127 protein-coding genes, 1 tRNA gene, 5 pseudogenes and 1 other annotated feature (2 of these 134 only partly in view) are annotated in these 111955 nt (G+C 51.0%); of the genes and pseudogenes, 76 read left to right on the forward strand and 57 right to left on the reverse strand.

What is annotated here, in order from left to right:
* The 6 genes from dnaX to hemH all read left to right on the forward strand — a co-directional run.
* On the forward strand, positions 1 to 1050 hold the 3' portion of the coding sequence (gene dnaX, locus N7E69_RS14400; RefSeq protein ID WP_000121974.1) for a DNA polymerase III subunit gamma/tau. Its footprint begins 879 nt before the window's first position; the window shows 1050 of its 1929 coding nt (coding positions 880–1929); its start codon lies off the left edge, out of view; it ends in the stop codon at positions 1048 to 1050.
* Positions 383 to 447, forward strand: a sequence feature (DnaX frameshifting element). (Overlaps the previous gene by 65 nt.)
* Before the next feature lie 45 nt (positions 1051 to 1095).
* A complete protein-coding gene (locus N7E69_RS14405) occupies positions 1096 to 1425 on the forward strand; it encodes a YbaB/EbfC family nucleoid-associated protein (protein ID WP_000467098.1) in 330 nt (109 codons plus the stop codon).
* Positions 1425 to 2030 (forward strand): recombination mediator RecR, encoded by a 606-nt coding sequence (gene recR, locus N7E69_RS14410; RefSeq protein ID WP_001195023.1) that lies wholly within the window; start codon positions 1425 to 1427, stop codon positions 2028 to 2030. Before N7E69_RS14405 ends, recR begins: the two co-directional genes overlap by 1 nt.
* A 110-nt stretch (positions 2031 to 2140) precedes the next feature.
* The gene (gene htpG / locus N7E69_RS14415; RefSeq protein WP_001573956.1) at positions 2141 to 4015 is read left to right on the forward strand and encodes a molecular chaperone HtpG; all 1875 of its coding nucleotides are present in this window, start codon (positions 2141 to 2143) and stop codon (positions 4013 to 4015) included.
* A gap of 357 nt (positions 4016 to 4372) precedes the next feature.
* Positions 4373 to 5017: an adenylate kinase gene (gene adk / locus N7E69_RS14420; RefSeq protein ID WP_001220237.1), complete on the forward strand. Its 645-nt coding sequence runs from the start codon at positions 4373 to 4375 to the stop codon at positions 5015 to 5017.
* A gap of 228 nt (positions 5018 to 5245) precedes the next feature.
* Positions 5246 to 6208 carry a ferrochelatase gene (hemH, locus tag N7E69_RS14425; RefSeq protein WP_001250083.1) on the forward strand — a complete coding sequence of 321 codons (963 nt, stop codon included), beginning with the start codon at positions 5246 to 5248 and terminating at the stop codon, positions 6206 to 6208.
* On the opposite strand, the gene aes is transcribed toward hemH, so the two are convergent.
* The gene (gene aes / locus N7E69_RS14430) at positions 6205 to 7176 is read right to left on the reverse strand and encodes an acetyl esterase (protein WP_000801777.1); all 972 of its coding nucleotides are present in this window, start codon (positions 7174 to 7176) and stop codon (positions 6205 to 6207) included. The genes hemH and aes overlap by 4 nt on opposite strands.
* Before the next feature lie 152 nt (positions 7177 to 7328).
* Here aes and gsk point away from each other — a divergent pair, with 152 nt between their 5' ends.
* On the forward strand, positions 7329 to 8633 hold the full coding sequence (gene gsk / locus N7E69_RS14435; RefSeq protein WP_001573960.1) for an inosine/guanosine kinase: 1305 nt from the start codon (positions 7329 to 7331) through the stop codon (positions 8631 to 8633).
* Between the two features lie 48 nt (positions 8634 to 8681).
* On the opposite strand, the gene ybaL is transcribed toward gsk, so the two are convergent.
* Both ybaL and N7E69_RS14445 read right to left on the reverse strand, forming a co-directional pair.
* A complete protein-coding gene (gene ybaL / locus N7E69_RS14440) occupies positions 8682 to 10358 on the reverse strand; it encodes a YbaL family putative K(+) efflux transporter (protein ID WP_108629069.1) in 1677 nt (558 codons plus the stop codon).
* Positions 10359 to 10572: 214 nt separating this feature from the next.
* On the reverse strand, positions 10573 to 11793 hold the full coding sequence (locus tag N7E69_RS14445; protein ID WP_001251592.1) for an MFS transporter: 1221 nt from the start codon (positions 11791 to 11793) through the stop codon (positions 10573 to 10575).
* Positions 11794 to 11965: 172 nt separating this feature from the next.
* Here N7E69_RS14445 and ushA point away from each other — a divergent pair, with 172 nt between their 5' ends.
* The gene (gene ushA / locus N7E69_RS14450; RefSeq protein WP_000670408.1) at positions 11966 to 13618 is read left to right on the forward strand and encodes a bifunctional UDP-sugar hydrolase/5'-nucleotidase UshA; all 1653 of its coding nucleotides are present in this window, start codon (positions 11966 to 11968) and stop codon (positions 13616 to 13618) included.
* 116 nt (positions 13619 to 13734) lie between these two features.
* Here ushA and ybaK read toward each other — a convergent pair whose 3' ends face one another.
* The 4 genes from ybaK to copA form a co-directional block, all read right to left on the reverse strand.
* Positions 13735 to 14214 (reverse strand): Cys-tRNA(Pro)/Cys-tRNA(Cys) deacylase YbaK, encoded by a 480-nt coding sequence (gene ybaK, locus N7E69_RS14455; RefSeq protein WP_000186618.1) that lies wholly within the window; start codon positions 14212 to 14214, stop codon positions 13735 to 13737.
* A gap of 201 nt (positions 14215 to 14415) precedes the next feature.
* The gene (locus tag N7E69_RS14460; RefSeq protein WP_000421861.1) at positions 14416 to 15210 is read right to left on the reverse strand and encodes a TraB/GumN family protein; all 795 of its coding nucleotides are present in this window, start codon (positions 15208 to 15210) and stop codon (positions 14416 to 14418) included.
* Between the two features lie 85 nt (positions 15211 to 15295).
* The gene (locus N7E69_RS14465) at positions 15296 to 16123 is read right to left on the reverse strand and encodes a lysozyme inhibitor LprI family protein (RefSeq protein WP_261743120.1); all 828 of its coding nucleotides are present in this window, start codon (positions 16121 to 16123) and stop codon (positions 15296 to 15298) included.
* A 153-nt stretch (positions 16124 to 16276) separates the two neighbouring features.
* Positions 16277 to 18778, reverse strand: coding sequence for a copper-exporting P-type ATPase CopA (gene copA, locus N7E69_RS14470; RefSeq protein ID WP_000083895.1), 2502 nt, complete (start codon positions 18776 to 18778; stop codon positions 16277 to 16279).
* Positions 18779 to 18887: 109 nt separating this feature from the next.
* Between copA and cueR the strand changes: the two genes are divergently transcribed.
* Positions 18888 to 19304 (forward strand): Cu(I)-responsive transcriptional regulator, encoded by a 417-nt coding sequence (gene cueR / locus N7E69_RS14475; RefSeq protein ID WP_001026757.1) that lies wholly within the window; start codon positions 18888 to 18890, stop codon positions 19302 to 19304.
* Here the strand turns inward: cueR and N7E69_RS14480 are convergent, their stop codons facing one another.
* Together N7E69_RS14480 and N7E69_RS14485 are read right to left on the reverse strand one after the other, a co-directional pair.
* Positions 19305 to 19757: an NfeD family protein gene (locus N7E69_RS14480; RefSeq protein WP_000561181.1), complete on the reverse strand. Its 453-nt coding sequence runs from the start codon at positions 19755 to 19757 to the stop codon at positions 19305 to 19307.
* Positions 19754 to 20671: an SPFH domain-containing protein gene (locus N7E69_RS14485; protein WP_000906146.1), complete on the reverse strand. Its 918-nt coding sequence runs from the start codon at positions 20669 to 20671 to the stop codon at positions 19754 to 19756. Before N7E69_RS14485 ends, N7E69_RS14480 begins: the two co-directional genes overlap by 4 nt.
* 146 nt (positions 20672 to 20817) lie before the next feature.
* On the opposite strand from N7E69_RS14485, the gene fetA reads away from it, so the two are divergent.
* Complete coding sequence (gene fetA, locus N7E69_RS14490; protein ID WP_000140194.1) at positions 20818 to 21495, forward strand: iron efflux ABC transporter ATP-binding subunit FetA; 678 nt, start codon at positions 20818 to 20820, stop codon at positions 21493 to 21495.
* Entirely contained in the window at positions 21482 to 22261 is a 780-nt protein-coding gene (fetB, locus tag N7E69_RS14495; RefSeq protein WP_001002132.1) for an iron efflux ABC transporter permease subunit FetB, read from the forward strand. The genes fetA and fetB overlap by 14 nt, the downstream gene beginning before the upstream one ends.
* A gap of 85 nt (positions 22262 to 22346) precedes the next feature.
* Here fetB and cnoX read toward each other — a convergent pair whose 3' ends face one another.
* The 3 genes from cnoX to tesA form a co-directional block, all read right to left on the reverse strand.
* A complete protein-coding gene (cnoX, locus tag N7E69_RS14500; RefSeq protein WP_000116060.1) occupies positions 22347 to 23201 on the reverse strand; it encodes a chaperedoxin in 855 nt (284 codons plus the stop codon).
* Positions 23202 to 23260: 59 nt separating this feature from the next.
* Positions 23261 to 24031: an SDR family oxidoreductase gene (locus N7E69_RS14505; RefSeq protein WP_001172804.1), complete on the reverse strand. Its 771-nt coding sequence runs from the start codon at positions 24029 to 24031 to the stop codon at positions 23261 to 23263.
* A gap of 154 nt (positions 24032 to 24185) precedes the next feature.
* Positions 24186 to 24800 (reverse strand): multifunctional acyl-CoA thioesterase I/protease I/lysophospholipase L1, encoded by a 615-nt coding sequence (gene tesA, locus N7E69_RS14510; protein WP_001010574.1) that lies wholly within the window; start codon positions 24798 to 24800, stop codon positions 24186 to 24188.
* Between tesA and ybbA the strand changes: the two genes are divergently transcribed.
* From ybbA to N7E69_RS14540, 6 genes are all read left to right on the forward strand, one after another.
* Entirely contained in the window at positions 24771 to 25457 is a 687-nt protein-coding gene (gene ybbA / locus N7E69_RS14515; protein WP_001110591.1) for a putative ABC transporter ATP-binding protein YbbA, read from the forward strand. The genes tesA and ybbA overlap by 30 nt on opposite strands.
* Positions 25454 to 27868 carry a putative ABC transporter permease subunit YbbP gene (gene ybbP / locus N7E69_RS14520; protein ID WP_001751098.1) on the forward strand — a complete coding sequence of 805 codons (2415 nt, stop codon included), beginning with the start codon at positions 25454 to 25456 and terminating at the stop codon, positions 27866 to 27868. Before ybbA ends, ybbP begins: the two co-directional genes overlap by 4 nt.
* Before the next feature lie 185 nt (positions 27869 to 28053).
* Positions 28054 to 29187 carry a porin gene (locus N7E69_RS14525; RefSeq protein ID WP_000152864.1) on the forward strand — a complete coding sequence of 378 codons (1134 nt, stop codon included), beginning with the start codon at positions 28054 to 28056 and terminating at the stop codon, positions 29185 to 29187.
* Positions 29188 to 29443: 256 nt separating this feature from the next.
* Positions 29444 to 30274 (forward strand): MetQ/NlpA family ABC transporter substrate-binding protein, encoded by an 831-nt coding sequence (locus N7E69_RS14530; RefSeq protein WP_000524320.1) that lies wholly within the window; start codon positions 29444 to 29446, stop codon positions 30272 to 30274.
* 36 nt (positions 30275 to 30310) lie between these two features.
* Positions 30311 to 31327: a virulence-associated ABC transporter ATP-binding protein SfbB gene (gene sfbB, locus N7E69_RS14535; RefSeq protein WP_000569660.1), complete on the forward strand. Its 1017-nt coding sequence runs from the start codon at positions 30311 to 30313 to the stop codon at positions 31325 to 31327.
* Positions 31320 to 31979, forward strand: a complete 660-nt coding sequence (locus N7E69_RS14540) for a methionine ABC transporter permease (RefSeq protein ID WP_000342247.1) — start codon at positions 31320 to 31322, stop codon at positions 31977 to 31979. Before sfbB ends, N7E69_RS14540 begins: the two co-directional genes overlap by 8 nt.
* Before the next feature lie 38 nt (positions 31980 to 32017).
* On the opposite strand, the gene mnmH is transcribed toward N7E69_RS14540, so the two are convergent.
* Together mnmH and allS are read right to left on the reverse strand one after the other, a co-directional pair.
* On the reverse strand, positions 32018 to 33112 hold the full coding sequence (gene mnmH, locus N7E69_RS14545) for a tRNA 2-selenouridine(34) synthase MnmH (RefSeq protein WP_001154062.1): 1095 nt from the start codon (positions 33110 to 33112) through the stop codon (positions 32018 to 32020).
* 69 nt (positions 33113 to 33181) lie between these two features.
* Positions 33182 to 34108 (reverse strand): HTH-type transcriptional activator AllS, encoded by a 927-nt coding sequence (gene allS, locus N7E69_RS14550; protein ID WP_000460169.1) that lies wholly within the window; start codon positions 34106 to 34108, stop codon positions 33182 to 33184.
* A gap of 226 nt (positions 34109 to 34334) precedes the next feature.
* On the opposite strand from allS, the gene allA reads away from it, so the two are divergent.
* The 10 genes and pseudogenes from allA to glxK all read left to right on the forward strand — a co-directional run bounded on the left by allA (position 34335) and on the right by glxK (position 46179).
* Positions 34335 to 34817 carry an ureidoglycolate lyase gene (allA, locus tag N7E69_RS14555; protein ID WP_000764659.1) on the forward strand — a complete coding sequence of 161 codons (483 nt, stop codon included), beginning with the start codon at positions 34335 to 34337 and terminating at the stop codon, positions 34815 to 34817.
* A gap of 78 nt (positions 34818 to 34895) precedes the next feature.
* Positions 34896 to 35714, forward strand: coding sequence for an HTH-type transcriptional repressor AllR (allR, locus tag N7E69_RS14560; RefSeq protein WP_000141265.1), 819 nt, complete (start codon positions 34896 to 34898; stop codon positions 35712 to 35714).
* Positions 35715 to 35798: 84 nt separating this feature from the next.
* Positions 35799 to 37580: a glyoxylate carboligase gene (gcl, locus tag N7E69_RS14565; RefSeq protein WP_001096859.1), complete on the forward strand. Its 1782-nt coding sequence runs from the start codon at positions 35799 to 35801 to the stop codon at positions 37578 to 37580.
* Positions 37581 to 37592: 12 nt separating this feature from the next.
* Entirely contained in the window at positions 37593 to 38369 is a 777-nt protein-coding gene (gene gip / locus N7E69_RS14570; RefSeq protein ID WP_000943591.1) for a hydroxypyruvate isomerase Gip, read from the forward strand.
* A gap of 100 nt (positions 38370 to 38469) precedes the next feature.
* Positions 38470 to 39348, forward strand: coding sequence for a 2-hydroxy-3-oxopropionate reductase (gene glxR, locus N7E69_RS14575; RefSeq protein WP_000765815.1), 879 nt, complete (start codon positions 38470 to 38472; stop codon positions 39346 to 39348).
* Positions 39349 to 39413: 65 nt separating this feature from the next.
* A complete protein-coding gene (locus tag N7E69_RS14580) occupies positions 39414 to 40661 on the forward strand; it encodes an MFS transporter (protein WP_079945299.1) in 1248 nt (415 codons plus the stop codon).
* 95 nt (positions 40662 to 40756) lie between these two features.
* Positions 40757 to 42211, forward strand: a pseudogene (locus N7E69_RS14585) (allantoin transporter).
* A gap of 78 nt (positions 42212 to 42289) precedes the next feature.
* Positions 42290 to 43651: an allantoinase AllB gene (gene allB / locus N7E69_RS14590; RefSeq protein WP_000006865.1), complete on the forward strand. Its 1362-nt coding sequence runs from the start codon at positions 42290 to 42292 to the stop codon at positions 43649 to 43651.
* A 58-nt stretch (positions 43652 to 43709) separates the two neighbouring features.
* Positions 43710 to 45008 (forward strand): uracil/xanthine transporter, encoded by a 1299-nt coding sequence (locus N7E69_RS14595; RefSeq protein WP_000484505.1) that lies wholly within the window; start codon positions 43710 to 43712, stop codon positions 45006 to 45008.
* A 22-nt stretch (positions 45009 to 45030) separates the two neighbouring features.
* On the forward strand, positions 45031 to 46179 hold the full coding sequence (glxK, locus tag N7E69_RS14600) for a glycerate 3-kinase (protein WP_000706327.1): 1149 nt from the start codon (positions 45031 to 45033) through the stop codon (positions 46177 to 46179).
* A gap of 79 nt (positions 46180 to 46258) precedes the next feature.
* Here the strand turns inward: glxK and allE are convergent, their stop codons facing one another.
* Genes allE through allD form a run of 3 tightly spaced genes read right to left on the reverse strand, consistent with a single transcriptional unit; the run spans position 46259 to position 49361 of the window.
* Positions 46259 to 47044, reverse strand: coding sequence for a (S)-ureidoglycine aminohydrolase (gene allE, locus N7E69_RS14605; RefSeq protein WP_000540985.1), 786 nt, complete (start codon positions 47042 to 47044; stop codon positions 46259 to 46261).
* 10 nt (positions 47045 to 47054) lie between these two features.
* Positions 47055 to 48290 (reverse strand): allantoate deiminase, encoded by a 1236-nt coding sequence (gene allC, locus N7E69_RS14610; RefSeq protein WP_000589769.1) that lies wholly within the window; start codon positions 48288 to 48290, stop codon positions 47055 to 47057.
* A 21-nt stretch (positions 48291 to 48311) separates the two neighbouring features.
* Positions 48312 to 49361, reverse strand: coding sequence for an ureidoglycolate dehydrogenase AllD (gene allD, locus N7E69_RS14615; protein ID WP_000703934.1), 1050 nt, complete (start codon positions 49359 to 49361; stop codon positions 48312 to 48314).
* Between the two features lie 315 nt (positions 49362 to 49676).
* On the opposite strand from allD, the gene N7E69_RS14620 reads away from it, so the two are divergent.
* Genes N7E69_RS14620 through N7E69_RS14635 form a run of 4 tightly spaced genes read left to right on the forward strand, consistent with a single transcriptional unit; the run spans position 49677 to position 54328 of the window.
* Positions 49677 to 51341, forward strand: coding sequence for an acyl-CoA synthetase FdrA (locus N7E69_RS14620; protein WP_000580903.1), 1665 nt, complete (start codon positions 49677 to 49679; stop codon positions 51339 to 51341).
* 9 nt (positions 51342 to 51350) lie between these two features.
* Positions 51351 to 52610, forward strand: coding sequence for a DUF1116 domain-containing protein (locus tag N7E69_RS14625; protein WP_000495336.1), 1260 nt, complete (start codon positions 51351 to 51353; stop codon positions 52608 to 52610).
* 11 nt (positions 52611 to 52621) lie between these two features.
* Positions 52622 to 53431 (forward strand): DUF2877 domain-containing protein, encoded by an 810-nt coding sequence (locus N7E69_RS14630; RefSeq protein ID WP_001751101.1) that lies wholly within the window; start codon positions 52622 to 52624, stop codon positions 53429 to 53431.
* Positions 53432 to 53434: 3 nt separating this feature from the next.
* Positions 53435 to 54328, forward strand: coding sequence for a carbamate kinase (locus N7E69_RS14635; protein WP_000855334.1), 894 nt, complete (start codon positions 53435 to 53437; stop codon positions 54326 to 54328).
* A gap of 40 nt (positions 54329 to 54368) precedes the next feature.
* Here the strand turns inward: N7E69_RS14635 and purK are convergent, their stop codons facing one another.
* From purK to ppiB, 4 genes are all read right to left on the reverse strand, one after another.
* Positions 54369 to 55436: a 5-(carboxyamino)imidazole ribonucleotide synthase gene (purK, locus tag N7E69_RS14640; RefSeq protein ID WP_000815603.1), complete on the reverse strand. Its 1068-nt coding sequence runs from the start codon at positions 55434 to 55436 to the stop codon at positions 54369 to 54371.
* Positions 55433 to 55942 carry a 5-(carboxyamino)imidazole ribonucleotide mutase gene (gene purE / locus N7E69_RS14645; RefSeq protein ID WP_000098736.1) on the reverse strand — a complete coding sequence of 170 codons (510 nt, stop codon included), beginning with the start codon at positions 55940 to 55942 and terminating at the stop codon, positions 55433 to 55435. Before purE ends, purK begins: the two co-directional genes overlap by 4 nt.
* Before the next feature lie 117 nt (positions 55943 to 56059).
* On the reverse strand, positions 56060 to 56782 hold the full coding sequence (gene lpxH, locus N7E69_RS14650) for a UDP-2,3-diacylglucosamine diphosphatase (protein ID WP_000212278.1): 723 nt from the start codon (positions 56780 to 56782) through the stop codon (positions 56060 to 56062).
* Between the two features lie 2 nt (positions 56783 to 56784).
* Positions 56785 to 57279: a peptidylprolyl isomerase B gene (ppiB, locus tag N7E69_RS14655; protein WP_000255991.1), complete on the reverse strand. Its 495-nt coding sequence runs from the start codon at positions 57277 to 57279 to the stop codon at positions 56785 to 56787.
* 172 nt (positions 57280 to 57451) lie between these two features.
* Between ppiB and cysS the strand changes: the two genes are divergently transcribed.
* A complete protein-coding gene (cysS, locus tag N7E69_RS14660; protein ID WP_000912377.1) occupies positions 57452 to 58837 on the forward strand; it encodes a cysteine--tRNA ligase in 1386 nt (461 codons plus the stop codon).
* Positions 58838 to 58881: 44 nt separating this feature from the next.
* On the opposite strand, the gene N7E69_RS14665 is transcribed toward cysS, so the two are convergent.
* The 5 genes from N7E69_RS14665 to folD form a co-directional block, all read right to left on the reverse strand.
* Complete coding sequence (locus tag N7E69_RS14665; RefSeq protein WP_001751102.1) at positions 58882 to 59706, reverse strand: DUF2145 domain-containing protein; 825 nt, start codon at positions 59704 to 59706, stop codon at positions 58882 to 58884.
* Positions 59703 to 60140 carry an STM0539 family protein gene (locus N7E69_RS14670; RefSeq protein ID WP_001038574.1) on the reverse strand — a complete coding sequence of 146 codons (438 nt, stop codon included), beginning with the start codon at positions 60138 to 60140 and terminating at the stop codon, positions 59703 to 59705. Before N7E69_RS14670 ends, N7E69_RS14665 begins: the two co-directional genes overlap by 4 nt.
* On the reverse strand, positions 60133 to 60678 hold the full coding sequence (locus N7E69_RS14675) for a metal-dependent hydrolase (RefSeq protein WP_001143571.1): 546 nt from the start codon (positions 60676 to 60678) through the stop codon (positions 60133 to 60135). Before N7E69_RS14675 ends, N7E69_RS14670 begins: the two co-directional genes overlap by 8 nt.
* 126 nt (positions 60679 to 60804) lie before the next feature.
* Positions 60805 to 61017 (reverse strand): ribosome-associated protein YbcJ, encoded by a 213-nt coding sequence (gene ybcJ / locus N7E69_RS14680; RefSeq protein WP_000190281.1) that lies wholly within the window; start codon positions 61015 to 61017, stop codon positions 60805 to 60807.
* A 1-nt stretch (position 61018) separates the two neighbouring features.
* Positions 61019 to 61885, reverse strand: a complete 867-nt coding sequence (gene folD / locus N7E69_RS14685) for a bifunctional methylenetetrahydrofolate dehydrogenase/methenyltetrahydrofolate cyclohydrolase FolD (RefSeq protein WP_000729165.1) — start codon at positions 61883 to 61885, stop codon at positions 61019 to 61021.
* Between the two features lie 546 nt (positions 61886 to 62431).
* Here folD and fimA point away from each other — a divergent pair.
* From fimA to sfmF, 6 genes and pseudogenes are all read left to right on the forward strand, one after another.
* Positions 62432 to 62989 carry a type 1 fimbrial protein subunit FimA gene (gene fimA / locus N7E69_RS14690; RefSeq protein ID WP_001751103.1) on the forward strand — a complete coding sequence of 186 codons (558 nt, stop codon included), beginning with the start codon at positions 62432 to 62434 and terminating at the stop codon, positions 62987 to 62989.
* A 73-nt stretch (positions 62990 to 63062) separates the two neighbouring features.
* Positions 63063 to 63596, forward strand: a pseudogene (gene fimI, locus N7E69_RS14695) (type 1 fimbrial protein subunit FimI).
* A 43-nt stretch (positions 63597 to 63639) separates the two neighbouring features.
* Positions 63640 to 64332, forward strand: coding sequence for a type 1 fimbria chaperone FimC (fimC, locus tag N7E69_RS14700; protein ID WP_001675699.1), 693 nt, complete (start codon positions 63640 to 63642; stop codon positions 64330 to 64332).
* Positions 64333 to 64362: 30 nt separating this feature from the next.
* The gene (locus tag N7E69_RS14705) at positions 64363 to 66975 is read left to right on the forward strand and encodes a fimbrial biogenesis usher protein (protein WP_000754223.1); all 2613 of its coding nucleotides are present in this window, start codon (positions 64363 to 64365) and stop codon (positions 66973 to 66975) included.
* A gap of 14 nt (positions 66976 to 66989) precedes the next feature.
* Positions 66990 to 67997 carry a type 1 fimbria D-mannose specific adhesin FimH gene (gene fimH, locus N7E69_RS14710; protein WP_000708660.1) on the forward strand — a complete coding sequence of 336 codons (1008 nt, stop codon included), beginning with the start codon at positions 66990 to 66992 and terminating at the stop codon, positions 67995 to 67997.
* Between the two features lie 9 nt (positions 67998 to 68006).
* Positions 68007 to 68525, forward strand: coding sequence for a fimbria assembly protein (gene sfmF / locus N7E69_RS14715; protein ID WP_000577507.1), 519 nt, complete (start codon positions 68007 to 68009; stop codon positions 68523 to 68525).
* Positions 68526 to 68570: 45 nt separating this feature from the next.
* On the opposite strand, the gene fimZ is transcribed toward sfmF, so the two are convergent.
* From fimZ to fimW, 4 genes and pseudogenes are all read right to left on the reverse strand, one after another.
* On the reverse strand, positions 68571 to 69203 hold the full coding sequence (gene fimZ / locus N7E69_RS14720) for a fimbria biosynthesis transcriptional regulator FimZ (protein ID WP_000801273.1): 633 nt from the start codon (positions 69201 to 69203) through the stop codon (positions 68571 to 68573).
* Between the two features lie 603 nt (positions 69204 to 69806).
* A complete protein-coding gene (fimY, locus tag N7E69_RS14725; RefSeq protein ID WP_001258110.1) occupies positions 69807 to 70529 on the reverse strand; it encodes a fimbria biosynthesis regulator FimY in 723 nt (240 codons plus the stop codon).
* Positions 70530 to 70547: 18 nt separating this feature from the next.
* Positions 70548 to 70858, reverse strand: a pseudogene (locus N7E69_RS14730) (diguanylate cyclase).
* Between the two features lie 161 nt (positions 70859 to 71019).
* Positions 71020 to 71616 carry a fimbria biosynthesis transcriptional regulator FimW gene (fimW, locus tag N7E69_RS14735; RefSeq protein ID WP_000944157.1) on the reverse strand — a complete coding sequence of 199 codons (597 nt, stop codon included), beginning with the start codon at positions 71614 to 71616 and terminating at the stop codon, positions 71020 to 71022.
* Positions 71617 to 71870: 254 nt separating this feature from the next.
* Between fimW and N7E69_RS14740 the strand changes: the two genes are divergently transcribed.
* Positions 71871 to 71947: transfer RNA gene (locus tag N7E69_RS14740), tRNA-Arg, on the forward strand.
* Positions 71948 to 71962: 15 nt separating this feature from the next.
* Here N7E69_RS14740 and N7E69_RS14745 read toward each other — a convergent pair.
* The 20 genes and pseudogenes from N7E69_RS14745 to N7E69_RS14840 form a co-directional block, all read right to left on the reverse strand.
* Entirely contained in the window at positions 71963 to 73126 is a 1164-nt protein-coding gene (locus N7E69_RS14745; RefSeq protein ID WP_001573970.1) for an integrase, read from the reverse strand.
* 161 nt (positions 73127 to 73287) lie between these two features.
* Positions 73288 to 73353 (reverse strand): annotated as a pseudogene (locus N7E69_RS14750) (DNA-binding protein); the annotation flags it as partial.
* 2 nt (positions 73354 to 73355) lie between these two features.
* Positions 73356 to 73700 carry a hypothetical protein gene (locus tag N7E69_RS14755; RefSeq protein WP_001281201.1) on the reverse strand — a complete coding sequence of 115 codons (345 nt, stop codon included), beginning with the start codon at positions 73698 to 73700 and terminating at the stop codon, positions 73356 to 73358.
* A 77-nt stretch (positions 73701 to 73777) separates the two neighbouring features.
* A complete protein-coding gene (locus N7E69_RS14760; RefSeq protein WP_001447403.1) occupies positions 73778 to 74077 on the reverse strand; it encodes a hypothetical protein in 300 nt (99 codons plus the stop codon).
* A 93-nt stretch (positions 74078 to 74170) separates the two neighbouring features.
* A complete protein-coding gene (locus N7E69_RS14765; RefSeq protein ID WP_000002089.1) occupies positions 74171 to 74452 on the reverse strand; it encodes a hypothetical protein in 282 nt (93 codons plus the stop codon).
* On the reverse strand, positions 74445 to 75527 hold the full coding sequence (locus N7E69_RS14770) for a dATP/dGTP pyrophosphohydrolase domain-containing protein (RefSeq protein WP_000208077.1): 1083 nt from the start codon (positions 75525 to 75527) through the stop codon (positions 74445 to 74447). Before N7E69_RS14770 ends, N7E69_RS14765 begins: the two co-directional genes overlap by 8 nt.
* On the reverse strand, positions 75524 to 75817 hold the full coding sequence (locus N7E69_RS14775; protein ID WP_000267992.1) for a hypothetical protein: 294 nt from the start codon (positions 75815 to 75817) through the stop codon (positions 75524 to 75526). The genes N7E69_RS14770 and N7E69_RS14775 overlap by 4 nt, the downstream gene beginning before the upstream one ends.
* A 384-nt stretch (positions 75818 to 76201) precedes the next feature.
* Positions 76202 to 76783: a hypothetical protein gene (locus N7E69_RS14780; RefSeq protein ID WP_000665849.1), complete on the reverse strand. Its 582-nt coding sequence runs from the start codon at positions 76781 to 76783 to the stop codon at positions 76202 to 76204.
* A complete protein-coding gene (locus tag N7E69_RS14785; RefSeq protein WP_001214770.1) occupies positions 76780 to 76950 on the reverse strand; it encodes a DUF2737 family protein in 171 nt (56 codons plus the stop codon). Before N7E69_RS14785 ends, N7E69_RS14780 begins: the two co-directional genes overlap by 4 nt.
* Before the next feature lie 10 nt (positions 76951 to 76960).
* Positions 76961 to 77254, reverse strand: coding sequence for a phage anti-RecBCD protein (locus tag N7E69_RS14790; RefSeq protein ID WP_001111323.1), 294 nt, complete (start codon positions 77252 to 77254; stop codon positions 76961 to 76963).
* A gap of 15 nt (positions 77255 to 77269) precedes the next feature.
* The gene (locus N7E69_RS14795; RefSeq protein WP_001016182.1) at positions 77270 to 77818 is read right to left on the reverse strand and encodes a 3'-5' exonuclease; all 549 of its coding nucleotides are present in this window, start codon (positions 77816 to 77818) and stop codon (positions 77270 to 77272) included.
* Positions 77819 to 77826: 8 nt separating this feature from the next.
* Entirely contained in the window at positions 77827 to 78333 is a 507-nt protein-coding gene (ssb, locus tag N7E69_RS14800; RefSeq protein WP_000168282.1) for a single-stranded DNA-binding protein, read from the reverse strand.
* Positions 78334 to 79041, reverse strand: coding sequence for a Rad52/Rad22 family DNA repair protein (locus N7E69_RS14805; protein ID WP_000365270.1), 708 nt, complete (start codon positions 79039 to 79041; stop codon positions 78334 to 78336).
* 8 nt (positions 79042 to 79049) lie between these two features.
* Positions 79050 to 79238: a hypothetical protein gene (locus N7E69_RS14810; RefSeq protein ID WP_001552364.1), complete on the reverse strand. Its 189-nt coding sequence runs from the start codon at positions 79236 to 79238 to the stop codon at positions 79050 to 79052.
* Positions 79235 to 79348, reverse strand: a complete 114-nt coding sequence (gene kil / locus N7E69_RS14815; RefSeq protein WP_000361564.1) for a host cell division inhibitory peptide Kil — start codon at positions 79346 to 79348, stop codon at positions 79235 to 79237. The genes N7E69_RS14810 and kil overlap by 4 nt, the downstream gene beginning before the upstream one ends.
* Positions 79341 to 79481, reverse strand: a complete 141-nt coding sequence (locus N7E69_RS14820; RefSeq protein ID WP_001200016.1) for a protease FtsH-inhibitory lysogeny factor CIII — start codon at positions 79479 to 79481, stop codon at positions 79341 to 79343. The genes kil and N7E69_RS14820 overlap by 8 nt, the downstream gene beginning before the upstream one ends.
* A 198-nt stretch (positions 79482 to 79679) precedes the next feature.
* Entirely contained in the window at positions 79680 to 79805 is a 126-nt protein-coding gene (locus N7E69_RS14825) for a hypothetical protein (RefSeq protein ID WP_000405108.1), read from the reverse strand.
* Positions 79805 to 80104, reverse strand: a complete 300-nt coding sequence (locus tag N7E69_RS14830; protein WP_001751411.1) for a hypothetical protein — start codon at positions 80102 to 80104, stop codon at positions 79805 to 79807. The genes N7E69_RS14825 and N7E69_RS14830 overlap by 1 nt, the downstream gene beginning before the upstream one ends.
* Positions 80105 to 80143: 39 nt before the next feature.
* Positions 80144 to 80344 carry an antirestriction Ral family protein gene (locus tag N7E69_RS14835; RefSeq protein WP_000246164.1) on the reverse strand — a complete coding sequence of 67 codons (201 nt, stop codon included), beginning with the start codon at positions 80342 to 80344 and terminating at the stop codon, positions 80144 to 80146.
* Positions 80345 to 80422: 78 nt separating this feature from the next.
* A complete protein-coding gene (locus N7E69_RS14840) occupies positions 80423 to 80755 on the reverse strand; it encodes a hypothetical protein (protein WP_000216172.1) in 333 nt (110 codons plus the stop codon).
* 363 nt (positions 80756 to 81118) lie between these two features.
* Between N7E69_RS14840 and fumD the strand changes: the two genes are divergently transcribed.
* Complete coding sequence (gene fumD / locus N7E69_RS14845) at positions 81119 to 81328, forward strand: fumarate hydratase FumD (RefSeq protein WP_000786969.1); 210 nt, start codon at positions 81119 to 81121, stop codon at positions 81326 to 81328.
* Between the two features lie 35 nt (positions 81329 to 81363).
* Here fumD and N7E69_RS14850 read toward each other — a convergent pair whose 3' ends face one another.
* On the reverse strand, positions 81364 to 82287 hold the full coding sequence (locus N7E69_RS14850) for a hypothetical protein (protein ID WP_000248006.1): 924 nt from the start codon (positions 82285 to 82287) through the stop codon (positions 81364 to 81366).
* An 88-nt stretch (positions 82288 to 82375) separates the two neighbouring features.
* Positions 82376 to 83065 (reverse strand): XRE family transcriptional regulator, encoded by a 690-nt coding sequence (locus tag N7E69_RS14855; RefSeq protein ID WP_000712403.1) that lies wholly within the window; start codon positions 83063 to 83065, stop codon positions 82376 to 82378.
* A 110-nt stretch (positions 83066 to 83175) separates the two neighbouring features.
* Here N7E69_RS14855 and N7E69_RS14860 point away from each other — a divergent pair, with 110 nt between their 5' ends.
* From N7E69_RS14860 to N7E69_RS15025, 34 genes and pseudogenes are all read left to right on the forward strand, one after another.
* Positions 83176 to 83391, forward strand: a complete 216-nt coding sequence (locus N7E69_RS14860) for a transcriptional regulator (RefSeq protein ID WP_000182204.1) — start codon at positions 83176 to 83178, stop codon at positions 83389 to 83391.
* 110 nt (positions 83392 to 83501) lie between these two features.
* Positions 83502 to 83783, forward strand: a complete 282-nt coding sequence (locus N7E69_RS14865; RefSeq protein ID WP_001103492.1) for a CII family transcriptional regulator — start codon at positions 83502 to 83504, stop codon at positions 83781 to 83783.
* Between the two features lie 34 nt (positions 83784 to 83817).
* The gene (locus N7E69_RS14870) at positions 83818 to 83964 is read left to right on the forward strand and encodes a DUF2740 family protein (RefSeq protein ID WP_001125981.1); all 147 of its coding nucleotides are present in this window, start codon (positions 83818 to 83820) and stop codon (positions 83962 to 83964) included.
* A pseudogene (locus tag N7E69_RS14875) lies at positions 83957 to 84776 on the forward strand (replication protein). Before N7E69_RS14870 ends, N7E69_RS14875 begins: the two are co-directional and overlap by 8 nt.
* A complete protein-coding gene (locus tag N7E69_RS14880; RefSeq protein WP_001248409.1) occupies positions 84773 to 86149 on the forward strand; it encodes a replicative DNA helicase in 1377 nt (458 codons plus the stop codon). The pseudogene N7E69_RS14875 and the gene N7E69_RS14880 overlap by 4 nt, the downstream one beginning before the upstream one ends.
* A gap of 73 nt (positions 86150 to 86222) precedes the next feature.
* On the forward strand, positions 86223 to 86663 hold the full coding sequence (locus N7E69_RS14885; protein ID WP_000736920.1) for a recombination protein NinB: 441 nt from the start codon (positions 86223 to 86225) through the stop codon (positions 86661 to 86663).
* Positions 86660 to 87532, forward strand: a complete 873-nt coding sequence (locus N7E69_RS14890; protein ID WP_001573980.1) for a phosphoadenosine phosphosulfate reductase family protein — start codon at positions 86660 to 86662, stop codon at positions 87530 to 87532. Before N7E69_RS14885 ends, N7E69_RS14890 begins: the two co-directional genes overlap by 4 nt.
* Positions 87529 to 87702: a protein NinD gene (gene ninD / locus N7E69_RS14895; RefSeq protein ID WP_000679699.1), complete on the forward strand. Its 174-nt coding sequence runs from the start codon at positions 87529 to 87531 to the stop codon at positions 87700 to 87702. Before N7E69_RS14890 ends, ninD begins: the two co-directional genes overlap by 4 nt.
* On the forward strand, positions 87669 to 87851 hold the full coding sequence (locus N7E69_RS14900) for a NinE family protein (RefSeq protein WP_000113760.1): 183 nt from the start codon (positions 87669 to 87671) through the stop codon (positions 87849 to 87851). The genes ninD and N7E69_RS14900 overlap by 34 nt, the downstream gene beginning before the upstream one ends.
* Positions 87848 to 88024 (forward strand): protein NinF, encoded by a 177-nt coding sequence (locus N7E69_RS14905; protein ID WP_000566852.1) that lies wholly within the window; start codon positions 87848 to 87850, stop codon positions 88022 to 88024. Before N7E69_RS14900 ends, N7E69_RS14905 begins: the two co-directional genes overlap by 4 nt.
* Positions 88002 to 88283, forward strand: a complete 282-nt coding sequence (locus N7E69_RS14910; RefSeq protein WP_001218097.1) for a hypothetical protein — start codon at positions 88002 to 88004, stop codon at positions 88281 to 88283. The genes N7E69_RS14905 and N7E69_RS14910 overlap by 23 nt, the downstream gene beginning before the upstream one ends.
* Positions 88280 to 88675: a crossover junction endodeoxyribonuclease RusA gene (rusA, locus tag N7E69_RS14915; protein ID WP_001008211.1), complete on the forward strand. Its 396-nt coding sequence runs from the start codon at positions 88280 to 88282 to the stop codon at positions 88673 to 88675. The genes N7E69_RS14910 and rusA overlap by 4 nt, the downstream gene beginning before the upstream one ends.
* On the forward strand, positions 88672 to 88875 hold the full coding sequence (locus tag N7E69_RS14920; protein ID WP_000176947.1) for a phage NinH family protein: 204 nt from the start codon (positions 88672 to 88674) through the stop codon (positions 88873 to 88875). The genes rusA and N7E69_RS14920 overlap by 4 nt, the downstream gene beginning before the upstream one ends.
* Before the next feature lie 69 nt (positions 88876 to 88944).
* Entirely contained in the window at positions 88945 to 89433 is a 489-nt protein-coding gene (locus tag N7E69_RS14925) for an antiterminator Q family protein (RefSeq protein WP_000027545.1), read from the forward strand.
* 379 nt (positions 89434 to 89812) lie between these two features.
* Positions 89813 to 90139 (forward strand): phage holin, lambda family, encoded by a 327-nt coding sequence (locus tag N7E69_RS14930; protein WP_000738703.1) that lies wholly within the window; start codon positions 89813 to 89815, stop codon positions 90137 to 90139.
* Positions 90123 to 90560: a lysozyme gene (locus N7E69_RS14935; protein ID WP_001167374.1), complete on the forward strand. Its 438-nt coding sequence runs from the start codon at positions 90123 to 90125 to the stop codon at positions 90558 to 90560. The genes N7E69_RS14930 and N7E69_RS14935 overlap by 17 nt, the downstream gene beginning before the upstream one ends.
* A gap of 17 nt (positions 90561 to 90577) precedes the next feature.
* A complete protein-coding gene (locus N7E69_RS14940) occupies positions 90578 to 91027 on the forward strand; it encodes a lysis protein (protein WP_108597125.1) in 450 nt (149 codons plus the stop codon).
* A gap of 212 nt (positions 91028 to 91239) precedes the next feature.
* The gene (locus tag N7E69_RS14945) at positions 91240 to 91770 is read left to right on the forward strand and encodes a KilA-N domain-containing protein (RefSeq protein ID WP_000877030.1); all 531 of its coding nucleotides are present in this window, start codon (positions 91240 to 91242) and stop codon (positions 91768 to 91770) included.
* 258 nt (positions 91771 to 92028) lie between these two features.
* Positions 92029 to 92271 carry a DUF2560 family protein gene (locus N7E69_RS14950; protein WP_000807788.1) on the forward strand — a complete coding sequence of 81 codons (243 nt, stop codon included), beginning with the start codon at positions 92029 to 92031 and terminating at the stop codon, positions 92269 to 92271.
* Positions 92272 to 92274: 3 nt separating this feature from the next.
* Positions 92275 to 92664: a hypothetical protein gene (locus tag N7E69_RS14955; RefSeq protein ID WP_001140560.1), complete on the forward strand. Its 390-nt coding sequence runs from the start codon at positions 92275 to 92277 to the stop codon at positions 92662 to 92664.
* Entirely contained in the window at positions 92664 to 93068 is a 405-nt protein-coding gene (locus N7E69_RS14960; protein WP_000013072.1) for a hypothetical protein, read from the forward strand. The genes N7E69_RS14955 and N7E69_RS14960 overlap by 1 nt, the downstream gene beginning before the upstream one ends.
* 3 nt (positions 93069 to 93071) lie before the next feature.
* On the forward strand, positions 93072 to 93560 hold the full coding sequence (locus N7E69_RS14965; RefSeq protein WP_000729924.1) for a DNA-packaging protein: 489 nt from the start codon (positions 93072 to 93074) through the stop codon (positions 93558 to 93560).
* The gene (locus tag N7E69_RS14970; RefSeq protein WP_000417865.1) at positions 93538 to 95037 is read left to right on the forward strand and encodes a terminase large subunit; all 1500 of its coding nucleotides are present in this window, start codon (positions 93538 to 93540) and stop codon (positions 95035 to 95037) included. The genes N7E69_RS14965 and N7E69_RS14970 overlap by 23 nt, the downstream gene beginning before the upstream one ends.
* Positions 95037 to 97214, forward strand: coding sequence for a portal protein (locus N7E69_RS14975; protein WP_000774659.1), 2178 nt, complete (start codon positions 95037 to 95039; stop codon positions 97212 to 97214). Before N7E69_RS14970 ends, N7E69_RS14975 begins: the two co-directional genes overlap by 1 nt.
* A gap of 13 nt (positions 97215 to 97227) precedes the next feature.
* On the forward strand, positions 97228 to 98139 hold the full coding sequence (locus N7E69_RS14980) for a scaffold protein (protein ID WP_000433856.1): 912 nt from the start codon (positions 97228 to 97230) through the stop codon (positions 98137 to 98139).
* Positions 98139 to 99431, forward strand: a complete 1293-nt coding sequence (locus N7E69_RS14985) for a P22 phage major capsid protein family protein (protein ID WP_001196933.1) — start codon at positions 98139 to 98141, stop codon at positions 99429 to 99431. The genes N7E69_RS14980 and N7E69_RS14985 overlap by 1 nt, the downstream gene beginning before the upstream one ends.
* 40 nt (positions 99432 to 99471) lie before the next feature.
* Positions 99472 to 100032, forward strand: coding sequence for a hypothetical protein (locus N7E69_RS14990; protein ID WP_000538677.1), 561 nt, complete (start codon positions 99472 to 99474; stop codon positions 100030 to 100032).
* A complete protein-coding gene (locus tag N7E69_RS14995) occupies positions 100016 to 100516 on the forward strand; it encodes a packaged DNA stabilization gp4 family protein (RefSeq protein WP_001166101.1) in 501 nt (166 codons plus the stop codon). The genes N7E69_RS14990 and N7E69_RS14995 overlap by 17 nt, the downstream gene beginning before the upstream one ends.
* On the forward strand, positions 100476 to 101894 hold the full coding sequence (locus tag N7E69_RS15000) for a packaged DNA stabilization protein gp10 (RefSeq protein WP_001122417.1): 1419 nt from the start codon (positions 100476 to 100478) through the stop codon (positions 101892 to 101894). Before N7E69_RS14995 ends, N7E69_RS15000 begins: the two co-directional genes overlap by 41 nt.
* 3 nt (positions 101895 to 101897) lie before the next feature.
* Entirely contained in the window at positions 101898 to 102599 is a 702-nt protein-coding gene (locus N7E69_RS15005; protein ID WP_000774923.1) for a hypothetical protein, read from the forward strand.
* The gene (locus N7E69_RS15010; RefSeq protein ID WP_000627695.1) at positions 102599 to 103054 is read left to right on the forward strand and encodes a DUF2824 family protein; all 456 of its coding nucleotides are present in this window, start codon (positions 102599 to 102601) and stop codon (positions 103052 to 103054) included. The genes N7E69_RS15005 and N7E69_RS15010 overlap by 1 nt, the downstream gene beginning before the upstream one ends.
* A 2-nt stretch (positions 103055 to 103056) precedes the next feature.
* Positions 103057 to 103746 (forward strand): hypothetical protein, encoded by a 690-nt coding sequence (locus N7E69_RS15015; protein ID WP_000964898.1) that lies wholly within the window; start codon positions 103057 to 103059, stop codon positions 103744 to 103746.
* 10 nt (positions 103747 to 103756) lie between these two features.
* Complete coding sequence (locus tag N7E69_RS15020) at positions 103757 to 105061, forward strand: DNA transfer protein (protein WP_000246968.1); 1305 nt, start codon at positions 103757 to 103759, stop codon at positions 105059 to 105061.
* Entirely contained in the window at positions 105061 to 106974 is a 1914-nt protein-coding gene (locus N7E69_RS15025) for a hypothetical protein (protein WP_001262317.1), read from the forward strand. Before N7E69_RS15020 ends, N7E69_RS15025 begins: the two co-directional genes overlap by 1 nt.
* 17 nt (positions 106975 to 106991) lie before the next feature.
* On the opposite strand, the gene N7E69_RS15030 is transcribed toward N7E69_RS15025, so the two are convergent.
* Complete coding sequence (locus tag N7E69_RS15030) at positions 106992 to 107321, reverse strand: hypothetical protein (protein ID WP_000889769.1); 330 nt, start codon at positions 107319 to 107321, stop codon at positions 106992 to 106994.
* 30 nt (positions 107322 to 107351) lie between these two features.
* On the opposite strand from N7E69_RS15030, the gene N7E69_RS15035 reads away from it, so the two are divergent.
* A complete protein-coding gene (locus N7E69_RS15035) occupies positions 107352 to 107717 on the forward strand; it encodes a hypothetical protein (protein ID WP_000757527.1) in 366 nt (121 codons plus the stop codon).
* A gap of 13 nt (positions 107718 to 107730) precedes the next feature.
* Here N7E69_RS15035 and N7E69_RS15040 read toward each other — a convergent pair whose 3' ends face one another.
* Together N7E69_RS15040 and N7E69_RS15045 are read right to left on the reverse strand one after the other, a co-directional pair.
* Positions 107731 to 107910, reverse strand: coding sequence for a hypothetical protein (locus tag N7E69_RS15040; protein ID WP_001085430.1), 180 nt, complete (start codon positions 107908 to 107910; stop codon positions 107731 to 107733).
* Between the two features lie 99 nt (positions 107911 to 108009).
* A complete protein-coding gene (locus tag N7E69_RS15045) occupies positions 108010 to 108261 on the reverse strand; it encodes an Arc family DNA-binding protein (RefSeq protein WP_000532175.1) in 252 nt (83 codons plus the stop codon).
* A 135-nt stretch (positions 108262 to 108396) separates the two neighbouring features.
* On the opposite strand from N7E69_RS15045, the gene N7E69_RS15050 reads away from it, so the two are divergent.
* Entirely contained in the window at positions 108397 to 110400 is a 2004-nt protein-coding gene (locus N7E69_RS15050) for a tail spike protein (RefSeq protein WP_000129929.1), read from the forward strand.
* A 58-nt stretch (positions 110401 to 110458) separates the two neighbouring features.
* Here the strand turns inward: N7E69_RS15050 and N7E69_RS15055 are convergent, their stop codons facing one another.
* A complete protein-coding gene (locus tag N7E69_RS15055; RefSeq protein ID WP_000671499.1) occupies positions 110459 to 111916 on the reverse strand; it encodes a glucosyltransferase domain-containing protein in 1458 nt (485 codons plus the stop codon).
* Positions 111906 to 111955 carry the final stretch of a glycosyltransferase family 2 protein gene (locus N7E69_RS15060; protein ID WP_000703639.1) on the reverse strand. Its footprint extends 883 nt past the window's final position, so the window shows 50 of its 933 coding nt (coding positions 884–933); the start codon falls outside the window, past its right edge; it ends in the stop codon at positions 111906 to 111908. Before N7E69_RS15060 ends, N7E69_RS15055 begins: the two co-directional genes overlap by 11 nt.

Raw genomic sequence — 111955 nt, forward strand, 5'->3', positions numbered from 1 at the left:
ATGGTGCAACTTTCGCCTGCCGCGTTAGGCAGCGATATGGCGGCTATCGAGCAACGGATGCGCGAACTTGCCCGGACGGTGCCTCCCGGCGATCTTCAGCTCTATTATCAGACGTTGTTGATTGGTCGCAAAGAATTGCCCTGGGCGCCGGACCGGCGGATGGGCGTTGAAATGACGTTACTGCGTGCACTGGCGTTTCACCCGCGTATGCCCTTGCCGGAGCCTGAAACGCCGCGGCAGTCTTTTGCGCCCGTGGCCCCAACGGCGGTAATGACGCCGCCGCAGGTGCAGCAGTCGTCGGCGCCCGCGCCGCAGACATCGCCAGCGCCGCTGCCGGCGTCTACCAGTCAGGTGCTGGCGGCGCGCAATCAGCTACAGCGCGCGCAGGGAGTAACCAAAACAAAAAAGAGTGAACCGGCAGCCGCATCCCGCGCGCGGCCGGTGAATAACTCTGCGCTGGAGCGGCTGGCCTCGGTTTCGGAGCGCGTACAGGCGCGCCCGGCGCCGTCTGCGCTGGAAACGGCGCCAGTAAAGAAAGAGGCTTATCGCTGGAAGGCCACCACGCCGGTAGTACAAACCAAAGAAGTGGTGGCTACGCCAAAAGCGCTTAAGAAAGCTCTGGAGCATGAAAAAACGCCGGAGCTGGCGGCTAAACTGGCGGCGGAAGCGATTGAGCGCGATCCGTGGGCGGCGCAGGTAAGTCAGCTTTCTTTGCCTAAGCTGGTGGAGCAGGTGGCGCTTAATGCCTGGAAGGAACAGAACGGCAACGCGGTTTGTCTGCATCTGCGCTCGACGCAGCGGCACCTCAATTCCAGCGGCGCGCAGCAAAAGCTGGCGCAAGCGCTCAGCGATCTGACGGGAACGACGGTTGAACTGACCATCGTTGAAGATGATAATCCCGCGGTGCGTACGCCGCTGGAATGGCGTCAGGCCATTTATGAAGAGAAACTCGCGCAAGCGCGTGAGTCAATTATTGCGGATAATAACATTCAGACGCTGCGTCGATTCTTCGACGCCGAGCTGGATGAAGAGAGTATCCGCCCCATTTGATCGTAAGCCTGGCTTGCGATTGTGAACCATCAAGAGAGAGAGCTTATGTTTGGAAAAGGCGGTCTGGGCAATCTGATGAAGCAGGCCCAGCAGATGCAGGAAAAAATGCAGAAAATGCAGGAAGAGATTGCGCAGCTGGAAGTGACCGGCGAATCCGGCGCGGGTCTGGTGAAGGTTACCATCAACGGCGCGCATAACTGCCGCCGCGTGGAAATTGACCCAAGCCTGCTGGAAGATGACAAAGAGATGCTGGAAGATCTGGTCGCTGCGGCCTTCAACGATGCGGCGCGCCGCATTGAAGAGACTCAAAAAGAGAAGATGGCTTCCGTCTCTTCCGGTATGCAATTGCCGCCAGGCTTTAAGATGCCATTCTGATGCAAACCAGTCCGCTGTTAACTCAGCTTATGGAAGCGTTGCGCTGCCTTCCGGGCGTCGGCCCTAAGTCGGCGCAGCGGATGGCGTTTACCCTGTTGCAGCGCGATCGCAGCGGCGGAATGCGCCTGGCGCAGGCGCTGACCCGGGCGATGTCGGAAATCGGCCACTGCGCCGACTGCCGCACCTTTACCGAGCAGGATGTCTGTAATATCTGTTCGAACCCGCGGCGTCAGGAAAACGGCCAGATTTGCGTGGTGGAGAGTCCTGCGGATATCTACGCCATTGAGCAGACCGGGCAATTTTCCGGGCGGTATTTCGTGCTGATGGGCCACCTGTCGCCGCTGGACGGCATCGGGCCGGATGATATCGGTCTCGATCGTCTGGAACAGCGGCTGGCGTCAGAAAAAATCAGCGAGCTGATCCTCGCGACCAACCCGACGGTTGAAGGAGAGGCTACCGCAAACTATATTGCCGAGCTGTGCGCGGAGGCCGGCGTCGAAGCCAGTCGTATCGCCCACGGCGTGCCGGTTGGCGGCGAACTGGAGATGGTCGACGGTACGACGCTGTCCCACTCGCTGGCGGGACGCCATAAGATTATTTTCTGAACAAACGGAGGCGGCATTCGCGGCCTCCGCTTGAAATCACACCCGCTTGTCCCCATCTCACCCTCAACGTATTTTTACCATTAAAAATGGCATTGTTGAGGTCTATCCACATGAAAGGACAAGAAACGCGTGGTTTTCAGTCAGAAGTTAAACAGCTTCTGCACCTGATGATCCATTCTCTTTATTCCAATAAAGAAATCTTCCTGCGTGAACTCATCTCTAACGCCTCAGATGCGGCGGACAAGCTGCGTTTCCGCGCTCTGTCAAACCCGGACCTGTATGAAGGAGATGGCGAGCTGCGTGTGCGCGTCTCTTTCGATAAAGATAAGCGTACGTTGACCATTGCCGATAACGGCGTGGGGATGAATCGTGATGAGGTGATTGACCACTTAGGCACCATTGCCAAGTCCGGCACCAAATCTTTCCTCGAATCAATGGGGTCCGATCAGGCGAAAGATAGCCAGCTCATCGGTCAGTTTGGCGTAGGCTTCTACTCCGCGTTTATTGTGGCCGATAAAGTGACCGTACGTACCCGTGCAGTAGGCGACAAGCCGGAAAATGGCGTGTTCTGGGAATCGGCAGGCGAAGGCGAATACACCGTTGCCGATATCACCAAAAATGACCGTGGTACGGAAATCACCTTACACCTGCGTGAAGGCGAAGATGAATTCCTCGATGACTGGCGCGTACGCTCAATTATCAGTAAATATTCCGATCACATCGCATTGCCGGTAGAGATTGAAAAACGGGAAGAAAAAGACGGCGAAACCGTGATTTCCTGGGAGAAAATCAACAAGGCCCAGGCGTTGTGGACCCGTAACAAGTCGGAAATTAAAGACGACGAGTACAACGAGTTTTACAAGCACATCGCGCATGATTTCACCGATCCGCTGACCTGGAGCCACAACCGCGTGGAAGGTAAGCAGGAGTACACCAGCCTGCTGTATATCCCGTCGCAGGCGCCGTGGGATCTGTGGAACCGCGATCACAAACATGGTTTGAAGCTGTACGTACAGCGCGTGTTCATTATGGACGATGCCGAGCAGTTCATGCCGAACTATCTGCGTTTCGTGCGCGGCCTGATTGATTCTAATGACCTGCCGTTGAACGTCTCCCGTGAAATCCTGCAGGACAGCACGGTAACGCGTAATCTGCGCAGCGCCCTAACCAAACGCGTTCTGCAAATGCTGGAAAAACTGGCGAAAGACGACGCGGAAAAATACCAAACCTTCTGGAAACAGTTTGGTCTGGTGCTGAAAGAAGGCCCGGCGGAAGATCACGCCAACCAGGAAGCGATCGCTAAACTGTTGCGCTTTGCCTCCACCCATACCGACTCTTCCGCCCAGACCGTGTCGCTGGAAGATTACGTCTCCCGGATGAAAGAAGGGCAGGAAAAAATCTACTACATCACCGCAGACAGCTATGCGGCGGCGAAAAACAGCCCGCACCTGGAACTGCTGCGTAAGAAAGGCATCGAAGTGCTGCTGCTCTCCGATCGCATCGACGAGTGGATGATGAACTACCTGACCGAGTTTGACGGTAAAGCATTCCAGTCGGTCGCTAAAGCCGATGAGTCCATCGAAAAACTGGCGGATGAAGTCGACGAAAACGCGAAAGAAGCGGAAAAGGCGCTTGAGCCGTTCGTGGAGCGTGTCAAAACCCTGCTGGGCGATCGCGTGAAAGAGGTGCGTCTGACGCATCGTTTAACCGACACGCCGGCGATTGTCACCACCGATGCGGATGAAATGAGCACCCAGATGGCGAAACTGTTCGCCGCGGCCGGTCAGTCCGTGCCGGAAGTGAAATACATCTTTGAGCTCAACCCGGATCATGTGCTGGTTAAACGCACTGCCGATACCGAGGATGAAGCGCAGTTTAAAGAGTGGGTCGAGCTGCTGCTGGATCAGGCGCTGTTCGCTGAACGCGGTACGCTGGAAGATCCGAACCAGTTTATCCGCCGTATGAACCAGTTGCTGGTGTCCTGATAACGCTCATCTGATTGCCGGATAGCGACGCGAAGCATCTTATCCGGCCTACGGACGGGTACTGTTTTGTGACTGCCGGATGGCGACGTGAAACGTCTTATCCGGCCTACGGACGAGTACTGTTTTGTGACTGCCGGATGGCGACGCGAAGCATCTTATCCGGCCTACGGGCGAGTACTGTTTGTAGGCCGGATAAGCGCCAGCGCCATCCGGCATTTTTTATAATACCTTCTCTTTTCTCGATTTCTCTTCGTTAACCGTTTCAGCATCAGGCGGCTTCCTTGAGCGAAATGCGTGATGGTGGTATCGTTTAGCGCTTTTTAAAAAATATCGACAACCTTTGAGGGGATTTTCGTAATGCGTATTATTCTGCTTGGCGCTCCGGGCGCGGGTAAAGGAACTCAGGCTCAGTTCATCATGGAGAAATATGGTATTCCGCAAATCTCCACTGGCGATATGCTGCGCGCCGCAGTGAAATCAGGCTCCGAGTTGGGCAAACAGGCGAAAGATATCATGGACGCCGGTAAACTGGTGACCGATGAACTGGTGATTGCGCTGGTTAAAGAGCGTATCGCCCAGGAAGACTGCCGTAACGGTTTTCTGCTGGATGGTTTCCCGCGCACGATCCCGCAGGCTGACGCGATGAAAGAAGCGGGTATTGTCGTGGATTACGTGCTGGAATTCGACGTACCGGACGAACTGATCGTTGACCGCATTGTGGGCCGCCGCGTACACGCCGCCTCTGGCCGCGTTTACCACGTAAAGTTTAATCCGCCGAAAGTGGAAGGCAAAGATGACGTCACCGGCGAAGATCTGACGACCCGTAAAGACGATCAGGAAGAGACCGTTCGCAAACGTCTGGTGGAATATCATCAGATGACCGCGCCGCTGATTGGCTACTACCAGAAAGAAGCGGAAGCGGGCAACACCAAATACGCTAAAGTTGACGGTACGCAGGCCGTTGCCGACGTGCGCGCAGCGCTGGAAAAAATCCTCGGTTAATTTTTTCGCGTAGTGAACCGCTTATCAGGCCTGCCATTATCCCGCAAGCCTGATAAGCGTAGCGCCATCAGGCAATCGGTGCCGGATGGCGGCCTGAACGCCTTATCCGGCCTGCTGGTATCGTTAGCGCCATTCGGCGAATTCTCGTCTTACCTCTCGCAGCAATTAGTTCTTCTTTATCACTTTTCCGCTACAATTATCAACAATTTGAATAGATAAGAGGCGGCAATGCGTCAGACGAAAACCGGTATCCTGCTGGCTAACCTTGGCACGCCAGATGCCCCAACTCCCGAAGCGGTAAAGCGCTACCTGAAACAATTTTTAAGCGACAGACGCGTGGTGGATACTCCTCGTCTGCTGTGGTGGCCGCTGCTGCGTGGCGTTATTTTACCGCTGCGTTCGCCGCGCGTCGCGAAACTCTATCAATCTATCTGGATGGATGGCGGTTCGCCGCTCATGGTATATAGCCGCGAACAGCAACAGGCGCTGGCCGCGCGGTTGCCAGACACGCCCGTCGCGCTGGGGATGAGCTACGGTTCGCCCTCGCTGGAAAGCGCTGTCGATGAACTGTTAGCAAGCGACGTTGACCATATCGTCGTGCTGCCGTTGTACCCGCAATACTCTTGCTCAACGGTGGGCGCAGTCTGGGACGAACTGGGGCGGATACTGGCGCGTAAACGTCGTATTCCCGGTATCTCATTTATTCGCGATTACGCAGATGACAGCGCTTATATCGATGCGCTGGCGAAAAGCGCGCGTGAGTCGTTCGCCAGACACGGCGAGCCGGATGTGCTTCTGCTCTCCTATCACGGCATTCCACAACGTTATGCGGATGAAGGCGATGACTACCCGCAGCGCTGTCGCGATACCACGCGCGAACTGGTTTCCGCATTGGGACTGCCGCCGGAAAAGGTAATGATGACGTTCCAGTCGCGCTTTGGCCGTGAACCGTGGCTGACGCCGTACACCGATGAAACGCTAAAAATGTTGGGTGAAAAGGGGACTGGCCATATTCAGGTTATGTGTCCGGGATTTGCCGCGGATTGTCTGGAGACGCTGGAAGAGATAGCGGAACAGAACCGCGAGATTTTCCTTGAAGCGGGCGGTAAAAAATATGCGTACATTCCGGCGCTGAACGCGACGCCGGAACATATTGATATGATGCTGAAACTCACGGCGCCGTACCGTTAACGCGGTGTCTTCATCCTCGCCATAAAGAAGCGTGCGCCGTCCTGCAAGGCATCGTCGGCGATTGTCATCATTCGCGAATAGTGCAGGAAGGCGTGCAGTGTGCCGGGATACATTTTGTATTCGCAGGGCTGCTGGTGCGCCTGTAATGTCTTGTGCAGCAAGCGGCTGTCATCAATGAGCGGATCAAACTCCGCGCTGGCAATAAAGCAGGGCGGCACATCGCGCGTGAGATCGTTATTAAACAGACAATACCAGGGCGATTCCCGATCTTCATCGTTACGCAGATAGGCCTTTTCGTACATGTCCAGATCTTCACGCGTCAGGCCGTCCCACGCGCCGCCGAACAGACGGCGGCTTACCGAATCCTGCAACCCATACAGCCCATACCACAACAGAATCGCGATAACGTTACCGCAGCGAATGTGCTTATCACGTAGCCAGAGCGCGCTGGCAAGCGCCAGCATGGCGCCTGCGGAATCCCCGGCGAAACCGATTTTCTCCACGTTGAGCGAGTATTCATCGGCATGTTGAGAGAAGTAGCTGCATACCGCGACGGTTTCTTCAATGGCCTGCGGATAACGCGCTTGCGGCGACAGCGAATAATCAATACCGATCACGGTGCAGCCGGTATAACGCGCCAGCAGACGCATTATCCGGTCATGCGTATCCAGATTACCGAGGATAAATCCGCCGCCGTGCAGATAGTATAAGGTGGCCTGACTGGTCGGCTGCGGCGAGTAGAGCCGGGTTGTTACATCGCCATAAGGCGTAGGGACGGCGCAGGTGCGGGTGGTCATGGACGGCGCGTCGGCATTCCAGAAACGGCGCTCAAGAAGATAATACTGACGCTGGGTCTCAATATCGCCATCGGCAGGCCAGGGGGGAAGGCCTGGTTGCTGGAAGTTTACGACGGCTTTCATTTCGTCTGACAGTCGGGTGAGTACGGGAATTTTATTTTCCGGCTTCATAAAACGCTCCTTGTGAAAGTGAACCATTGTAAAAAACGCGGCTGGAGAAACTGCGATCTCGTCGTCCGATATTGAAACGCCATCGTCCGTCGCGCGCAGCAGGGGGAATGTGCTACCATGCAGCGCTCCGTTATTCATCCGTAAGCACAATCATGAAATTTCCCGGTAAACGTAAATCCAAACACTATTTTCCCGTCAATGCGCGTGACCCGTTGTTGCAACAAATTCAGCCAGAACAGGAAACCAACGCCTCCTGGGTCGTCGGTATCGACCAGACGTTGGTGGATATTGAGGCGAAAGTGGATGACGATTTTATTACACTCTATGGATTAAGCGCCGGGCATTCTCTGGTGATAGAAGACGAGGTGGCGGAGAAGCTGTATCAGGAACTGACGCGGGAAAATCTGATCACCCATCAGTTTGCTGGCGGCACTATAGGCAATACGATGCACAATTACTCGGTACTGGCGGATGACCGTTCGGTGTTACTGGGCGTGATGTGCAGCAACATTGAGATTGGCAGCTACGCTTATCGCTACCTGTGTAATACTTCCAGCCGTACCGACCTGAATTATCTGCAAGCGGTAGATGGCCCGATTGGCCGCTGTTTCACGCTGATTGGCGAATCCGGCGAGCGTACCTTCGCTATCAGCCCCGGCCATATGAATCAGCTACGGGCGGAAAGTATTCCGGAAGCGGTGATCGCTGGCGCCTCCGCGCTGGTGTTGACCTCATATCTGGTGCGCTGTAAGCCTGGCGAACCGATGCCTGACGCGACGATGAAAGCGATCGAATACGCGAAAAAGCATAACGTGCCGGTTGTCATGACGCTGGGCACCAAATTTGTGATCGCCGATAATCCGCAGTGGTGGCAGGCGTTTCTCAAAGAGAATGTCTCGATTCTGGCAATGAATGAAGAAGAAGCGGAAGCGCTGACCGGCGAAAACGACCCGCTGCTGGCGGCGGATAAGGCGCTGGACTGGGTCGACCTGGTGTTATGCACCGCCGGGCCGATAGGGTTATATATGGCGGGCTTCACCGAAGAGGAAGCAAAACGTAAAACCCAGCATCCGCTGCTACCGGGAGCTATTGCTGAATTTAACCAGTATGAATTTAGCCGGGCAATGCGCCATAAAGATTGTATTAATCCGCTGCGCGTTTATTCGCATATTGCGCCGTATATGGGCGGGCCGGAAAAAATCATGAACACCAACGGCGCGGGCGATGGCGCGCTGGCGGCGCTGCTGCACGATATTACGGCGAACAGTTACCATCGTAGCAACGTACCGAACTCCAGTAAGCACAAATTTACCTGGCTGACCTATTCGTCGCTGGCGCAGGTGTGTAAATATGCTAACCGTGTCAGTTATCAGGTACTGAACCAGCATTCTCCGCGTCTGACACGCGGGCTGCCGGAACGTGAGGACAGCCTGGAAGAGTCGTACTGGGATCGCTAATCTGGCTTGCCCGATGGCGCTGCGCGCATCGGGCCGTCCGGAAAACCCTTAACTGGCGACGACTTCACCTGCGGGCGGCGTTTCAAGCAGTTCCAACATCGCCCGGGCAATTTCTCGCTCGCCCATCACTACCTGATTGGCTCCCCGCTCGGTAATATATTTCACTTCATCATCATAGTGTGCGCGGGCGATTATCTCGATATCAGGACTTTTTTCCCGCGCTGAGGCGACAATCTCACCGGCTTCGTAACCGTTGGGGATGGTCAATAACAGCCAGCGGGCGCAGTCCAGATGCGCCAGATTCATGATTTCTTCGTTAGCGGCGTTGCCCAGCACGGCGCGAATCCCGCGTTCGCGCAGTTCATCCACGCGGGTACGGGACGTTTCGATAACCACCAGCGGAATCCCCGCCGCCAGTAATTTTTCTCCCAGCAGACTGCCTACGCGGCCAAAACCCACCAGCAGGGCATGATTACAGATATCCACCGGAATTTGCTTCTTTTCTTCGATAGCCTCTTCCAGAGTTTGCTCTTCCAGCGTTTCGGTTTTCGCCAGATACTTCTCCAGCAGGGTAAACAGTACGGGATTAAGCATAATCGACAAAATAGCGCCTGCCAGCACCAGGTTCTGTCCCGCCTGCGGCAGCAGGTTGAGCGCCATGCCGAGTCCGGCGAGAATAAAGGCGAACTCGCCGATTTGCGCCAGGCTGGCGGCAATGGTCAGCGCGGTTCGCGGCGAGTGGCCGAACATACGCACCAGGAAAAACGCAGCGATCGATTTACCAAAGACGATAATGGCAAGCGTCGCCAGCACCGCCAGCGGCTGTTGGATCAAGACTAACGGATCGAACAACATGCCAACGGAAACAAAAAACAGGACGGCAAAGGCGTCGCGCAGCGGCAACGTATCGTGCGCCGCCCGGTGACTCAGTTCCGACTCATTAAGCACCATTCCAGCGAAGAACGCGCCCAGCGCAAAAGAGACGTCAAACAGTTCTACCGCGCCAAACGCAATGCCTAACGCCAGCGCCAGTACGGAAAGGGTAAATAATTCGCGCGAGCCGGTGGCGGCGCTGCGGGCCATAATCCACGGCACCAGGCGGCGTCCTACCAGCATCATGATGGCGATAAACGCCACCACTTTACCAATGGTTATCCCCATATCGACTGTCAGCGAGGCTATGCCGACATCGCCTTTTTCCACCATGCCGGCAACGGCGGGCAGCAAGACCAGCGTCAGCACCATCACCAGATCTTCGACAATCAGCCAGCCGATGGCGATTTGCCCGCGCTGGCTATCAAGGAGTTGTCGCTCCTCAAGCGCGCGCAGCAGGACGACGGTACTGGCGGTAGACAGACAGAGCCCAAAAACGATGCCGGTCATTAATGACCATCCCAGCACGGCGGAAAGCGCCATACCCAGCAGCGTCGCCACCGCTATCTGAGCGACAGCGCCGGGAATGGCGATAGACTTTACCGCCATCAAATCCTTCAGCGAAAAATGCAGCCCGACGCCGAACATCAATAGAATCACGCCGAGCTCCGCCAGCTCCGGCGCCAGTTTGGTATCCGCAACAAAACCCGGGGTAAAAGGTCCCGCCAGAACGCCCGCTAACAGATATCCCACCAGTGGAGAAATACGCAATTTGTTGGCAATCATGCCGAGAATAAAAGCGAGCACAAGGCCGCCGACAATGGTGGTGATAAGCGGGGTAGCGTGATGCATTCCGTCTCCTTTGGTTGCTGGACTCCAAAACTCCGGGTAATAGTTTATGATAATTTCAATCAGGATGTTTATAAAAAATGGTTGTGTTTTATAAAAAGATACGATCTGAAGGCAAAAAGAGCACGGAACGTAAAAGTGATAAGTATGGGATGGACAAAGCAAGATGGCATCAGGATGTACAGGCGGTTAAAGCGTACCTTTAACCGCCATAAAATCACGATTTATGTCGATTATCAGGTAAGAATATGGTCAGTATCCCCAGAAGCGGCAGGAAAGCACAGATTTTATAAACTAAATAGATACTGGTATGGTCGGCAATCAGCCCCAGCACCGCTGCGCCCAGGCCTCCCATCCCGAAGGCAAACCCGAAAAACAGGCCGGAAACCATACCGATGCGTCCTGGCAGCAACTCCTGGGCATACACCAGAATGGCGGAAAACGCCGACGCGAGAATAAAGCCGATAATCACCGTTAAAATCCCCGTCCAGTACAGCGTGGCGTAGGGTAAAACAAGGGTAAACGGCGCGACACCGAGAATAGAGCCCCAAATCACATATTTCCTGCCGATTTTGTCGCCCACCGGCCCGCCGATAACCGTCCCGGCAGCCACCGCAAACAGGAAGGCAAACAGATGGAGCTGCGCGTTTTGTATTGATAATCCGAATTTTTGCATCAGATAAAAGGTGTAATAGCTACTGATGCTCGCCATATAGAAATATTTCGAGAAAATGAGTAGCAATAATACGCTGACCGCCAGCACGACTTTATTGCGCGGCAGCGGGTTAGCGATTATCGCTTTTGGCTTGCCTTTCGCTATCCGGTGCTGGGCTGCATACCAGCGGCTGATCTGCGCCAGCACCACGATCGCCAGCAGCGCGGCCAGCACAAACCAGGCGACATTCCCTTTGCCATAGGGCGCGATAATCACGGCGGCCAGCAGCGGACCCAACGAACTGCCGAAGTTACCGCCGACCTGGAAGATAGACTGCGCCAGACCATGACGTCCGCCGGAGGCCATGCGCGCCACGCGGGACGATTCCGGGTGAAAAACGGACGAGCCGGTACCCACCAGCGCCGCAGCGAGCAATACGCCGCCAAAACTTCCCGCCATTGCCAGCAGTACCAGCCCGCTCAGGGTAAAACACATGCCGATAGGCAGCGACCACGGCATGGGATACTTATCCGTCCAGTAGCCGACGACCGGTTGCAGCAGCGATGAGGCGAGCTGGAACGTCAGGGTGATCAAACCTATCTGGACGAAAGTCAGCGAAAACTCCGCCTGCAACAGGGGATAAATGGCTAAGATTAGCGACTGGATCATATCGTTCAGCAGATGGGAAAGACTGATCGCGCCCAAAATACCAAACGAAGTACGTGCTTTAGCGGCCGCTGCGGGCGCGCCGGCTAACGGCTGGGTTGGTTCACTCATGGCCATAGAAAGTCACTTAAATTTTATGCGATGTTGGAGATAGTAGGATGTGTAATTATTACTTGCCTAACATACCTGTGAAATGTGTTTGAAGGAAGTCTCAATTCTGAAAACATATTTGTCTATTATTGCAAGGAAAGGTAATTTCTGCGGTTGATATTGAGTCAGGGAGAGAAAGATGAAATTTTTGAAACGGGGTGTGGCGCTGGCGTTACTGGCGGCGTTCGCGCTGACGACTCAGCCTGCACAGGCTTACGAAAAAGATAAAACCTATAAAATTACTATCCTGCATACCAACGATCACCACGGTCACTTCTGGCGCAGCGAATATGGCGAATATGGTCTGGCGGCGCAAAAAACGCTGGTGGACAGTATCCGTAAAGAGGTGGCGCAAGAGGGGGGAAGCGTCCTGTTGTTATCCGGCGGCGACATTAATACCGGGGTGCCGGAATCCGATCTCCAAGATGCGGAGCCCGATTTCCGCGGGATGAATCTGATTGTCTACGACGCTATGGCCGTCGGTAATCATGAATTTGATAATCCGCTCACCGTATTGCGCCAGCAGGAAAAGTGGGCGAAGTTTCCCTTTCTTTCCGCCAATATTTATCAAAAAAGTACCGGCGAGCGTCTGTTTAAGCCGTGGGCTATTTTTACACGCCAGGATATAAAAATCGCGGTAATCGGCTTAACCACCGATGACACGGCGAAAATAGGCAACCCGGAATATTTCACCGATATTGAGTTTCGTAAACCTGCTGAAGAAGCAAAGGTGGTGATTCAGGAACTTAATATGAATGAAAAACCGGACGTGATTATCGCGACCACGCATATGGGACATTATGACAACGGCGATCACGGTTCGAACGCGCCGGGCGACGTTGAGATGGCGCGTAGCCTGCCTGCCGGTTCGCTGGCGATGATTGTGGGCGGTCACTCACAAGACCCGGTATGTATGGCGTCGGAAAATAAAAAACAGGTGAATTACGTACCGGGAACGCCCTGCGCGCCGGATAAGCAAAATGGTATCTGGATCGTGCAGGCGCATGAGTGGGGTAAATATGTGGGCCGCGCGGATTTCGAATTCCGTAACGGCGAGATGAAAATGGTTAACTACCAGCTTATTCCGGTAAATCTCAAGAAAAAAGTGACCTGGGATAACGGGAAAAACGAGCGTGTACTTTACACGCCGGAAATCGCCGAAAATCCGCAAATGCTCTCGTTATTAACGCCGTTCCAGAATAAAGGTAAAGCGCAACTGGAGGTGAAAATTGGTAGCGTGAATGGCCTTCTTGAAGGCGATCGCAGTAAGGTCAGATTTGTCCAGACCAATATGGGACGGGTGATTCTGGCTGCGCAGATCGCGCGCACCGGCGCCGATTTTGGCGTGATGAGCGGCGGCGGTATTCGCGACTCGATTGAGGCGGGAGATATTACCTATAAAAGCGTGCTCAAGGTACAGCCGTTCGGCAACATTGTGGTGTATGCCGATATGAGCGGCAAAGAGGTAGTTGATTATCTCACCGCCGTAGCACAGATGAAACCGGACTCCGGCGCCTATCCACAGTTCGCCAATGTGAGCTTTGTCGCCAAAGAGGGCAAGCTCACCGATCTGAAAATCAAAGGCGAGCCTGTTGATCCGGCTAAAACCTATCGCATGGCGACGCTGAGTTTCAACGCCACGGGCGGCGATGGTTATCCGCGCATCGATAACAAACCGGGATACGTGAATACCGGGTTTATTGACGCGGAAGTGCTGAAAGAGTTTATTCAGCAAAATTCACCGCTGGATGCGGCGGCGTTTACGCCAAAAGGCGAGGTGAGCTGGCTGTAGCGGTACGGATAGCCATCACTGCCTGATGGCGCGCAGCCTTAAGGCCTACGGATTATGTCTGCTGTAGGCCGGATAAGGCGTTTGCGCCGCTATCCGGCAATGTATTTTACGCAGGCTTAATCCCGACGCGCGATATCAGCGAATTTAGCACCCAGGATGGCGGCCAAATCGTCAGCCGCCAGTTCAATATCCAGCCCGCGTTTACCACCGGAAACATAAATAGTGGCAAACGTGCGGGCTGGCGCGTCAATCAGCGTGGGCAGCCGTTTCTTCTGTCCCAGCGGACTGATCCCGCCGACCAGATATCCCGTGGTGCGTTGCGCCACCATCGGGTCGGCCATATCGACCTTTTTCGCGCCCAGAGCTTTGGCGACTTTTTTCAAATCCAGCTGTCCGGCTACAGGCGTCACGGCGACGGCCAGTTGCTTCATATCGCCATTCACGGCGACCAAAAGCGTTTTATACACCTGATCGGCGTTTAGCCCGAGCTTACGCACCACTTCATCGCCAAAGTTAGTTTCATTCGGATCGTGATCGTAGGTGTGAATGTTAAACGGAATCTTGTTTTTTTCGAGTAACTTAACTGCGGGTGTCATAACGTTCCTTCTTACTACAGACGTGATTTGCCATCAGCATACGCCCGAAAGCGGACTAAAAAATAGTATAATCTTGTGCATTAGGTCTTGGCAGTTGCGGCAACTTTGAGCGACAATCTGAAGATCCGAAGCGAAAGCGTCGGGATAATAATAACGATGAAATTCCTCTTTGACGGGCCAATAGCGATATTGGCCATTTTTTTATTTCAATATTTGCGGTAGGTTGCCTTCGCCGTACAGATGTAGCGCCCCTACGGCTACCACGTAGCGTCCCGGCGGCAGTGCCAGCAGCGCGTCGCGCCAGGCTTCATTGCGTTTTACCATCAGTACATCATACAGCGGTTGGCTAAACGTTCTGGGGAGCGAAGCGCCGACGCTGGTCGGCGGCTGTTCAAGCCACCAGCCGATCATCACCTGCAAAAGCCGTGCGTTGGTGTGCCAGTGCGTCAGCGTGTCGTCGAGCAGCGCCATCCCGCCATCGGGCAGATCGCATAGTAGTTCGAGCTGGTGTTTCGCCCCTTCCAGCTCTTGCACCGGCAGCGACATTTCGCGGGCAGCCTGTAATAACTGATAATCAATGCCATAGTCCGGGCGCAATCCCAGCCGTTGCGCCTGCGTGGCTTGTAGCACCATAGCTATCTGCCATAAAGGTTGATTATCAAAATGGATCAGCGGCATACCCAACTCGCTGACCCGTTTTTCCAGTGCGCTTAGCTGCCCGGCGCTGAGACGTTCGACCAACGGCGGGCATTTGGGGAGATTGCTGAATGGCGTTTCGTTACCGGAAATATCCGCTTCAACGACCAGCGCATCGGCCTGGCGTAGCTTTTTCACCAGCTTTGCTGGAAGAGGAGCCATATCGCGCGTTCCCATATGGATACTGCCAACCAGATGCAGATGACGACCGCCGGGCAGGGAGAGATCGATAGCAGGCCAACTATTTGGGGTACCACGCAGCGCGCGCCATAAACGTTTAAGTTGATTTAATAGCTCCATACGCGCTCCCTTTGAAAAAGCTCATGCTAGCGCGTTGGAGAAAAGGGCGCAATGCGCCCTGACGGGACGTCAACGATCGGTCGGGTTATTCGCTACCGTCGAGATAGGCCGTTCTGGCGATGGTCATTTCAAGCTGGCATTTATAAATACTGATGCGCTTCTCAGCAGGTATGGCCTCGGATTTTGCATCGCTAAGTTTGCCGCACTGCTGCTCTTTTTTGGTCACCCAGACTCGCTGCTCTTGTTTTAATGCCGTTCGGGCAGAGGCGGGTAGCGATTTCCAGACCTGATTAAGCTCGCGATCTCTACTCTCAAATTTCTTTGCTGCGATTTCAATCAGTGAGTTATTTTTTTTCTTTATAATGCTATCACCAGATACCGTCATTCTTGCCATTACATAAATAGACCGCGCCAATTTATCGGTTTTTTGCACAGGGGTGACAACAATATCTTTGTTGTTGTCTGCTAGCTGAATATTGTAGTTAACCTGTTTCCAGGTCACCGTATTGTTTATTACCTGTCCATCCCCTTGTGAAATATAGAATAGAGTATTTGGTAAGTCTTTCATTAATTTAAATAATGGCTGAGGAATACCCATGGCGATGGTAGCCGAGCAAGTTCGTAAGTTGGCATTTTCTGCTTGAGGGTTCTGCGTGATTACATCACTGAATTGAACAGGAATAGCCCGGAGTTGCTGCTCGTATTGAGTCTGGGGGATATCGAAGAAAAGCGTGGTGGGCTCTTTAATATAGTCTTGCTGTAAACGACCTAATGCTTCATTGTAAATCCATTCTTTTGCCGCCGTGACTGCATTATCGTTGCCACATTTTAACTCTGGAGTGGAATCAAATAACCCTGCATAACTGACGGCGGGAGAAAGCAGGAAACGAAGCGTAACTGCTTTTCTAAACATAAATAACACATCCTTATGATTCAAAAAAACATTATAAAATGTTGTTTTTTATTTTTCTACAGGATGTGCGGTTAAATTTTTATATATTGATACGGTAAATTACTGATGGCTTAATAATATATCAGGCAGCTGATGCTGCCTGATATAGCGTTTTTACGCTTTCGGTTTAAAACGCAATAGCCGGTTGGCATTGCTGACGACGGTAATGGAAGACAGCGCCATTGCCGCGCCTGCTACTACCGGGTTTAACAAGGTACCGGTAAACGGCCACAGAATACCGGCGGCCACCGGGATACCAATGCTGTTGTAGATAAATGCGCCAAGCAGGTTTTGCTTCATATTGCGCAACGTCGCGCGCGAAATGGCCAGCGCATCCGCCACGCCCATCAGACTATGGCGCATCAGCGTAATCGCCGCGGTTTCAATCGCCACATCACTGCCGCCGCCCATCGCGATACCGACGTCCGCCTGCGCCAGCGCGGGCGCATCGTTGATACCATCGCCGACCATCGCAACCTGACGACCCTGGCTTTGCAGACGTTTAATCGCATCGGCTTTGCCATCCGGCAGAACGCCCGCAATCACTTCATCAATGCCCGCTTCTTTGGCAATCGCGTTAGCCGTCGTTGGGTTATCCCCGGTGAGCATTACCAGACGGTATCCGGCGTTGTGCAGGCGTTCAAGCGCGGCAATACTATCGCTGCGCAATGGATCGCGTACCGCCAGTAACGCCGCCGCTTTACCGTCAATCGCCAGCAGGACCGGAGTCGAGCCTTGCGAGGCCTGCGCGGTGATTTCCGCCGTCATATCATCCGTGGCGACGTGCTGTTCGTTCAGCAACGCCTGGTTCCCCAGAAGCAGTTGATGACCTTCCGCTTCACCGCTGACGCCCAGTCCGCGCAGCGTTCTGAAACCGTTCACCTGCGGCAGTTTATCATCGCCGGCTTTTTCCAGAATCGCATGGGCCAGCGGGTGGCTGGAGCCTTGTTCGAGCGCGGCAGCCAGACGTAATGCCTGAGCTTCCTCAACGCCGTTAAAGGTTTTTATCGCCACCACTTGCGGCTTGCCTTCCGTCAGCGTCCCGGTTTTATCAAAAACGAGGGTATCCAACGTACTGGCGCGTTGCAGGGCATCGGCGTCGCGTACCAGCACGCCGAATTCGGCAGCGCGGCCTACGCCGGAAATAATCGACATTGGCGTCGCCAGGCCTAATGCGCAAGGGCAGGCGATAATCAGTACGGTGGTGGCGATGACCAGCGTATAAACAATTTGCGGCGCCGGCCCGAAGAAATACCAGATAGCGGCGCTGAACAGCGCAATGGCCACGACGACGGGAACGAATACCGCGGAGATTTTATCGGCCAGTTGGCCAATTTCCGGTTTACTGCTTTGCGCCTGGCGTACCATGCGAATAATGCGTGACAGCGTGGTATGGCTGCCCACCGCGCTGGCGCGGAACAGGACGCTGCCGTCCTGGACGACGGTGCCGGCATGAACGCTGTCGCCTTCGCCTTTTTGCTGCGGAATAGGTTCGCCGGTCAGCATGGCTTCATCAAGCCACGCTTCGCCCTGGGTAATTTCGCCATCCACCGGCACGCGATCGCCGGTAGTGAGTCGCAGTAGCATCCCTGGCTGAACGTCCGCCAGCGGGACGCTTTTTTCGCCGTCTTCTGTCACGACGCGTGCGGTGGGCGGGGTGAGATCGAGTAATTTTTCCAGCGCTTTTGAGGAACGCTGACGGGCGCGCGCTTCCAGCATGTGTCCGAGATTAATCAGACCGATAATCATCGCGCTGGCTTCGTAATAGAGGTGCCGTGCTTCCATCGGGAACCACTGCGGCCACAGGTTGACGCTCATGGAGTAGAGCCAGGCGACCCCGGTGCCGAGCGCCACCAGCGTATCCATCGTCGCCGTGCCGTTCAGCAGGCTTTTCCACGCGTTACGGTAAAAGTGACCGCCCGCAAAGACCATCACCGCAAGCGTGATCAGGCCAATAGCCAGCCACAGGCTGCGGTTGTCGCCGGTCACCATCATGTTATCGCCGATCATCCCCCAGACCATGACCGGTATACCGACCGCCAGGGCGACGATGGCCTGCCAGCGAAAACGTTTCATGGTGGCGATGGCGGTTTCCTGCTGGCGCTCGCGGCGTTTGATGTCATCTTCAATCGCCTCTGCGCCGTAGCCGGCTTTTTCCACCGCCTGCACTAAATCAGCGGCGGACGCGCTGCCCATCACCAGCGCAGTGCGTTCCGCCAGGTTTACCCGTGCCTGCGTGACGCCCGGTACGCTTTGTAGCGCATGTTGTACGCGGGTGACACAACTGGCGCAGCTCATGCCGCTTAACAGCAACTGTTGGCTTTCTTCATCGGCCGTCGCTACCGGAAGCTCATGAGGAACCGCTGCCAGTGCTTCCGACGGGATTGATGACTCCGTCAGCGGTTTAGCCTTTGGGTGGCTTAACGTCGCGCCATACCCGGCTTGTTTGATGGTTTCAATTAACGCGTCCGCACTGGCCGTACCGGTAACGTGCGCTTCGGTTACGGTAACGTCCGCCAGCTCAACATCCGGACGTTGTTCAAGACATTCTTTCACGCGTTTAACGCAATGACCGCAGGACAAACCGTCCAGGGTCAGGTCGATAGTTTGAGACATAGTAAAAACTCCTTTATGATTGGTCATCAATTCATTGACCTTAGTAATCGTAGTGACTCACTGTGATAAAGGTTAAACCTTCCAGCAAGGTTAAGGTCAAGGGGGAAATATGAATATTAGCGATGTGGCGAAAAAAACCGGTTTAACCAGCAAAGCCATTCGGTTTTATGAAGAGAAAGGGCTGGTGACGCCGCCATTACGTAGCGAAAATGGTTATCGCACCTACACGCAGAAGCATTTAAACGAGCTGACGTTGCTGCGACAGGCGAGGCAGGTGGGGTTTAATCTGGAAGAGTGTGGCGAACTGGTCAATCTGTTTAACGCTCCGCGACGCCATAGCGCAGATGTGAAAAAGCGGACGCTGGAAAAGGTCGCGGAGATCGAGCGCCATATCAGCGAGCTGCAATCAATGCGCGATCAACTGCTGGCGCTGGCGGAGAGTTGTCCCGGCGATGACAGCGCCGACTGCCCGATTATTGATAATCTTTCCGGCTGCTGTCATCACAAGGCGCAAAAGCCACGTTGATTAAACGGCACGAATGCGTAAGGTGATGCCTTCCACGGCGATCACTTCGACATGCGTACCTGCGCGCAGGTCTTCGTCAGCGCATACCGGCCACGAGCTGTCGCCGACACGCATATGACCCCGTCCGTTCACTAACGCGGCATCAAGCATAAACCGGCGGCCTACCAGTTGTTGTCCGCGTTGGTTAAGGCGGCTGTCGGTCGGCTTTTGTTCCCGCACGCGACGCGCCAGCCAGCGCCACCAAAGCCAGGCCGCCAGCAACGTTAAGGCCGAAAACAGCACGCCCTGCCATTCCCAGCCGAGCGGTAAGAGCCAGACGGTTAAGCCGGTAATCACTGCCGCCACGCCGCTCCACAGCAAATAGCCGTTACCGCCGAGCATTTCCGCAGCCAACAACAGGCCGCCGAGGCTAAGCCAGAAGATATGCGGATGTACCAGAATCATCGCTATCATGCTTTTTTCCGTTCGCTGGCGCTGTCCTTAACCAGCTCGCTGATCCCGGCGATAGCGCCCATCAGACTGCTGGCATCCAGCGGCATCATGACCACTTTGCTGTTATTCGCCGAGCCGATTTGCTGTAACGCTTCGGTGTATTTCTGCGCCACGAAGTAGTTTATCGCCTGAATATCCCCGGCGGCGATGGCTTCAGATACCATCTGCGTAGCGCGGGCTTCCGCTTCGGCGGAACGTTCGCGCGCTTCCGCCTGCAGGAAAGCGGACTGACGTTCGCCTTCGGCTTTCAGAATCTGCGACTGTTTTTCCCCCTCGGCTTTCAGGATTTCCGCCTGACGTACCCCTTCGGCCTCAAGGATATAGGCGCGTTTGGTACGTTCCGCTTTCATCTGGGCGTTCATCGAGGAGATCAATTCCGCGGGCGGGCGGACATCGCGAATTTCGATACGGGTAACTTTAATTCCCCACGGGTTGGTGGCTTCATCGACAATATGTAGCAGCCGCGTGTTGATGCTGTCGCGCTGGGAGAGCATTTCATCCAGCTCCATCGAACCGAGCACCGTACGGATATTGGTCATGGTCAGGTTAATGATCGCCAGTTCCAGGTTACTGACTTCATAAGCGGCGCGCGGCGCATCGATAACCTGAATAAAACAGACCGCATCGATAGTGACGTTGGCGTTATCTTTTGAGATCACCTCCTGCGACGGAATATCCAGCACCTGCTCCATCATATTGATCTTGCGGCCAATTCTGTCCATAAACGGTACAACAAGGCTTAATCCCGGCTGCAGGGTTTTGGTGTAACGTCCAAAGCGCTCCACCGTCCACTGGTATCCCTGCGGAACGATTTTGACGCCCGCGCCGACGATCACCAGCGCGACGAAAATGAGAATAGGGATAAGAATGAGCATAGCTAAACCTCCTGTTGCGTTGTCCATAAACCGATTTTGCTGACGAATTAAGCGAATTATACCTGATTCAGTAAAGCATGTTCCCCCCTTATTAATTACAGGGATACACTATCGCTATCAAAATATGAACAACGGATGCGCAATAAATGACAGAACGTAGCATGTTGCTTGAGTTAAAGCAGGTCGGTTACCGGACTGCGACGACAAAAATAGTGAATAACATCAGTTTTACGCTGCAACGCGGCGAATTTAAGTTAATTACCGGTCCTTCTGGCTGCGGAAAAAGTACGTTGTTGAAAATGGTGGCCTCGTTAATAAGCCCTGATATCGGCGTGATTCTTTTTGAGGGGCAGGATATTACTACTCTGAGTCCGGAAGCCTATCGCCAGCAGGTTTCTTATTGCGCTCAGACGCCAGCGCTATTTGGCGATACGGTTTACGATAACCTGATTTTTCCCTGGCAAATTCGCCATCAGCGCCCGCAGCCGACAGCCTTCGCAGACGATCTGGCGCGTTTTGAACTGCCGGAGACGATTCTGCAAAAACCGATTACCGCGCTTTCCGGCGGAGAAAAACAGCGTATTGCTCTAATTCGTAATCTACAGTTTCTGCCGAAAATACTGTTACTCGACGAAATAACCAGCGCGCTGGATGAACATAACAAACAGAATGTGAATGATATTATTCATCGCTATGTTCGCGATAAGCAGGTCGCTGTCTTGTGGGTAACGCATGATAAAGATGAAATTCAACACGCGGATAAGGTGATAACGTTAACGCCATCTGCCGGAGAGATGCAGGAGACGCGTTATGAACGAGCATAATATTACCAATACCTCGCTGGCGTTATCGATGCTGCTGGTGGTGGTCGCGATGCTCATCAGTCACAAGGAAAAGCTGGCGCTGGAAAAAGATATTCTGTGGAGCGTATGCCGGGCGGTGATACAGCTCATTATTGTCGGCTATGTACTGAAATACATCTTTGGCGTTAATCATGCCGCCCTGACGCTGCTGATGGTGCTGTTCATCTGTTTTAACGCCGCATGGAACGCGCAAAAGCGCAGTAAATATATCGATAAGGCATTTCTCTCCTCGTTTATCGCCATCACCGTCGGCGCCGGGCTAACGCTGACGGTACTGGTGCTTACCGGTTCGATTGAATTTGCGCCGATGCAGGTGATTCCCATCGCTGGCATGGTCGCCGGCAATGCGATGGTGGCGGTAGGGCTGTGCTACAACCAACTGGGGCTGCGTTTTCATAGCGAGCAGCAGCAAATCCAGGAAAAATTAAGTTTGGGCGCAACGCCGAAAATGGCCTCCACCGGGCTTATCCGCGATAGCATCCGCGCATCGCTTATCCCGACGATCGACTCGGCTAAGACCGTTGGGCTGGTGAGCCTGCCGGGGATGATGTCCGGGCTGATTTTTGCCGGGATCGATCCGGTAAAAGCGATTAAATATCAAATTATGGTAACGTTTATGCTGTTGTCGACAGCCAGCCTGTCTACCATCATTGCCTGCTATTTAACCTACCGGAAGTTCTATAATTCGCGTCATCAGTTGGTAGTGATGCCGCTCAAGAAATCATGATAGTTGCCGGATGATGGCGCAAGCGCCTTATCCGGCCTGAGGACGACAGGTAGGCCAGATAAGCGCGCCATCAGGCAAGAGAGGATTAATACAGTAGCGCGTACAACTGGCGGCGGTATTTCGACGCCAGCGCGTCGCCGGTGCCGAGCGCGGCAAGGATCTCCTGGAAGGTTTTGCGCGTCTGTCCCTCGGCGGCGGCAAGATCTTTTCTCAGATGGCTGAACAGCAATTCCAGCGCTTCTTCATTACGTCCGACCTGGTGCAACTGCAACGCCAGTTGCGTTGCCAAAGCCGCATCCTGCGGATTCTCCGCGACTTGCTGCTGAAGTTGCTGAATTTCCGGCGTATCCGCCGCCTGTTTAAGCAGTTCGATCTGCGCAACCAGCCCCTGGTAACGGGTATCCTGATCCTGTAGCGGTATAGTTTTTAATACCGCTTCGGCCTCTTCAGAGCGGTTTAGAGCAATTTGCGCTTCCGCCAGTAACAGGCCAATCTCACTGTTCTGCGAAGAGAGCTGCCAGGCGTCTTTGAGCAACGGCAGCGCGTCAATGTAGTTGCCCTCCTGCATTAACTGCATCGCTTGTTGCGCTTTTAGCTCTTCTTCACGCGGCAGTACTTTATCCAGCAGAGCGCGGATCGCCTCTTCCGGCTGCGGCCCCTGGAAACCATCGACCGGTTGGCCATTCTGGAACAGATAGACTGTCGGGATGGCGCGCAGCCCAAACTGAGCGGCGATCATCTGTTCGGCGTCGCAGTCCAGCTTTGCCAGAATAAACTGACCGTGGTACTGGGCAGCCAGACTTTCCAGCACTGGCGTTAATTGCAGACAGTGTTGGCTGCGTTCAGACCAGAAATAGAACAGTACCGGCGTGGTCATGGACTGCTCTAAGGTCTGCTGCAGGTTGGATTCATTAATATTGACAATGTTCTGTACGGACATGGCGTCGCTCTCTTTTGTCTGTGTCACGTTTACATGGGGGCTGACTGGCGCGCTTCAACTCAGCTTTGTAAAATTTTATCCAGCATCCGGCCCGGCAATAGGCGTTTCAGCGCCATCACCGCCCAGGTGACCAGCGTAACAGGATAGCGCAGCCTGGGTTTATCGCTTGCAAAAGCATGACGTACTTTCGCTACTACCGCGTCAGGATCGCGGGTGAAACGTGCGGCGATGCCGGGATTTTCTACCGGTTTATCACGCTGCGTCTGGTTAACGTTATCGGTAAAACGGGTACGAATCGGCCCCGGTTCTATCAGGCTCACTTTAATGCCTGTGTGCCGTAGCTCCATACGTAGCGCGTCAGACCAGGCTTCGAGCGCATATTTGCTGGCGGCGTAAGCGCCGCGCCCTGGGGTGGAAATCAGCCCCATCACCGATGAGGTCATCACAATGCGTCCTTCGCCATGCGGCAACATGGCGGGAAGTAAGCGCATAGTAAGCTGATGCGCGCCGAAGAAATTACTGGAAAACTGTTGCTCCATCTGCTCACGGCTGATGGTGGAAAGGGGGCCATACACGCCGTAGCCGGCATTGTTAAAGATCCCATACAGACGATTATCGGTCAGGGCGATCACTTCATCGGCGGCACGATCCACGCTTTCAGGGGAGTCGAGATCGATCAACACGCCGGTAAATCCCATACTGTTCATCCGGGCGACATCATCAGGTTTGCGGCAGCCCGCCAGGATTTGAAAGCCCTGGCGTTTAAGCTCAAGCGCGCTGTCCAGACCGATTCCGCTGGAACATCCTGTTATTAAGACCGATTTTTGCATAACTTTACCTGTCAGGATCTCCGTTGATTTAAGAGTCGTGGTTAACTATATCCGTCATACTTCAAGTTGCCTGTGCGTTCGTTTACTCCAGTCACATAGGTATCTATGCTCCTGGAAATTCTCTTACGTGCCGCCTTCATGCAACTCGAATTATTCAGGAGAGAAAAGGGGTCAACTGCTTCGCCATCCAGTCGGCAATAAACGGCTGGGCGTCGCGGTTGGGATGAATGCCGTCATCCTGCATCCACTGCGGTTTCAGATATACCTCTTCCATAAAAAACGGTAACAGAGGAATATCGAACTCTTTGGCGAGCTTAGGATAAATGGCGCTAAAGGATTCATTATAACGGCGACCGTAGTTAGCGGGCAGATGAATTTGCATCAGTAACGGTTGGGCATCGGCGGCTTTCACCGTCTGAATGATTTTACGTAGCGTCTGTTCGGTTTGCGCAGGCGCAAAACCGCGTAGGCCATCGTTGCCGCCAAGTTCCACCACTACCCAGCGCGGGTGATGCTGTTGCAACAGCGCCGGCAAACGCGCCAGTCCCTGCTGCGAGGTATCTCCGCTTATACTGGCATTAACGACCGACGTTTTGTTTTGCCATTTATCATTAAGGAGCGACGGCCATGCCGCGCTGGCGGCCATACGGTAACCGGCGCTGAGGCTATCGCCCAGAATTAATAAGGTGTCTGCGGCGGCGGCACGGAAAGTTAACAGGATCAAAAACAGGAAGGGCAAATGCCAGCGGAAAACAGTGTTGAAGTTCATCGTCTCAGGAAGTCCGTCGGTCAGGGTGAGCATGAGCTTTCCATCCTTACCGGAGTTGAACTGGTTGTCAAACGCGGCGAAACCATTGCGCTGATTGGCGAATCAGGATCGGGAAAATCTACGCTGCTGGCGATTCTCGCTGGACTGGATGACGGCAGTAGCGGAGAGGTCAGTCTGGTCGGGAAACTGCTTCACCAGATGGACGAAGAGGCGCGGGCGCAGCTTCGCGCTCAGCATGTCGGTTTTGTTTTTCAATCCTTCATGCTTATTCCTACGCTTAACGCGCTGGAAAACGTTGAGCTACCGGCCCTGCTACGCGGTGAAAACAGCGGTCAGAGTAAGGCGGGGGCGAAAGCGCTGCTCGAACAACTGGGACTGGGAAAACGGCTTGACCACCTTCCGGCACAGCTTTCCGGCGGCGAACAGCAGCGCGTAGCGCTGGCGCGCGCGTTTAACGGGCGTCCTGATGTGCTGTTTGCCGATGAGCCGACGGGCAACCTTGACCGTCAGACCGGAGATAAAATCGCCGACCTGCTATTTTCGCTTAACCGCGAGCACGGCACCACGCTGATTCTGGTGACGCACGACCCGGCGCTGGCGGCGCGCTGCGACCGGCGGCTGCGGTTGGTCAACGGTCAGTTACAGGAGGAGGTATGATAGCTCGCTGGTTCTGGCGCGAATGGCGCTCGCCGTCGCTGATTATTGTCTGGCTGGCGTTGAGTCTGGCGGTGGCCTGCGTACTGGCGCTCGGCAGTATCAGCGACCGGATGGAAAAAGGGTTAAGTCAGCAAAGCCGCGAGTTTATGGCAGGCGATCGGACTCTGCAAAGTTCGCGGGAGGTACCGAAAGCCTGGCTTGAAGAGGCGCGTAAACGCGGCCTTAACGTGGGCGAGCAGTTAACCTTTGCGACCATGACGTTTGCCGGCGATACGCCGCAACTGGCCAGCGTGAAGGCGGTAGATAGCGTTTATCCGATGTACGGCGAATTGCAAACCCGTCCTGACGGAGTGAAACCGCAGCCGGGTAGCGTACTGCTGGCGCCGCGTCTGATGGCGCTGCTTAATTTGAAAACGGGCGATACCATTGATGTCGGCGACGTGACCTTGCGTATTGCCGGTGAAGTGGCGCAGGAGCCGGATTCCGGGTTTAACCCTTTTCAGATGGCGCCGCGTCTGATGATGAATATGGCCGATGTGGAAAAAACCGGTGCGATACAGCCGGGGAGCCGCGTGATGTGGCGGTATAAATTCGGCGGAACGCCGCAACAGCTTGCTGGCTATGAAAGCTGGCTGTTACCGCAGCTTAAACCGGAACATCGCTGGTACGGACTGGAGGAGGATGACGGGGCATTGGGGAAATCGCTCGAACGTTCGCAGCAGTTTTTGCTGCTTTCGGCGTTATTAACGCTACTGCTGGCGGTAGCTGCCGTCGCGGTGGCGATGAGCCATTACTGCCGTAGCCGCTACGATCTGGTGGCGATTTTAAAAACGTTGGGCGCGGGCCGGGCCCAGTTGCGTAAACTTATTATCGGACAGTGGTTGATGGTGCTGGGGCTTTCCGCCGTCACGGGAGGCGCGATTGGGTTACTGTTTGAAAACATATTGCTGGTGCTGCTAAAACCGGTATTGCCCGCCGATTTGCCGCCCGCCAGCCTGTGGCCCTGGCTGTGGGCGCTGGGCGCGATGACGGTCATCTCTCTGCTGGTCGGTTTACGGCCTTATCGATTGTTGCTGGCGACCCAGCCGCTACGGGTGCTGCGCCGCGATGTTGTTGCTCGCGTCTGGCCGTTAAAAATTTATTTGCCTGTTGCCTGCGCCGTCGTGGTGGCGCTGCTCGCCGGATTGATGGGCGGAAGTATGCTGTTGTGGGCGGTTCTGGCGGGCGCCGTGATACTGGCGCTGCTGTGCGGTCTGGTGGGCTGGATGCTGCTTAACGTGCTGCGCGGCATGACGTTGACGTCGCTACCGCTGCGTCTGGCCGTCAGCCGACTTCTGCGTCAGCCGTGGTCAACGTTGAGTCAGCTTTCGGCGTTTTCGCTTTCGTTTATGCTGCTGGCGCTCTTGCTGGTGCTGCGCGGCGACCTCCTTGATCGCTGGCAACAGCAGCTCCCGCCGGAAAGTCCGAACTATTTCCTTATCAATATTGCTTCAGAACAGGTTGCGCCGCTGAAAGCCTTTTTGGCAGAACATCAGGTGATTCCGCAGACGTTTTATCCGATTGTGCGGGCGCGGTTAACCAGGATAAACGGTAATCCGACGGAAGGTCAGCAGGATGAGTCGCTCAACCGTGAACTGAATTTGACCTGGCAGGATACGCGCCCGGCGCATAATCCGCTGGTCGCCGGTCACTGGCCGCCAAAACCGGGCGAAGTCTCTATGGAAGAGGGGCTGGCGAAGCGGCTGAACGTCAAACTCGGCGATAGCGTAACCTTTATGGGCGATACCCAGGCATTTAGCGCTAAAGTCACCAGCCTGCGTCAAGTGGACTGGGAAAGCCTGCGGCCCAACTTTTTCTTCATTTTTCCTTCCGGGGCGCTGGACGGGCAACCACAAAGCTGGTTGACCAGTTTTCGCTGGGAGAATGGCAACGGCATGTTAACGCAGCTTAACCGCGAGTTTCCTACCGTCAGCCTGTTAGATATCGGGGCGATCCTGAAACAGGTGGGACAGGTGCTGGAGCAGGTCAGTCGGGCGCTGGAGGTGATGGTTGTGCTAGTCACCCTCTGCGGCATGTTGCTATTACTGGCTCAGGTACAGGTCGGGATGCGTCAGCGCCATCAGGAGCTGGTGGTGTGGCGCACGTTAGGAGCCGGAAAGAAACTGTTGCGTACCACACTCTGGTGCGAATTCGCCATGCTGGGGTTAGTTGCCGGGCTGGTCGCCGCGATTGGCGCGGAAACGGCGCTGGCGATCTTACAAATCAACGTTTTTGATTTCCCCTGGGAGCCGGACTGGCGTTTATGGGGCGCACTGCCGTTTTGCGGCGCGCTGCTGCTTTCCGTATGCGGCGGCTGGCTTGGCGTTCGTTTGCTGAAAGGCAAAGCGCTATTCCGACAGTTTAGCGGATGATTCATGATGTGAATAATTTCGCGCCGGTTTTTAAAACGGCGCGTACTTTTTTAGTCGCACAAATTGATAACTCCTTGATTTTTAGTAGCACAAATCATTAAAAAATACACAACACGTAAGGTTTTATAACAGTTATTATTTGCCTGCTAAATGATTTGGATTGGCTATCTATCAAGGAAAATATAATGACAATTAAAATAACAGCGTTGGCGGCATCGATCGGCGCGGCAGTGGCTTTCATGCCTTTCGCCACTCAGGCGGAAATCATCGTTTTAAAACAAGATCCCCAGGCGGGTAATCCACTCAGCCGACTCAATTTCACCGTCGGCGGGAGTATTCGTCCGCAGTTCCAGAATATGACCGGCAATGACGGCGCGAACGGTTATAAACGTAATGGTTTTGATGGCGGGACGCGTTTCCGCTTCGCCGCGGATTATTATCTGTTTGATGATATCAGTTGGATTAGCTATTACGAGCTGGGCGTCAATATCCCTGCGGTATTTGACTGGGATAACCATTATGCGAAGGGCGCGACTGATACCACTCGCCGTATGCTGTATACCGGCTTCAAGAGCGCGACGTGGGGAACGCTGACCTTCGGTCAACAGAACAGCATTTATTACGATGTGGTGGGCGTAAAAACCGATATCTGGGATTACGACATGATAGGTCAGGCGCCGGGCAACGGGATTAACGGCGACTACGATGGTTCTTATCGCACGCGTAAGTCATTGAAGTATAAGAAAAGCATTGGCAATGTCGATCTCTACGCGTCTTATCTGTTCAGCGACGATTATAATGCCAATAACGGCCTGAATTACAAGCGTAAAGGCGGCGGTTCTTTAGGCGCGGATTATCATCTCACCGACGATCTGACCTGGGGGACGGCATGGAACTATACCCGTGCGGAGATGCGCGGCAACAGCAATAAAACTTACGATCAAAATATTGTCGGTACCGCGTTAAGCTGGACGCCGGAAAACTGGACTATCGCCGCAGGCGGCGGTTGGTATCAGAACTTTATGACGACCAAAAAAGTGTCTGTGAATGATTACTTTGCCGGCGATGCGTGGGGTCTGGAATATTTTGTCGGTTACGCTTTCCCGATTGGTCAGTATGCCGTGAAAGCTATTCAACCGTACTTTATGGGCGACCGCATTGAATATGTGAATGGCCGCGACTATCTGCGCACCGATAACGGCGTGGGGATCACCTTCCAACTGGATTATGGTTTCCGCGTTGATTATGAACATGTTTTCACTTCCAGCACTGACAATCTGGGCGATATGAACCTGGTGCGTCTGCGTTACGATTTCTAAAGCGTTTTCCTCTGCCGGATGTTGGCGTTAAGACCTCTTATCCGGCATTTCCCTTTACGCCATTCCCGCCTGACACACGCCTGAGCGCCTGCCTCGTACATTTAACGACACACCAGGAAACATCATGAAATAATTTCAAGGACAGCAGGCTGTGATCTGTGTCATGTTAAGAAATAGCCTTTCGTTTGGGCCAAAACAGACGATGCCGCATGAACGGCATCCGGCACAGCATCACACTATTTAAAATGGAGAAATTATGGGATTGCGTCAGAGTTTACGCATTGCGGCCAGCACGCTATTACTGGCCTGCGGATTACAGTTTGCCCATGCCAATAGTTCCCCGCAAACGATCGTATTTGGCGTCGCGCCAGGGCCGTATGGCGATATGGTGAAGCAGGCGATTGCGCCGACATTAAAAGAAAAAGGGTATAAGGTTGTGGTGCGCGAGTTTAGCGACTATGTCCAGCCCAATATGGCGTTAGCTAACGGCAGCATTGACGCCAACCTCTTTCAACATACCCTCTATTTTGACAAATTCACCGCTGACAAAGGGTTGAAGCTCAGCAAACTTATTGTGGTACCGACCGCCGGGATGGGCTTCTATTCACGTAAAATCAACAGGCTGGATGCGCTTAAAAAAGGGGACATTATTACCCTCTCCAACGATCCGACCAACCTGGCGCGCGGCCTTCGCTTCCTGCAATCGTTGGGGCTTATCACGATTAAGGACAATATCGATCCGACCAAAGCCTCTGAACGAGATATCGCCAGCAATCCAAAAGGACTGGTTTTCAAACCGCTGGAAGCCGCACAGCTACCGCGCACGCTGGATGGCGTGACCGGCGCGCTGGTTAACGGGAACTTTGCGGTGGCGGCAGGACTCGATCTCTCCAGCGCGATTAAGCAGGAACACCTGGATGAGAATCTGAAAAATATCATTGCGGTACGCAGTGAAGATGCCGATAAGCCGTTTGCCAAAGATATTGTCGAGGCGGTGAAATCGCCGGCTTATCGCGCGGTCATCGACGATCCAAAGAATATTTATAGCGCCTTCCAGAAACCGGAATGGATGACCGCGACACCCTGATCGCAGCGGTAGCCATCCCCAATTTCTGAGGTGAATATGATTGAAATAGAAAAAGTCTGCGTCGATTTTACCGCCGGTCGCGGTACCCCCACGCGCGCGGTGGATGATGTGAGCCTGCATATCGCCGCGGGCGAGATTTTTGGCATTGTCGGTACCAGCGGCGCAGGAAAAAGCACTCTGCTGCGTACCCTGAACGCCTTAACGCGTCCCAGCCAGGGGCGCGTCAACGTCAACGGCGTGGAAATTTCGGCGCTGGACGGAAAAGCGTTACGCCAGGCGCGGCAGCGTATTGGTATGATTTTCCAGCATTTTAACTTAATGCATACCCGGACAGTGGCGCAAAACGTTGCGTTTAGCCTGAAAGCGGCTGGCTGGGAACGCAGCAAAATCGCGCCACGGGTGGCGGAAATTTTAACGCTGGTGGGCCTTGCCGATAAAGCGAACCGTTTTCCGGTACAGCTCAGCGGCGGGCAAAAACAGCGGGTGGGGATAGCGCGCGCCATCGCTAACCATCCGGATGTGTTGTTGTGTGACGAACCAACTTCCGCTCTGGATCTGGAAACTTCCGCCACGATTCTGGCTCTGCTCAGACAGATCAACGCACAGCTCGGGATTACTATTGTGCTGATCACCCATGAAATGAACGTGATCAAATCTATTTGCGATCGCGTGGCGGTGATGTCGGGCGGTAAGGTTGTGGAATCGGGCGAGGTGTTTGATGTGTTTGCCCACCCGCAACACGCTTTCACACAGCAACTGGTGTCTCATACCCTTAATTTGACCCTGCCGGAACGTTTACGGGAACACCTGCCCGGGCAGTTGCTGAAAATTTTGTTTATCGGCGATTCGGCGGAGCAGCCGGTACTGTCGGAGGTGGCGATCAAGTTTGGCGTCGCGGTCAATATCCTGCATGGCAAGATTGAATATATCGGCGAACGCGCGTTGGGCATTCTGGTGGTGCAATTAACCGCGCCGCATAATCCAACGGCGGTGGCCGCCGCCGTGGAGCATATCCGTCAACGTACCGCACAGGTGGAGGTGATCCGTGGATGATTTATTGCCGGATTTAACGCTGGCGTTCAATGAAACTTTCCAGATGTTGAGTATTTCAACGGTGCTGGCGATTCTTGGCGGTCTACCGCTCGGTTTTCTGATTTTTGTCACCGATCGTCATCTGTTCTGGCAGAACCGTTTTATTTATCTCGTCGCCTCGGTTCTGGTGAATATTATCCGCTCGGTGCCATTTGTTATTTTACTGGTGCTGTTACTGCCGCTAACGCAGCTTTTGCTGGGCAATACGATTGGCCCGATTGCAGCCTCCGTCCCGCTGTCGGTGGCCGCAATCGCGTTTTATGCACGCCTGGTAGATAGCGCGCTCCGTGAAGTCGATAAAGGGATTATTGAGGCGGCGCTGGCATTCGGCGCTAGTCCGATGCGTATTATCTGTACCGTACTGTTGCCGGAAGCCAGCGCAGGGCTGCTGCGCGGCCTGACGATTACGCTGGTAAGCTTAATCGGCTACTCGGCGATGGCCGGGATTGTCGGCGGCGGCGGGGTAGGCGACCTGGCGATTCGCTATGGCTACTACCGTTACGAAACCGAAGTGATGGTTGTTACCGTAGTGGCGCTGATTGTGCTGGTTCAGGTCGTTCAGATGCTGGGCGACTGGCTGGCAAAACGTGCCGACAAGCGCGACAGACACTAAGCCGGCTCAATGTAGCGTCAGCCGGCAATAAAAATAAGCTATTGCGCTTTTAGCCAGTTGGCAACGTCTTGCCATGGGCCGCGAAAAACGATATTCGCGGCTTTTTTCTCCAGTTGATAGCGATACATCGGGTCGTAATATTCGTTAAGTAGCGGAACCAGCCATGCCATATGGCCGTCGGTGCTGCCGCTGGATAATTGCTCCGCCAGCGCCCTATCCAGCGTGTCCGTCAGTTCGGCAAAGCGTTGCAACCCCAGACGGCGGCGAATAGCGAACAGTCCATGATGAAGATATTCACTATACGCCTGCCAACCGGCTTCATCGCCGTAGGCGTGGGTGAAGTCGTGATGCATACGGATGAAATACTCTTCACGCAGTCGTTCCAGACGAAGCGCAAACGGATCTTCCACTACCGCAATGGGGGCCTGCGCCATTCTTTCGCGTAAACACTCAGGCAGATGGTTGGCGCCGATCGTTCGCCCTTCATCTTCCAGTACCCACCTTTTTAGCGTCTGACGCGCGTTAATTTTCAGCAATTCAACGGCAAGTTTGTTTTCAAAACTGGCCTGGCTGAGCTGGGGGTTCAGCGTGCGGCCAAAAGAGGAGCCGCGATGACGCGCAAGACCTTCCAGATCCACGCCGTTGGGCTGTTGTCGCACCAGTTGCGTTTTGCCGCTGCCCGTACAGCCGCCAATTAAAAGTATCGGTTTTTGCGCCAGTTGCCAGGTCGCCTGAATTGCTGTCTGGCGCAGCGCTTTATAGCCGCCTTCAATAAGCGGGCAGTCAATCCCTGTTTCTTGCAGCCAACGTTGTACGATATGTGACCGCTGACCGCCGCGCGCGCAGCACAGATACCCGTTGGGGAAACGTTGATACGCGGCTTTCCAGGCCTCAAGCCGCTGCTGGCGAATGTCGCCGCAAACCAGCCGATGCCCCAACGCTAACGCCGCATCCGCGCCCTGACGTTTGTAGCAGGTGCCGACGGCGGCTCGCTCGTCATCCATCATCAATGGCAGGTTGATAGCGCCCGGCATGGCGCCCTGTTCAAACTCAATCGGCGCGCGTACATCAATTAAAGGCGTATCGGCAAGGAGGATCGCGCGATAGTCCTGTGCTTTTTGTCTGTCTTGCATAACGTAAAACGTAACCTCAAATCATCCCTTGCGTTATTTTACGCGCCAATTCGCAAAGTGGCTTGATTTTTAACAGCGTACGGTATTGAAAATGGATAAAAAACCGGCTATTTCGGGTTGCCGTTGGGTAAATAATTTCACAATGTCTTCTACCGCTTTGCCTCCGCCAAATTTATGCCAGGCGAGGCTTAACGGTGAGGGCGGACGCATCGTAGGGATGGTACAGCTTACCAGTTCGTTTTTGTCGATCAGCGTTTGACAAAGCGGCTGCGGGACAAAACCGATACCGACGCCTGCCAGATGAGCGGCGATTTTGGTTTCCATATCAGGCACGATAATTTCCTTCTGCCCCGGAAGGCGCCAGGCTACCCGCTTGGTCAGCGTACGTGCGCTGTCTTCGATATTAATTGCCGGGAAACGGCGCAACTGCGCTTCTGTTAGAGGCCCGCTGACGTGAGCTAAAGGATGATCCGCAGACATCACAAAACGCCATTGTACGGAACCTAAAGGGTCGAGCATAAAGGTATTAGCCAACGGCTCGGTGCCAGTTACGCCAATCGCCAGCGAAAAACCTTCATACAGGAGCGAATCCCAGACGCCCATATAAATTTGCCGGGAAAAGTGAAACTGAGTGAAAGGGTAACGCGCATTAAGCCACGATAAGAGACTGGCGACCGCTTGCGGGCTATAGAGCAGGTTATTCACCACAATATTGACCTGACGCTCTACGCCGTCGTTAACCTGGCGTAGCTCGTCAGGCATGCTGTCCAGCCACGCAAGCCAGTCTTTTGCCTGAGAGAGAAGGTGAGAGCCCGCCGCCGTCAACGAGACGCTTCGCGTTGTGCGAAAGAACAGCCCTACGCCGGTATTTTCCTCCAACAGTTTGATGCGGTAGCTAATGGTTGCCGTGGTTTTACACAGGCGCTCCGCCGCTTTGGAGAAACTCCCCGTTTCGGCAACGCTGATAAAGGTACGCAGTGTTTCCGGGTCAAACATCGTCAGACGCCTCCTTACGATCCTGATAAAACCAGAATTGTTTTCCTATGATTTTTAAGTAGTTTTACATAATAGCCATGTTTGATTTGTGGTCTAAATCTACTTTTGGAAAAATATTCCAACTTTTATGTTGATGTTAAATCCCGAAGGTTTTAGATTGCATGGTATTGAAACCGGACAGAGTCCAAACCGCGGTTAAACGGAATCGAGCTACAAGGGAAAAATAATGAAACTTGAGGTATTACCGTTAGATCAGAAGACGTTCAGCGCCTATGGCGATGTTATTGAGACGCAGGAACGTGACTTTTTTCATATAAACAACGGGTTAGTTGAGCGATATCACGACCTGGCGAAGGTTGAAGTTCTGGAGCAGGATCGCACGCTGATCAGTATTAACAGGGCGCAACCGGCCGCGATGCCTATTGTGGTACATGAACTGGAACGTCATCCTTTAGGTACGCAGGCGTTTGTGCCGATGAACGGCGAGGCTTTTGTCGTTATTGTCGCGCTCGGCGATGATAAACCCGATCTCTCCACGCTGCGGGCGTTTATTAGCAATGGACGGCAGGGCGTCAATTATCACCGTAATGTATGGCATCACCCGCTGTTTGCGTGGCAGACGGTTACCGATTTTCTGACGGTGGATCGCGGCGGCAGCGATAACTGTGATGTTGAAAGTATCCCGACACATGAACTCTGTTTTGCGTGACGCTATTGGCCTTCTTGCATAAGATGAACATATTGTTCATTGTTTATGCTCATATTTTGGGCCGGAGTTAACGTAAATATGACGGAAGTAAGACGACGCGGCAGGCCAGGACAGGCAGAGCCGACTGCGCAGAAAGGCGCTCAGGCGCTGGAGAGGGGCATAGCGATATTGCAATATCTCGAAAGAAGCGGCGGCAGTTCATCAGTTAGCGATATTTCCGGCAGCCTGGATTTACCGCTTTCTACGACGTTTCGCCTGTTAAAGGTACTGCAAGCGGCTGATTTTGTGTACCAGGATAGCCAGCTTGGCTGGTGGCATATTGGTTTAGGCGTATTTAATGTGGGCTCTGCGTATATTCATAATCGCGATGTCCTCTCGGTAGCCGGGCCCTTTATGCACCGACTTATGCTGCTTTCTGGCGAGACGGTCAACGTAGCGATTCGCAACGGTAATGAAGCGGTGTTAATCGGTCAAAAGGAGTGCAAATCGATGGTCAGAATGTGCGCGCCCTTAGGGAGTCGTCTGCCGTTACATGCTTCCGGCGCCGGAAAAGCGCTGCTTTACCCGCTCACCGAAGAAGAGCTGGTGGGGATCGTCGTCAATACCGGTTTGCGGCGGTTTACGCCGACCACTCTGGTGGATTTACCTATCCTGCTTAAAAATCTGGAGCAGGCGCGTGAACAGGGCTACACCGTTGACCAGGAAGAACATGTTGTCGGGCTGAATTGTATCGCCTCCGCTATCTATGACGATGCGGGCAGCGTGGTCGCCGCTATCTCAATATCGGGACCGGCTTCCCGGCTGACGGAAGATCGCTTTATCAGCCAGGGTGAACTGGTACGGGATACCGCGAAAGACATCAGTACGGCGCTTGGGCTAAAACCCCCTGTAGCCTGAGCCGCATCCCGCTCGCTGGAGCGGGACTTTTTTAAAATTTTTAAAAGTTGGAAACTTTTTCCAATAAAAAGAGGTAGCAATAAAATGGCAAAAATGAGAGCCGTGGATGCGGCAATGTATGTGCTGGAAAAAGAAGGTATCACCACAGCATTCGGCGTTCCTGGGGCTGCAATCAACCCCTTCTATTCTGCAATACGTAAGCATGGAGGCATTCGCCATATACTGGCGCGTCATGTGGAAGGCGCTTCACATATGGCTGAGGGCTACACACGTGCGGCGGCAGGTAATATTGGGGTTTGCCTGGGCACTTCCGGCCCGGCGGGAACCGACATGATCACCGCGCTCTATTCCGCTTCTGCCGACTCTATCCCGATTTTATGCATTACTGGTCAGGCGCCACGAGCGCGTCTGCACAAGGAAGATTTCCAGGCAGTCGATATTGAAGCGATTGCAAAACCAGTCAGCAAGATGGCAGTGACGGTTCGTGAGGCGGCGCTGGTGCCGCGCGTATTACAGCAGGCTTTTCATCTGATGCGCTCAGGCCGCCCAGGTCCTGTGCTGGTTGATTTACCGTTTGATGTCCAGGTTGCGGAAATCGAATTCGATCCGGATATGTATGAGCCGCTGCCGGTATATAAGCCAGCCGCCAGCCGCGTACAGATTGAAAAGGCGCTGGAGATGCTGATTCAGTCCGAGCGTCCGGTAATTGTCGCGGGCGGCGGGGTTATTAACGCCGACGCCGCGCCACTGCTGCAGCAGTTTGCCGAACTGACCAATGTACCGGTGATCCCTACCCTGATGGGCTGGGGCTGTATCCCGGACGATCACCCCCTAATGGCGGGGATGGTCGGCCTGCAAACGGCGCACCGCTACGGCAACGCCACTCTGCTGGCATCCGATATGGTTTTTGGCATCGGTAACCGTTTCGCCAACCGTCATACGGGGTCCGTTGAGAAATATACTCAGGGGCGAAAAATCATCCATATCGATATTGAACCGACGCAAATTGGCCGCGTGTTGTGCCCGGATCTGGGCATCGTTTCGGACGCCAAAGCGGCGCTAACGTTGCTGATCGATGTCGCGCAGGAGATGCAAAAGGCGGGGCGTTTGCCATGCCGGAAGACCTGGGTGGACGAATGCCAGCAGCGTAAACGGACTTTGCTGCGTAAAACCCACTTTGACAACGTGCCAGTGAAGCCGCAGCGCGTCTATGAAGAGATGAACAAAGCCTTTGGTCGCGATGTGTGCTATGTCACCACCATTGGATTGTCGCAAATCGCGGCAGCGCAGATGCTGCATGTGTTTAAAGACAGACACTGGATCAACTGCGGCCAGGCGGGGCCTCTTGGCTGGACAATCCCGGCGGCATTAGGGGTTTGTGCTGCCGATCCGCAACGCAATGTGGTGGCGATTTCCGGCGATTTCGACTTCCAGTTCCTGATTGAAGAGTTAGCCGTCGGCGCGCAGTTTAACATCCCGTATATCCATGTGCTGGTTAACAACGCTTATCTTGGTCTGATTCGCCAGTCGCAACGCGCATTTGACATGGACTACTGCGTACAGCTCGCCTTTGAAAATATCAACTCCAGCGAAGTGAATGGCTATGGCGTTGACCATGTAAAAGTGGCAGAAGGGTTAGGCTGTAAAGCAATTCGTGTCTTTAAACCGGAAGATATTGCGCCTGCATTTGAACAAGCTAAAGCGCTGATGGCGCAATATCGCGTTCCGGTGGTGGTGGAAGTCATTCTGGAACGCGTAACCAATATTTCCATGGGCAGCGAACTGGATAACGTAACCGAGTTTGAAGAGGTTGCGGATAGTGCGAAAGATGCGCCAACAGAAACCTGTTTTATGAAATATGAGTAAGGGAGGTAATCGATGTTACGTTTCTCTGCCAATCTTTCTATGCTGTTTACGGAATATGATTTCCTGGAACGCTTTGATAAAGCGGCGTTGTCGGGATTTCGCGGCGTGGAATTCATGTTTCCCTACGATAACGACATCGAAGTGTTAAAACGTAAGCTCAGGGATAATAATCTGGAACATACGTTACATAATTTACCTGCTGGCGACTGGGCGGCTGGCGAACGTGGAATTGCCTGTATTCCTGGGCGCGAAGAAGAGTTTCGCGATGGCGTAGCGGCCGCAATCCGCTATGCACGTGCGTTAGGCAATAAGAAAATAAATTGTCTGGTGGGTAAAACGCCGTCAGGATTCTCCGCAACGGAGATCCACGACACGTTGGTCGAAAACCTGCGCTATGCGGCAAATATGCTGGCGAAAGAAGACATTTTATTACTTATCGAACCTATTAATCACTTTGATATGCCGGGATTCCATCTCACCGGCACTCAACAGGCGTTAGCATTAATTAAGGATATCGGCAGTGATAATATCAAAATTCAGTATGATATTTATCACATGCAACGCATGGAAGGGGAATTAACGCAAACCATGACGGCATGGGCCGATAAAATAGGCCATTTACAGATTGCTGATAACCCGCGTCGCGGCGAGCCGGGGACCGGGGAAATTAATTATGACTTTATTTTTAATGTCATTAAACAGTCTGGTTATGATGGCTGGGTTGGCTGTGAATATAAACCACTGACTACCACGGAAGCGGGATTATCGTGGATTAATCAGTACCGTTAAAACGCAGAATAATTCGGGCAGCGCTTTTTTTTCCACTGTGTTGGAAAGGGATTGTGTTGCCTGAATCTGGAAACACCGAAAGCAATAAAAGAGGTTGTATATGAAACTGGGATTTATTGGCCTGGGAATTATGGGCTCGCCAATGGCTATCAATTTGGCACGCGCCGGTCATCAATTACACGTTACGACTATTGGTCCGGTCGCGGACGAACTGCTCTCGCTGGGGGCGGTAAATGTTGAGACTGCACGTCAGGTAACTGAATTTGCAGACATTATCTTCATAATGGTGCCGGATACGCCGCAGGTTGAAGAGGTGTTATTTGGCGAACACGGTTGCGCCAAAACATCGCTTCAGGGAAAAACCATCGTCGATATGAGTTCTATTTCTCCTATCGAAACCAAACGTTTTGCCCAGCGCGTTAATGAAATGGGCGCTGATTACCTGGATGCCCCGGTTTCCGGGGGAGAAATCGGGGCGCGTGAAGGCACTCTGTCGATTATGGTCGGCGGCGAGCAGAAAGTCTTTGACCGCGTTAAACCGCTCTTTGACATCCTGGGAAAAAATATCACCCTGGTGGGCGGCAATGGGGATGGGCAAACCTGTAAGGTGGCTAACCAAATTATTGTTGCGCTGAATATTGAAGCGGTTTCTGAAGCCTTAGTGTTTGCTTCAAAAGCAGGCGCCGATCCGGTACGCGTGCGCCAGGCGTTAATGGGCGGGTTCGCCTCTTCACGCATTCTGGAAGTTCACGGCGAGCGGATGATCAACCGGACGTTCGAGCCTGGTTTCAAAATCGCGCTTCATCAGAAAGACCTTAATCTTGCATTGCAAAGCGCAAAAGCGCTGGCGCTGAATTTACCGAATACGGCGACCTGCCAGGAATTATTCAATACCTGTGCGGCAAATGGCGGGAGCCAGCTTGATCATTCGGCAATGGTACAGGCGCTGGAATTAATGGCCAATCATAAATTGTCCTAATTATGTGTATCGCTGCGGCTGCAGCGATACCTGTTCACAAGGAACACTCTGTAAAGGTGAAGAACATGAGTGAAACTAAAAAATCCGGGATTGATTACTGGAAACAAATTGTTGTCGTAATGAGCCTGGGCTGGGTAGCGATTTGGATCTATCGCACCGTGCTTACGCCAATTTATCCAGAAATTCAGGCATCTTTAGACAATGTAAGTAATGCAGAAATAGGCGCCATTGCAAGTTTTTACTTTTTTGCTTACTGCAGTATGCAAATCCCTTGCGGAATATTGGTCGATAAATTCGGTCAAAAAATCATGCTGATGGCCGGATTTACGCTTTTTATTATTGGTACACTCTGTATCGCGAAAGCCAATGGCCTGACCATGATCTATATAGGGTCGCTAATGGCAGGTGGCGGATGCGCTTCTTTCTTTAGCTCGGCTTATTCACTCTCTTCGGCAAACGTGCCGCAGGCCCGTCGGGCATTAGCCAACGCGATTATCAACAGCGGGTCGGCTATAGGGATGGGGATTGGCTTAATCGGTTCCAGCGTATTAGTAAAAAACATGAGCATGGCCTGGCAAAATGTACTGTATATCGTGGCCGCGATATTAGTAATCATGCTGTGCGTCTTTACGCTGATCATTCGCGGTAAAGCCAAAAGCGACTCTGCGCAAGCGGAAAAGCAAACCCAAACCGTTACGGAAGATGAGAAACGTGCGCCTTTATTCTCTGGTTTATTGTGTAGCGTTTACTTCCTCTATTTCTGTACCTGCTACGGTTATTATTTGATAGTGACCTGGCAGCCCTCTTATCTACAGACTGAAAGAGGATTTGATGGCGGAGCTATCGGGCTGGCATCAGCGCTGGTGGCGGTGGTTGGCGTACCGGGGGCGTTATTTTTTAGCCATCTGTCAGATAAATTCCGTAACAGTAAAGTTAAGGTTATTCTCGGTCTGGAAATTGTGGCGGCAGCAATGTTGGCGTTTACGGTTTTGTCCCCGAATACCACGATGCTGATGGTCAGCCTGACGCTATACGGCTTGCTGGGGAAAATGGCGGTAGACCCGATCCTGATCTCCTTTGTATCTGAACAGGCTTCGGCAAAAAGTCTGGGAAGAGCTTTCAGCCTTTTTAATTTCTTTGGCATGAGCTCGGCGGTTGTCGCCCCAACGTTGACCGGATTTATTTCGGATGTAACGGGGTCGAAGGAGATCAGTTTTGTGATTTCAGCATGTTTAGTGGTCACCGGAACGCTGATCTTTGCTGTCGTCACTTTATATAAAAAGAAAGCAACGCAACGTATTGCTTCAGCTTAAAAATAATTATATCTACTAATTCTTTATTTTATATTTATTTGTTCCTCATAGCTAAACCCATAACAACGTTATCCGATGCGTGAAAAGAGGGATTTATGGAACATCAAAGAGAGCTATACCAGCAGCGCGGTTATAGCGAAGACTTATTACCTAAAACAGAAACCCAACGAAACTGGAAGGCATTTAACTATTTCACCTTATGGATGGGATCTGTACATAACGTGCCAAATTACGTTATGGTCGGCGGTTTTTTTATACTGGGCCTATCAACATTTAATATCATGTTGGCCATTATTATCAGCGCATTATTTATTGCGGCGGCGATGGTAATGAATGGCGCGGCAGGCAGCAAATATGGCGTTCCTTTTGCTATGATATTGCGAGGTTCTTACGGCGTCCGCGGCGCGCTATTCCCTGGATTATTGCGAGGGGGAATCGCGGCAATTATGTGGTTCGGCTTACAGTGTTACGCGGGATCGCTGGCATTTCTTATTTTGATTGGGAAGATCTGGCCAGGATTTCTGACATTAGGCGGAGATTTCAAGCTGCTGGGTCTTTCACTGCCAGGACTAATTACTTTTCTAATTTTTTGGATTATTAACGTTGGCATCGGTTTTGGCGGTGGTAAAGTATTAAATAAATTTACCGCTATCCTCAATCCATGTATTTACATTGTCTTTGGCGGCATGGCTATTTGGGCAATATCGCTGGTCGGCATTGGCCCGATTCTGGACTATCTGCCTTCAGGCGTGCAAAAAGCAGAGCACAGCGGCTTTCTGTTCCTGGTGGTGATTAACGCCGTAGTCGCCGTCTGGGCAGCGCCAGCGGTGAGCGCGTCCGATTTCACGCAAAACGCGCATTCATTTCGCGCTCAGGCATTGGGACAAACGCTGGGGCTTATCGTAGCGTATATATTATTCGCCGTAGCCAGCGTGTGCATTATTGCCGGAGCCAGTATTCATTATGGTATGGATACCTGGAACGTGCTGGATATTGTGCAGCGCTGGGACAGCCTGTTTGCTTCATTCTTTGCGGTGTTGGTGATTCTGATGACGACAATTTCAACCAACGCCACCGGTAATATTATACCTGCGGGGTATCAAATTGCGGCGCTTGCCCCGACAAAGCTTAACTATAAAAATGGCGTAATGATTGCCAGTATTATCAGTCTACTGATTTGTCCATGGAAATTAATGGAGAATCAGGACAGTATTTATCTGTTCCTCGATATTATCGGCGGTATGCTTGGCCCGGTAATCGGCGTAATGTTAGCTCATTATTTTGTGGTAATGCGTGGAAAAATTAATCTTGATGAGCTGTACACCGCCAGCGGTGATTACAAATATTATGATAATGGATTTAACCTGACTGCATTTTCAGTCACCCTGGTCGCAGTTATTCTGTCATTAGGCGGCAAGTTTATACCATTTTTGGAGCCTTTATCCCGCGTGTCCTAGTTTGTAGGCGTAATAGTTGCGTTCGTTACTTATGCGCTATTGAAGAAACGCACGGGTTTTGAAAATACAGGAGAGAAAAAACTCGCAGGTTAAATATTGAAAAAGCATTAAGCGTATTTAATGAAGTGTGCGCTATTTAAAAACTATCTGTATCCATACAAGGAGTTTGTTATGTCTTTTGATTTAATTATTAAGAACGGTACTGTCATCTTAGAAAACGAAGCGAGAGTTATCGATATCGCCGTCCAGGGCGGAAAAATCGCCGCGATTGGCGAGAACCTGGGGGAAGCGAAAAATGTGCTGGATGCGACGGGATTGATCGTTTCGCCGGGCATGGTTGACGCGCATACCCACATTTCTGAACCGGGCCGTACCCACTGGGAAGGCTATGAAACCGGTACCCGCGCGGCGGCGAAAGGCGGTATTACCACGATGATTGAGATGCCGCTCAATCAGCTGCCGGCGACGGTCGATCGTGAGACGATTGAACTCAAGTTTGACGCGGCAAAAGGTAAATTGACCATCGACGCCGCGCAGTTGGGCGGTTTGGTTTCTTATAACCTGGATCGGCTTCATGAGCTGGACGAAGTGGGCGTTGTCGGCTTCAAGTGCTTTGTCGCCACCTGCGGCGATCGTGGCATCGATAATGATTTTCGCGACGTTAATGACTGGCAGTTTTACAAAGGCGCGCAAAAATTGGGGGAAATGGACCAGACGGTACTGGTACATTGCGAAAATGCTCTGATTTGCGATGAGCTGGGCGAGGAAGCTAAACGCGAAGGTCGCGTAACGGCGCATGATTATGTCGCCTCACGTCCGGTATTTACTGAAGTGGAAGCCATTCGTCGCGTGCTGTATCTGGCGAAAGCGGCAGGTTGCCGTCTGCACGTTTGCCATATCAGCAGCCCGGAGGGGGTAGAGGAAGTAACGCGCGCGCGTCAGGAGGGCCAGGATGTCACCTGTGAATCGTGCCCGCACTATTTTGTCCTCGATACCGATCAGTTCGAAGAGATTGGCACCCTGGCAAAATGTTCTCCGCCAATTCGCGACCAGGAAAACCAGAAAGGGATGTGGGAAAAACTGTTTAACGGCGAAATCGACTGCCTGGTATCCGACCACTCTCCATGCCCTCCGGAAATGAAAGCAGGCAATATCATGCAAGCATGGGGCGGAATTGCCGGACTGCAAAACTGCATGGACGTCATGTTTGATGAAGCGGTGCAAAAACGCGGTATGTCGTTGCCGATGTTTGGCAAATTAATGGCGACCAACGCCGCCGATATTTTTGGTCTGAAACATAAAGGACGTATTGCCCCCGGCAAAGATGCTGACCTGGTCTTTATTCAGCCTGACAGCAGCTATGTTCTGAAAAATGAAGATCTGGAATATCGCCATAAAGTCAGTCCGTATGTTGGCCGTACTATTGGCGCGCGTATTACCAAAACGATTTTGCGCGGCGATGTTATTTATGACATCGAGCATGGCTTCCCTGTGCCGCCAAAAGGTCAGTTTATCCTTAAACATCAGCAGTAATCCGGTGTGATTTAATGCCCGTCGTCACGACGGGCATTCTCTATTTTAAGGTGTGGATATGTTCCCTGTTATTAACCGCGAAAGTGTGTTGTCCGGCTTTCAGTGGTTTTTCTTTATTTTCTGTAACACGGTTGTGGTTCCCCCTACCTTGCTGTCCGCTTTTCATCTTCCCGCTGATAACTTGTTAATGCTCACACAATACGCTTTTTTGACCACCGCGTTGGCCTGCCTGGTTCAGGCATTTTGCGGCCATCGCCGTGCCATTATGGAAGGGCCGACAGGACTGTGGTGGGGCGCTATTCTTACGATTACGCTTGGCGAGGCGTCTCGCGGCACGCCGCTGAACGATATCGCCTCCAGCCTGTCGGTCGGGATCGCGATCTCCGCAATGGTGACGATATTTATCGGCATTAGCGGCTTAGGACACCGTCTGGCTCGCCTGTTTACGCCGGCGGTAATGGTTTTTTTCATGCTGCTTTTGGGCGCGCAGCTGACCTCAATATTTTTTAAAGGCATGCTGGGGCTGCCTTTTGGCATTGCCGATACCAGCGCCAGAATCAAATTGGCCCCCTTTGGGCTGGCGGTCGCGGTGATGTGTTTTATCCTCGCGATGATTATTTTCCTGCAGCAGCGTATCTCCCGTTACGCGTTACTGGTAGGGACCGTGGTCGGGTGGGGGCTATGGCGGTTATGCTTTCCTTCATCACACTTACCGCCGGGTGAATTAAGCTGGCGATGGTTTCCGCTGGGCAGCCACGGCACGCTGATGCCGGGTATTATTGTGACGGCGGTGATGACGGGGTTAGTCAACATCAGCAACACTTACGGCGCCATCCGCGGTACCGATATCTTTTATCTGCATCAAGGGTCGGGCAGTTCTCGTTATCGCCGAAGCTTTATGATTTCCGGACTGATGACGTTAGTGACGGTGCCTTTCGCGGTCGTGCCTTTTTCGCCTTTTGTGTCTTCCATTGGTTTATTAACGCAAACCGGCGACAGTTCTCGCAAATCCTTTATCTGTGGTAGCGCGCTGTGTCTGCTGGTTGCCATTATAACGCCGTTAACCCGCTTATTTTGCGCTATTCCACTGGCGATCAGCAGCGCCGTTATGCTGGTCTCTTATTTACCTTTACTTTATTCCGGTTTGGTTTTTAGCCAGCAAATTACGTTTACCGCGCGGAATATTTATCGCCTGGCGTTACCGCTTTTTGTCGGCATTTTTTTGATGGGGCTTCCTCCGGTCTATTTACAGGATCTTCCACTGATGATTCGTCCTCTGCTTAGCAACGGATTACTGGTGGGAATCTTACTGGCAGTGCTTATGGAAAATCTTATTCCGTGGGAACGCATTAAATAACGTGAGAAAACAAGGAGACATGATGAAGATTGTAATTGCGCCAGATTCATTTAAAGAGAGCTTAAGCGCTGATAAATGCTGTCAGGCTATTAAAGCGGGATTTTCAACCGTATTTCCTGATGCGCGCTATGTTTGTTTACCGATCGCCGATGGCGGAGAAGGAACCGTGGACGCAATGGTGGCTGCGACCGGCGGGAAACGGGTTTCTGTGGACGTTAGCGGGCCGATGGGGGAAAAAGTAAACGGATTTTATGGCCTGACCGGCGACGGCAAAACGGCGATTATTGAAATGGCGGCGGCGAGCGGATTGATGCTGGTGGCGCCAGAGGCGCGTAATCCGCTGCTGGCATCCAGTTTCGGCACCGGCGAATTGATTCGTCACGCCCTGGACGCGGGGATTCGCCATATTATTCTGGGTATCGGCGGCAGCGCCACGGTGGATGGCGGAATGGGAGTAGCGCAGGCGCTCGGTGTGCGTTTTCTGGACGCGCAAGGAATGCTGCTTGGCGCCGGAGGGGGCAATTTATCGCGCCTGGCGAGCATTGACCTGCAGGGGTGCGATCCGCGTATTTCAGAGTGTCGTATTGAGGTCGCCTGTGATGTTGATAACCCGTTGGTGGGGCCACGCGGCGCGGCGGCGGTATTCGGTCCGCAGAAAGGGGCGACGCCTGAAATGGTCGAGACGCTGGAAAATGGATTACGTAATTATGCCCGTGTTTTACATGCCCTGACCGGACGCGACATGTCTCAAATACCGGGCGGTGGAGCGGCCGGAGGAATGGGGATTGCTGCTATCGTCTTCCTGGAAGCGGAAATGAAGCCCGGTATTGAGATTGTTATGCAGGCGGTGAAGTTGGAGGAGGCGGTAAAAGAGGCCTCGCTGGTGATTACCGGAGAAGGGCGAATCGACTCGCAAACGGCGGGAGGAAAAGCGCCGATAGGCGTTGCGTCAGTGGCGAAACGGCATCACGTCCCGGTTATCGGCATTGCCGGCGTACTGGGCGACGGCGTGGAAGTGGTCCATCGCCACGGTATTGATGCCGTATTCAGTATTTTGCCGCGGCTGGCGCCTTTGCCGGAGGTTCTGGCGAACGGTGAACAAAATCTCTACCACAGCGCCTGTAATATTGCCCGCGTCATCAAACTTGGCCAGGATATCGGGACTCGTTAAGCATAAAAAAAGCCACGGTTCTCACCGTGGCAAAATCCAACATAGCTAAATTAAAAATAATCAGGAGGGCTGTCCGCCGTTAAATCATAACGTCGCGGTTACAGTCTTTGGAGTAGATGTAGCTGAATGCTTCGCCACGACCTACACCGTATCCGGCCTGCAGGGAATAAGCGCCCATGAAGATGTAGTCGCCTTTTTTCACCGGCACCCAGTTGTTGTCGAGGTTATAAACCCCCTGGCCGGAAAGGATATAAGCGCCATGTTCCTGGACGTGGGTTTCAATATAGCCGTGGCTGGCGCCCGGTTCGAACGACAGAATATGCATATTCATATCGAAGCCCAGCTCTTTAGGCAGGAAATCCAGCAGAATAACATCTTCCATGCCTTCATAATGAATACGCTCCAGCTGGCTGGCATTGCCGGAAACCAACCACGGGGCATGCCCCTCGACAGGAGTATAGCGGCGTTTATATAAAAATAGCTGGCTGTCTTCCGTTTGAGCGTTGCTAAAGGTCATCATCTCGCCCGGTGGACAATAGAGGTATCCGCCCTGAGTTAAAGAGAATGTTTTTCCTTCTGCTTTAGCTTCAATATTTCCCGTAATGACATAGAGAAAAGTTTCAATCCCCTCGCCGCCAAAGCCCTGCTGGTTGCCGCCATTCTGATGTAAGGTGACCAGATAATCGACGAAAGAAGCACCCAGCTTCGGCGTCGAAAGGATTGTGACGTCACAGTTTTCAAAGCCAGGAATAATATTTTTCACCAGACCGTCCGGCGTTAAGAGCGCATAGTTACCGTGTTTCACAATGGCGCGGTTCGCCAGTAAATCATCGCGGTAACCCGTGACGTTATTCAGATATCCCATTGATGGCTCCTTATTTTTGCCAGGCAAGTTGATGCAGCATTAATGCCAGAGTTTTGACCCCTTCAGCAAGGTCATTAATGTTGGTACGTTCCGCCGGGTTATGGCTGATACCATTAATGCTGGGGACGAAAATCATACAGGTAGGGACGCGCGGCGCGAAAATTTGCGCGTCATGACCTGCGCCGCTATGCATTATGCGATAGTTCAGTTGTTCGGTTTCACACAGCCTGGTGAGGGCCGCGACCAGTTCGGCGTTCATCGGCACCGGCGCTTCGTCCATCCACAAATCGATATCGATGCTGATATCCATTTCATCGCAGATGGCGCGCATATCGTTTTCCAACTGTTCGGTAAATTCGCGAAGTACCGCGGCGTCCGTATGCCGGCAATCGATTGTAAATGTGGTTTTTCCAGGGACTACATTGACCGTATTCGGCTGCGGCTCAACTTTGCCGAACGTTAATACCAGGGGATCGCCATGCTGTTTGGCTTTTTCAATGGACTGACTGCAAATACGACTGAAGGCGTGCACCGTATCGCGACGATAGCCCATTGGCGTTGTGCCTGCATGGTTGGACTCGCCGTTGAGCGTCACCGTGTAGCGACGTTGCCCGACGATGGCGTTGACGACGCCAATCGACTGTCCGTTGCTCTCCAGAACGCAGCCTTGCTCAATATGCAATTCAACAAAGGCGCGGATATCGGTTCGCGCAGCGAGTGGCGCGGCGGGAAGGGTAAATCCGCACGCCTGCATAGCGTCGACAAAGCCTGTGCCTTTGGCGTCCTGGATATGGCGTACCTCTTCAGGATTCGCCAGGCCAAAAATGTTCTTGCTGCCCCAAAAAACGTAAGGGAAACGGCTGCCTTCTTCCTCAGCCATTGACACTACCTCGACGGTGCGCAGCGGCGCGCCGTAGGTCGCTTTTAGCCAGTCGAGCGCCAGCCAGGCGGCAAGCGCGCCGAATTGCCCGTCCAGATTGCCGCCGTTGACGACCGTATCAATATGCGAACCGCTTAAAATCACCTGCTCCGGAAATTGTGTGCCGCAAAGGCGGCCATATAAATTTCCGACGTCATCAAAGCGTGTCTCCAGACCGCTTTCTGCCATTCGCTTTTTAAACTGCTGCTGTGTTTCCAGCCACTCAGGCGAATAAAGTAAACGCGTCATTCCGCCCGTAGGATCGGCTCCAATGGAAGAGAGCCAGGGCAATGTTTCTTCTATCGCGTGGCGAAAATGCTTTATCATAGAAAATTCCTGTTTCAATAATTATTGGGCAAAGGGATTTTTTGTTTCGTATGACTTGAGATAGAGGGCATCGGAAATCAGATATTGATAAATATCATCAACAATATCGATACCATTCATATCGGCATTTTTCTGTTTAATATCCTGATCCTGTCCAGGATAATAAACCTGTTTAAAACCGGGGGCGGGCTTCACGGCATTGAGTTCCTGCATGGTCTGACTAATATGTTTGCGGAATAATTCACAGGAAGAAAAGAACGCCGGATTAATGACCAGATGAAGTTGTCCTAAATTGCGTCCGGCGTGTAAATCTTCATACATCGAACTGACCTGGCGGCCAAACGGCAGCCCCAGCAGAATACCGGACAGAATATCGATCATCATCATCAGGCCGTAACCTTTCGGGCCTGCGGCGGGTAATAACGCATTGACGGCAAAAGGATCATGTGTCGGCGCGCCATTTTTATCAACGGCCCAACTCTCCGGAATGGACTCATTGCGGGACCGTGCATCGAGGACTTTTCCCCAGGCCTGCACGGTGGTGGCCATATCAAAGGTAATGATGTCATCGCCTTCGCCCGGCGCGGCAAAGGCCAGCGGATTAGTGCCATAGTAAATATCCGCCCCGCCAAACGGCACGACCATAGGATCGGACTGACAGATAGACAGACCAATCAGGCCTTCGCGAGCAGCCTGGCGGACGAAATAAGAGATGGCGCCGCTATGGCCCATTCTGCTAATGCCGACAACCGCGACGCCATTTTTTTTGGCTATTTCAATAGCATGCTCCATTCCCATTTTGGCTGCGACCTGTCCGGCAGCATTATCGGCATGCAGTATCGCCGTACAGGGACCGGTATTCTCAATGCGGAACGTCGGCTCCCGGTTGGTGCCGCCTTTTGAAATTCGTTCGGCATAATATTCAACGCGTACGGCGCCATGTGAGTGAATACCTCTGGCATCTGCATAAACCAGTACGTCGGCGACGATGGCGGCGTGCTCACGTTTTAGTCCGGCTTTATAAAGCTTATTTTCGATAAGCTGATGGAGTGTTTCCCGACTGATTTTCATCTGTCTTCCTTTTTAACGACGGTGTGAAGCATGACTGCGATTAACATACCGGGAAAATAAAATGATTATGTGATCCAGACAGGCAAAAAAATATAATTAGAATTTATTTGATAATCAGGCGGGTTTTATCTTTTTGCTTAAATAAAAAGCTTTTTTAGAAAATCATAACTAATCCTTTAGCCGTTGTTTGAATTCTTTTGTTAATAAATTTGATGTGACGTTAATCACTCTATTTACCCTCCCGGATATATACCGTGAAGCGCACATTAACACTGCTCGTGCAATTGCAATGGGTGCAATTATTAAGGAGTTGTTATGATCCACGCCTTTATTAAAAAAGGGTGTTTTCAGGACTCTGTTAGCTTAATGATTATTTCTCGAAAGCTGAGTGAGTCCGAAAATGTTGATGATGTATCGGTAATGATGGGAACGCCTGCGAATAAGTCGCTGCTGGAAACTACCGGTTTCTGGCATGACGATTTTCATGGCGCTACGCCCAATGACATTTGCGTGGCGATTCGTACCGAAGCGGTAGATGACGGCATTACGCAGGTGATTGTGCAACAGCTCGAAGAAGCATTGCAGCAGTTGGCGCAGGGAAGCAGCGGCAGCCAGTCGTTAATCCAGGTCAGACGCTGGGAAAGCGCCTGTCAGAAACTGCCAGAGGCGAATCTGGCGCTGGTATCGGTGGCCGGCGAATATGCGGCGGAACTGGCAGATCAGGCGCTGGATCGTTCGTTGAACGTGATGATCTTCTCCGATAATGTCACGCTGGACGATGAAATCAGACTAAAACGCCGGGCGCGTGATAAAGGACTGCTGGTCATGGGGCCGGATTGCGGCACCGCTATGATCGCCAATACGCCGCTGGCTTTCGCTAACGTCATGCCAGAGGGCAACATCGGGGTGATTGGCGCTTCCGGCACCGGTATTCAGGAGCTCTGTTCACAGATTGCGCTGGCGGGGGAAGGGATTACCCATGCCATCGGGCTTGGCGGACGCGATTTGAGCGCCGAGGTCGGCGGGATCAGCGCGCTAACGGCACTGGAGATACTCAGCGCGGATGAAAAGAGCCAGGTGCTGGCCTTTGTCTCCAAACCGCCTGCCGATGCGGTTCGTCAGCATATTATCGCGGCGATGAAAGCCACCGGCAAACCCGTTGTAGCGCTGTTCTTAGGGTTTTCCTCCCCCGTTGCGCGTGAGGAAAACGTCTGGTTTGCCTCGACGCTGGATGAAGCCGCCCGACTGGCATGTTTATTGTCTCGCGTGACGTCGCAGCGTAAAGAAATGGTTTCAACAGGCGGCGTGATTCGTGGTCTCTATACCGGCGGAACGCTGGCGGCGGAAGCGGCGGGGCTACTGGCCGGCTATCTGGGCGTCGCGGCGGATACGGAACATCACCATGGCATGATGCTTGACGCTGACGGCCACCAGATTATCGATCTGGGCGATGACTTTTATACCGTTGGGCGACCACATCCGATGATCGACCCGGCGTTACGTAATCAGCTTATCGCCGGACTTGGCGCACAGCCGCAGGTACGCGTGTTATTAGTGGACGTCGTTATTGGTTTTGGCGCGACCGCCGATCCCGCCGCATCGCTGATTCAGGCCTGGCAGAAGGCATGCGCCGCACGCGCCGGCGACCAGCCGCTGTTCGCCATCGCAACCGTCACCGGAACGGAACGCGATCCTCAGTGCCGCTCGCAACAAATCGCCGCGCTCGAAGATGCCGGCATCACAGTAGTGGATTCTCTTCCCGAAGCCACTCTGTTGGCCGCGGAACTGATTCGACCAACCCTCTCTTCCACTCATCCATCAGCTCCCCGGTTACTGGAAGCGGTAGCGGTGATTAATGCCGGGTTACGTAGCTTCGCGCTGGATTTACAGGCTGCCGGTATGCCCGTGGTGCACTACCAGTGGGCGCCTGTCGCTGGCGGTAATAAAAAACTGGCTCGTCTGTTAGAACGTTTGCAATAAGGGGTTCCCATGTTTACATCAGTGGCGCAAGCCAACGCTGCAGTCATCGAACAAATTCGTCGCGCACGTCCGCACTGGCTGGATGTGAAGCCAGCTTCTTCATTAATTAGCGTGCTCAATCAGGGGAAAACGCTTCTTCATGCCGGCCCGCCGATGCGCTGGCAAGAGATGACCGGCCCGATGAAAGGCGCCTGTATCGGCGCATGCCTGTTTGAAGGATGGGCCAAAGATGAAATGAGCGCGCTCGTACTGTTAGAGCAGGGAAAGGTCAACTTTATTCCCTGCCATCACGTTAACGCTGTGGGGCCGATGGGCGGTATTACCTCAGCCAGTATGCCGATGCTGGTCGTGGAAAATATCACCGACGGCAATCGCGCGTACTGCAATCTCAACGAAGGGATCGGCAAAGTGATGCGTTTCGGCGCCTATGGCGAGGATGTTCAGCAACGTTTGCGCTGGATGCGCGATGTGCTGATGCCGGTATTAAGCGCGGCGCTGGGACGTCTGGAGCGGGGGCTCGACCTGACCGCAATGATGGCGCAGGGCATTACGATGGGAGATGAATTCCACCAGCGCAATATCGCTTCTTCCGCATTGCTGATGCGCACGTTGGCGCCGCATATCGCCCGTCTGGAACATGATAAGCAGCAGATAGCGGAAGTGATGGATTTTCTGAGCGTCACCGATCAATTCTTCCTTAATCTGGCGATGGCCTACTGTAAAGCCGCCATGGACGCGGGCGCGCAGATTCGCGCCGGCAGTATTGTGACGGCGATGACCCGTAATGGCGATATGTTTGGCATTCGGGTTAGCGGTCTGGGCGACCGTTGGTTCACCGCGCCTGTTAATACGCCGCAGGGGCTATTTTTTACCGGTTTTTCGCAGGATCAGGCCAACCCGGACATGGGCGACAGCGCCATTACTGAAACGTTTGGTATTGGCGGCGCTGCGATGATTGCCGCGCCTGGCGTAACGCGTTTTGTCGGTGCCGGGGGAATGGAAGCGGCGAAATCTGTTTCTGAAGAGATGGCTGAAATTTATCTCGAACGCAACATGCAGCTACAAATCCCCGGCTGGGATTTTCAGGGGGCCTGTCTGGGACTGGATATCCGCCGCGTGGTCGAGACCGGAATTACGCCGCTGATTAACACGGGTATCGCGCATAAAGAGGCGGGGATTGGCCAGATTGGCGCGGGAACCGTCCGTGCGCCGCTGGCCTGTTTCGAGCAGGCGCTGGAAGCGCTGGCGGAAAGCATGGGCGTAAGTTAAGAGAGCGTCTCATGAAACGTATCCATCCTCTTATGGCAAGCCGACAATCGGCGGATTATCGGCAACCCTGGCAGATGTCAGGGGTATGGCGTCGCTCTATTAATTTTGTGGCGAAAAGCGGTGAGTTATTAACGCTTCACCGTCGGGGGAGCGGCTTCAGTCCGGGAGGGTGGATACTGCGCGGCGGCGATTTTGACGCATTGCGCGATGTGCTCACCGATGGCGAAAAACCGCAGTCAACCGCTGCCGGTATTCAGATTGGCGAGTTTCTTTTATGCGAGCCGGAGAGGAGCTGTTCGCTGCGGGTTCCGCGCTATCTTGCGTCGCCGCGTCTTAACGCGACGTACATGCAGCGTAGTGAGGAGACGGGACTGTTTGGGCCGTTAACCGTCGCCGCAGCCCAGCCTCTATGTCCGGAACTTCGCCAGTTTTGTCACTGCTTTCAGTCGGCGCTTGCAGGTGCTGCGACTGACTGGCGGCTATGGCTGGGTAAAGGGCCGGGCTTAACGCCCAGTCATGACGACACGCTGACGGGAATGTTGCTGGCGGCCTGGTATTTTGGCGCCATAGATGAACGCGCCGGGCGTAATTTTTTTGCCCAATCCGGCAGCCTTGATCGGGCGACGACGCTCGTGAGCGTTAGCTATTTACGCTATGCGGCTATGGGTTATTTCGCGTCGCCTTTACTCCACTTTATTCATGCGCTGCGACGAGATGCTCGCACAGAAACGGCGATTGACGGACTGCTGGCGCTGGGGCACACCTCGGGCGCGGATACGCTGCTGGGGTTCTGGCTTGGACAACAAATAGTAAAAGGATAGGGAATGAAAACGTTGGTAGTTGCTCTTGGCGGCAACGCATTATTGCAGCGCGGAGAAGCGCTAACGGCAGAGAATCAATATCGCAATATTGCTGACGCGGTGCCCGCGCTGGCGCGACTTGCCCGCTCGTATCGGCTGGCGATAGTACATGGCAACGGCCCTCAGGTCGGCCTGTTGGCTTTACAGAACCTTGCCTGGAAAGCCGTTGAGCCTTATCCGCTGGATGTGCTGGTAGCGGAAAGTCAGGGAATGATCGGCTATATGCTGGCGCAGCGTCTGGCGCTTGAACCCGATATGCCGCCGGTGACTGCGGTATTAACGCGAATAAAGGTATCGGCGGACGATCCTGCTTTTCTTGAACCGGAAAAGTTTATCGGTCCCGTTTATTCGCCAGAAGAGCAAATGGCGCTGGAAGCGACTTATGGCTGGCATATGAAATGTGATGGAAAATATCTGCGCCGTGTCGTCGCTTCCCCGGCGCCGCGTCAGATTATCGAAAGCGCCGCTATTGAGTTATTGCTAAAAGAGGGCCATGTGGTGATTTGCAGCGGCGGTGGCGGGGTACCTGTTGCTGGCGAGGGCGAAGGGGTCGAGGCGGTGATAGATAAAGACCTGGCGGCGGCATTGCTGGCGGAGCAGATAGCGGCCGATGGTCTGATCATTTTGACGGATGCGGATGCGGTGTATGAACATTGGGGAACGCCGCAGCAGCGCGCTATTCGTCAGGCTTCGCCCGATGAGCTGGCGCCGTTTGCCAAAGCCGATGGCGCGATGGGACCGAAGGTGACCGCGGTAAGCGGGTATGTGAAGCGGTGCGGAAAGCCGGCATGGATTGGCGCGCTGTCGCGTATTGACGATACCCTGGCGGGCAGGGCGGGAACCTGCATCCGTCTGTGATCGCGACGGGCGGCGACAGAGAATGCGCCGCCCACGCTGTTTATTTAAGCTTACTTTGCGCCCAGATAATGCCGCTGGCGTATTCGCCCGGCAGGAGCGGAGAGAGCGCTTCCAGGGTGGCGCTAAGACGTGACGTATCGCTGTCGGTCAGATTCAGATGGCCGACTTTTCGCCCCGGACGTACCGCTTTATCATACCAGTGCAGATGTACCAGCGGCAGCTTCAGCCAGTCGTAATTCAGCTCGCTGCCGATCAGGTTGATCATCACCGACGGGGCGTTAATCACCGGCGCGGGCAACGGCAGGCCGGTAATCGCGCGCAAATGCAATTCAAACTGACTGATGCTGGCGCCATTTTGCGTCCAGTGTCCGCTGTTATGCACGCGCGGCGCCAGTTCATTGATTAACAGGCCTTCCGGCGTGATAAAACATTCCATCGCCATTACGCCGACGTAGTTCAGCGCCTGCATAATTGCTGACAGCATCGATTCCGCCTGCTCCTGCTGTTCGGCGTTCGCCTGTGGGAACGCGACGCTGGTCCGCAAGATGCCGTCCTGATGCAAATTGTGCGTTAGCGGGTAAAACACGGTACTGCCGTCATGAGCGCGCGCGCCGACTAACGACACTTCGCCGGAAAAATGGATACCGCGCTCAACAATACATTCGCCATAGCAGTCATCCGGCAGTTGCCCGGTTTCGTCCGCGCGTAGACGCCACTGCCCGCGACCGTCGTAGCCGCCAACGCGACGCTTAATAATCGCCAGTTCGCCCAGGCGGTCAAAGATGCCGGACCACTCGTCGGTGCTGGTCAGCAGCTGCCACGGCGCGGTCGCGAGTCCCAGTTTATCGAAAAGCTGTTTTTGTGTCAGACGGTCGGCGATGATCGGAAATACATCGCGATTGACGAAGGCCGGGTGGCGCGCCAGCTCGCGGGTAAGCGCGGTTTCCGGCCAGCGCTCAATCTCTGCGGTAATGACGCTCTGCTGTACCGGCACGGCGGTAGGCTCTGCATCCAGACCAACCGGCCAGACGGCGATACCCAGCGGTTCGCCCGCCTGGCGCAGCATTCGGCCCAGTTGTCCGTTGCCGAGAACGCAAACTTGCTTCATAGCGTCCCCCGCGGATCGGGATTTTCCAGAACTTCATCGGTTTGCGCTTTGCGCCAGTCGGCAATGCGCTGATGCAGTTCCGCGTCGTGTTGCGCCAGAATCTGCGCGGCGAGCAGGGCGGCGTTAGCGGCACCGGCTTTACCGATCGCCAGCGTACCCACCGGAATGCCGCGCGGCATCTGCACGATGGAGTAGAGGCTATCCACGCCGCTTAGCGCAGCGCTTTGTACCGGCACGCCGAGTACCGGGACCAGCGTTTTTGCCGCAATCATTCCCGGCAGGTGCGCCGCGCCGCCCGCGCCGGCAATAATCACTTGATATCCGTTCTCTTCCGCCGTTTCGGCGAAGCTGAACAGTTTATCGGGGGTGCGATGAGCGGAAACCACTTCTACATGGTGCGGGACATCCAGAATTTCAAAAATTTCGGCGGCGAATTGCATGGTAGCCCAGTCGCTTTTGGACCCCATCACGATGGCGACACGCGCCGGATTATTGCGGGAAGACATGCGTCTTAAAACTCCTGTGGTGCGGGACACGCTGCTTTTGAGGTGTCAGAGAATAGCATGATAATCAGGCAAGGAAAACGGTTGCGTGCGCGCCGTAACGGACGATTCGACGAACATTTACAGGGGGAAGGCGATTAACTCAACGTTGTCCGGCGTGACTTTTACCATTGAACCTTCATGATGCCATGCGCCTAACACCACGCGGAATGCGGGCTGGTCGTTGGCGGAAAGTTCATGCACCGCCGGGCGGTGGGTATGACCGTGAATCAGCCACTGTACGCGGTGTTTTTCCATTTCGGCGACGACGGTCTGCGCATTGACGTCCATAATATCCAGCGATTTGCTGCTGTTGGCGGCTTTACTGCCGGCGCGCATTCTGGCGGCGATACGGCGGCGGATAAACAGCGGCAGGGTAAGGAACAGTCGTTGCACCCACGGATTATGGACTTTGGCGCGAAACGCCTGATATCCGGCATCATCGGTACAGAGCGTATCGCCGTGCATAATCAACACATTGCGGCCATACAGGTCGAGCACTTTTTCCTGCGGCAGTAGAATCATGCCGCTTTCGCGGGCAAATCGCTTGCCAATCAGGAAGTCGCGATTACCATGAATAAAGAAGCAGGGAACGCCAACATTCACCACCGCTTTGATGGCGGCGGCTATCTCACGATGTAGCGGGTTGGGGTCGTCGTCGCCAATCCAGGCCTCGAAGAGATCGCCAAGAATATACAGCGCGTCGGCCTGACGGGCTTCTACGGCTAAAAAACGCAGAAAACCGGCGACGATCGCCGGTTCTTCCGTTTGCAGATGCAAGTCTGCAATAAACAGTGTCGCCACGATTACTCGCTGACGGTCACGTTTTCAATGATGACGTCTTCTTTTGGTACGTCCTGGTGCATACCGCTACGGCCAGTGGCGACGCCTTTGATTTTATCTACCACGTCCATACCTTCTACGACTTCCGCAAAGACGCAGTAGCCCCAGCCCTGCAAACTTTCGCCGGAGAAGTTCAGGAAGTCGTTGTCTGCCACGTTGATGAAGAATTGCGCGGTAGCCGAGTGTGGCGCCTGAGTACGCGCCATTGCCAGCGTACCACGGGTATTTTTCAGACCATTGTTGGCTTCGTTTTTGATCGCCTCTTTGGTGGCTTTCTGTTTCATGCCCGGCTCAAAGCCGCCGCCCTGAATCATAAAACCGTTAATCACACGGTGGAAAATGGTGTTGTTGTAAAAACCTTCGCGGCAGTAGTCCAGGAAGTTTTTAACTGTTTCAGGCGCTTTATCATCAAAGGTTTTGATTACGATATCGCCGTGATTAGTGTGGAAAGTAACCATTTATGCATCCTGTTCCAAGAGAGTGGTGCTTTAGCCCGCAATGGGGCACATATAGGGGCTTGTTATAGCATAACCGTAAGCTGCGATCACCTTGCAAAGTGTGCTGCTTCGATTACGAATAATATGTATCATACAGAGATTATTACCCACACACGTCTATACGGAATCTTCGATGTTAAAAATTTTTAATACACTGACGCGCCAAAAAGAGGAATTCAAACCCATTCATGCCGGGGAAGTCGGCATGTACGTGTGTGGTATCACCGTTTACGATCTCTGCCACATTGGCCACGGACGCACGTTTGTCGCTTTTGACGTTGTCGCACGCTATTTGCGTTTTCTCGGTTATAAGCTGAAGTATGTGCGTAACATTACCGATATCGACGATAAAATTATTAAACGCGCCAATGAAAATGGCGAAAGTTTTGTCGCGCTGGTCGACAGAATGATTGCGGAAATGCATCAGGACTTCGACGCGCTGAATATTCTGCGTCCGGACAGCGAGCCGCGTGCGACGCACCATATTCAGGAAATTATCGAACTCACCCGCACCTTAATCGAGAAAGGGCACGCCTATGTGGCGGATAACGGCGATGTGATGTTTGATGTACCGACCGATCCGACTTATGGGCAGCTTTCCCGTCAGGATCTTGAGCAGCTTCAGGCGGGCGCGCGCGTGGATGTCGTTGACGTGAAGCGTAACCCGATGGACTTCGTGCTGTGGAAAATGTCGAAAGAGGGCGAGCCGAGCTGGCCGTCGCCGTGGGGCGAAGGGCGTCCGGGCTGGCACATTGAATGTTCGGCGATGAACTGCAAGCAGTTGGGCAACCATTTTGATATTCACGGCGGCGGTTCCGATCTGATGTTCCCGCACCATGAAAACGAGATTGCCCAGTCTACCTGCGCGCATGACGGCGAATACGTCAACTACTGGATGCACTCCGGTATGGTGATGGTGGATCGCGAGAAGATGTCCAAATCGCTGGGCAACTTCTTTACCGTGCGCGACGTGCTGAAATACTACGATGCGGAAACTGTGCGCTACTTCCTGATGTCCGGGCATTACCGTAGCCAACTGAACTACAGCGAAGAGAACCTCAAGCAGGCGCGCGCTTCGCTGGAGCGGCTATACACTGCATTGCGTGGAACGGATAAATCAGCGGCCCCGGCGGGCGGCGAGGCGTTTGAAGCGCGTTTCGTGGAGGCGATGAATGACGATTTCAACACGCCGGAAGCCTACTCCGTCCTGTTTGATATGGCGCGTGAAGTCAACCGTCTGAAGGGCGAAGATATGACCGCCGCGAATGCGATGGCGTCTCATCTGCGGAAGATTTCCGGCGTGCTGGGACTGCTGGAGCAGGAGCCGGATGTTTTCCTGCAAAGCGGCGCGCAGGCGGATGACGGTGAAGTTGCGGAAATTGAAGCCTTGATTCAACAGCGTCTGGATGCCCGTAAAGCGAAAGACTGGGCGGCGGCGGACGCGGCGCGCGATCGTCTCACTGAAATGGGTATTATTCTGGAGGATGGCCCGCAGGGCACCACCTGGCGACGTAAGTAAGCGCTTTTACAGGCCGCTCTATTTGCATAGAACGGCCTGTTTTTTTATTTTTTCGCGCCGGGCGAAAGATAAACACACACCGACTCCCCCAGATTCTGATGTTCACACCCGGGCATTGCCCGGCTGTAATGGGCAATAAAGCGGATGACGCTGTCGCCGCTGTTTAGCCCCACATTTCCTTTTCGCAGCAATTCTGCTGGCTGATCGTCGGTGAAAACGTTAGGGGTGAACAGTTTTGCGCCTAATCGTTCAAAAGTGCCAGCACTAACGATAGAGGGTTGATAACCCTGAAGCTGCAACCAGCGGCGGGCATCATTACGTGACCAAACCTGCGCATCGTTTGCTCGCGCAAACACTTCGAGAAGCCAGCCATTCGAATTCTGATAAGGGCCGGAAAAAGGCCACGCAATTAGGTTATAGCGGGGACTGTGGAAGAGATTGAGTTTGATAGCGCTATGTAAGAGCGTTTGTAATGCCGTCGCGATATCTGAACGCGGGCGCAAAACGGCAATGCTCTGATTCACCAGGTCATCAGCCAGAAACTCATACAGACCTTGTATATAGAGCGCTGATTCAGCGGTTCCGCAAGTATTCAGATTATGGTAAACCCGCCAGTCTCCGTTTGGCTGGCGCATGGCATAGCCAGCATGTGACCAGGTTAAATGTCGGCTCGACATATCTTGCCCCTGGCGAACCAGAATGACGACCAGATCGGATTGACTGTTAAGCTGTTGTTTGAGCTGTAGCGCCTGATCCATTGTCGCTGCGATGCTCTCCGGCGTGTTTGCTTTTTGGTGACAGTTAGCACTGTCTGCATAAGCGTTGAGCGAGATTGCGCTGAGCCACAGGGCAAACGCGAACCGCTTCATTTGGCCGGTACCGTCTGGTTGCTGGAAAGTCCTGCGTCGTCCTGATTTACCATATGGGCAAGGACCTTGCCCTCTTTTTTCAAATAAGCGCCGGTGCCTTCCTGCGTTTTTTCCAGAGTGACTTTATCACCTGCTTTGAGGTTGCCTTCTTTGACGACATTTAGAGGAACTTGCATTTTAATGTCTTTGTTATCGGGGGACTTAGTGGTTAACAGCGCGGTTTTTTGCTTTTTATTTTCGACAACAGATCCAATGCTCAGGTTGAGCGGCAGCAGTACGGGGGAGAGTATAATTCCGCTAACCAGTGCGGAACTGCCCACGCTGACAACCGCAGACGATGCCGCATACCAGCCAGTGGCAGACATTTCTTCGCTATAGCTGGCGTGGGAAAATGAGAAACAGATGACCGCGGCGGCGAATGTCATTTTATTCATATTGATTCCTTTTAATATGCGTTTTAAGTACCCATAGAAATAACACTAAAATACTTCCCGGCAACCACACCCACAGCAATTCTGAGAGAATGACCTGGTGTCCATACGGCGTGATGTAGCTTGAAAGCGCAAACGGCGCGACTTTAATCACCTGCCAGGGCGCAAAGAAACGTTCATCCGACCACGGCCACAGCCAGCCGACGCCTTTCCCACCCGTGGTTATCGAATCCAGCAGGCTGTGCGACAGCAATGAAACGGTTAAAAACAGCCAGCAGCGCACCTGCCCCGCTCGAAACCATCGTCGTCCCGCGAGTACGCACAACAGGGGGAGGACGAATGCGAAAAGTAAAGAATGGGTAAATCCACGATGGCCGAACACGTTGCCGTAGGCGACGCCAAATTTAAAGGCCAGCACGTCGGCATCGGGGAGCATCGCCAGCACAACACCGGCAAACAGCAGGCGAGGAGGGATAACTTTCAGGCCTAAGCCTGCGCCAAGACACAGAGGAACGGCGGCGTGGGTGATAACGGTAGGCATAGCGATGGTTCACAGGGAAATAGCCATGCTAGCAGTTGGAACGCAGAGGATTAAGTGGATGATTATCTGAAAAGACAGCGTAATCAGGCCGGATAAGACGCTTTGCGTCGCTATCCGGCACTTGTATCAGGCCACGACGTTCACACTTTGGCCTTCAAAGCTAACGGTTTGCCCGGCGACAATTTTGCAGCGTTTACGCGTTTCAACCACGCCATCAACCTTCACCAACCCGTCGGCAATGGCGATTTTCGCCTGCGCGCCGCTTTCGCTCCAGCCTTCCAGCTTGAGCAGATCGCACAGCTCGACGTGCGGGTGCTTGCCTAAAGAGAATGTCGCCATGTTATTTTCCTTGTGGATCGTGATATTCAATGCACGCCTGCAGCGTGTTTTCGATAAGCGTGGCGACCGTCATCGGGCCGACGCCGCCCGGTACTGGCGTGATGTATGACGCGCGCGCCGCGGCTTCGTCAAACACGACGTCGCCAACGACCTTGCCATTTTCCAGACGGTTAATACCGACATCAATCACAATTGCGCCTTCTTTAATCCATTCGCCGGGAATAAAGCCCGGTTTACCTACGGCGACAATGAGCAAATCAGCATGCTCGACATGGTGACGCAGATCTTTGGTAAAGCGGTGCGTAACGGTAGTCGTACAGCCAGCCAGCAGCAGCTCCATGCTCATCGGGCGTCCAACGATATTGGACGCGCCAATGACCACCGCATTCAGGCCGTAGGTATCAATATTGTAACGCTCAAGCAGCGTCACAATACCGCGGGGCGTACAGGGACGCAGGCGTGGCGCACGCTGACACAGACGACCGACATTATAAGGATGGAAACCGTCTACGTCTTTATCTGGCGCGATACGCTCCAGCACTTTAACGTTGTCGATACCTGCCGGTAAAGGCAACTGCACCAGAATACCGTCAATCGTGTTATCTGCATTCAGAGTATCGATAAGCGCCAGCAGTTCGGCTTCGCTGGTGGTTTCTGGCAGGTCATAGGAGCGGGAGACGAACCCCACTTCGTCGCACGCTTTACGTTTGCTTGCGACATAAATCTGTGAGGCCGGATTGCTGCCGACCAACACCACAGCCAGGCCGGGAGCGCGAAGTCCTGCTGCGACGCGTGCCTGAACTTTTTGAGCAACCTCAGATCGCACCTGCTGCGCAATCGTTTTACCGTCAATAATCTTTGCTGCCATCAGAGAGAAGATTCCATCTGTTACTTCAAGTCAAAGGGGATGACGCTATTTTGTCAGAAGCGGGCCTCGCTGTCAGTTAACGTTTGTGTTTCCGATGCAAACGCGACGTCTCCCCCGTTCGTTGCCGATGCTGAGACGTGACCCATAAGCGCGCCATGATTAACCAAAAAGAAACAATTCATCACCCTGGCTATGGTTACCGTAATCCCTCGTCGTTAATAGCATCGGGCGGCATAATGCGACATTTTATACAAAATAAGATTAGACCCTTCTTATATCACAATAAGAATTAGCTTAGGTCATTAAAAGAGTTTGCGGCTATTTTTTATTTAGCGAAATGTTTAATTTATTACCGTGACGAAATGTCATATTCGCAAAGATTAATTACTGCGTCTGATACTCAGGGGAGAAACAGAAAACTAATTAATCTGCGATATCTATCTTTACAGGATGCAGAGATAACTTTTCTGACATGCTATGTCGATAATAATTCAAACGGAGCCGACAGGATGCCGAAATCGGGTGTGTGTAATTCAAGGGAAATCCATGAAACATAAATTAATGACCTCTACTATTGCGAGTCTGATGTTTGTCGCTGGCGCAGCGGTTGCGGCTGTTCCTACTCCGGTGAGCGTGAGTGGCGGTACTATTCATTTCGAAGGTAAACTGGTTAATGCAGCCTGTGCCGTTAGCACTAAATCCGCCGATCAAACGGTGACGCTGGGTCAATACCGTACCGCCAGCTTTACGGCGATTGGTAATACGACTGCGCAGGTGCCTTTCTCCATCGTCCTGAATGACTGCGATCCGAAAGTGGCGGCCACCGCTGCCGTGGCTTTCTCTGGTCAGGCAGATAACACCAACCCTAATTTGCTGGCTGTCTCCTCTGCGGACAATAGCACCACCGCAACCGGCGTCGGGATTGAGATTCTTGATAATACCTCTTCACCGTTGAAGCCGGACGGCGCGACCTTCTCGGCGAAGCAGGCGCTGGTTGAAGGCACCAATACGCTGCGTTTTACCGCACGCTATAAGGCAACCGCCACCGCCACGACGCCAGGCCAGGCTAATGCCGACGCCACCTTTATCATGAAATACGAATAATCCCGTCAGGGAACACCAGGGAAGGGAGGCGCCTCAACGGAAGAGGCTATCGGGGATAAAAGAGAACATAGCAATGATAAGGAAAGGCGCGGCGCTAGCGGGGCTTGTTTTGATGTCGCCCGTTATTGCGAAGCCGGTAATGGTGGAGAGCGGGCGTATTCACCTGCGCGGACAACTGGTCAATGGCGGCTGCGCTGTCGCCACAGAAAGCTAGGATTTGCGCGTACTGATGGGACAGTACCGCACGAATGCGTTTACCGGTCCTGGCAGCTTCGCTCCCGTCAGCGTTCCATTTTCGTTACGGTTAATCTCCTGTAGCGCGGAGGTCTGGCGTCATGTCGGCATTGCGTTTGCCGGCGTTACGCCTGCGGAAGATCCCCATGTTTTTCTGGCCAGCGGCGAAGGTATCGGTAATGCCGGAATCGGCCTGGCGTTATTTGATGACCAGCAGCGGCAAATCATACCTAACACGTTACCGCTTCATTACACGCCCATTTTAACGTCAGAAATGACTTTGCATTTTACTGCCCGCTATCGGGCAATTTCAGAAAATATGACGCCGGGACGAATTCATTCAGAAGTGTGGTTTACGCTGGTTTACCCATGAATTTTCTTGCCGACGTGACTCAATGCAAAAGGTATTTTTTACCATGCTGAATAGTATAAAAGTAGGCTTTATTGTTCTTCTCACGTTATTTACTTCGCTGAACGTACAGGCGGCGGGGGGGATTGCATTAGGCGCCACGCGCGTTATTTATCCCTCGGCGGCGAAACAGACTTCTCTGGCAATCAGTAATAGCGATACTCAAGAACGTTACCTCGTCAATTCATGGATCGAAAATAGCGCCGGGCAGAAAGAAAAAACGTTTATCGTTACGCCGCCTTTATTCGTCAGCGAACCCAAAAGCGAAAACACGCTGCGTATTATCTACGCCGGGCAACCGCTACCCGGGGATCGGGAGTCGTTATTCTGGATGAACGTGAAAGCCATCCCGTCGGTCGATAAAAGTCATATTGAAGGAAAAAACGTTCTGCAACTGGCGATTCTGTCGCGCATCAAACTGTTCGTGCGTCCGGCGAATTTGCCGCAGACGCCGGAAGACGCGCCGACCTTGCTGAAATTTTCCCGTGTCGGCAACCATCTCAAGATAACCAACCCATCTGCTTATTACCTCACGCTGGTCAATATCAGCGTGGGCGCGAAAAAGATTGATAATGTGATGATCGCGCCAAAAAGCGACATGCAAATTCCCTTACCGACAGGCGCGCAGGGCAGCGTGACATTTCAGACCGTCAATGATTACGGCGCATTGACGTCGGCGACAACGGCCAGTCTCGGTTAAGCAGAGAGCGTGAAGCCACACGAGAACACGATGAAGAAGACAACCTGGTTTGCAGGGCGATTTCCCGGCTATGTATCACCGTTAAGCGGCGTGGCGCTGTCGGTGCTGGCGGCGCTGTGTCCGCTGACGAGCCGCGGCGAAAGTTATTTCAACCCTGCGTTTTTGTCGGCGGATACCGCGTCCGTGGCGGATTTATCTCGCTTTGAAAAAGGTAATCATCAGCCGCCTGGTATTTACCGGGTGGATATCTGGCGTAACGACGAATTCGTAGCGACGCAGGATATTCGTTTTGAGGCGGGCGCCGTGGGCGCCGGCGATAAATCCGGCGGCCTGATGCCTTGTTTTACACCGGAGTGGATTAAACGGCTGGGCGTGAATACCGCGGTGTTCCCTGTCTCAGATAAAGGCGTCGATACCACGTGTATTCACCTTCCTGAGAAAATCCCGGGCGCGGAGGTCGCGTTCGATTTCGCGTCGATGCGCTTAAACATTAGCTTGCCGCAGGCGTCATTGCTCAACAGCGCGCGTGGCTATATCCCGCCGGAAGAGTGGGATGAAGGGATACCCGCCGCACTCATTAATTACAGTTTTACCGGTAGCCGCGGAACAGACAGCGATAGCTATTTTTTGAGTCTGCTGAGCGGGTTGAACTATGGCCCCTGGCGGCTGCGTAATAACGGAGCCTGGAGCTATTCGAAAGGGGACGGCTATCATTCGCAACGCTGGAACAACATTGGCACCTGGGTACAGCGCGCCATCATTCCGCTAAAAAGCGAACTGGTCATGGGGGACAGCAATACCGGGAACGATGTTTTCGACAGCGTCGGCTTTCGCGGAGCGCGGCTGTACTCTTCTGACAATATGTATCCCGATAGCCTGCAGGGCTACGCCCCCACGGTCAGAGGGATCGCCCGGACGGCGGCAAAGCTGACGATACGACAGAACGGGTATGTTATCTACCAAAGCTATGTGTCGCCGGGCGCGTTTGCGATTACCGATCTTAATCCTACCTCTTCCAGCGGCGACCTTGAGGTGACGGTAGATGAAAAAGACGGTAGCCAACAACGTTACACGGTGCCTTACTCTACCGTTCCGCTATTGCAGCGTGAGGGTAGGGTGAAGTATGACCTGGTGGCCGGGGATTTTCGCAGCGGCAATAGTCAGCAGTCTTCGCCATTCTTTTTCCAGGGAACGGTGATTGCCGGCCTGCCTGCGGGGCTGACGGCTTACGGCGGTACGCAACTTGCCGATCGTTACCGTGCCGTGGTGGTCGGGGCGGGGCGAAATTTGGGCGACTGGGGAGCCGTGTCGGTCGATGTCACACATGCGCGTAGCCAACTGGCAGATGACAGCACCCATCAGGGGCAATCGTTGCGTTTTCTGTACGCCAAATCGCTGAATAATTACGGGACTAATTTTCAATTGCTGGGTTACCGCTATTCCACGCGCGGATTTTACACCCTGGATGATGTGGCATACCGCAGTATGGAAGGGTACGACTACGAATACGATAGCGACGGACGCCGCCATAAAGTGCCGGTGGCGCAGAGCTACCACAATCTCCGCTACAGCAAAAAAGGCCGCTTTCAGGTCAATATTTCGCAAAACCTGGGGGATTACGGGTCACTGTATCTTTCCGGCAGTCAACAAAATTACTGGAATACGGCGGATACCAATACCTGGTATCAACTGGGATACGCCAGTGGATGGCAAGGCATAAGTTATTCGCTGTCATGGTCGTGGAACGAGTCGGTGGGGATCTCAGGCGCCGATCGCATTCTGGCATTCAATATGTCCGTTCCGTTTAGCGTTCTGACCGGACGGCGCTATGCGCGCGACACTATTCTTGATCGTACTTATGCCACGTTTAACGCCAACCGCAACCGCGACGGCGACAATAGCTGGCAGACCGGCGTGGGCGGCACGCTTCTGGAAGGACGTAATCTGAGCTACAGCGTGACGCAAGGGCGTAGCAGTAGCAATGGTTATAGCGGCAGCGCCAGCGCTAGCTGGCAGGCGACGTATGGCACGCTGGGCGTGGGATATAACTACGATCGCGATCAGCATGACTATAACTGGCAACTTTCCGGCGGCGTGGTCGGTCATGCGGATGGTATTACGTTTAGCCAACCGTTGGGCGATACCAATGTCTTGATTAAAGCGCCGGGAGCGAAAGGCGTGCGCATCGAAAACCAGACCGGCGTGAAAACGGACTGGCGGGGTTATGCGGTAATGCCCTACGCCACGGTATATCGCTATAACCGCGTCGCGTTAGATACCAACACGATGGACAACCATACCGATGTCGAAAATAACGTCAGCAGCGTAGTGCCGACAGAGGGCGCTCTGGTGCGGGCCGCTTTTGATACGCGGATAGGCGTAAGGGCAATCATTACCGCGAGGCTTGGCGGACGTCCGTTACCGTTTGGCGCGATAGTACGAGAAACCGCCAGCGGTATTACCAGTATGGTCGGCGATGACGGGCAAATTTATCTGAGCGGCTTGCCGCTAAAAGGTGAACTGTTCATCCAGTGGGGAGAGGGGAAAAACGCGCGTTGTATCGCCCCTTACGCCCTGGCGGAGGATAGCCTGAAGCAGGCGATTACGATAGCCAGCGCGACCTGTATCCGTCCGTCGTCATAAAAGGAAAAATAGAGATGAAAATATACTCAGCGCTATTGCTGGCGGGGACCGCGCTCTTTTTCACCCATCCCGCGCTGGCGACGGTTTGCCGTAATTCAAACGGGACGGCGACCGATATCTTTTACGACCTGTCAGATGTTTTCACCAGTGGCAATAATCAGCCGGGACAGGTGGTTACGCTGCCGGAAAAATCTGGTTGGGTCGGCGTAAACGCGACGTGCCCGGCGGGGACAACGGTAAATTATACCTACCGAAGCTATGTATCAGAATTACCGGTACAAAGCACCGAAGGAAATTTTAAATACCTCAAGCTGAGTGACTACCTTCTGGGCGCGATGAGCATCACCGATAGTGTCGCTGGCGTATTTTATCCGCCCCGTAACTATATTCGCATGGGCGTCGACTCTAACGTGTCGCAGCAAATGCCGTTTGGCGTGCAGGACTCAAAGCTGGTTTTTAAATTAAAAGTGATACGGCCTTTTATTAATATGGTGACGATCCCTCGCCAGACAATGTTTACTGTCTATGTGACGACCTCTACCGGCGACGCGTTGAGCACGCCGGTATATACCATTAGCTACAGCGGCAAAGTGGAAGTGCCGCAAAACTGCGAAGTGAATGCCGGACAGGTCGTGGAGTTTGATTTCGGCGATATCGGCGCGTCGTTATTTAGTCAGGCGGGGGCGGGTAATCGTCCGCAAGGCGTCACGCCGCAAACGAAAACTATCGCTATTAAATGTACCAACGTCGCGGCGCAGGCCTATTTATCTATGCGGCTTGAAGCCGAAAAGGCCTCAGGGCAGGCGATGGTGTCCGATAATCCGGATTTAGGCTTTGTGGTTGCTAATAGCAACGGTACGCCGCTCATACCCAATAATTTGTCGAGTAAAATTCCGTTTCATCTTGATGATAACGCCGCCGCTCGCGTAGGTATTCGCGCCTGGCCGATCAGCGTGACGGGGAATAAACCGGCGGAAGGGCCGTTTACTGCGCGCGGCTATCTACGAGTCGATTATGATTAAGGAGGCATAATGATCTTTCGGCGCGTTTTCATCGCTATCGGTTGTGTTTTGTTCAGCCCGCTGAGTCAGGCCAACTCATCTCTGGGCGAAGTGAATATTGAACTGCGCGGTAACGTGGTGGATTTTACCTGCGCCGTGGTGGCGGGCGACAGTAACAAATCGGTTAACCTCGGCACCTGGCCGACAAAACAGCTTCACGCCGCCGGTGACGCCACGCAACCGGTAGCCTTTAGCCTAAAACTTGAAGGCTGCCCGCCGGGGTCGGCGTCTATAACGTTTTCCGGGACGCCAGCGCCCGGCACGGCATTACTGGCGCTTGCTGATACGGCAATGGCGCAAAAACTGGCGATTGAAATTCGCGATGGCGATCAACGTCGATTGCCACTTGAACAGGCCAGCAAGGCCGTCGATATTGACAACAACGGCAATGCTACCCTGAAATTCTATGCGAACTATATCGCCTTAGCCGATGGCGTGCAGCCCGGACTTGCTAACGCGGATGCGACCTTCCTGATCAATTACAATTAGTGTCCGTTATTGTGGCTCCCGAACGATAATTCGCCGGGAGTACATTTACAATAATTCGTGTGATTTGGCGTAATCGATAAGCTCAACGATAGAGTGAAGGCCAAGTTTAGAAAATATATTGGCCTTATGCGCGCTGATAGTCTTGTTACTCAATAAAAGTTGCTCGGCAATTTCTTTGTTAGACATTCCATTGGCCAGATAGCGCAGCACGGTAACTTCGCGGTTAGATAGTGGCATATCATGGTGCCCGCCTTTGGGGGTACGGGTATTACTGATGAAATTAAGCGTCTCAGATGGGAAAAAAGAATAGCCGGATAAAATCATTTTTACCGCATTATAAATATCATTGAGGTCTTTGCGTTTACTTACAAATCCGTTTGCGCCCGCTCTTATTGCTCTTCCGGCATAAAAAGCCTCTGATTTCGACGATAAAAAAAGTATCCGGGTATGTTCCTGGATAGATTTGATTCGTTTAAGTAAGGTAAAGCCGTCGGTGCCCGGTAATTCAATATCCAGAATGACAAGGTCAACAGGATAAGTGCGCAGATACTCTATCGCTGTTCGGCTATCATCCGTTTTCAGGACAACCTGAATATTGCTATTTTTACCGAGTAAAACTTCGATCGACATTCTTACAATAGGGTGTTCGTCCATAATGATAACAGATGCAGGTTTCATTGCTGTATGCCTCAGACTGTTATGCGTCCTTCGTTTTAGGATAAGCGTCAGACACCTTAAAGATTGTGAAATAGCCAGATCTACACACCACACAGTGGAGCAATAATAAAGAATGAGACCTCCCTGTTGACTGGCTATTTTGCGTAAGAGTAATAAATATGTGGAATATCCATTTCGCACCAACAAAAAAGAAATTTCTGATTAAGTAAAAACAATATGGATTATACCTGGTCTGATTTCTCGGAAAAGTCTTGCGAAATGCGAATTATGGATAGCGGGTAGGATGTTCTGTGGCGTTATAGAAAATTTGTTCGTGGTGGAGCTATTTTCTTTAGAGTTGACATTGAGTAGTTTAAACTGTTGTTTTTAGGTATAAAAATAATATGAAAGACTAATTGTTTAGTATTTGTTATGTAATAACAGAAAGATGTTGACGCTGGAGACCTCAAAAAACGAGGAGGGACAGGGGGCGATGTAAGAAAAAAATTTTTATCGCTTACCAGGACGAGTTGTAAATATTAATTTTATGTGAAATATTTACATTTAATGGAAGTGAAAATAAGTAATTTCTTAAAAAATCTTATTCACCAAAACGTTAGTTCGTTAAAAAATGTCGTGGAAAGTAACGTTTAACTGCTGGATCAGCCGGAGAAAGCTTTGTCTGTGGGGAAGGTTAAGGAGGGTGATAAGTTGTTTAAGCCGGTAAACTACACGATGATAAGGTACGCTTTGCTGACGTGCTATTTCTTTTAAAGAGGCACCTTGCGCTAAAGTTTCAATCATCAACCAGTCAGTACGGCTAAAGCTTTCCGATAAGCGAGGTTTGGCGGCTGATAACAAGGCTTCGCGTACAGAGGCCAGATTTTGTCGTCGCGACAGAACAAAAAAACGCCCAGCCATACGGATAAACTGTGTTATAGCGGGGGTTTTATCTGATACCAGCAGGTAAATCTGGATATCGCTTTGTTGCCAACTGAGCGCGCGTAGCTGGTTAAGCGCCTCAATACAGGAGACAGGTAGCGCCTCCATATCTACAATCAGTTGTCTGAGCGACCCCTTTTCAATCCACAAAGAAATGTCATCTAATGAGCGGAATGCAGCGGTACGTTTTCCGGAAAATAAGTAGTGACTCAATGAATAGCCGAGGTAGTTATCAGTTGTAATTATTGCCTGGGAAATGATACCAACCGGCAAGGCATAATTAAGCTGTTGGTCCAGTAACTCAAGGCGATCAAATATCTGCGGCGTTGGAGAGTGATAACGGCAGGCGCAGTCTTTGGCATTTCTTAAACGGCGGTGTCTTTCCCTGCGTGGTACGCTGCGCATCCTGCTTTTTCCATTGCTCTAATATATATCTGGTAATATGGCTGGCCATAAATAACCTTGTCCCATCGTTGCACCAGCGTAAAAAGCAATGCTTCGTTGCTCTGATGTTTCAATGCCTTCCATCAGCATTAACTGCTGAAAAAAACTTCGCTATCATGTTTTGACGGAAGTTGCGTCAGGACCTCATAGCCGATTAATTGCGCAGTTGAGAGATTAACGATTGGCTCAGATTTTAACAATCCGCTGTTGAGATATGAATGGCGTGTTGGCGAAGACGCCAGGTGTGGGGGATTTATCCTTTCCTTTAATAAAGTACCCTGTGCCACCAAACACTCCTCCAGGCATTTATGATGCAGCCATATATTTTTGACCCCTGAATCTATCAGGATATTATGGGCATCATTGTGGCAGCGTTAAAAAAATGCCTGTAGGTATCGTTACTTAATTATTGGTGAGATATTTCGTAAGCCTTGTAAAAAGTTAAGTGAGTTTACTTACTGAGTAAGAAATGAAGGTTAACTCTAATATACTTTAAAAACTGCTGCTCCGTTTTAACATGTAATTTGCGCATAATGCTCCGGCGGAGTGACTTTGTCTGCTCTTCAGAAAGTGAAAGTAAAGCACCCGTTTCGCTTAAATGATAACCGCTGGCGATCAGTTTTAACAGGTGACGTTCTGTTACTGAAAAATGACGAGTCGTGCAGTAGTGGCAAATGCCAGAAGGGACGCTATGTCGAAGCGCTCGCTTATGTAAGATCAATATCATTTTCCGGGTAATTTCTTCAACATCATCTTTCCGATAAATATGCGGCAGCATATACAGACATAGTCTGAACATGAGCTTTTCTTTATCGCATTTATTACAAATAATCACCCGTAGCTGATGTTGGGTATGCATAGGTATCTGGTAACAGCCTGCGCTGAACCAATCATCATCCAGGGCCAGGAAAGCGATATCGGCATTATCTATCTCTTCTGGCGGCAGAAAGTCAATTTTCTGCTGCCATTGATTCGCCAGACGCGTCATGATGATTTTCAAACCATGCTCAAAGTGACTGTTTTGTTCCTTAATAGCGATACGCAGCATAAAAAATATCCTACACGGCAGGTGAATCATGGTGAAATATTAAAGAAACTGATTGATTTTCTAAATACTGGCGGCCTTAATTCCCACTTTATGCGTGCTGAGATGTGTCCAGGCGATTTCCTGGAACCTGGCATTGCGCCAGAAAAGACGATATTCGTACACTTAGTCAGCAACCAGAACAAAAGCCATTGACTCAGGAGTGCCTGACCGTATAATTCTCGCGTTTCGTCTATACGAAGTCTTCACTTCACAAGGCGCCCTTAGCTCAGTTGGATAGAGCAACGGCCTTCTAAGCCGTGGGTCGCAGGTTCGAATCCTGCAGGGCGCGCCATTATATATCAACTGGTTACGCCTCTTTAATTCCATCATTATTTTCCATATGGGACATATTTGGGACATCATCACTGAAAATCGAGTCAATTTGCTTCGCGTGTTCCGTTAAATGGTTCGGCGCAAGGTGAGCATATCGTCGAACCATCTCGATGCTCTCCCATCCTCCCATTTCCTGCAAAACAGAAAGCGGAACTCCGGACTGAATCAGCCAGCTGGCCCACGTGTGCCTCAGATCGTGGAAGCGAAAATCCTCAATTCCGGCCCGGCGGCAAGCTGCATTCCACGCCCGCTGATCATCGACGCGCATCTTTCTCACGGTTGGCGTCTTTGAACCATCAGGCCGGATGCCTTCTTTCGTATGCACGAACACCCATTTATGATGCTTACCAATCTGGTCACGCAATACCTTACAGGCAGTGTCATTTAGCGCTACGCCAATAGCGCGGTTTGACTTGCTGTCTTCAGGGTTCACCCAGGCAACACGACGCTGCATGTCGATCTGTTGCCACTCCATATTGATGATGTTAGACCGCCTAAGTCCCGTTGCCAGCGCAAATTTAACAACAGATTTCAACGGTTCCGGACATTCTTCAATAAGTCTTTTTGCCTCATCACGCTCAAGCCATCTGACGCGCTTGTTTCTGACAGAAGGAACCTTGATTACAGGCGCTTTCTCCAGCCATTTCCAGTCACGTTCTGCCGCCCGGAGAATGGCCTTTATCAGTGCGAGGTGCTTTGCCTTTGTCGATGTGGTGACCGGCTTGGGCTCAAATACTGGCGCTTCTTTACCCTTTCTCTTGGCAGATTCAACTTTCTGCTGCCATATCTCCTTTACCTTCCTGTTTTGCATCCTGCTCACCGCGGCGTAAATCTTCGCCTCAGTGATATCCTTTATCCTTACTCCTTCGAAATGCTCAAGCCAGAATCCCATCCGGCCTTTATCGGTATCGAGCGATTTCTTGTCTGCTTTCTCTTCCAGCCAGCGGAGGCATGCTTCTTCAAAAGTCACTTCAGGAAAGTCGCCGAGCTTGTCTACTCGCCAGAGTTCAGCCTTTCTTTTGTCGTGCAACTCCTGAGCTTGCCGCTTGTCCGCTGTCCCAAGAGATTCCTTAATTCGCTTCCCGCCCGGGAGCGAGTATGAGGCGTACCATATTTCACCTCTACGGAAGATTGACATTTATTTCCCTCTTTAAATGCATCACCCGCGCTCACGTCGACAGTATGCAGCGGTGAATTGAGTGCCGCAATGCATGCTTGTCTAGTGGTTAGGTAAGGGGATTTCGGTTTGGTGGGGTCTTTACGTGTTGCCTGTAGTCGGCCTGTGCGAATCCAGTTGGTGGCGGTAGGTCTGGATATCTTGAGAAATGAACAGGCCTCATCGAGTGTGAGGCTGTGTGATTCCATAGTTAGTCCTTGCGTAGCTCGCTGATTCTTCTGTAAGTCTCTGGCGCTTTGTTTCCGTACGTCTTCATTTCAGACTTCAATAGAGCAACAAGGGAATCCCATTCGTTGAGGATTCCTTTGAATGCCGGAACGCGCTTTGCAACCTTGTCGAATGAATCTCTGATTTCTGGAATCTGCTCAACAAGTGCAACGCATCGTCTGAAATCGGCTGCGTCATGTGGAGCACCGAAGCTATGACCATAGATATTCTTTTTCAGTCCACATGCGATTGAGGCAAGAGTTGCGCTACTGATGCCGACATCGCCAGTCGATTGCCATTTCAAAACCTTCATAGCCAAATCTGACATTTCTTGTCTCCAATAAAAAACCGCCATCAGGCGGCTTGGTGTTCTTTCAGTTCTTTAATTCGAATATTGGTTACGTCTTATTCGATGCGCACTCCTGGTATTTCGCCTTTTGATATTGCTAAGTCATAAATTTGCGCGGCACTATACCCATCTCGCATCCATGAATCTAAGGCGCGAACAGCCTCGCTACGCTTTTTATCTTCTCTCTCATTTTTGATATCAACGAGGACATCAACGCAATTAAGGCAAATGTGGATTTTGTCCTTACATTCGATCATGGCGGCTTTACCATGATTTCCGCCACACAGTGAGCATAAATCTTCAGGGTCTGGCTGGTATTTCTGTAACGTTAGAGGGTTGAATGTTGAACAGACCATAATCATCTCCATAAAACAAAACTCGCCGTAGCGAGTTCATATAAAATAAATCCCCGCGAGTGCGAGGATTGTTAGTTGCGCTCTGCTGCTGATTTAGCCATCAATATTTACCTTTATCGCGTACACCTTTACCGGTTTATCTCCGAAGTGGGGATGTGTGATTGTTTTCACTTCATATCCGTCATACGGAACATCAATTCTACGGCTGGAATCGTCGCGCTTCGGATATCCTTTTGTGATAATCAGGCGGTCATATTCCCGGAACATAATTCGTTTATTCCAGTAGTCATTACACAGACGATACTCTTCAGTTTTCTCTCCGCAAATCATGGCATCGAAGTATTCACCTTTAACGGCAAGTTGCAGGTTAGCCACGGTTAACCTCCTGCGGCGGCTCCGGTAGCGGCATCCAGTGCAAGGCAGCCCCTAACCACGAAAGAGTGCCATCGTTCAACTCCACGTACTCCCCTTGCACCTGACCTGCCAAATACTCGCCGTACTTTGAATAAATTAAAACCCAATCATCTTGAGCAGGCATCCGCTCACTACAGCTTATCCAACCATCCGGAGTTACCGGAGAGCTTCCGGCGAACCCGGGCATATCTGGACCTTTTCTGATAGCTTTAGCCAGCTCCAGCGGGTCATCGTAAAGCCAGTCGCCTGTAAGCGGGTGGTTTGCTTCTGCAAGCTGCGCAGCCCATTCAAGGCCATCTTTTTGACCTTGCAGATAATACAGCGCCAACTCATCATGATTACTTACAGGTTCGACCCCCTGAAGCATGGCAGCGCGACAAGCGTTCCATGCCTCCATAGCTGAGCCAGCATCTTGTCTTCCAGTTTCCCTGCAAAACTTCACAGCATCCTGAATAGTCCACTCATCCGGCACTACCGGCACTGGCTGCTCTTTGATATGCAGTCGTGGCTCGCCGTTTTTCGGTTCAGGCCATTCGCGCTTCTTGTTCACCGCCAGCTTTTCTACCATCGCCAGGGTAATCTGCTCGTCACTGATACCAGCACGTCTTTGCGCATCCCATAACAGGAATTGCATATCGGCCCACTCGCTCAGGTCGTCAGGTTCTGCGGCAGTTTCCAATGCTTCTTTTGAGAGATGTTTCAGCGGCCCTACTGGACCGACATCGCCGAACGTCTTATCTGACCACTCGGCGTGCTCACGGCGAATACGTTCGCGTTCTGACGCTGGCGGGGCAGCATATAACGGCATATACACGGCAACATCATCAGAAGCGTTTGGCTGTTGCTCTAACGTCACGCATGTACCGGAAAATTTATTTAGATATCGCACAGGTTCAGCGGTAAGCGATGCCAGCGCACGCTTCAGCACAATAAGAACTTTGGCGTCGTTATCGCTCAGGCCAAACGGAATATCGTCGCGAGTGTTTTCAAATTCAGCGATAGTTTGCTGTAGCCATTCTTTGGTAATAGTGGTCATGGCGTACTCCAGTTATCTTCGATAGCCACACTAAGTCGGTGCAGCCAGTCAGCTAATTTCAGCATTGCTTCGCGTTCGCTAAGCCCTTCCGGAAAATCTTCAAGTTCAACGAAAGGCTTAAACCGCCCGAAGGAGTCGTTCTTAACTGTCAGTTTCTGTTCAAGCGTGGTCTTCTTAACCTTGCTGTGATGCCGTAGAAGGTAAACAGACTGAGATTTTTCGGTTTCCGGATCGTATTCGTAGGCAGTTAGAATCATCTGGCTGCCGCCGCGATTTAATCCTCGCCACATAGTCACTTCCCCTTGCCGATGCCGGCGGCGTTTAATTTCTGCCGTAATTCTACTAATTTGGTTTGTACCGCTCTTTGCCTGTGCCATTGCAGGACGAGCATTTCGGACTACCGTTGTGGTCGTAATAACCACTGCCGTTACACGCCGTGCAGGGACGCAGCTTCCAGCCAAAAACGAAACGTTGGTAATATTCAGTTCGACGAACTTTGCGTTCGTGGAAGTTACTCATCTCACCCCCTCTCAATACGCAGCGCCTGTTTGTCGATGTTGCTCATTGGGCTGACTCCTCGCATTTGTGACTTTCTGGATCATCGGCTTTGAAATAACCGCCGCAGATTTTGCAGGGTATCGTCGGCACTTCGTCGTAATTTGAGGTTCCCGTAATCATGACTGCACTCCTTTGCGAAGCTGGGCGGCGATACCTTCGAGAACGCCATCGGCGAATGAGCGATCAAAATCGCCTTCCGGCGCATCAGCCATAAATTCTGTGGAGGTCAGTATCATTCGTGCGATGTCCGCAGCGTTCTTTGCTGTGTCGTCGATAAATCCTGCATCCCATGCGGCCAGCATTCGGTTAGCAACAAAGTAAGCGCCTTCCTTGTGAGCCTGCGCCCGCACCTCAGCCAGAAACGCGTCGGTGGCTGGGGTCTCAGTGAAATCGTCCTCCCACGTATCGCCAACGTCCTCGCACTCGCGACGACAATATTCGTTGAATTCGACCTCTGATTTTTTCAGTGCAGTGTTCTCCGCTGCCATCGCCGAAAACTTCTCGTGTGCCAACTTAACAACTGCATTAGCCTGCTTAAGTGACTCCATTGCTTTATCGTTATCCGCCGCTAACGCCGCGTATTTAGCATCAAGTTCCGCATAATCACTATGACGCACCATATCAGTACAGAATGATTCTCCTGTTATTGGTGGTGATAACTGGTCACTGACAATCGTGTATATTTTCACTTCTTTCATTTCTTCCCACTCCGCAACATTGCATTCAGATATTTGTTTTCATTCACTGATGGAAAACTCTTTCTCGCCAGCATTTCTTCGCGTGGAATATCGTTGATGGGCTTGAAGCGGTGTCGAATAATCATTTCAGATGGCAGGATACCGGGGTCGTAGGACAAACCTCTCATGATGAATTCCTCAGTTATTGCTGATAGCGCCGTAACGCGAACGGTAATCACGAAGGCGCTGGTCTATTTCAATAAATTTGGTGTAAGTGGCTTTGCGGAATGGCCGGATGGATGTCTGGTAAATTCGCTCGCGTTCTTCTTTCTCTGCAAGCCATATACAGTGGCGAAATTCCTTTTCCTCTTTCGTTTCCTGCGGTAGTGACATTATCAGGTCGTAGTTTTTTCTGAATTTATCCAGCACCTCCGAGACGGAATTGCCGGAACAGCGGCGCGGGTCATTCGCACCATACATAGGCGCTGGCATGTTTTCACCTGGTGATTATTTAGCTAACTTTTTCCAGATTGCTGAAACGTATTTGGCTTGGTGAATGGCATCATCAAGCGCGTTGTGTCGAGTTCCTTCGAATGGCATATCTCGTTTAGGGTCGAACCCAATTGCCTTTCCAAGCTCGACGATGGTTCGGACGTCGCGGTCATTCCACCACTGCCAGGGCGCTTGGTGCCCGGCCAGAGCATAACTATTTCGTAGAATCACACAGTCAAATGATGCGCCATTTCCCCAAACCTGAACGAATTTAGGGTTGGCGTGCTTTGCGATAAAGTCTGATAACCATGAAAGAGCCGTTGAAAGCTCTTGAGTGTCATTGGTTAGCGATTTTCTGGCATCTTCTCCCTGTTCCATCCACCATAAAATGGTTGAAGCATCAGGACGCGCCCGGTATCGCATTGATGACTCGAGCGAGATATTAACCGAGAAGTCTTCTCCTGTTTCTCCAGTTTTCAGATCAAAGAATACTGCCCCAATCGAAATAACGGGCGCGTATGGCCCGTTGCCCATTGTTTCAAGGTCAACCATTAAATGATTCATGTAAGTCCTTAAATTGCGTGAATAGCGTGACGAGGGAAGGGGAGAGTTACTGGTGCAAATGGTACATCATCATCAAAATCCATCGGTGGCTCGTTATGTTGTGTTGGTGATGGTTGCTGCTGTGGTTTCTGTGACTGCCTGTCGGCTGCTTGTTGTTTGCTGTCGCCAGTGCCTCCAAGCATTTGCATCACACCATTAATTCCAACATTAATCTCAGTGGTGTAGCGGTCTTGCCCTGTCTGGTCTTGCCACTTTCTGGTTCTCAGCATTCCCTCGAAATAAACCTGATCACCTTTTTTCACATACCGCCCTACGACTTCAGCAAGTTTCCCGACTACGGCAACACGATGCCATTCAGTCTGCTCCTTTTGTTCGCCAGTCTGTTTATCTCGCCACTGCTCTGATGTAGCGACTGTCAGGTTAGCGAACGCCGTCCCTGATGGTGAATAACGAACCTCCGGGTCTTGTCCGACCCGGCCTAAGATGATCACCTTATTTACGCCTCTACTAGCCATTTATGCCGCCTGTTTTAGTTCGTTAACTCTGATGTTCATTACCTGAACGCATTTTGTCTGCGCATCATCGTGACCAGCCAATAATTGCCAGTCATGCTGATATCTCTCAATTAGCTTTTTCTTGTCAGTTTCTGTTGCTGCATAATCGCTGAAGTCTTTCAGGATTTGTTCGCAGTCAACCGATGGAGATTTCTGGTTGGTATTTTCTGGTGATGGTTGATTGCATGATGATGGCATGGCCCAGTCCGGCAGCGATGGAGGGAGCCAGTAAAATCCTGTTCCATCCTTCAGTTTGGCCCTGTGCCATCCTTGTTTCTTATCACTGGATATCTGCGCAAAACCTTCCTCAAGGTTATACAGATACCGACCAATTCCCCACTGAACGGCAGCACGCTTCATTGCGCCGGAGCGGCCACCTTTGACGGCTTCTACCTGTGTGTTTTCAGCAGCATCCCATTTAGTTACCCATTCGGAATCAATCTTGATTGATATGCCGCATTCAACGCCGCCATTGTTTGGAATATCGCGATATTCATTGCGCCATCCTGCTTTTCCGCAAATATCGTCCAGGCGTTTCATGATTGCCCTGTTCGTGACATAAGCCAGCACCATAGCCCACACCATCCCATCGCGTGTTTTTCCGCTTCGCTGTATTCTCCACTCGATATCTTCAGGATTGAATGGGGCGTCGAATTTATTCAAATCCATAATTCACCTCAGAATGGTAATTCGGAAGGATTAGCCAGAAATTCACCTTTGTTTATTCGCTCGTTTTTGGCTAATGAAAGGCAATTTCTTTTCATCGATTTATTACCTGACTTGCGCCAGTACATTGCCTCTGTCAGGTGATACTGACGTTTTAACCTGCTCAACTCCGGTGTCCTTGCTAAATCCACTGGTATCATTTCAACCTCCATTCGCGAAAGGCTTCTACAGCTTCGCGATACATTATTTTGTCACCAAGATAAACAGCAATTGCGAATTTAGACTGAATAGCCATAAGTGATTTATCCATTACACGGCACTCCTGGTTGATTCAGGATATCGACCAGACGTTTCCATCCGGTTCGTAATTTTCTGGTAATTCTGTCGAGAAGTGATTCAGAAGGGCAGCCAGCAATGGGCCACCCGGCAAGACGATATTGCATGGCGTGCTCCTTAGTTAATTTGCATAACAAAAATGCCTCGAATGAAGCGCTGTTGGTATGCGAAAAAAAGCCGCCCTGACTGCGAGCGGCAAGACTATCAAGGGATGATTTTTCGATTAACCAGAACGAGTCGTCGTCCTCGTTTGGTTACGAGCGATATTGCTCACAATGACCACTATTAAAATGGTCATTAGGTGCTTATTCGCTGACAAATTTGGTAAGACTTTCGTGTAGCGAAACCAAAATTTCATCATCAAACCCATCAAGTAATGCTTGTTCGATAAGTTTGATAATTTCTGATGCTTGCTCTTTATTTATTTCCATCACTCCTCCCCAAGAGCCTTGCTGATGACTGCGCGAGCTTTATTGATTACCCCGTACCACTCCGGATAGGTCACATTGCGTCCTTCTGCCATCGCTTTTTCAGCCAATTGAAGAGCCTCGAGCAAATCAGGTGCTGCTGCTATCAGATTCATATCTCCTTTGCTAACGATTAGTGATGAGTGACCATCCTTCATGACATAAGAGTCGATGACACCACCATCTTTACCTGTATCTTGACTGCTTAATCGCAGAAAGCTGTTACTTGTCCACCATTGCCATGGTCCGAGTGTATAATTCATCTTCGCCTCTATTGTTTATGCCAAAAATAAAGGCCACCATCAGGCAGCCTTGTTTTTCTGTTTGCCAAGTTCTCTGGCAATCATTGCCGTAGTTCGTATTGCCCATTTATCGACAATTTTTCCATCCTCCCTAACAAGAGCCATTTCCTCAGGCTTCACCATGCATTCAGCATCAAGCTTGCAGCCTTTGCATTTCACAAAGCGACTACACCATTGGTTGGTATCAATAGTCGTAGCCATATGGATATTCCTGGTATTGGTTCATCACGTCCTGAGGGTGCTCATCGAATTCTTCAAATTCTTCTTCCATATCTCACCTCAAATAAGTGGTTTACTGCTCAGCCTCATGCGCTGAACGGCGTGGATTTTATTCCCGGGCGGGTTAACGTCCCGGTAGTAAATGCGGTTCTTCTTAACCGCTGTTACTTCAACTTTCTTCTGACGCGTTCCGGCAAGCAAAATGGCTTTGGTAACGCGGTCAATTCTTTTGGCTTTAACTTCCTGAGAAGCATCAGGAGCATCGCAGCCAAAAATTGAATCGATGATATTGCAGATGGTGTCGCGCTCTATGGCTAGCTTTCTGCGCCGCTCATGACGGCGAGTTTTAGCATTGCCTGCAAACGTTGACTTCCCGTAGGTGATAACCGTCATGATTTAATCCTCATGTGAAATGGCTTTGGTGTTGCAGATAGCCAGGCGACTAACCCTGACCGCGTACTCATTGCCGAGCGCCTCCGCCGAAGAGGTTGGCTTCTACCTGCAACCCAAACCCATCTCGTTTGGTATCTTGTCGCGCTTTGTCAGCGCATCATCGAAGTTAAAGAGCGTTGCCTTTCCGTTTGGCTACCAGCGTCCTGCTGATGGTTAAACAATAGCATTTAGTATTATTCATATCAATACGTTTTGTTATTAATTAATGGTTTTTGTTATTATGTTGTTGATAGCAAAATGAATTTATTTTTATAAATCCTCTATGCAATACTGTTCTGAACAAAAAACGAGCGAGGAATCTGTGTGAAAAACGAGGAACTGGCGCAGTTGCGCTATCAGGAAATGTGCAGGATTGTCGGTGATGTCGTGTTTGCTATGGTTGCGGAGGGTCATAAGACCAAAAGAGTGGCTATAGCTGACGTTATTCGTACGGAGATAGCGAAAGGTCTGGATAAGTGGGATGACGACCAGTTGCAGTGCATGAAACTTGCTGTGAAGCTACTGGAAGAGTAGGGAAAAGAAAACCCGGCGCTGTGGCCGGGCGTTGATCAATTCTTCTTGTTAGGTAACTCAGGTCTTTGCAGGTTTTCCAAAACCTCAATGGCTTTGGCGTTTTCTATGACTTTTTGTTGGACCTTATCAGCAAGATAATCCTTAAAACCTTTTGGGACATAGTCTTCCCTAAGCCATCTGCGAAATTCACCTAAAGCTTCTTCGGGATATATATTCGCTGGCACTTTCCCGGCTTTACTCTGCGGAAACCAGTCCGGATAGACATGAGGATGTTTCTGTATTTCCCCATATTTTTTGCTCAGATTGTTGCGCTTCCAGTGGTTTGCCCATCGAGTTCCAACGCTAATATCGGGAACAGTTTTAGGGCCCAATTCAAATCCAGCATTAATCAAAGGCACAGTGATATCCACCATCTCTCGGAATACACTGAAGAACCCGGCTGGGATTTTATCATTAAGGATAATGCGCTCTTGGAAGCACTTCCAGGCGCCGCTTACTGGATTTCTTGGATCAATACCAACACTTCTAAAAATAAACTCACGAAGTGTTTGCCTTGCTAAAAGACGATAGTTTCTAAGAGCTGTGGCGTTGTTTGCTTGGCTTGCATCAAACGCATAATACTCAAGAATTGCCATGCAAACATAATCAGGGTATGGATAATGGTCCCGCTTAGTTTCTGAAGATGGTATGTAAAGTGAGTCAACATCTATACCCTGATCAAGGAGAACAGTGTCGATTTTTTTTCCACGAGGTTTAAGGCGTTCGCTAGCCCAATCAGAAGAAATATCCTGAATTACACTATGATGCACGCCACACATTTCAGCCAGTCCTCGGCCGGTAAGATATGGCGTTCCATCGTTAAGAACTCCCATTGCCACGCCTTCAACTTCAACCTCTTTTACAGGAAATAACTGGAGGTTTCCTTGGCGGGGTGATATGGACCTTATCTGATTAACCATTTGATTTTCCTTGTTAAAGTGTGGCGGGCAAGCGCTAACGATTTCGTCTTTCTACATCACCCGAATATCTCATCAGGCCATTGGCTGGCTAACCGTGCTTCCTATATGTCTGCGGCATGCTTCCAATCACCTTTCCAAAGACAAAAACCCTATTCATTTCATCTCTTTCAATTGGGTCCCAAGCTGAATAACTCTTATTATCAGATATGACCAATAGTTTATCTTTCATCTTCTGGAGCCGCTTAACATGTGCAGTATCGTCATAGAGGAAGGCGTATATCCCATCTCCATCGAAGTTTTTGATGCTTACGTCTACAAACAACAAATCTCCTGGTTCAATAGTTCCTGACATGCTATCCCCGCGCACATTTATGATGCGGATATTTTCAGCCTTTCTACCATCGAACATGTGTCTGGCATCATCCTGCGAATACTCAACCGAGCGGAGTATTTCCACGAATTCTCGATTGATAACGCCAGGACCCGCGCTAACTTCAAGATCTAGGATATCGATTTTAAATGTGTTCGAAGATGGAGATGCGTTTATCGGAGTAGTTCCATCTTTTTTCATAGGACCAATCCCGGTAGACAACCATTCCGAATTAACACCTAACGCGTTTGCTATTTCAACAATCTTTGTTGACCCACGAGCGTTTCCACTTGTCAAACGCCAGATCGTTGGCTGAGCAACGCCTGACGCTTTAGCGAGAGCACCTTGAGACATACCAGCCAGTTCCATTGCCTTGTTGAGACGGTCAGAGAGAGTTTCTTTTTTCATAATATTCAATTTATACGCTTGAGTATTAATGGTCAAAACACGTTTTGCTATTGCTTTGGTTAATACTCATTGCTATTATTTGTTGTGTGTTATACGAAAGGGAATAAGCAATGACTAACAAAGCAATACAAAAAGCTGTTGCCATTGCAGGAAGCCAGCAAAAACTCGCCTCTTTGTGTGGAGTTAAGCAGCCAACTGTATGGCGTTGGTTACATGGTGGCGGCATTGACGCTAAGTATGTGGCAGCAATCGTAAAAGCTACAGGAGGAAGAATTAAAGCCAGAGAACTTCGTCCTGATTTAGCCGACTTACTGGCAGCAAGTTAAGTATCAACGCTCTTTACCAATCTGAACCGCCGACAACGCGGTAAATCTATTAAACGGATTTGCGTGTATTTGCGAATCCAACTCTATCTAATTTCTAAGGAATATTTTGAATGAACGTAGTTGCAACTAAAAGCAAGAAGGCGGCTCGCATTGAGTCCACTTTACTCAACAAGTTAGCCATGATGGGCCAGAAGACATTCGCTAAAGCTATGGGTGTTCCTGAATACCAGGTAAGCCGATGGAAGAACGGTTTCTTCTCTCAGGTCAGCATGATGCTTGCGGTTCTGGAGTATGGAATCGAAGACGAGGAAATGGCAGAGCTCACCAGGCGACTTGCTACCTACCTGACAAAAGAAAAAGCCCCGAAGAACGGCGAATTCTTCGAGGCCTGATGTAGAAAGACTGGATCAATCAACAGGGGTAATTATGCCAAAACAACTCAGTCCTGACCAGGACAAATTACACAAAAACATACTACGTGATCGCTTCCTGTCCAGCTTCAAACAGCCTGGTCGATTTCGGGCTGAGTTGGAGAAAGTGAAGCTAATACTGAAGAGGAAAGGTCATGAGTAATCTTGCAACAGTTACACCGATAAAACCTCATCTGGAGGTTGTGGAGCATCGCGTGGCAGAACTCGACGATGGCTACACCCGGACTGCAAATACACTGCTGGAAGCTGTCATGCTTTCTGGGCTTACTCAACATCAGCTACTGATTGTTATGGCTGTGTGGCGCAAGACATACGGTTATAACAAAAAAATAGATTGGATCGGAAATGAACAGTTCGCTGAACTCACTGGCATGGCGCCAACCAAATGTTCTACCGCCAAAAACGAGCTTATCAGAATGGGGGTTCTCACTCAGGTGGGGCGTCAGGTTGGTATGAATAAAAATATTTCCGAGTGGAAGACGAAGGTTAACGGATTCGGTAAAACATTTACCAGATCGGTAAAACTAACCTTCACCAAATCGGTAAAAACCAATTTACCGAATCAGTCAAACACAAAAGACAATAAATACAAATCCCCCCTTACCCCCTAACGGGGGCGGCAATGGGCAGGTTAAACCTGAACGTCGCAAGGCAGAACGAATCGACTATGAATCCTTCCTGAACGCCTACAACACCGAAGTTGGTGACAGACTTCCACATGCTGTTTCGGTCAACGAGAAACGGAAACGCCGCCTGAAGAAAATCATCCCGCAACTGAAAACGCCAAACGTGGACGGTTTCAGGGCGTATATCAGGGCGTTTGTGCATCAGGCCAAGCCGTTTTACTTCGGAGACAACGACACAGGCTGGACGGCTGATTTTGATTACCTGCTGAGGGAAGATTCGTTAACGGGAGTTCGGGAAGGGAAGTTTGCAGACAGGGGGATTGCATGAGACAGGATATCGAAGCGAGCGTTATCGGTGGCTTGCTGATTGGTGGATTAACACCAACCGCGAGTGACGTTCTGGCAACGCTGGAGCCTGAAGCATTCTCAATTCCGCTTTACCGGAAAGCTTTTGAAGTTATTCGAAAGCAGGCCAGAAACAGGAACCTGATTGATGGACTGATGGTGGCCGAGGAGTGCGGGGATGAATACGCAACGGCGGTGATGATGACTGCGCGGTCATGTCCCAGCGCTGCAAACCTGAAAGGTTATGCCGGAATGGTTGTAGACAGTTATCAACGGCGTCAGGTTTTACAGTTACTGGATGAGATGCGAGAGCCAATCAGTAACGGCACGCTGGATGCTTCAGGTAGAGCGATGGACGATCTAGTTAAGCGCCTTTCAGCCATCAGGAAGCCACGTGACGAGGTTAAACCTGTGCGACTGGGGGAAATTATCAGTGATTACACTGACACGCTTGACAGGCGTCTGAGGAACGGAGAAGAGTCTGATACCCTGAAGACCGGAATCGAAGAGCTTGATGCTATCACCGGAGGGATGAACGCAGAAGACCTTGTGATTATTGCTGCTCGTCCTGGTATGGGTAAAACCGAACTGGCGCTGAAGATAGCCGAAGGCGTGGCAAGTCGTGTTATTCCTGGTTCTGGCGTCCGGCGCGGTGTGTTGATTTTCTCGATGGAAATGAGCGCCATTCAGGTTGTTGAGAGAGGGATTGCCGGCGCAGGAATGATGTCGGTCAGTGTGCTGCGTAACCCGTCACGAATGGACGATGAAGGATGGGCGAGAGTTGCAAGCGGGATGAAGTTGCTGGCAGATCTGGATGTGTGGGTAGTTGACGCATCGCGTTTGTCTGTCGAAGAAATCAGGTCCATTTCCGAACGCCACAAGCAGGAGCATCCTAATCTGTCACTGATTATGGCTGACTATCTCGGGCTAATTGAGAAACCAAAAGCGGAACGTAATGACCTCGCCATAGCACATATCTCCGGTAGCCTGAAAGCGATGGCGAAAGACCTGAAAACTCCAGTTATCTCCCTAAGCCAGCTTTCACGCGATGTTGAGAAGCGGCCAAACAAGCGCCCGACAAACGCAGATTTGCGTGATTCAGGAAGCATTGAACAGGATGCAGACTCAATCATCATGCTTTACCGTGAAGCGGTATACGACGAGAACAGTAGCGCCGCACCATTTGCTGAAATCATTGTGACGAAAAACCGTTTTGGCTCGCTTGGTACGGTTTACCAGCGGTTCTGCAACGGACACTTTGTTGCATGTGACCAGGACGAAGCCAGACAGATTTGCACGGCATCAAATGCACCTGATGGACGCAGAAAGCGATATGCACAAGGGGCTGACGTATGACGATTTACATCACTGAGCTTGTAACAGGCCTGCTGGTAATCGCAGGCCTTTTTATTTGGGGGAGAGGGAAGACATGAAAAAACTAACCTTTGAAATTCGATCTCCAGCACATCAGCAAAATGCCATTCACGCAGTACAGCAAATCCTTCCAGACCCAACCAAACCAATCGTAGTAACCATTCAGGAACGCAACCGCAGCTTAGACCAAAATCGGAAGCTTTGGGCTTGCCTTGGTGATGTCTCACGTCAGGTTAACTGGCATGGACGATGGCTTGACGCTGAAAGCTGGAAGTGTGTGTTTACCGCAGCATTAAAGCAGCAGGATGTTGTCCCTAACCTTGCCGGGAATGGCTTTGTAGTAATAGGCCAGTCAACCAGCAGGATGCGTGTAAGTGAATTTGCGGAGCTATTAGAGCTTATACAGGCATTCGGTACAGAGCGCGGCGTTAAGTGGTCAGATGAAGCCCTGTTAGCGCTGGAATGGAAAGCGAGATGGGGAGATAAGGCAGCATGATGAATGTCGTTAGTTTCTCCGGTGGCAGAACGTCAGCATATTTGCTCTGGCTAATGGAGCAAAAGCGACAGGCAGGTGAAGACGTTCATTACGTTTTCATGGATACCGGCTGCGAGCATCCAATGACGTACCGTTTTGTTCGTGAGGTTGTGAAGTTCTGGGATATACCACTCACCGTATTGCAGGTAGATATCAATCCAGAGCTTGGGCAGCCAAATGGTTATACGGTATGGGAGCCAAAGGATATCCAGACAAGAATGCCAGTGCTAAAACCATTTATCGACATGGTTAAGAAATACGGCACTCCGTATGTCGGCGGCGCGTTCTGCACCGACAGGCTAAAACTTGTCCCTTTCACTAAATATTGTGATGACCATTTTGGTCGCGGAAATTACACCACATGGATTGGAATTCGAGCAGACGAACCAAAGCGGCTGAAGCCAAAGCCGGGAATCAGGTATCTGGCTGAACTCTCCGATTTCGAAAAAAGTGACATTCTGGATTGGTGGAAAGAACAACCTTTCGATTTACAAATCCCTGAGCATCTTGGGAACTGTATTTTCTGCATTAAAAAATCAACTCAGAAGATAGGGTTGGCCTGCAAAGATGAGCCTGGTCTTGAACGTGTATTCAACGAAGTGATTACCGGTGCGCATGTGCGTGATGGCCACAGACAAACATCCAAAGAGGTGATGTATAGGGGGCATCTGTCACTTGATGGGATCGCCAAAATGTACGCCGATGGTGATTACCAGACGCTTTATCAGGAAATGGTTAGAGCGAAGCGGTTCGATACCGGCTCATGCTCGGAATCGTGTGAAATATTTGGCGGACAACTTGACTTTGATTTTGGACAGGATGCCGCATGAAACACTGCTACCGCTGCGGAGAATGCAAAGACGATTACCGATTCCGGCCCGATCAACCGTACTGGTGCAGATGGTGCATCCGGTGCGAGCGGTCGCCAGTAGGTAATTTCCCGCTGCCAGAGACGAAGGAGGACGTATGGCACGACAGCGACGAAGTATCACCGACATAATCTGCGAAAACTGCAAATACCTTCCAACGAAATGCTCCAGAAATAAACGCAAGCCAATCCCAAAAGAATCTGACGTAAAAACCTTCAATTACACGGCTCACCTGTGGGACATCAGGTGGCTTAGAGAACGTGCGAGGAAAACAAGGTGATTGACCCCAATCGAAGTTACGAGCAGGAAAGTATAGCGAGAGCCTTATGCGCCGGATGTAACAAGCAACTGGCGCCTGATGAAATTTACGCCTGTGCTGAATGCGTGAACGAATGGCTGGTATATCGAGATCCGAATGGAGATATGTCTAATGAGGATATTCAGGAGCAATAAATGGCTTCAGGCAGTAAGGGAGATAGATTGCTGCGTTCTGTGTGGTCGATATGGAGTTCAGGCTGCGCATCGCAACGAAGGAAAGGGAATTGGGCTAAAGGTTGACGACAGCCTAACAGCGGCGCTTTGCCCGCCATGCCATGAGCGCATCGACAACGGAAAAGATTTAAGCCGGGAAGAGCGACGCTCAGAAATGGACCGCGCCATTGTCTTAACGTTGCAAAAGTTAACACGCGAAGGGAGGGTAACAGTGCGATGAACGAATACCGTATAGCGTTGCCGTGGCCTCCATCCAATAATCGCTACTGGCGTCACTCACGAGGAATCCACTACATCAGCGATTGGGGAAAGCGATACCGGCGAGAAGTAATCGAAATAATTCAGCAACAACAGTTAGACATCAAAATAACACCACGCATCAGAATCACCATCCACGCAGCACCTCCCGATAACCGCAAACGCGACCTGGACAATCTACCAAAGGCCGTTTTTGACGCACTCACCAGTGCGGGCTTCTGGCTGGATGACGGCCAGATAGACGATATGCGCATCAAGCGCTGTCAGGCGGTTAAAGGCGGAATGCTTGTACTGGTTGTGACTGAGACGTGCGGGAATTTGCCAATGATTACGGAACTACTGGAGGCTGCATGACACTCACTGTCCAAACCATCCCCGAATTGCTCATTGAGACATACGGAAACCAGACAGAAGTCGCTCGGCGCTTATCGTGCCATCGAAACACAGTAAGGCGTTATTTGTACGACAAAGAAGCCAGGTATCACGCCATCGTTAACGGCGTTTTAATGATTCATCAGGGCGGGAGAGGTATCTATGACCGTAACCAGCATTAACCAGGCCAAACAGCAGCGTGAACTGGTGAACCGGCTTGGATTGAACAAGCAGTCGGGAGGCAATGCTGCATGAGTATACGAGAATTGAACCTCACTAAAGAGCAGCATGACTGGCTTAATGGGTGGCTTGAGCTATGGGGGGCATGGGTTTATTCAGGAAGACTCGAAAAACGCATGAGCAGCGTTATAGCGCAGTTTATGGAGAGGGTAGAACCATCAAGAGTGATGACAAGGCCAATGTGCAATGATGATGACGGAATGTTGATTTCTCAGGTCGTAGATTCCGTTATGCGCATCGACACAAAGGCTTTTGGCATTCTGCTTAGCTATTACGCACATGGTTCCTCTAAGTACGCCATATCATCCTACTATCACAAGACTGCAAGTCCCCGCAAAATGTCAGGCCGCGGCGGAGAAAGGATGCGCAAGCCATCTCTTATTACCTGTCGGAGAGAAGTAGATGACGTACTCAAGGCATCCCTGTTCATGCTTTATCAACCGATGCTAAATGCCTTCAATAGTCGTAAACGTGTGGATAAAATTAAACATGTTGCATAGATTGTGTTGACATCCATGAGCAAATGAGCAATCATAAGCGAATAAGCTGCCGTTAGTGAGTCTTAAGTCGCTGCGGCGGCTTTTTTATTTGCACGACATTTCTGAAAGCGCCCTATCACCAATCACCAGAACACATCCAGATACCCTTGCTCATTCGTGGCGACGGGGTAGGGCGTTTTACACAAAAGAAAACCCAGCGCTATGGCTGGGATTCGTGAAAATGGGCGGCAAGAGACTGCGCTAACAGCCTCCTGCCTGATTTGCTCATGCCTTTAGTCACGAACAAACCACGTTACTAATCACTGTATCCTGGATTTGTTCTTTCCAATATCAACCAATTCATAACATTGAACAAATCCTCACGGTCGTGAGGTAAGACATGAAAAAGATGCCAGAAAAACATGATCTGTTAACCGCCATGATGGCGGCAAAGGAACAGGGCATCGGGGCAATCCTTGCGTTTGCAATGGCGTACCTTCGCGGTCGGTATAATGGCGGTGCGTTTAAGAAAACACTAATAGACGCAACGATGTGCGCCATTATCGCCTGGTTCATTCGTGACCTTTTAGTCTTCGCCGGGCTGAGTAGCAATCTTGCTTACATAGCGAGTGTATTTATCGGCTATATCGGCACAGACTCGATTGGTTCGCTAATCAAACGCTTCGCTGCTAAAAAAGCCGGAGTCGATGATGCAAATCAGCAGTAACGGAATCACCAGATTAAAACGTGAAGAAGGCGAAAGACTAAAAGCCTATCCAGATAGCAGGGGGATACCAACCATTGGGGTTGGACATACCGGAAAAGTGGATGGTAATCCTGTCGTATCAGGGATGACAATCACATCCGAAAAATCGTCTGAACTGCTTAAAGAGGATTTGCAGTGGGTTGAAGATGCTATAAGTAGTCTTGTTCGCGTCACGCTGAATCAGAACCAGTATGATGCACTATGTAGCCTTATATTCAATATAGGTAAATCAGCATTTGCTGGATCTACCGTTCTGCGCCAGTTGAATTTAAAGAATTACCAGGCAGCAGCAGATGCTTTCCTGTTATGGAAAAAAGCTGGTAAGGACCCTGATATTCTCCTTCCTAGGAGGCGGCGAGAAAGAGCGCTGTTCCTGTCATGATGCTCAACTGGAAAACGGTGTTTGTTGGCCTGTTGCTCGTCTCGCTAATTGTTTCCGGTCGGCTGGCAAATCATTACCGTGATAACGCCATCACCTACAAAGAGCAGCGCGACACTGTTACTCATAAGCTGACACTGGCGAACGCGACAATTACCGATATGACGAAGCGTCAGCGTGACGTTGCTGCCCTCGATGCAAGATATACAAAGGAACTCGCTGATGCGAAAGCTGAAAATGATGCTCTTCGGCGCAAGCTTGATAATGGTGGTCGGGTGCTCGTCAAAGGAAAATGCCCTGTGTCATCCTCAGCCGAAACCTCCAGCGCCTCCGGCATGGGCAATGATGCCACCGTCGAACTCTCTCCAGTTGCTGGACGAAACGTTCTCGGTATCCGGGACGGAATCATCAGCGACCAAGCAGCACTGAGAACGCTTCAGGAGTACATCAGGACGCAATGCCTGAAATAATTTCCATCACATAGAAATTTGACAAGTGACTTTCATGAAAATGCCTCGTAATGCGGGGCATTTTTATATCCGCAGTAAATGCGCTTCACACGCGCGACTTCTGAACACAGAACCTTTCAGGATGACCCTTGAGGATGCCGGTTTGGTGATCGGTGCCTTTCTGTGGGCCGGAATCCTGTGTGACAAGGTTCATCACTTAAAGGTGATCACTGATGAAGTACCCAACAGTTATGGTCAATGGTGTGTCCGTTCGTGTTGATGAAGACGGACGATACAACTTAAACGATCTTCATGCAGCAGCAGTTGCAAATGGCGAGGCAACTGAATCTCAACGCCCCAGTAATTTTCTGAGGAGTGCACAGATTAAACGGTTCATTTCAGCACTAAAAGCCAAAGCTCAAAAAAGAGCTTTGAAAGAAATTCAACCACTTAAAGTAATAAAAGGTGGGGTTGATTCTGGTGTGTGGGGTGTTGAACTACTGGCAATCAGATATGCAGCATGGATTAAGCCGGAATTTGAAATCGAAGTTTATGAAGTTTTCAAAACGGTTGTCCGTCTCGGCGTTGGAGCAATGTCCCGTCTGAATAGAATCGATCACATCATCAACACTGAAACCAAAGCGATAAGCCAGTGCGCAAGCCAAATGGCTAAGTGGGGCGTTGGTGGGCGAAAAAGATTGCTTCATGTTGCACGTGAGAGAGCGGCAAATGAAGTGCAAATGTATTTGCCCGGCATGGTGTGATTCCTGCTGGTTAATCCAGTTTGTACATTACGGCAGTACCGCGAAACAACCCAAGCCAGTAAGTGGGGAAATAACACTGGCAGCCACTGAAAGATGAACCTCCTGCCTTATGGCAAAAAAGATTCTTTGCGGTGGCGGACTGATGGAAAGACATCGGTTATTGCAGAGACCATTCAATGAGTGGTCTCGACAATGGCTTATGCCCTACACGGGATAACTTAACTGATATCCCTTTTAACGGATAAACGGAGCCAACAAATGGCAGAGATTATTCCCATGACTGAAGAACAGAAATTCCAGTTAGAGATTTACAAACTGGTCATGAACCAGAACGCAGCCGCAGAAGAAGCATTTCAATTCATCGGCACGGACGAACTGAAGCTTGAGCTATTCAAAATTCACTTTCAGTCAGGCGGCGCTAATTCTGATATCACGACCCGCACTATCGAAGCGGTGCGTAAATCGAAGGAAGCGTTAGACCTGTTCACTACCGGAGCATAACGAATGGCAAAGACGAAGTGGCCTAAACTTCCCCGGTTCTTCGTGCCATTGTTCCATAGCGCCAATGTCTACCTGTGTCGTTCAAAGGAAGAGTGGGATCAGGCTTGTATTCATCTTGGAGTTGATAGCGGCGGGAATGAGGTGCTGGCGGGGGCAACACAGTCATATTGCAATACCGAAACAGGCGAGAACCTTTACCTGCTTGGGGTATTCAATGGAAATGCTGCCACACTGGTTCATGAATGTGCTCACGTCGCATTTTATGTCTGCCGAGATGTTGGTGTAACCACTCATCCTGGCGACGCAAACGAAACCTACTGCTACATGCTTGACAGAATGTTCAGTCACTTCCTGCCGTTCTTTCATGAACCAGAAAAAGAAGGAGCCAAGTAATGGCAAACCCAAACTTCACGCCATCATGGCCTCTCTACAAAGATGCTGACGGTGTATATGTGTCTGCTCTTCCGATTAAAGCTATCAAATACGCTAATGACGGAAGTGCAAACGCAGAATTCGACGGCCCGTATGCTGACCAGTACATGTCAGCGCAAACAGTAGCCGTATTCAAGCCAGAGGTTGGCGGATACCTGTTCCGGAGCCAGTACGGCGAGCTGCTCTATATGAGCAAGACAGCATTTGAAGCTAAGTACACTTCTGCAAGCGGTTCAGTAACGAATGCAGAGACGGCGGATAAGTTATCTACTGCTCGCACTATCACACTAACCGGCGCTGTCACAGGTTCAACGTCATTCGATGGTTCTGCTAACGTGACTATCGCAACAACATCAGGAGGTTAACTTATGGCAGCACCAAAGGGCAACCGATTCTGGGAGGCCCGCAGTAGTCATGGGCGTAACCCGAAATTCGAGTCGCCTGAGGCGCTGTGGGCTGCTTGTTGTGAATACTTCGAGTGGGTGGAGGCTAACCCACTATGGGAGATGAAGGCTTTCTCATATCAAGGAGAAGTTACACAAGAGCCTATCGCCAAGATGAGGGCGATGACCATCACAGGGCTAACGCTATTCCTCGATGTGACGCTTGAGACATGGCGACAATACAGGGTGAGAGAAGACTTATCTGAGGTCGTTACGCGAGCAGAGCAAATCATCTACGACCAAAAATTCTCCGGCGCAGCCGCTGATCTTCTCAACGCTAACATCATCGCCCGCGATTTGGGCCTCAAAGAGCAGTCGCAAGTTGAAGACGTGACACCTGATAAGGGAGATCGCGATAAGCGCCGCTCTCGTATCAAGGAGCTATTCAACCGTGGAACTGGACGCGATTCTTGATAGCCTGAGCGACGAAGAGCAAATCGAATTGCTCGAGCTACTCGAAGAAGAAGAGAACTACCGAAATACACACTTGCTATATGAGTTTGCGCCATACAGCAAACAGCGTGAGTTCATCGACGCAGGTCATGACTATCCAGAGCGATGTTTTATGGCTGGTAACCAGCTTGGTAAGTCATTTACTGGCGCTGCTGAAGTCGCGTTTCACCTTACCGGGCGATACCCAGGAACGAAAGGTTATCCGGCTGATGGTAAATATGGCGGAGAGTGGAAAGGTAAGCGTTTCTATGAGCCAGTTGTCTTCTGGATTGGCGGTGAAACAAACGAGACTGTAACCAAAACGACTCAACGCATCCTGTGCGGTCGTATCGAAGAGAATGATGAACCTGGCTATGGGTCAATCCCGAAAGAGGACATCATTAGCTGGAAGAAGTCACCATTCTTCCCTAATCTTGTTGATCACCTTCTTGTTAAGCACCACACGCCAGAAGGCGTCGAAGATGGCATCTCAATATGCTACTTCAAGCCTTACTCACAGGGCCGCGCCCGCTGGCAGGGCGACACAATTCACGGCGTTTGGTTTGACGAAGAGCCGCCATATAGCATCTATGGCGAAGGTCTTACCCGTACCAACAAATACGGGCAATTCTCAATTCTGACGTTTACCCCGCTGATGGGGATGTCTGACGTTGTTACCAAGTTCCTGAAGAATCCCAGTAAGTCGCAGAAAGTGGTCAACATGACCATCTATGACGCTGAGCACTACACCGACGAGCAGAAAGAGCAAATCATCGCATCCTATCCTGAGCATGAGAGAGAGGCGCGTGCTCGCGGTATTCCTACGATGGGTAGCGGTCGAATATTCCAGATACCGGAAGAGGCGATTAAGTGCCAGCCGTTTGAGTGTCCCGATCACTTCTATGTTATCGACGCTCAGGACTTCGGCTGGAACCACCCGCAAGCTCACATTCAGCTTTGGTGGGACAAAGACGCAGATGTTTTCTATCTGGCGCGTGTATGGAAGAAATCAGAGAACACTGCCGTTCAGGCATGGGGTGCTGTTAAGTCGTGGGCTAACAAAATACCTGTCGCGTGGCCTCATGACGGTCACCAACACGAAAAGGGCGGTGGTGAGCAACTTAAAACCCAATATGCGGACGCCGGGTTCTCTATGCTTCCCGAACACGCAACGTTCTCGGATGGCGGTAACTCAGTAGAGTCAGGCATTAGTGAACTTCGTGACCTGATGCTTGAAGGAAGATTCAAAGTATTCAACACATGCGAACCATTTTTTGAAGAGTTCCGCCTATATCATCGCGATGAGAACGGCAAGATTGTCAAGACCAACGATGATGTGCTCGATGCTACTCGCTACGGCTACATGATGCGCCGCTTCGCCAGGATGATGCGCGATATCAGAAATCCGAAAGAAAAGAAAATCCCCGCACCGATTAGACCAGTACGCAGAGGACGATAATGGCCGACAATGAAAACAGGCTGGAGAGTATCCTGTCGCGCTTTGATGCGGACTGGACAGCCAGCGATGAAGCCAGAAGGGAGGCCAAGAATGATCTCTTCTTCTCCCGCGTATCTCAGTGGGATGACTGGCTATCACAATACACAACCCTGCAGTATCGCGGGCAGTTCGATGTTGTACGTCCAGTGGTGCGCAAGCTCGTTTCTGAGATGCGTCAGAACCCTGTTGATGTTCTGTATCGTCCAAAGGATGGAGCAAGTCCTGACGCTGCTGATGTGCTAATGGGCATGTATCGCACAGACATGCGACACAATACGGCAAAAATCGCGGTCAACGTCGCTGTTCGTGAGCAGATTGAATCTGGCGTAGGTGCGTGGCGTCTGGTCACTGACTACGAAGATCAAAGTTCGACGAGCAACAATCAGGTTATCCGTCGAGAGCCTATCCATAGTGCCTGCTCCCATGTTATCTGGGACAGCAACAGCAAACTGATGGACAAGTCTGACGCCCGTCACTGCACAGTTATCCACTCAATGAGCCAGAATGGTTGGGAGGATTTCGCAGAAAAATACGACCTCGATGCTGATGATATTCCATCATTCCAGAACCCCAACGATTGGGTATTTCCATGGCTGACGCAGGACACAATTCAGATCGCTGAGTTTTACGAAGTGGTCGAGAAGAAAGAGACGGCGTTTATCTACCAAGACCCGGTTACGGGTGAGCCGGTAAGCTACTTTAAGCGCGATATTAAAGACGTCATCGACGACCTGGCTGATAGTGGATTTATCAAAATTGCAGAGCGCCAGATTAAGCGTCGCCGGGTATACAAATCAATTATCACCTGCACCGCTGTACTCAAAGACAAGCAGCTCATTGCTGGCGAACATATCCCCATTGTTCCGGTATTCGGCGAGTGGGGCTTCGTTGAAGATAAAGAAGTGTATGAGGGTGTCGTCCGCCTGACAAAAGACGGTCAGCGTCTGCGCAACATGATTATGTCGTTCAACGCCGACATCGTGGCCCGTACTCCGAAGAAGAAGCCGTTCTTCTGGCCTGAACAGATTGCAGGCTTTGAGCATATGTATGACGGTAACGACGATTACCCGTATTACCTGCTCAATCGCACGGATGAGAACAACGGAGAAATGCCAACTCAGCCGCTGGCATACTATGAAAATCCGGAAGTTCCACAGGCCAATGCCTATATGCTGGAAGCTGCAACCAGCGCAGTAAAAGAGGTTGCCACTCTTGGTGTAGATGCTGGGTCGGTTAATGGTAATCAGGTTGCATTCGATACCGTAAACCAACTCAATATGCGGGCTGACCTTGAGACATACGTGTTTCAGGATAATCTGGCTACCGCTATGCGCCGTGACGGTGAGATTTACCAGTCGATAGTTAATGACATCTACGATGTTCCTCGCAACGTGACAATCACCCTTGAGGATGGCAGTGAAAAAGAGGTTCAGCTAATGGATGAGGTTGTTGACCTTGCCACTGGTGAGCGGCAGGTACTGAACGATATCAGGGGGCGCTATGAATGCTACACGGATGTTGGACCATCATTCCAGTCCATGAAGCAGCAAAACCGCGCAGAAATTCTTGAGTTGCTCGGCAAGACGCCACAGGGAACGCCAGAATATCAACTGCTGTTGCTTCAGTACTTCACCCTGCTTGATGGTAAAGGTGTCGAGATGATGCGTGACTATGCCAATAAGCAACTTATTCAGATGGGCGTTAAGAAGCCGGAAACACCTGAAGAGCAGCAATGGTTTGTCGAAGCGCAGCAGGCCAAACAAGGACAGCAAGACCCGGCAATGGTTCAGGCGCAGGGTGTGCTGTTGCAAGGTCAGGCTGAACTGGCTAAAGCGCAGAATCAGACGCTATCTCTTCAAATCGACGCGGCTAAAGTCGAAGCTCAAAACCAACTTAACGCTGCGAAAATCGCAGAAATATTCAACAATATGGATCTCAATAAACAGTCCGAGTTTAGAGAGTTCCTCAAAACCGTTGCTTCATTCCAGCAGGACCGCAGCGAAGACGCTCGCGCAAATGCTGAGTTACTCCTTAAAGGCAATGAACAGACGCACAAGCAGCGAATGGACATTGCCAATATCCTGCAATCGCAGAGACAAAATCAACCTTCCGGCAGTGTAGCCGAGACACCTCAATAAGAGAGAGTTAATCATGGAACCAACCACCGAAATTCAGGCAACTGAAGACTTAACCCTGTCCGGCGATTATGCAGCGGCATCTGCTGATAGCTTAGTTGTCGATAATGCCAACGACAATGCAGGTCAGGAAGAGGGCTTTGAGATTGTCCTGAAGGACGATGAGACAGCACCAAAACAAGACCCGGCAAAGAACGCAGAATTCGCCCGCCGCCGCATCGAGCGCAAACGACAGCGCGAGCTTGAGCAGCAGATGGAAGCAGTTAAACGCGGAGAATTGCCGGAGAGTTTACGGGTAAACCCTGACCTTCCACCTCAGCCGGATATTAATGCCTATCTGTCAGAAGAAGGCCTGGCCAAATATGACTATGACAACAGCCGTGCGCTTGCCGCTTTCAATGCTGCTAATACCGAATGGCTAATGAAAGCGCAGGACGCCCGCAGCAATGCCGTAGCAGAACAGGGCCGCAAGACTCAGGAGTTTACCCAGCAATCAGCGCAATACGTCGAAGCTGCCCGCAAACACTATGACGCGGCGGAAAAGCTCAATATCCCTGACTATCAGGAGAAAGAAGACGCATTTATGCAACTGGTTCCGCCTGCGGTTGGGGCCGACATTATGCGCCTGTTCCCGGAGAAGTCCGCCGCGCTCATGTATCACCTGGGTGCAAACCCGGAGAAAGCCCGCCAGTTACTGGCGATGGATGGGCAGTCCGCGCTGATTGAACTAACTCGACTATCCGAACGCTTAACTCTCAAGCCTCGCGGTAAACAAATCTCTTCCGCCCCCCCTGCTGACCAGCCGATTACCGGTGATGTCAGCGCAGCAAATAAAGATGCCATTCGTAAACAGATGGATGCAGCTGCGAGCAAGGGCGATGTGGAAACCTACCGCAAGCTAAAGGCAAAACTTAAAGGAATCCGATAATGGCTTTGAACGAAGGTCAAATTGTTACACTGGCGGTGGATGAGATTATTGACACCATCTCCGCAATCACTCCAATGGCGCAGAAAGCCAAGAAATACACCCCGCCTGCTTCTTCTATGCAGCGCTCCAGCAATACCATCTGGATGCCTGTAGAGCAGGAGTCCCCCACTCAGGAGGGTTGGGATTTAACTGATAAAGCGACAGGGTTACTGGAGCTTAACGTCGCGGTAAACATGGGAGAGCCGGATAACGACTTCTTCCAGTTACGCGCAGATGACTTGCGAGACGAGACTGCGTATCGTCACCGCATCCAGTCCGCCGCTCGCAAGCTGGCGAATAACGTTGAGCTGAAAGTCGCAAACATGGCCGCCGAGATGGGGTCATTGGTTATCACTTCGCCGGATGCTATCGGCACTAATACCGCAGACGCATGGAACTTTGTGGCCGATGCAGAAGAACTGATGTTCTCCCGCGAACTTAACCGCGACATGGGGACATCGTACTTCTTCAACCCGCAGGACTACAAAAAGGCGGGTTATGACCTGACTAAGCGCGATATCTTTGGGCGCATTCCTGAAGAAGCGTACCGCGATGGCACTATCCAGCGTCAGGTTGCTGGCTTCGATGATGTCCTGCGCTCTCCGAAACTTCCTGTGCTGACCAAATCTACTGCAACTGGCATCACTGTATCCGGTGCGCAGTCCTTCAAGCCTGTCGCATGGCAACTGGATAACGATGGCAACAAAGTTAACGTTGATAACCGTTTTGCTACCGTCACCCTGTCTGCAACTACCGGCCTGAAACGCGGCGACAAAATTTCGTTTACTGGCGTGAAGTTCCTTGGTCAGATGGCTAAGAACGTACTGGCGCAGGACGCGACTTTCTCCGTAGTTCGCGTTGTTGATGGTACTCACGTTGAAATCACGCCGAAGCCTGTAGCACTGGATGATGTTTCTCTTTCTCCTGAGCAACGCGCCTACGCTAACGTTAACACCTCACTGGCTGATGCAATGGCGGTGAACATCCTGAACGTTAAGGATGCCCGTACCAACGTGTTCTGGGCTGATGACGCCATCCGTATTGTGTCTCAGCCGATTCCGGCCAACCATGAGCTTTTTGCAGGTATGAAAACTACCTCATTCAGCATCCCGGATGTCGGCCTGAACGGTATCTTCGCTACGCAGGGGGATATTTCCACCCTGTCCGGCCTGTGCCGTATTGCGCTGTGGTACGGCGTAAACGCGACACGACCGGAAGCAATCGGTGTTGGCCTGCCTGGTCAGACTGCGTAACTAACAGGGGCTTCGGCCCCTTTCTTATTTGAGGTGACACATGGGTGTAATGCTATATAAGCAGGGTCGTGGAACGAAGGTATGGGGCAAGGAAGTTCAGGTTAAAGTTGTCGATGACGGCGACGTAGAAGATCACCTTGCCGATGGTTGGGTTAGGCATCCAAATGAGGTGCCGGAGACTAATGACGAGCCAATCGGCGATTCAGGCGTGGTCAAGAAAGACATGGGTGAAGTATCTGATGGATACCACACCTTTAACGAACTATATGCACATCGAGTGCGCCTGTTTTCAACACTAATGAATGCCTTCCGCGAAAGCGCATGGTGGAGCTTTCAGCATCATGACGGCGAGCAATGGGATGGATGGGTGTTAGCTGGCATCGACACCCCAGAAGGCGCGGTAACATACCACCTCCCAGCGAGTGAAATTGAACATCTGCCTAAAGGCACGGAAATTGAGTTTGGCAAGGAATGGGACGGCCACACGGCAGATGATGTGTTGAATCGTCTGCTAAGCCTGCGACCGAAAGAACCGGCAACCAAAGAACGCAAAAAGCCAGGACCAAAGCCTAAGGCGGAAAGCGATGCAGATAAAGACTAAAGGCGATCTGGTCAGGGCGGCGCTGCGTAAGCTTGGTGTAGCATCAGATGCAACTCTCACTGATGTTGAGCCACAGTCTATGCAGGATGCCGTAGATGACCTTGAAGCGATGATGGCTGAGTGGTATCAGGACGGGAAAGGCATTGTTACCGGGTATGTATTCTCAGATGATGATAACCCGCCAGCCGAAGGTGACGACCACGGTCTTCGCTCAAGCGCAATCAGCGCAGTATTCCACAATCTGGCTTGCAGAATTGCTCCGGATTATGCGCTTGAGGCTACCGCCAAAATTATCGCAACCGCTAAATATGGGAAGGAGCTTCTCTATAAGCAGACCGCCATCGCCAGAGCAAAAAGAGCTCCTTACCCGTCACGCATGCCAACAGGCAGCGGTAATAGTTTCGCCAATCTGAACGAATGGCATTATTTCCCCGGAGAGCAGAATGCCGATTCAACAACTCCCCATGATGAAGGGAATGGGTAAAGACTTCAAGAATGCCGACTACATTGATTACCTACCAATCAATATGTTGGCCACACCGAAAGAAGTCCTCAACTCATCGGGTTATTTACGCTCATTCCCCGGCATAGCGAAGCGCAACGATGTAAATGGTATATCGCGTGGTGTTGAATACAACACCGCTCAGAACGCTGTATATCGCGTTTTAGGCAGTAAGCTCTACAAAGGGGAAACCGTAGTAGGTGATGTAGCCGGAAGCGGTCGCGTATCAATGGCACATGGTCGGACATCACAGGCGGTAGGCGTTAATGGTCAACTGGTCGAGTACCGCTATGATGGCACGGTTAAAACCGTCTCAAACTGGCCTGCAGACAGCGGATTCACGCAATATGAGTTAGGTTCAGTGCGCGACATTACGCGCTTACGTGGGCGTTATGCGTGGTCAAAAGACGGCACTGATTCATGGTTTATCACTGACCTCGAAGATGAATCGCATCCTGACCGCTACAGTGCAGAATATCGCGCAGAATCGCAGCCGGACGGGATAATTGGGATAGGTTCATGGCGAGATTACATCGTCTGCTTTGGCTCGTCGACGATAGAGTATTTCTCGCTTACCGGAACAACCACAGCAGGCGCAGCGCTTTACGTTGCTCAGCCATCTCTAATGGTGCAGAAGGGTATTGCCGGAACATACTGCAAAACGCCGTTCGCTGATTCATACGCCTTTATCAGTCATCCGGCTACTGGCGCACCTTCCGTCTACATCATCGGGTTAGGGCAGGCTTCACCAATTGCGACCGCCAGTATTGAGAAGATTATCCGCTCATACACAGCTGAAGAACTGGCGACGGGTATAATGGAAACTTTGCGCTTCGATTCTCATGAGCTTCTAATTATTCATCTCCCGCGTCATGTGCTGGTTTACGATGCCTCATCAAGCCAGAACGGGCCGCAATGGTGCGTACTGAAAACAGGTTTATACGACGATGTTTATCGCGCCATCGACTTCATGTACGAAGGCAACCAGATAACGTGCGGCGATAAATCAGAAGCAGTGACAGGGCAGTTGCAATTCGACATTAGTAGTCAGTACGACAAGCAGCAAGAACATCTGCTGTTTACACCCCTCTTCAAGGCAGATAACGCCAGATGCTTCGACCTTGAGGTTGAATCATCCACTGGTGTTGCTCAATATGCTGACCGACTGTTTCTGTCTGCAACCACAGACGGAATCAATTACGGTCGCGAACAGATGATTGAACAAAATGAGCCGTTTGTGTACGACAAGCGTGTTATCTGGAAACGTGTTGGGCGCATTCGTCGATTAATTGGATTCAAACTGCGGGTAATCACCAAATCACCAGTAACACTATCCGGGTGTCAAATTCGTCTGGAGTAAAATATGGCAGACCCGTCACTTAATAATCCCGTCATCATTCAGGCTCCTCGTCTTGATGCCTCAATCCTCCCACGCAACGTCTTCAGCCGGTCCTATCTGCTCTACGTAATCGCGCAGGGGACTGACGTTGGCGCTATTGCGGGAAAGGCAAACGAAGCAGGGCAAGGCGCCTATGACGCGCAGGTAAAGAACGATGAGCAGGATGTTGAGCTTGCAGACCACGAAGAGAGAATTCAACAGTTACGCATTGACGTAGACGACCATGAAATACGTATTACTGCAAATGCCAATGCAATTGCGGTACTGGATGTCAGACTAACCACGGCTGAAGGCAAAATAGTCACCTTGCAGGCTGATGTCAGTGCTCTTGATGGTAGGGTTACGGCTGCTGAAAGCACTATTTCTTCATTGCAGGCTGATTACGTATCGAAGTCAGCAACTGCTTCTCAATCGCTGGCGTCACCTCTCAACGTGACAACGTCCTATTCAGTTGGCGGCACTAAAGTTATCGGTGCGCGACAGGCAGGATGGACAGCAGCAACCGGAACAGCACTTCTCGGTGCATTCAACGCTAACCAGGCATACACGGTCAGTGCCACATATACGCAGTCTGAGGTATCAGCTATGGCTACCGGATTGCAGCAGGCGCGACAGCGTATCAAAGCTCTCGAAGATGCAATACGTACTCATGGATTAATCAACTGATGATTACATTCACTCCCACCCGAAACATCGACCTGATAGAAATGGTCGGCAACCATCCCGACATCATTGCCGGAAGCAACAACGGTGACGGATACGACTACAAGCCTGAGTGCCGCTATTTCGAAGTGAACGTACATGGTCAGTTCGGTGGCATCGTGTATTACAACGAGATTCAGCCGCTGACCTTTGACTGCCACGCCATGTACCTGCCTGAGATTCGCGGATTCAGTAAGGAAATAGGACTGGCGTTCTGGCGATACATTCTCACCAATACCACCGTTCAGTGCGTTACATCATTTGCTGCACGCAAATTTCGCCACGGTCAGATGTACTGCGCAATGATTGGCCTTAAGCGTGTGGGAACCATCAAGAAATACTTCAAAGGCGTGGATGACGTGACGTTTTACGCCGCCACACGCGAAGAACTAATCGACTTCCTGAATCACGGGAGATAAACATGTTATATGCATTTACGCTGGGCAGGAAACTGCGCGGTGAGGAACCTCTTTTCCCTGGGAAAGGCGGAAAAGGTGGCGCAGATAAAAGCGCAAAGTATGCAGCAGAAGCGCAAAAGTATGCCGCAGACCTGCAAAACCAGCAGTTCAACACCATCATGAACAACCTGAAGCCGTTTACTCCTCTGGCAGATAAGTATATCGGCAGTCTTGAAGGTTTATCGTCTCTCGAAGGTCAGGGGCAGGCGCTTAATAATTACTATAACTCCCAACAATACCAGGACCTTGCAGGGCAGGCTCGCTATCAGAATCTGGCAGCGGCAGAAGCAACAGGTGGCCTGGGTTCTACAGCGACCAGTAACCAGCTTGCAGCAATCGCCCCAACACTTGGTCAGCAATGGCTGTCAGGTCAGATGAATAACTATCAGAACCTGGCAAATATTGGTCTTGGTGCGCTTCAGGGGCAGGCAAACGCCGGACAGACATATGCCAACAATATGAGCCAGATTTCACAGCAAAGCGCGGCTCTTGCAGCGGCAAATGCCAACAGGCCATCAGCTATGCAATCTGCTGTTGGTGGTGCTGCCTCCGGTGCATTGTTAGGTGGTGGAATAGCCAATGCTTTGTCAATGTCAACCCCATGGGGAGCGGCTATCGGTGGTGGTATTGGTCTGCTTGGTTCTTTGTTTTAAGGGGTAATCAATGGCTACGTGGCAACAGGGTATTAATTCTGGTGGTTTTCTGGCTGGCATTGGCGCGCAAAATGAAAATGCACCAAAGGCAAGCGACATTAACGCAACGCTTGGCCTGATTCGCGAAAACAATGATTTGGCTCGCTCAGGCGCTAATAATGTGGCTTTAACAGGGCTGCGTGGTCTGGCTGGCGTTGCTGATATTTATAAGCAGGAACAGCAACAGAAAGCGCTAAACGCATTCAACCAGGTTCATGCCAACGCATGGGCTACTGGCGACCCGTCTGGCCTGTTTAAGTTTGCTCAGGAAAACCCGGCGTTTGTTGCGCAGGCACAGCAGGCGTTTTCCGGTCTTAATGAGCAGCAGCGTAACGATATGGGCGATTTGGCTATGAAGGCTAACGTCGCTCTTTCTCAGGGGCCGGAATCCTACAGTAAATTCATTACTGATAACAAGGACAGGTTAAACCGTGTTGGCGCTAATCCAGACTGGATGATACAGACTGGAGTACAGAATCCAGAACAGCTATCACACATGTTGACTACGATGTCTCTCGGTGCGCTTGGGCCAGAAAAGGCGTTTGCTGTTCAGGATAAGATGGTTGGCCGTGAGATTGACCGAGGCAGGCTGGCTGAAACAATCCGCAGCAATCAGGCTGGAGAAGCTCTTCAGCAACGCGGGCAAGATATCACCGTTCGCGGGCAAAACATCAGCGCTAAGAACGCGGAGCTATCGCGTGAAATTCAGCGGGCCGAATTACAGGATAAGGTTCTCGATCGTCAAATTGCCAGAGAGACTAACCAGATAAAACTTGATGAGCTTAAGCAGAAGCAAGCTGATGTTCGTCAGAAGGCTGAAATAGCTCGCGCTGACAGACAGGCCGCCGCTCAGGGAGCTGTTGATACGTTCAGCACTGCGCTTGATTCTCTCAACGAGATAGAGCAAAGCCCCGGTCTTTCAAAAGCAGTAGGCATTCGCTCAGCGTTTCCGACAGTTCCTGGCTCTGATGCGGCTAACTTTGAAGCAAGACTCGACACCTTTAAAGCTCAAACTTTCCTTCCTATGGTGCAGTCACTGAAGGGGATGGGCGCTCTTTCAGATGCTGAGGGTAAAAAATTATCCGATGCGGTTGGTGCCCTAAGCCCCAAAATGAGTGAAAAGGCTTTTCGTGAATCTATCGGAAAGATTAGAAATCAGCTTGAAAGCAAGTTGAGCACTGTTAAAAAACAGTTTGATTATCAGGAGCCGGTGCAGAATATGCCAGGGAAACAATCTCCTGCTGGAAGTAACTTTTCTTCACTATGGGGTGATTAATGGCTAATGCATGGAAAGACGTTATTGCCTCTCAGCAATATCAGGCATTGGAACCAGAACAGAAGGCACAGGCTCAGGAGCAATACTTCAATGAAGTGGTTGCACCTCAGGCAGGCGATCAGGCTGAGCAGGCTAAACAGGCTTTCTATGCTGCGTATCCGGTGCCGACAACTCAGCAACAATCATCACAGCAGGAAGAACCACAGCAGCCTGAGCAATCCCTGATGCAACGGGCTGGTGACTTCCTCACTGGCGGCCAGTCAGCAGGACAGATTGCAGAGCAGGCTGGGCGTGGGATCGTAAATATCCCGTTTGATGTATTGCAGGGCGGCGCCAGCCTGATTAATGCTATCAGCCAGGGTTTAGGCGGCCCGAAAGTGCTGGATGACGTATATCGCCCAGTTGATCGCCCAACAGACCCTTACGCACAGGCGGGCGAAACAATTGGTGGATATCTTGTTCCCGGCGCTGGCGTGGCGGGGAATATGGCTATCGGTTCAGTCGCTGAGGCCGCTAATCAGCAAGGTGATTTTGCTGGTAACGTTGCAAAGAACGCCGCCATCAACCTTGGCGCTCAGGGAGCTTTATCTGCTGTAGCAAAAGGGATTGGGCGGGGCATAACTGCGGTAAAAGGAACGATTGCGCCAGAAGCAAAGCAACTAATCAATACCGCAGAAAGCATGGGTATAACCCCCATGACATCGGATATTGCACGCCCGGTTAACGAAATGGGAGCCCTTGGAAAGGGGTTGGTTCAGGGTGGTGAAGGGGCAATCCTTGGCACTGGCAGCAAGAGAGCAGAGCAATACGCTACCCGCAGCAAACTGGTAAGTAATTATCTGGACCGCTTTGGAGAATACAATCCTGATGATGTTGTGCAGTCCCTAACCAGAACGCTGAAAGGAAGAAAGGATGCAGCCGGGGCGGTTATCAACGATGTTACAAACAAGATGGGAAACGCAGCGATTGATACCTCTAACACGATGAATGCGCTGAATACAGCAATTGCAAGACAAGAAAGGCTCGGTTCTTCAGCGAATAAGAACCTCTTGTCTTCTTTGCGCAGCCTTCGTGATGAAATCATCAACCCGGCAACCGATCTGGATATGACATTTGACCTTCTGCGTCAGCACAGAACGGCGTTTCGCTCTAACGTTCAGGGTGACTCGATGGTATTCCCTAATCAGGCCAAGGCAGCCACTATCATGGTGGAGAACGCAATGAGTCGTGATTTGCGAAACGCCGTTGGGAAAAGCCTTGGCGCGTCGGACGCGGCAGCATATCTGAAAGCCAATTCAGATTATGCAAATGTCTATAACAAGGTTCTGAACAAGAACATCGCAAACAAACTCAACAAGGCCAGCAATGAAGCTACTCCTGAGCTAATTAATAGCGTCGTATACAGCAGGAAACCTTCAGACGTGAAACGCATATGGAGCGCCCTGGATGGCAAAGGCAAGGATGCGATGCGAGCTGCATACATCAGCAAGATTGCTGAAAAAACTGGCGATTCTCCAGCTAAGTTCATAACCGAAGTAAACAAATTAAAAGCGCAATCAGGAGGTGAGATTTACAACACCATTTTCAGCAGCCGCCACATGAAGGAACTTGATGCGCTTCATGATGTGCTGAGACAAACAGCCAGGTCCGACTCGGCAAATGTTGTCACACAGACAGGGCAGGCGCTGGCAAATCCGGTAAGGTTAGGCGCGGCAATACCTACTTTAGGGAAGTCACTCGCAGCAGAAGTCGGGTATGGCCTGGCAATGAGGGTGTATGAGAGCAAGCCAGTAAGAAATATGCTACTCAGGCTGGCTAACACCAAGCCGGGTACGCCTGCATATGAGCGAGCACTGAATCAGGCTGCTACGGCTGTAAGGCCGCTACTGGCTAACCAGGCAACACAGCAGTGATTAAACGCCATGGATGGCTATTTAATTCTCTTTTCAATAGCTGCAATTATTCCTTTTCCTGATGTTTCAGGAGATTTTGTAGCCATATAAGACGAAAAAATCATGTCCGTCATTCTTTCATAACTTACTATTTCCCACTTAGCCAGTGCATTGGACAGTTTGTAGTTGTCATCAGTTAGTGTCCTTATGGAATTTTTTAAGTGTGTATTCTCTTCCGTTAATCGCTCAATTTTTGCATCAATTTCATATTGGTGATCTAATGCCTTAACCTTTTTCTTGAGGGCAACTAACTCTGCATAGAGTGCGCAACAGGCTATGCCAAGAACGAATACTATTATTTCTAACACGCCAACCTCCTTAGTTTTGTGCAGGATACCATGAAAAAAGTTAACATTGGAAACGTACCAAAGATGCTCGTTCCGCTCTTTGAGAGCGGTACAATTGTGTTTTGTAGAGACTTTCCAGAATGGCAACGCCTGCATCAAAAACTTGGTGTGGACGTGCAGGACTCGGATGCCAACGGAGCGTCTCATACAATGAGCAGCGAGAATGGTGTTTTGCATGTGATAGGCGTGTTCAATGGCAAACTATCTACTATTGCCCATGAGTGCGCTCACATGGCATTCGATATCTGCTCAAGGGTCGGTGTTGATGTTGAATCAGGAAGAGCCAACGAGACTTACTGCTACTTAATGAGCAGGCTTGTTGAGTTCTGCGAGCGACATATCAAAAAGCCGGAGTGACCCGGCTTGATTATTACTTTTTGCTGTCTGGAGTTCGCTTATCTAATACCCAGCCATGACCTGGCTTTGTTGTTGGTGGAAGCCTTTCGTTGTCCTTGACGGTGGCAAAATTGTCTTTCTTACCGCCGCGCGGGCCAACTTCTTGGTATATTCCGCCGTTTTTTCCTGTGTTTTCACCTGGTTTTTTCGCCATGATATACCTCAACATACACCCGTTATTGGGTGATTAAATATTGATCTCATTTTATAAGTAGTCAATATGGCCCAGGTAAATGCAAAAATTAACCCACCGTCAGGTGGGTTTTTTGTACAAACTCTTCAGCGTATCAAACACCATCTTCTTAACAAGTTCGGACTGCTCATCAGCAATGCGCTCTGCTTCGTCGCGATAACCTGATACTGGAGATGGTTTAGATATAGCTTCGGTAACTATCTGCACTAATTCAGCATTCAGTGAGCGGCCATTCGATTTAGCTCGCTGTTTCAGCTTTTCCTTTAATTCGTAAGGTAGCCGCAGATTAAATTGCGGGTCATCTCTTCCCATTTCTGATGCCTCACTTTTGTAAGTGGATCGGCATCATATGATCTACTGGTTGTATCCACAATAAGACCACCGTGGTCTTAATGACGCATTGCCGTAGCCACGCTGCGGCGATTCCTTGCATCTGGAGCACATTAAATGACAGATATCACTGCAAACGTAGTTGTTTCTAACCCTCGTCCCATCTTCACTGAATCCCGTTCGTTTAAAGCTGTTGCTAATGGGAAAATTTACATTGGTCAGATTGATACCGATCCGGTTAATCCTGCCAATCAGATACCCGTATACATTGAAAATGAGGATGGCTCTCACGTCCAGATTGCTCAGCCGCTAATTATCAACGCAGCCGGTAAAATCGTATACAACGGCCAACTGGTGAAAATTGTCACCGTTCAGGGTCATAGCATGGCTATCTATGATGCCAATGGTTCTCAGGTTGACTATATTGCTAACGTATTGAAGTACGATCCAGATCAATATTCAATAGAAGCTGATAAAAAATTTAAGTATTCAGTAAAATTATCAGAGTATCCAACATTGCAGGATGCAGCATCTGCTGCGGTTGATGGCCTTCTTATCGATGTTGATTATCATTTTTATAATGGAGAGAAAGTTGATTTTGGTGGTAAGGTTCTGACTATAGAATGTAAAGCTAAGTTTATAGGAGATGGAAATCTTATTTTTACGAAATTAGGCAAAGGTTCCCGCATTGCCGGGGTTTTTATGGAAAGCACTACAACACCATGGGTTATCAAGCCTTGGACGGATGACAATCAGTGGCTAACGGATGCCGCAGCGGTCGTTGCCACTTTAAAACAATCGAAAACCGATGGGTATCAGCCAACCGTAAGCGATTACGTTAAATTCCCAGGAATAGAAACGTTACTCCCACCTAATGCAAAAGGGCAAAACATAACGTCTACGTTAGAAATTAGAGAATGTATAGGGGTCGAAGTTCATCGGGCTAGCGGTCTAATGGCTGGTTTTTTGTTTAGAGGGTGTCACTTCTGCAAGATGGTAGACGCCAATAATCCAAGCGGAGGTAAAGATGGCATTATAACCTTCGAAAACCTTAGCGGCGATTGGGGTAAGGGTAACTATGTCATTGGCGGACGAACCAGCTATGGATCAGTAAGTAGCGCCCAATTTTTACGTAATAATGGTGGCTTTGAACGTGATGGTGGAGTTATTGGGTTTACTTCATATCGCGCTGGGGAGAGTGGTGTTAAAACTTGGCAAGGTACTGTGGGCTCGACAACCTCTCGCAACTATAATCTGCAATTCCGCGACTCGGTCGTTATTTACCCCGTATGGGACGGATTCGATTTAGGTGCTGACACTGACATGAATCCGGAGTTGGACAGGCCTGGGGACTACCCTATAACCCAATACCCACTGCATCAGTTACCCCTAAATCACCTGATTGATAATCTTCTGGTTCGCGGGGCGTTAGGTGTAGGTTTTGGTATGGATGGTAAGGGCATGTATGTGTCTAATATTACCGTAGAAGATTGCGCTGGCTCTGGCGCGTACCTACTCACCCATGAATCAGTATTTACCAATATAGCCATAATTGACACCAATACTAAGGATTTCCAGGCTAATCAGATTTATATATCTGGGGCTTGCCGTGTGAACGGTTTACGTTTAATTGGGATCCGCTCAACCGATGGGCAGGGTCTAACCATAGACGCCCCTAACTCTACCGTAAGCGGTATCACCGGGATGGTAGACCCCTCTAGAATTAATGTTGCTAATTTGGCAGAAGAAGGGTTAGGTAATATCCGCGCTAATAGTTTCGGCTATGATAGCGCAGCGATTAAACTGCGGATTCATAAGTTATCAAAGACCTTAGATAGCGGAGCATTGTACTCCCACATTAACGGGGGGCCCGGTTCTGGCTCAGCGTGGACTCAACTTACTGCTATTTCAGGTAACACACCTGACGCTGTATCATTAAAAGTTAACCACAAAGATTGCAGGGGGGCAGAGATACCATTTGTCCCTGACATCGCGTCAGATGATTTTATAAAGGATTCCTCATGTTTTTTGCCATATTGGGAAAATAATTCTACTTCTTTAAAGGCTTTAGTGAAAAAAACCAATGGAGAATTAGTTAGATTAACCTTAGCAACACTTTAGATATGTAATAAAAATGGGTGTAAACACCCATTTTTATTTTATGGTAAATGTTCTATAGCTAATTAAACCTAACAACTATGGTTTCCCCTACAACACCAATATCGTATACGTTATTACCAGATTTTTTCCACCCATTTTCAAGTTTCACCTCTTTGTCATATAGTCTGTAATTTCTGGAGAACACATTTCTTTGCATTAACACCTCTGACCACATCCAATTATTGTTAATAATGCGTGGTATTAACTCTCTCATTAAAGGATGCTTTATTACTATGTTTTCATTTATTGATGCATACGGTTCTGTGCCAATGAATTTTATATTTTTCTTGTCTCTTCCAAATCCAAGATAATCTATGTCTTGAGATATTCTATTTACAATGCTTTCCTCAAGCTGAAACTGTGCATTTATGGCATTGTAAGCACCATAAGAAAATATTGTTGATATTAAAAGAATAAAAGAAAAATATATTCTTGATATTAACTGCTTATCTTCAAAAGCATAGAATACGCATAGGCAACAAAAAAACATAAAGCCACCCATACCAATCAATACCCTCGGTGCGTATATTGGTGATTTTAGAAAAATCATTGGTCCAATGATGAAAAACATTGATGCTAATAAAATTAAAACTACTAGCAAGAACTTTGTTTTCTTATTTTCATCTCTTTTGATTACTTTTAAAACTATGACTATCAAAGAAATGATTAGCGCAAAGAATAGCGAGTAGTAGATTAAGTAATTATCGCCATTCAAGATCGTGCTAAACATTCTATAAAATGATAAGACGTTAGAAATTATCCCTTCAAATAAACTTGAGTTTATCTCTATAATCTTACTATGTTCGATATTGTAAGAACCTGTTACAAGTCTTTTTGCAATAAAGTAAGAATAGGCAAAATATCCTACTATTAAACCAGCGACAGAAGATGCTGTATTTTTTGTGATATTTGAAATTGAGTTTTTCTTAACCACATCTGAAATTATAAAGGCCAACAAGAATATTGCGTAAGTATTCAGCGCAGCCTGATAAAGACTAAGGAATGCAATGGTTAAAATGGATGATATTATGATATTTATAGGCTTGTATTGATAAGCGACATACGATGAGATAATAGATATTGCCACACTCATGCACATTGTTAATGAATCATATCTATATGATAGATTTTCAATAAAGAATGGGTTTGCCAAAATCATCATAAAACAAAGAGATGCTGTGATGTAGTCATCTCCAAACAGCTTTTCCCTGACGCAGGATAGTGCCAATGCTAAAATAACTATCCCTAGCATTAAAGGTAGCGGAGAAGCATCTATAATTGGGGTTCCAAAATTAATGATATAGAAAATAAAGTCGGAAAGTGGGCGACCATTGCCTGACCAACCCAACCCGCCATATAAAGACCTACCCAAGTCATCAACGAAAAATGATTGATGTGTCAATAAAGGAAATGTATATATAATCGCCAATCCAAGAAAGATTGATATAAATATCCTGTCATTACTATTAAATTTCACTTTTAAAACCCTTACGCTTTAATATGTATTTAGGCCGCT

The sequence above is a fragment of the Salmonella sp. 3C genome (assembly GCF_025426275.1).
Taxonomy (GTDB): Bacteria; Pseudomonadota; Gammaproteobacteria; order Enterobacterales; family Enterobacteriaceae; genus Salmonella; species Salmonella enterica.

Coding starts and splice junctions, on each gene's coding strand:
- N7E69_RS14405 (WP_000467098.1), top strand. CDS start 1,096: ATGTTTGGAAAAGGCGGTCTGGGCAATCTGATGAAGCAGGCCCAGCAG.
- recR (WP_001195023.1), top strand. CDS start 1,425: ATGCAAACCAGTCCGCTGTTAACTCAGCTTATGGAAGCGTTGCGCTGC.
- htpG (WP_001573956.1), top strand. CDS start 2,141: ATGAAAGGACAAGAAACGCGTGGTTTTCAGTCAGAAGTTAAACAGCTT.
- adk (WP_001220237.1), top strand. CDS start 4,373: ATGCGTATTATTCTGCTTGGCGCTCCGGGCGCGGGTAAAGGAACTCAG.
- hemH (WP_001250083.1), top strand. CDS start 5,246: ATGCGTCAGACGAAAACCGGTATCCTGCTGGCTAACCTTGGCACGCCA.
- aes (WP_000801777.1), bottom strand. CDS start 7,176: ATGAAGCCGGAAAATAAAATTCCCGTACTCACCCGACTGTCAGACGAA.
- gsk (WP_001573960.1), top strand. CDS start 7,329: ATGAAATTTCCCGGTAAACGTAAATCCAAACACTATTTTCCCGTCAAT.
- ybaL (WP_108629069.1), bottom strand. CDS start 10,358: ATGCATCACGCTACCCCGCTTATCACCACCATTGTCGGCGGCCTTGTG.
- N7E69_RS14445 (WP_001251592.1), bottom strand. CDS start 11,793: ATGGCCATGAGTGAACCAACCCAGCCGTTAGCCGGCGCGCCCGCAGCG.
- ushA (WP_000670408.1), top strand. CDS start 11,966: ATGAAATTTTTGAAACGGGGTGTGGCGCTGGCGTTACTGGCGGCGTTC.
- ybaK (WP_000186618.1), bottom strand. CDS start 14,214: ATGACACCCGCAGTTAAGTTACTCGAAAAAAACAAGATTCCGTTTAAC.
- N7E69_RS14460 (WP_000421861.1), bottom strand. CDS start 15,210: ATGGAGCTATTAAATCAACTTAAACGTTTATGGCGCGCGCTGCGTGGT.
- N7E69_RS14465 (WP_261743120.1), bottom strand. CDS start 16,123: ATGTTTAGAAAAGCAGTTACGCTTCGTTTCCTGCTTTCTCCCGCCGTC.
- copA (WP_000083895.1), bottom strand. CDS start 18,778: ATGTCTCAAACTATCGACCTGACCCTGGACGGTTTGTCCTGCGGTCAT.
- cueR (WP_001026757.1), top strand. CDS start 18,888: ATGAATATTAGCGATGTGGCGAAAAAAACCGGTTTAACCAGCAAAGCC.
- N7E69_RS14480 (WP_000561181.1), bottom strand. CDS start 19,757: ATGATAGCGATGATTCTGGTACATCCGCATATCTTCTGGCTTAGCCTC.
- N7E69_RS14485 (WP_000906146.1), bottom strand. CDS start 20,671: ATGCTCATTCTTATCCCTATTCTCATTTTCGTCGCGCTGGTGATCGTC.
- fetA (WP_000140194.1), top strand. CDS start 20,818: ATGACAGAACGTAGCATGTTGCTTGAGTTAAAGCAGGTCGGTTACCGG.
- fetB (WP_001002132.1), top strand. CDS start 21,482: ATGAACGAGCATAATATTACCAATACCTCGCTGGCGTTATCGATGCTG.
- cnoX (WP_000116060.1), bottom strand. CDS start 23,201: ATGTCCGTACAGAACATTGTCAATATTAATGAATCCAACCTGCAGCAG.
- N7E69_RS14505 (WP_001172804.1), bottom strand. CDS start 24,031: ATGCAAAAATCGGTCTTAATAACAGGATGTTCCAGCGGAATCGGTCTG.
- ybbA (WP_001110591.1), top strand. CDS start 24,771: ATGCCAGCGGAAAACAGTGTTGAAGTTCATCGTCTCAGGAAGTCCGTC.
- tesA (WP_001010574.1), bottom strand. CDS start 24,800: ATGAACTTCAACACTGTTTTCCGCTGGCATTTGCCCTTCCTGTTTTTG.
- ybbP (WP_001751098.1), top strand. CDS start 25,454: ATGATAGCTCGCTGGTTCTGGCGCGAATGGCGCTCGCCGTCGCTGATT.
- N7E69_RS14525 (WP_000152864.1), top strand. CDS start 28,054: ATGACAATTAAAATAACAGCGTTGGCGGCATCGATCGGCGCGGCAGTG.
- N7E69_RS14530 (WP_000524320.1), top strand. CDS start 29,444: ATGGGATTGCGTCAGAGTTTACGCATTGCGGCCAGCACGCTATTACTG.
- sfbB (WP_000569660.1), top strand. CDS start 30,311: ATGATTGAAATAGAAAAAGTCTGCGTCGATTTTACCGCCGGTCGCGGT.
- mnmH (WP_001154062.1), bottom strand. CDS start 33,112: ATGCAAGACAGACAAAAAGCACAGGACTATCGCGCGATCCTCCTTGCC.
- allS (WP_000460169.1), bottom strand. CDS start 34,108: ATGTTTGACCCGGAAACACTGCGTACCTTTATCAGCGTTGCCGAAACG.
- allA (WP_000764659.1), top strand. CDS start 34,335: ATGAAACTTGAGGTATTACCGTTAGATCAGAAGACGTTCAGCGCCTAT.
- allR (WP_000141265.1), top strand. CDS start 34,896: ATGACGGAAGTAAGACGACGCGGCAGGCCAGGACAGGCAGAGCCGACT.
- gcl (WP_001096859.1), top strand. CDS start 35,799: ATGGCAAAAATGAGAGCCGTGGATGCGGCAATGTATGTGCTGGAAAAA.
- gip (WP_000943591.1), top strand. CDS start 37,593: ATGTTACGTTTCTCTGCCAATCTTTCTATGCTGTTTACGGAATATGAT.
- glxR (WP_000765815.1), top strand. CDS start 38,470: ATGAAACTGGGATTTATTGGCCTGGGAATTATGGGCTCGCCAATGGCT.
- N7E69_RS14580 (WP_079945299.1), top strand. CDS start 39,414: ATGAGTGAAACTAAAAAATCCGGGATTGATTACTGGAAACAAATTGTT.
- allB (WP_000006865.1), top strand. CDS start 42,290: ATGTCTTTTGATTTAATTATTAAGAACGGTACTGTCATCTTAGAAAAC.
- N7E69_RS14595 (WP_000484505.1), top strand. CDS start 43,710: ATGTTCCCTGTTATTAACCGCGAAAGTGTGTTGTCCGGCTTTCAGTGG.
- glxK (WP_000706327.1), top strand. CDS start 45,031: ATGAAGATTGTAATTGCGCCAGATTCATTTAAAGAGAGCTTAAGCGCT.
- allE (WP_000540985.1), bottom strand. CDS start 47,044: ATGGGATATCTGAATAACGTCACGGGTTACCGCGATGATTTACTGGCG.
- allC (WP_000589769.1), bottom strand. CDS start 48,290: ATGATAAAGCATTTTCGCCACGCGATAGAAGAAACATTGCCCTGGCTC.
- allD (WP_000703934.1), bottom strand. CDS start 49,361: ATGAAAATCAGTCGGGAAACACTCCATCAGCTTATCGAAAATAAGCTT.
- N7E69_RS14620 (WP_000580903.1), top strand. CDS start 49,677: ATGATCCACGCCTTTATTAAAAAAGGGTGTTTTCAGGACTCTGTTAGC.
- N7E69_RS14625 (WP_000495336.1), top strand. CDS start 51,351: ATGTTTACATCAGTGGCGCAAGCCAACGCTGCAGTCATCGAACAAATT.
- N7E69_RS14630 (WP_001751101.1), top strand. CDS start 52,622: ATGAAACGTATCCATCCTCTTATGGCAAGCCGACAATCGGCGGATTAT.
- N7E69_RS14635 (WP_000855334.1), top strand. CDS start 53,435: ATGAAAACGTTGGTAGTTGCTCTTGGCGGCAACGCATTATTGCAGCGC.
- purK (WP_000815603.1), bottom strand. CDS start 55,436: ATGAAGCAAGTTTGCGTTCTCGGCAACGGACAACTGGGCCGAATGCTG.
- purE (WP_000098736.1), bottom strand. CDS start 55,942: ATGTCTTCCCGCAATAATCCGGCGCGTGTCGCCATCGTGATGGGGTCC.
- ppiB (WP_000255991.1), bottom strand. CDS start 57,279: ATGGTTACTTTCCACACTAATCACGGCGATATCGTAATCAAAACCTTT.
- cysS (WP_000912377.1), top strand. CDS start 57,452: ATGTTAAAAATTTTTAATACACTGACGCGCCAAAAAGAGGAATTCAAA.
- N7E69_RS14665 (WP_001751102.1), bottom strand. CDS start 59,706: ATGAAGCGGTTCGCGTTTGCCCTGTGGCTCAGCGCAATCTCGCTCAAC.
- N7E69_RS14670 (WP_001038574.1), bottom strand. CDS start 60,140: ATGAATAAAATGACATTCGCCGCCGCGGTCATCTGTTTCTCATTTTCC.
- N7E69_RS14675 (WP_001143571.1), bottom strand. CDS start 60,678: ATGCCTACCGTTATCACCCACGCCGCCGTTCCTCTGTGTCTTGGCGCA.
- ybcJ (WP_000190281.1), bottom strand. CDS start 61,017: ATGGCGACATTCTCTTTAGGCAAGCACCCGCACGTCGAGCTGTGCGAT.
- folD (WP_000729165.1), bottom strand. CDS start 61,885: ATGGCAGCAAAGATTATTGACGGTAAAACGATTGCGCAGCAGGTGCGA.
- fimA (WP_001751103.1), top strand. CDS start 62,432: ATGAAACATAAATTAATGACCTCTACTATTGCGAGTCTGATGTTTGTC.
- fimC (WP_001675699.1), top strand. CDS start 63,640: ATGCTGAATAGTATAAAAGTAGGCTTTATTGTTCTTCTCACGTTATTT.
- N7E69_RS14705 (WP_000754223.1), top strand. CDS start 64,363: ATGAAGAAGACAACCTGGTTTGCAGGGCGATTTCCCGGCTATGTATCA.
- fimH (WP_000708660.1), top strand. CDS start 66,990: ATGAAAATATACTCAGCGCTATTGCTGGCGGGGACCGCGCTCTTTTTC.
- sfmF (WP_000577507.1), top strand. CDS start 68,007: ATGATCTTTCGGCGCGTTTTCATCGCTATCGGTTGTGTTTTGTTCAGC.
- fimZ (WP_000801273.1), bottom strand. CDS start 69,203: ATGAAACCTGCATCTGTTATCATTATGGACGAACACCCTATTGTAAGA.
- fimY (WP_001258110.1), bottom strand. CDS start 70,529: ATGCGCAGCGTACCACGCAGGGAAAGACACCGCCGTTTAAGAAATGCC.
- fimW (WP_000944157.1), bottom strand. CDS start 71,616: ATGCTGCGTATCGCTATTAAGGAACAAAACAGTCACTTTGAGCATGGT.
- N7E69_RS14745 (WP_001573970.1), bottom strand. CDS start 73,126: ATGTCAATCTTCCGTAGAGGTGAAATATGGTACGCCTCATACTCGCTC.
- N7E69_RS14755 (WP_001281201.1), bottom strand. CDS start 73,700: ATGTCAGATTTGGCTATGAAGGTTTTGAAATGGCAATCGACTGGCGAT.
- N7E69_RS14760 (WP_001447403.1), bottom strand. CDS start 74,077: ATGGTCTGTTCAACATTCAACCCTCTAACGTTACAGAAATACCAGCCA.
- N7E69_RS14770 (WP_000208077.1), bottom strand. CDS start 75,527: ATGACCACTATTACCAAAGAATGGCTACAGCAAACTATCGCTGAATTT.
- N7E69_RS14775 (WP_000267992.1), bottom strand. CDS start 75,817: ATGTGGCGAGGATTAAATCGCGGCGGCAGCCAGATGATTCTAACTGCC.
- N7E69_RS14780 (WP_000665849.1), bottom strand. CDS start 76,783: ATGAAAGAAGTGAAAATATACACGATTGTCAGTGACCAGTTATCACCA.
- N7E69_RS14785 (WP_001214770.1), bottom strand. CDS start 76,950: ATGAGAGGTTTGTCCTACGACCCCGGTATCCTGCCATCTGAAATGATT.
- N7E69_RS14790 (WP_001111323.1), bottom strand. CDS start 77,254: ATGCCAGCGCCTATGTATGGTGCGAATGACCCGCGCCGCTGTTCCGGC.
- N7E69_RS14795 (WP_001016182.1), bottom strand. CDS start 77,818: ATGAATCATTTAATGGTTGACCTTGAAACAATGGGCAACGGGCCATAC.
- ssb (WP_000168282.1), bottom strand. CDS start 78,333: ATGGCTAGTAGAGGCGTAAATAAGGTGATCATCTTAGGCCGGGTCGGA.
- N7E69_RS14805 (WP_000365270.1), bottom strand. CDS start 79,041: ATGGATTTGAATAAATTCGACGCCCCATTCAATCCTGAAGATATCGAG.
- N7E69_RS14810 (WP_001552364.1), bottom strand. CDS start 79,238: ATGATACCAGTGGATTTAGCAAGGACACCGGAGTTGAGCAGGTTAAAA.
- kil (WP_000361564.1), bottom strand. CDS start 79,348: ATGGATAAATCACTTATGGCTATTCAGTCTAAATTCGCAATTGCTGTT.
- N7E69_RS14820 (WP_001200016.1), bottom strand. CDS start 79,481: ATGCAATATCGTCTTGCCGGGTGGCCCATTGCTGGCTGCCCTTCTGAA.
- N7E69_RS14825 (WP_000405108.1), bottom strand. CDS start 79,805: ATGGAAATAAATAAAGAGCAAGCATCAGAAATTATCAAACTTATCGAA.
- N7E69_RS14830 (WP_001751411.1), bottom strand. CDS start 80,104: ATGAATTATACACTCGGACCATGGCAATGGTGGACAAGTAACAGCTTT.
- N7E69_RS14835 (WP_000246164.1), bottom strand. CDS start 80,344: ATGGCTACGACTATTGATACCAACCAATGGTGTAGTCGCTTTGTGAAA.
- N7E69_RS14840 (WP_000216172.1), bottom strand. CDS start 80,755: ATGACGGTTATCACCTACGGGAAGTCAACGTTTGCAGGCAATGCTAAA.
- N7E69_RS14850 (WP_000248006.1), bottom strand. CDS start 82,287: ATGGTTAATCAGATAAGGTCCATATCACCCCGCCAAGGAAACCTCCAG.
- N7E69_RS14855 (WP_000712403.1), bottom strand. CDS start 83,065: ATGAAAAAAGAAACTCTCTCTGACCGTCTCAACAAGGCAATGGAACTG.
- N7E69_RS14860 (WP_000182204.1), top strand. CDS start 83,176: ATGACTAACAAAGCAATACAAAAAGCTGTTGCCATTGCAGGAAGCCAG.
- N7E69_RS14865 (WP_001103492.1), top strand. CDS start 83,502: ATGAACGTAGTTGCAACTAAAAGCAAGAAGGCGGCTCGCATTGAGTCC.
- N7E69_RS14870 (WP_001125981.1), top strand. CDS start 83,818: ATGCCAAAACAACTCAGTCCTGACCAGGACAAATTACACAAAAACATA.
- N7E69_RS14880 (WP_001248409.1), top strand. CDS start 84,773: ATGAGACAGGATATCGAAGCGAGCGTTATCGGTGGCTTGCTGATTGGT.
- N7E69_RS14885 (WP_000736920.1), top strand. CDS start 86,223: ATGAAAAAACTAACCTTTGAAATTCGATCTCCAGCACATCAGCAAAAT.
- N7E69_RS14890 (WP_001573980.1), top strand. CDS start 86,660: ATGATGAATGTCGTTAGTTTCTCCGGTGGCAGAACGTCAGCATATTTG.
- ninD (WP_000679699.1), top strand. CDS start 87,529: ATGAAACACTGCTACCGCTGCGGAGAATGCAAAGACGATTACCGATTC.
- N7E69_RS14900 (WP_000113760.1), top strand. CDS start 87,669: ATGGCACGACAGCGACGAAGTATCACCGACATAATCTGCGAAAACTGC.
- N7E69_RS14910 (WP_001218097.1), top strand. CDS start 88,002: ATGAGGATATTCAGGAGCAATAAATGGCTTCAGGCAGTAAGGGAGATA.
- rusA (WP_001008211.1), top strand. CDS start 88,280: ATGAACGAATACCGTATAGCGTTGCCGTGGCCTCCATCCAATAATCGC.
- N7E69_RS14920 (WP_000176947.1), top strand. CDS start 88,672: ATGACACTCACTGTCCAAACCATCCCCGAATTGCTCATTGAGACATAC.
- N7E69_RS14925 (WP_000027545.1), top strand. CDS start 88,945: ATGAGTATACGAGAATTGAACCTCACTAAAGAGCAGCATGACTGGCTT.
- N7E69_RS14930 (WP_000738703.1), top strand. CDS start 89,813: ATGAAAAAGATGCCAGAAAAACATGATCTGTTAACCGCCATGATGGCG.
- N7E69_RS14935 (WP_001167374.1), top strand. CDS start 90,123: ATGCAAATCAGCAGTAACGGAATCACCAGATTAAAACGTGAAGAAGGC.
- N7E69_RS14945 (WP_000877030.1), top strand. CDS start 91,240: ATGAAGTACCCAACAGTTATGGTCAATGGTGTGTCCGTTCGTGTTGAT.
- N7E69_RS14950 (WP_000807788.1), top strand. CDS start 92,029: ATGGCAGAGATTATTCCCATGACTGAAGAACAGAAATTCCAGTTAGAG.
- N7E69_RS14955 (WP_001140560.1), top strand. CDS start 92,275: ATGGCAAAGACGAAGTGGCCTAAACTTCCCCGGTTCTTCGTGCCATTG.
- N7E69_RS14960 (WP_000013072.1), top strand. CDS start 92,664: ATGGCAAACCCAAACTTCACGCCATCATGGCCTCTCTACAAAGATGCT.
- N7E69_RS14965 (WP_000729924.1), top strand. CDS start 93,072: ATGGCAGCACCAAAGGGCAACCGATTCTGGGAGGCCCGCAGTAGTCAT.
- N7E69_RS14975 (WP_000774659.1), top strand. CDS start 95,037: ATGGCCGACAATGAAAACAGGCTGGAGAGTATCCTGTCGCGCTTTGAT.
- N7E69_RS14980 (WP_000433856.1), top strand. CDS start 97,228: ATGGAACCAACCACCGAAATTCAGGCAACTGAAGACTTAACCCTGTCC.
- N7E69_RS14985 (WP_001196933.1), top strand. CDS start 98,139: ATGGCTTTGAACGAAGGTCAAATTGTTACACTGGCGGTGGATGAGATT.
- N7E69_RS14990 (WP_000538677.1), top strand. CDS start 99,472: ATGGGTGTAATGCTATATAAGCAGGGTCGTGGAACGAAGGTATGGGGC.
- N7E69_RS14995 (WP_001166101.1), top strand. CDS start 100,016: ATGCAGATAAAGACTAAAGGCGATCTGGTCAGGGCGGCGCTGCGTAAG.
- N7E69_RS15000 (WP_001122417.1), top strand. CDS start 100,476: ATGCCGATTCAACAACTCCCCATGATGAAGGGAATGGGTAAAGACTTC.
- N7E69_RS15005 (WP_000774923.1), top strand. CDS start 101,898: ATGGCAGACCCGTCACTTAATAATCCCGTCATCATTCAGGCTCCTCGT.
- N7E69_RS15010 (WP_000627695.1), top strand. CDS start 102,599: ATGATTACATTCACTCCCACCCGAAACATCGACCTGATAGAAATGGTC.
- N7E69_RS15015 (WP_000964898.1), top strand. CDS start 103,057: ATGTTATATGCATTTACGCTGGGCAGGAAACTGCGCGGTGAGGAACCT.
- N7E69_RS15020 (WP_000246968.1), top strand. CDS start 103,757: ATGGCTACGTGGCAACAGGGTATTAATTCTGGTGGTTTTCTGGCTGGC.
- N7E69_RS15025 (WP_001262317.1), top strand. CDS start 105,061: ATGGCTAATGCATGGAAAGACGTTATTGCCTCTCAGCAATATCAGGCA.
- N7E69_RS15035 (WP_000757527.1), top strand. CDS start 107,352: ATGAAAAAAGTTAACATTGGAAACGTACCAAAGATGCTCGTTCCGCTC.
- N7E69_RS15040 (WP_001085430.1), bottom strand. CDS start 107,910: ATGGCGAAAAAACCAGGTGAAAACACAGGAAAAAACGGCGGAATATAC.
- N7E69_RS15045 (WP_000532175.1), bottom strand. CDS start 108,261: ATGGGAAGAGATGACCCGCAATTTAATCTGCGGCTACCTTACGAATTA.
- N7E69_RS15050 (WP_000129929.1), top strand. CDS start 108,397: ATGACAGATATCACTGCAAACGTAGTTGTTTCTAACCCTCGTCCCATC.